Below are 115,343 nucleotides of genomic sequence, written 5' to 3' on the forward strand. Positions count from 1 at the left end.
TACCTCGTGGAATGCCTTACCGACGTCGCCGTGGAGATACCCCTCCCGGTCCAGCGCCCTGAGCCGGTCGAACTGGGTGCTTCCTTCGACCCGGACCCGGCCCCGGCTCACCAGGTCTTCTGCGAGAGCTTCTCCGAACTGTCGCGACTTGATCAGCGAGGTGTTGGGATCGTCGAAGACGTTAGTCTCGGCGGCGGCCCCATAGGCGACGAGCAGCGGGAGGTCGGACAGAAGGAATCCAAAGTTCCTGGACTGCTGAGCGAGTCGCGCCAGCCTGGGGTCCGCCGTAGAACCGCCTGCGTCGTCTGCACTCATGTGGCCCTTCCGCCTTCTCCAAATAGTCCGTGCCCGCTCATCAGGCCTCGGGGTGATCACGGCCCCTCACCAGACGCGTGCGTGATCCTCCATCGACCCTAACGGGGCAGGTCCTCACCCCGCCAAGGTTTCCGGGGACGCCGTGCTGGCACAGCCCTTACCTGGCTCCGCTCTTCCGTCAAACCAGCGCGACGCACTTCTGCGAGGAGGGCGAAAAACGAAACATCGCGCCCGCCCTTGTCGTCGCACTCAGCCCAGACGGCACGAAGAAGGCACCCAAGCTCACCACACCTGCCTCCATCCGCCCCACGCGACGGCGCATACGCCCACCCCCATGGCCATTTTTTTCACCTTGGCAATGGCATCGACCCACGCATCTGGCTCTCGCGGAAACTCAACGGCTGGATGAGTGGGGGGTTTTGGCCACGGTTCAGGCGTGGTTGACCGGGAGGACGTCCGGGGAGAGGGCGCTCGCGTGGGCGGCGGCCGAGGTCATGCGGCGGCGGTGGTGGCGGCGGCAGAGGACCTCGTAGCCGATCTCCCCCGCGGGGCGGTTCACGTCGCCGACCACGACCTGGGCGCCCTCGACCACCATCTCACCGTCTATCGTGCGGGCGTTGTGGGTGGCGCGGGCCCCGCACCAGCACAGGGCCTCGACCTGGAGCTGCTCGATCCGGTCGGCCAGCTCGATCAGGCGCTGCGAGCCGGGGAACAGCTTCGTGCGGAAGTCCGTGGTGATGCCGAACGCGAAGACGTCCATGTCGAGGTCGTCGACGATGCGGGCCAGCTGGTCGATCTGCTCCGGGGCCAGGAACTGCGCCTCGTCCACGATCACGTAGTCCGCCTTGCCGCCCTTGGACAGCTGGGCGACGAGGTAGGCGTACAGGTCCATGCCTTCGGTCGCCTCGACCGCCTCCGTGACCAGACCCAGGCGGGAGGACAGCTTGCCCTCGCCCGCCCGGTCGTCGCGGGTGAAAATCACGCCCTGGAGGCCGCGAGCAGATCGGTTGTGCCCGATCTGGAGAGCCAGCGTGCTCTTTCCGCAGTCCATCGTTCCGGAGAAGAACACCAGCTCGGGCATGGGAAGTACGGGACCTTTCGGGTCGTGATCAGGAGGAGGGAGGGGGCGGCGGGGTCAGGTGCGGACTTCGAGCAGCGGGACCAGTTGCTCGGCCGCCGTCATGGAGCCGTGCATGCCGGCGAGCCCTGATTCGTTGGGTTCGTTGCGGGAGGCCGTGATCGCGACGTCGGCGTGGGCGGCGGCGACCACATCGCCGATCCGGCCGAGCACGCGTTCGTCGCACTCCCCCGGCGGCCCGAACCAGCCCAGTTCCAGGGCCTCTTCGCGGCTCGCGATCCAGAAGCGGTCCCCGAGCACCTCGCGCCACACCGTCAGGACGTCGGCCTCGGCACCCGGCACCGCGTACACGTGCCGGGCCCGTCCCTCGCCGCCGAGCAGGGCCACGCCCGCGCCCAGCTCCCAGTCCTCGTCGAAGTCGATCCGCGAGTCCTCGTCGAACGGGATGTCCACCATGCCGTGGTCGGCGGTCACGTACAGCGCGGTACGCGGCGGCAACTGCTCCACGAGCCGCTGCACCAGCCGGTCGACGTGCATCAGCTGGCCGCGCCAGACGTCGGAGTCGACGCCGTGCCGGTGGCCTGCTCCGTCGAGCTCGCTGTAGTACGTGTACACGAGCGAGCGCTCTCCGGCGGCGAGCTGGATGGCCGCGAGGTCCATCCGCTCCTCGCCGGTCATCCGGCCGTGGAAGGTGCCGCCGCTCAGCGCGATCTTCGTGAGCGGGGTGGACTGGAAGGCGGGCGCCGAGACCTGGGCGGTGTGCACCCCGGCCGCGTCCGCGAGCTGGAAGACGGTCGGGTACGGCTGCCAGGGCTTCGGCGGGGTCCACGGATGCCAGCGGAGCTGGTTCATCAGCTCGCCCGAGGCCGGGTTCCGCACGGCGTAGCCGGGCAGGCCGTGCCGGGCCGGGGGCAGGCCGGTGCCGACGGAGGCCAGCGAGGTGGCGGTGGTCGCCGGGAAGCCCGCGGTGATCGGGCGGCCGGTGCCGCCGCGCGAGCTGCCGAGCAGGGAGGCCAGGTACGGGGCCTCCTGCGGGTGGGCCTTTATCTGCTCCCAGCCCATGCCGTCCACCAGGAACACGCAGTTCCGGTCGGCCGGGGTCAGCTCGGCGATCCCGGCGGTGAGGCCGGGGACGCCCTGGCCGGCCGCGAGGGTCGGCAGGAGGTCGGCGAGCGAGCCGGTGCCGTAGTGCGGGACGGGCGCGCCGGCGAGGTCCAGCAGCTCCGGCTCGTCCCAGTTCGGCGGCGCGGAGTAGGACATCAGCGGCCGGCGGCGGGCGCCGCCGCGGTGGCCTCGGACAGGGCCTGGGCGAAGACCAGCGTCTGGCGCACCGTCTCCGGGCCGTCGCCGGCCTCGCTGACGCGCAGGCTGAGGTCGTCGGCGGTGGAGTTGCCGGTGTAACCGTGGTCGGAGTCGCAGTTCGGGTCGCCGCAGGCGGCGGGCTCCAGGTCGATGCGCGAGACCGCGCCCCAGCCGATGGTCAGCACGACCTCGCGGGGCAGGGTGCCGGGGGTGTACGACTCCGGGTTGGCGACCACGCGGCTGAGCACGACCGAGGAGATGCTGCCGAGCTTGACCGACTCGGTGGAGGTGGTCGCGTACGGGGACGGGGACCCGGCGTCGGCGGCCTGCTCGTCGGTGTGGCTCACGATGAAGCGGTTTCCGGTGAGCACGAGGACGGTGACGTGCCGACGCACCTCGTTGGAGTCGAAGGTCGTCTCCTGGTGGACCAGGTACGACGAGATCGGCTCGCCGCCCACCGCGGCCTCCACCGCCTCGGCCACGAGGGCCGGGTAGTAGCCGCTGCGCTCGATCGCCGCGCGCAGCCCCTGGGTCGTCGTACCGGATTTCGCCATGAGGTCCATCTTAAGGCCCGTCCGGGGCGGCCGGACCGCGCCGGTGCCCGCTAGTAGTCGGGCAGCGTGCGCGGTCCGAGGTCGGTGCGGGCGGGCGGGTGGGCGACCCGGACCGTGGCGCTGAGCACGGAGAGCCCCGCCGTGGCGACGACCACCGGCTCCAGCGATACGCCGACCACTTCGGGGTGGTCGTGGACGAGTCGGGACAGGCGCAGGAGGAGCTCCTCCAGCGCCGGGGTGTCCACGGGGTCGCTGCCGCGCCAGCCGAAGAGGAGGGGGGCGGCCCGGATGGACCGGATCAGGGCGGCCGTGTCCCGGCCGGTCGCCGGGACGAGGCGGTGGGCGATGTCGCCGAGCAGCTCGGAGGCCACGCCGGCGAGGCCGAAGGACAGGACGGCTCCGGCGGCCGGGTCGACGACGGAGCGGACGACGGTGTCGACCCCGCGCGGCACCATGGCCTGCACGACGGGGAGCAGCTCGCGCGGCTTGCCCAGGGCCTCGGTGAGCTCGTCGTAGCTCCTGCGCAGCTCGGCCTCGGTGGTGAGGTCGAGGCGTACGCCGCCGAGGTCCGCGCGGTGGCGCAGGTGCGGGGCGGTCGTCTTGAGGGCCACCGGGTAGCCGAGCACCCGGGCGGCCCGGACCGCGGCGTCGGCGCTGGGCGCGGGGAGGGTGGGCAGGACCCGGATCCCGTACCGGGCGAGCAGCGTGCGGCCGTCGGCCTCGTCGAGGGTCACCACGGTGTCCCCGACGCCGTCGAGGAGCGCGGCGAGCTGGGCGGCGGTCCCGGGCTCGTCGATGTCCTCGTACTCGGGGACGTGCCCGGCGTCGGCGTTTGCCCGCCGCCAGTCCGCGTACCGGACGGCCTCGGCGACGGCCCGGACGGCCCGCTCGGCGGCGGGGTACGCGGGGATCCGCCCGTCGCCTCGGGCGGCGGGGCGCGGCGGGGGGCTGGTCGGCGGGGGGCCGGGCAGCGGGGGGCCTGGCGGCGCGGTGCCGGTCAGCCCGGTTCCGGTCGGCAGGGGGCCCGGCGGCGTGGTGCCGGTCAGCCGGGCCCCCGCCGGCAGGGGGCCGGCCGGCCCGGCGCCGGTCGGCGTGGTGCCGGCTGCGGCGTGCGGTGTCCCGGACGCGGCCCGCGGGAGGTCGGCGCCCGGCGGCGCGTCCGGGCCGGGGGGCGTCGGCTGCGAGCCCGTCGGGGGCGCTTCGCCCGAGACCGCCGAGAGGGCTTCGGCCAGCGCGCCCAGCTCCACGTGCACCACCGCCACCGGCTTCCCGGGGTGCCCGGCCACGGCCTCGCGCAGGGCGCCGGCCAGGTCGTCGGCCAGCGCGTGCTCGCTCACCCACGGGATCGCCGTCACGATGACCGCGTCGCTGTCCGGCGAGGCCAGCGCCGCGGACAGGGCCGCGCGGAAGTCCTCCGGCGAGGCGGCCGTCGTCAGGTCCAGCGGCGGGAGCGGCCGCAGCCCCTGCGTCAGGCAGGCGTCGTACGTGAGCACGCCCAGCGACTCGGAGTTGCCGAGGATCGCCACCCTCGGCCCGGCCGGCAGCGGCTGCCCCGCCAGCAGCAGGCCGACGTCGACCAGCTCCGTGACCGTGTCGACCCGGATGACGCCCGCCTGTCTCAGCAGTGCCGAGACGGTGGCCTCGGGCAGCCGGGTCCCGGGGACCACGTGCCCGGCCGGGGTGTGCCGGCCGCCCCGGGCCACGACCACCGGCTTGACGGCGGCCGTGCGCCGGGCGAGCCGGGTGAACTTGCGGGGGTTGCCCAGGGTTTCCAGGTACATCAGCGCCACGTCGGTGGCCTCGTCGTCGTACCAGTACTGCAGGATGTCGTTGCCGGACACGTCCGCCCGGTTGCCCGCCGAGACGAACGAGGACAGTCCCTCGCCCCGCCGCAGGAGCCCCGACAGCAGGGCGATGCCGATGGCGCCGGACTGGGTGAACAGGCCGATCCGGCCGCGCGCGGAGACCGGCGTCGGGGCCAGCGAGGCGTTCAGCTCCACCTCCGGCGCCGTGTTGATCACCCCGAAGGCGTTCGGGCCGATGAGCCGCATCCCGTACGAGCGCACCTGCCGCACCAGTTCGCGCTGCCGCTCCAGCCCCACCGGGCCGCTCTCCCCGTATCCGGCGGAGAGCACCACCAGCCCCTGCACCCCGTGCTCCCCGCACGCGGCGACCACGTCCGGGACCCGCTCCGCCGGGACGGCGACCACCGCGAGGTCGACCGGGGCGCCGATGTCGGCGACGGCGCGGTAGGCCCGTACGCCCTCCAGCAGATCGGCGGAGGCGGCCTCGTTGACCGCGTACAGGTGCCCGTGGAAGCCGGTGTCGCGCAGGTTGCGCAGCGCGGCGGCGCCCACGCCCCCGCCGGAGCGGCTGACCCCGATCACCGCGACGGACCCGGGGGCCAGCAGCCGCTGGACCGAGCGGGCCTCGGCGCGCTGCTCGCGGGCGCGCTGCACGGCAAGGGACTCGGCGGTGGGTTCGAGGTCGAGGGTGAGGTGGACGGAGCCGTCCTCGAAGCTGCGCTTCTGCTGGTAGCCGACATCCGTGAACACTTTGATCATCTTGGTGTTGGCGGGCAGCACCTCGGCGACGAAGCGGCGGATGCCGCGCTCCCGGGCCACCGCGCCGATGTGTTCGAGCAGCGCGGAGGCGACTCCGCGGCCCTGGTGCGCGTCCTGGACGAGGAAGGCGACCTCGGCCTCGTCGGCCGGGACGGAGGCGGGCCGGCCGTCGGGGCCGATGCGGTCGAAGCGGACGGTGCCGATGAACTCCCCGCCGATGGTTGCCGCGAGACCGACCCGGTCCACGAAGTCGTGGTGGGTGAAGCGGCGCACGTCGCGGTCGGAGAGCCGTGGGTAGGGGGCGAAGAACCGGTAGTACTTCGACTCGTCGGAGACCTGTTCGTAGAAGCTGACCAGGCGGCCCGCGTCCTCGGTGGTGATGGGCCGGATCCGGGCCGTGCCGCCGTCGCGGAGCACGACGTCGGCTTCCCAGTGCGCCGGGTACGAGGGGTCCGACTCGATGGTCATGGGCACACCCTAAGGGGCGGATCCACTGGACGGTGCTCGCGCGGCGCGTGCGGCACACCGGGGCAAATCAGTGCAAGCTGGGGAAGGTCGAACGGCGGCGAATTCGGGCCGAAGGTCGGTTCGAGCATTCCGGGTGCCGTGAGAGACTGGTCTAGACAACCGTTAGCACCTGAAGGGCATCACCATGGCAGAGCGCCGCGTCAACGTCGGCTGGGCCGAGGGCCTGCACGCTCGTCCCGCCTCGATCTTCGTCCGGGCGACGACCGCTTCCGGCGTCCCGGTGACCATCGCCAAGGCCGGTGGCGACCCCGTCAACGCCGCCTCCATGCTGGCGGTTCTGGGCCTGGGCGCCCAGGGTGGCGAGGAGATCGTCCTCGCGTCCGAGGCCGAGGGCGCCGAGGCCGCGCTGGACCGCCTCGCGAAGCTCGTCGCCGAGGGCCTCGAGGAGCTCCCGGAGACGGTCTGACCCCTTCGGGTCCGCACACGCGGCGAAGCCGCGGCCCCCGGTGCGGGGGCCGCGGCTTCGTTGTTTCCGCGGGGCGCCCGCGCACGCGCTTGCGGAAATCACCCCCACCCGCGGATAAATACCGTCCGGGAATTCCGATGATCCGCGCAGGGGAAATCTGCACGACTCCGTTTATCGCCCCGGTGTCGCGCGGATATCCGTCCTTTGTATACGGGCTCTGTTAATGCCGGCCGCTCGCCATGTTTACGGCAGGTTGCGAAGTCCTCACCCGCGGCCGGTGCGCCTGCGCCGCGCGGTCCGCGTGCAGCGCGGTGAGCGACCGGGCCCGCTCGGCGTCCCCGCGCGCCACCGCGTCCACGATCGCGCCGTGCTCCGCCCAGGACTCCGCGGGCCGCACCGGGGCCTCCACCGAGTACATCCAGGCGACCTTGTGCCGCATCTGGGTCAGCAGGGCGATCAGCCCGGGACTGCCGGAGGCCTGGGCCAGCGTCTCGTGGAACCATCCCCCCAGGGCCCGCAGATCCTCGCCCTGCCCCTTCCTGGCCCGCTCCTGCCCCAGCCTGACCAGCCCGCGCAGCACCTTCAGGTGCGCCTCGGTGCGCCGGCGGGCGGCTCTGGCCGCCGCCAGGGGCTCCAGCAGCATCCGCACCTCCAGGAGGTCGGCGGCCTCCTGCTCGGTCGGCTCGGCCACGCAGGCGCCCGCGTGCCGGCGGGTCGTGACGAAGCCCTCGGACTCCAGGGTGCGCAGCGCCTCGCGGACCGGGACGCGCGAGACTCCGTACCGGCGGGCCAGCACCTCCTCGGTGAGGCGGCTGCCGGGTCCGAAGACTCCGGAGATGATGTCGTCGCGGATCGCTGTGCATACCGCGTGCGCAGGAATTCGCAAGACCGGACCTCCGCTTGATTTCGTGACCGCGCTGCGACTCTATTGCAACACACGATAATTACCGAAGGCGGCCCTCAATACGAAACATTTGGCCGAAAACGAAGAAGACCCCGGCTCGGCGAGCCGGGGTCTTCGACGGAAAGTGCGGTGCGGGTCAGACGTCCACGCCGTGCGAGCGCAGGTACGCGGCCGGGTCGATGTCCGAGCCGTAGCCGGCCCCGGTGCGCGCCTCGAAGTGCAGGTGCGGGCCGCTGGAGTTGCCGGTGGAGCCCGACAGGCCGATCTGCTGGCCCGGGGTGACCGTCTGGCCGACGGAGACGCTCAGCGAGGACATGTGCCCGTACTGGGTGTAGGTGCCGTCGTTGTGCTTGATGACGACGTTGTTGCCGTACGCACCGCCGTAGCCGGCCTCGACGATGGTGCCCGCGCCCACGGCGTGGACCGAGGTGCCGGAGGCGGCGTGGAAGTCGATGCCCGTGTGGCTGCCGGAGGACCACATGCCGCCACCGGCGTGGTACTGGGTGCTGATGTACGAGCCGTCGACGGGCGCGACGAAGGTGTTGAGGCGCTTGCGCTCCTCCTCGCGGGCGGCGCGCTCGGCGGCCTCGCGCTCGGCCTTCGCCTTGGCCTCCGCGAAGCGCTTGGCCTCGGAGGCGCGCTGCTTGGCGTCGGCCTCGGCCTGCGCCTTGACGGCGGCGGCATCGGCGGCCCGCTGCTGCGACTCGGCCTGCGCCTCGATCTCGCCCTGGAGGTCCTCGGCGACGACGACGGCGTTCAGGCCGGTGTCCTCCATCGAGGGGGCGGCGGCCTGGTCCGCGGCGAACGCGGGGCCGGCCAGCGTGCCCACGACGCCGGTGGTGGCGAGGGCCGCGATACCGGCGTAACCGGCGGTCTTGCGGCTCATACGGCTGGAACCACGGTGCTTACCGGCCACACGACTGCTGCCAAACGCCATGAAGGGGTTGATCCTTTCCTTCCTTCTCGCCTACCGGGTTAGCTGACGGGTTCGGAGCAGGAAGGTCTCCTACGGGCCCCCTCTTGCGAGGCGGTCCGATTCACCCCAGGGACACATGTGGGTCCCCGGCTCCCCAGGCTCGCGCCTGACGGGGACTCGGCGATCGCTGTCCGGTGCCGCGGGTGCGGCGGGCACAACTGACGAACAGCACGGCCGACGCTAGGCGGATCATCAGTCAATCGCCAAACAGGTGCGCGCTTTTGTTACCTACGCCACACCACATACAAGCAACCACACCACTAAATGGACAAAAGGGGCCCCGGCGGGCAAGCCGCCAGAGCCCCTTCGGTTTCAGGTCAGTTGGAGACCACGGTCACGTCACCGATCCCGAGCGCCCGGACGGGCTCAGCGATCTGCGACGCGTCGCCCACCAGGACCGTCACCAGCCGGTCCACCGGGAAGGCGCCCACGACCGCCGCGGTCGCCTCCACCGTGCCGGTGGCGGCGAGCTGGGCGTACAACTGCGCCTGGTAGTCGTCCGGCAGCTCCTGCTCGACCTGGTCGGCGAGGGTGCCCGCGACCGAGGCGGCCGTCTCGAACTTCAGCGGGGCGACGCCCACCAAGTTCTGCACCGCCACGTCCCGTTCGGCGTCCGTCAGACCGCCCTCCGAGAGGACGCGCAGCACCTTCCAGAGGTCCTCCAGCGCCGGCCCGGTGTTGGGGGTGTCCACGGAGCCGCTGATGGCGAGCATCGAGGCGCCCTTGCCGTCGGCGGTGGAACGCAGCACCTGGCCGAAGGCGCGCACGCCGTACGTGTACCCCTTCTCCTCGCGCAGCACCTTGTCCAGGCGGGAGGTGAGGGTGCCGCCGAGGCAATACGTGCCGAGCACCTGGGCGGCCCAGACGCGGTCGTGCCGGTCCGCGCCGATCCGGCCGATCAGCAGCTGCGTCTGGACCGCTCCGGGCCGGTCCACGATGACCACGCGCCCGCTGTCGTCCGCGGTCACCGGCGGCACGGGCAGGGGCTCGGCGGAGTTGCCCGTCCAGGTGCCCAGGGTCTCCGCCAGGACGGCGTCCAGGTCGATCCCGGTCAGGTCGCCGACGACCACCGCGGTGGCGGTCGCGGGGCGCACGTGGGCCTCGTAGAAGGCGCGTACGGCCCCGGAGTCGATGCGGGCGACCGTCTCCTCGGTGCCCTGCCGCGGGCGGGACATCCGCAGGGTGGCCGGGAAGAGCTCCTTCGAGAGCTCCTTGGCGGCGCGGCGCTGCGGGTTGGCCAGCTCGTGCGGGATCTCGTCGAGCCGGTTGCGCACCAGCCGGTCGACCTCGGCGTCGGCGAAGGCCGGGGCGCGCAGTGCCTCGGCGAGCAGGCCGAGGGCCTTCGCCAGGCGGGAGGCCGGGACCTCCAGGGAGACCCGGATGCCCGGGTGGTCGGCATGCGCGTCGAGGGTGGCGCCGCAGCGCTCCAGCTCCGCCGCGAACTCCTCGGCGGAGCGCTTGTCGGTGCCCTCGGACAGCGCGCGGGCCATGATGGTGGCCACCCCGTCCAGACCCTGGGGTTCCGCGTCCAGCGGGGCCGCGAGGTTGATCTCGACGGCGATGACCTGCTGGCCCGGACGGTGGCAGCGCAGCAGGGTCAGGCCGTTGGGGAGCCCACCGCGCTCGGGGGCGGGGAAGGCCCACGGCCTGGCCTCGCCGGCCTGCGGCTGCGGGTGGAAGGTCATCGTGACGGCTGCGGTGTCGCTCACTGCTCCGCCCCTTCGTTCTCGTCGGACTCGGCGGACTCGGCGGCGGCCAGGGGCTCGTACACGAGCACCGCGCGGTTGTCCGGGCGCAGTCGGGCTGCGGCCACGGCCTGCACCTCCTCGGCGGTGACGTCGAGGACGCGCTGGACGGCGGTCAGGGCGAGCTGCGGGTCGCCGAACAGCACCGCGAAGCGGCACAGTTCGTCGGCGCGGCCGGCCACCGTGCTCAGCCGGTCCAGCCACTCGCGTTCCAGCTGCGCCTGGGCGCGCTCCATCTCCTCGGCCGTGGGGCCCTCGGCGGCGAACCGCGCGAGCTCCTCGTCCACGGCCGCCTCGATGGCGGGCACCTCGACCCCGCTGGAGGTCTTGACGTCGAGCCAGCCCAGGGAGGGCGCCCCGGCCAGGCGCAGCATGCCGAATCCGGCGGCCACGGCGCTCTGGTCACGGCGGACCAGGCGGTTGTGCAGCCGGGAGGACTCGCCGCCGCCGAGGATCGTCAGCGCCACGTCGGCGGCGTCGCACTCGCGGGTGCCGTCGTGCGGGAGGCGGTAGGCGGCCATCAGCGCGCGGGCCGGGACCTTCTCGACGATCTCCTCGCGGAGCTGCCCGCCCATGATCTCGGGGAGCGAGCCGTCGCGCGGCGGCTGCTTGCCCTCGTGCGAGGGGATGGAGCCGAAGTACTTCTCGACCCAGGCGAGCGTCTGCTCGGGGTCGATGTCCCCGACGACCGACAGCACGGCGTTGTTGGGCGCGTAGTACGTACGGAAGAAGGTGCGCGCGTCCTCCAGGGACGCGGCGTCCAGATCGGCCATGGAGCCGATCGGCGTGTGGTGGTACGGGTGGCCCTCGGGGTAGGCGAGGGCGGTCAGCTTCTCGAACGCGGTGCCGTAGGGCACGTTGTCGTACCGCTGGCGGCGCTCGTTCTTGACGACGTCGCGCTGGTTCTCCATGGACTCGTCGTCCAGGGCCGCCAGCAGCGAGCCCATCCGGTCCGCCTCCAGCCAGAGGGCGAGCTCCAGCTGGTGCGTCGGCATCGTCTCGAAGTAGTTGGTGCGCTCGAAGCTGGTGGTGCCGTTCAGCGAACCGCCGGCGCCCTGGACGAGCTCGAAGTGCCCGTTGCCCGGTACGCTCGCGGATCCCTGGAACATCAGGTGCTCGAAGAGGTGAGCCAGGCCGGTTCGCCCCTTGACTTCGTGGCGCGAGCCGACGTCGTACCAGAGGCAGACCGCGGCGACCGGAGTCAGGTGATCCTCGGAAAGCACCACGCGCAGGCCGTTGGCCAGCCGGTGCTCGGTCGCTGTCAGGCCGCCGGAGCCGGCCTGAGCTGTGGCCGTGTGACCCATGGGCATGTGGTCCCTTCGATCGCGATGCAGAGATTTCTGTCAGACCTGCCACTGTATGCAAGCGCGTCGGCCGCCGGAGAAGTTCCCGGGTTCACTCCTGGGTCGGAGTCGGCGTTGTCGGTGCCTCGGGCCACAATGGTCCGCGTCAACACCGGTCGAAAGACCGTCCGCACCACCAGTCACATCCCAGCCACACCCCCGCAAGACCCCCGCCAGACCCCGAGTACACCCCACTTTCATGGTTAAGGAGCCGCGCAGCGATGGCCCGCCGCAGCACGAAGACCCCGCCGCCGGAGGATTTCGAGGAGAAGATCCTCGACATCGACGTCGTCGACGAAATGCAGGGCTCCTTCCTCGAGTACGCGTACTCGGTGATCTACTCCCGCGCCCTGCCCGACGCCCGTGACGGCATGAAGCCGGTGCACCGGCGCATCGTCTACCAGATGAACGAGATGGGCCTGCGCCCCGACCGCGGCTACGTGAAGTGCGCCCGCGTCGTGGGCGAGGTCATGGGCAAGCTGCACCCGCACGGCGACGCGTCGATCTACGACGCCCTCGTGCGCATGGCCCAGCCCTTCTCGATGCGGCTGCCGCTGGTCGACGGCCACGGCAACTTCGGCTCGCTCGGCAACGACGACCCGCCGGCCGCGATGCGTTACACCGAGTGCAAGATGGCGGACGCCACGTCACTGATGACGGAGTCGATCGACGAGGACACCGTCGACTTCACCGCCAACTACGACGGCCAGGAGCGGGAGCCGGTGGCACTGCCCGCCGCCTACCCGAACCTGCTGGTCAACGGCGCCTCCGGGATCGCGGTCGGCATGGCCACCAACATGCCCCCGCACAACCTGGGCGAGGTCATCGCGGCCGCCCGCCACCTGATCCGCTATCCGCAGGCGGACCTGGAGGCGCTGATGCGCTTCGTGCCGGGTCCGGACCTGCCCACCGGCGGGCGGATCGTGGGCCTGTCGGGGATCAAGGACGCCTACGAGAACGGTCGAGGCACCTTCAAGATCCGCGCGACGGTGGCCGTGGAGAACGTGACCGCCCGCCGCAAGGGCCTGGTCGTCACCGAACTGCCCTTCACGGTCGGCCCCGAGAAGGTCATCGCGAAGATCAAGGACCTGGTCGGCTCCAAGAAGCTCCAGGGCATCGCGGACGTCAAGGACCTCACCGACCGCTCGCACGGCCTGCGCCTGGTCATCGAGATCAAGAACGGCTTCCACCCGGAGGCCGTGCTGGAGCAGCTCTACAAGCTGACGCCGATGGAGGAGTCCTTCGGCATCAACAACGTCGCGCTGGTCGACGGCCAGCCGCTGACGCTGGGCCTCAAGGAACTGCTGGAGGTCTACCTGGACCACCGGTTCGAGGTCGTCCGGCGGCGCAGCGAGTTCCGCCGGGGCAAGCGGCGCGACCGCCTGCACCTGGTCGAGGGCCTGCTGGTCGCCCTGCTCGACATCGACGAGGTCATCCGGCTCATCCGGGACAGCGACAACTCCGCCCAGGCCAAGGAGCGCCTGATCGAGCGCTTCTCCCTCAGCGAGATCCAGACCCAGTACATCCTGGACACCCCGCTGCGCCGCCTCACCCGCTTCGACCGGATCGAGCTGGAGTCCGAGCGGGACCGGCTGACCGGCGAGATCGACGAGCTGACCGGGATCCTCGACTCGGACAACGAGCTGCGCAAGCTGGTCTCCTCGGAACTGGCCTCGGTCGCGAAGAAGTTCGGCACCGAGCGCCGTACGGTCCTGCTGGAGTCGGCGGGCACGACGGTGGCGGCGGTTCCGCTGGAGGTCGCCGACGACCCCTGCCGGGTGCTGCTGTCGTCCACGGGCCTGCTGGCCCGTACGGCGAACGGCGACCCGCTGCCGGAGGAGGAGGGCGGCGCCCGCACGAAGCACGACCTGATCATCTCGCAGGTCGCGGCGACCGCACGGGCCGAGATCGGTGTGGTCACCTCGTACGGCCGCCTGCTGCGGCTGTCGGTGATCGACCTGCCGCAGCTGCCGGACACCCACGCCGCGCCGAACCTGGCGGGCGGCGCCCCGGTCTCGGAGTTCCTCTCCGGGCTGGAGGCGGACGAGAAGGTGATCTGCCTCCTCTCGCTGGACGAGTCCTCCCAGGGCCTGGCGCTGGGCACCGAGCAGGGCGTGGTCAAGCGGGTCGTGCCGGACTACCCGGCCAACAAGGACGAGCTGGAGGTCATCACCCTCAAGGAGGGCGACCGGATCGTCGGCGCGGTCGAGCTGCGCACGGGCGAGGAGGACCTGGTCTTCATCACCGACGACGCCCAGCTGCTGCGCTATCCGGCCGCTCAGGTGCGCCCGCAGGGCCGCCCGGCGGGCGGTATGGCGGGCATCAAGCTCTCCGACAACGCCAAGGTGATCCACTTCTCGGCCGTGGACCCGGCCCGGGACGCGCTGGTGTTCACGGTCGCGGGCTCGCACGGCACGCTGGACGACTCGGTGCAGTCCGTGAAGCTGACCCCCTTCGACCAGTACCCGCGCAAGGGCCGGGCCACCGGCGGCGTGCGCTGCCAGCGGTTCCTGAAGGGCGAGGACGTGCTGGTGCTGGCGTGGGCCGGGGGCGTCCCGGTCCGGGCGGCCTCGGCGAACGGCAGCCCGGTCGCCCTGCCGGCCGTGGACCCGCGGCGTGACGGCTCGGGCACGACGCTCGCCGCTCCCGTCGGGGCGCTGGCCGGAGGCGCTCTGTAGGACGTACGGCACCGCCTGGATCAGGCACTGGGGCGTGCGGGGTGCGCGGACTGAGGAACGCGCACCCCGCACGCCCATTAGTGTTTTCTTGATACATAGTGGTGGGGGCGGGAGAACAGAGCTGATGAGTCGTCGGTCGAGCGGGTTGATCGGGGTCTGGGCCGAGGCCCAGCGCCAGCAGCAGCGGACGCAGCTGATCCAGCAGCGCGAGGCCGAACGCAGACAGCGTGCCTACGAACGGGACATGGCCCGCGGACAGCGGGAGCAGCAGGCCGCCTACAAGCAGCACCGCGAGGCCGAGGCCCGGCGACGGACCGAGCAGCTCGACGCGGAAGTGGCCGCTCTGCAGGGGCTGCTCGTCGCCGGCTGCCGGGCACCGGCGTTCCGGATGACCGCACTGGTGCGGTCCGAGCGGCTGGAGCCCTTCAACCCCGGCACCCTCGCGCACCCCGTGCCGATGCCGCACCTCCAGCAGTTCCAGCAGCAGAGCAGTGGCTGGACGCTCGGCTCGAACCGGCGGGCGCAGGCCGAGCGCGAGGCGCACGAGCGCTACACCCAGGCCTGGCAGGCCGCCCACGCGGCGGAGCAGCAGCGGCAGGCGCAGCTGGCCGCGTACCGGCAGCAGTACGACCAGTGGGCGGCGGGGCAGCTCGCCGGGATCCGCGCCCACAACAGCGGGCTCACCGAACTGGGCGGTGCCCTGCGCGCGGGCGACGCCGAGGCCGCGGTGGAGTACTTCTCGGCCGCCCTGTACGCCTCCACGGCCTGGCCCGAGGACCTGCCGAGGCAGGTGTCCGCGGCGTACGACCCGGCGGCCCGGCAGCTGGTGCTGGACTGGGAGCTGCCGCGCTACGAGGTGGTACCGGAAGCCAAGTCGGTGCGCTATATGCCGAGCACGGACCAGGACAAGGAGACGGCGCGGCCGGCCGCCCAGCGCAGGGCGGTGTACCGGGACCTCCTGGCACAGTGCCTGCTGCTGGTGCTGCGCGAGCTGTACGCGGCGGACGAGTTCGGTGCGCTGGACTCGGTGGTGGTCAACGGCTTCGTGGACGCACACGATCCGGTGACGGGCCTGGAGACGCAGCTGGTGCTGGGCACGGTGTCGGCGGCCCGGTCCGCCTTCGAGGTGCTGCGGCTGGAACAGGTCAGCGCGGTGGACTGTCTGGTGGAGGGCTTGAGGGGACAGCTGTCGGCGCGGCCGGACCAGCTGGCCGCCGTACGCCCCGGCCGCCGGCCCGGCGAGGTGGGCGGTGTCGTCAGCCACGGCGGGCAGGAGGGCGGCGACGGGGACGAGCCCGATCTCTTCGAGATGGACCCGATCGCCTTCGAGAACCTGGTCGCGGAACTCTTCCGGGCGATGGGCATGGAGGCGGTGACCACCCAGAGGTCGGGCGACGGCGGGGTGGACGTCGAGGCGCTGGACCCGGCGCCGATCCGGGGCGGGCGGATCGTGGTGCAGGTCAAGCGCTACCGCAACACCGTGCCGCCCACGGCGGTACGGGATCTGTACGGCACGGTCCAGGACGCCGGGGCGAACAAGGGGGTGCTGGTCACCACCTCGTCCTTCGGGCCGAGCTCGTACACCTTTGCCAACGGCAAGCCGCTGGAGTTGGTTCCCGGGGTGGAGCTGGTGGACCTGCTGCACCGGTACGGGCTGCGGGGACGCCTCGGCGGCGGCCCGGCCGCGGCGCCCGCCGCCGCTTCGGAGGCGGTGACGGTGGCGTTCGCGACGCCCGCTCCGGAGCCGGCCTCGGTGCCCGCCCAGCGCACGGCACGGGGAGCGGGTCGGCAGACCGCCCAGGCCGAGGCCGAACCTGGGGCCGGGGCTCTTGAGCACAACGTCCTCGGCATGTCCTGGGCGGGCAGCGTGGCGCTGGACGTGTGCGCGCTGGTCTGCGAGGGCGGCCGGGTGCTGGACGAGGACCACTTCGTGTTCTTCAACAACCCCCGCACCCCGGACGGTTCGGTCCGCTCCCGCGCGCAGGCCGCACCCGACAAGGCCGCGGTCGACGTCGACTTCGACGCCCTGCCGCTGCGCGCCGACCGACTGGTCCTCGCCGCCGCGATCGACCCGGAGGTCAACCCGCACGCCGACCTCGCGGGCTTCACCGATGCCCGGATCCGGCTCCTCACAGCGGCCGGCCAGGAGATCGACCAGCTGGAGGTCTCCGACGGCCGGGCCGGCGAGACGGCCCTGGTGCTCGGCTCGTTCCGCCGCCGGCCCAACGGCGACTGGAAGTTCGTGATCGGCGGCAAGGGCTACCGGGGCGGGCTGGAGGACCTGCTGCGGGAGTACGGGGTCGAGGTGGCCTAGGGCGTCAGGTCGTCGCCGCGCCCGTCGGGTTCGCCGGGTTCGCCGGGCTCATCGGACTGCGCGGGCCGGGGCACGTACCGCAGCACGCCCCACATGCTCTCGGGGCGGGCGTGCTGCGGCTCCGGCTCGCGGCAGGCATCCAGTTCGCGGAGCAGGGCGGGGCCGTCGGTGCCCGAGCCGATCAGGACGAGCCGGGTCAGCCGGGGCTCGCCCTTCCCCCAGGGGCCGGGGGTGAAGCGGAGGAACCGGCCGACCGCGTGGACCTCGTAGCGCTCCTGGTGACCGGGGACGCCGAAGTAGACGAAGCCCTTGATCCGGTAGAGCCCGGCCGGGCGGCGGTCGAGGAAGTCGATGAACCTGCGCGGGCTCAGGGCCTGCTCGGACACGAACTCGGTGCTCTGGTAGGCGGCGTGGGCATGACCCGCGTGGCCGGCGCGGTCCGCATGATCCGCGTGGCCAAAGTCGTCACCTTCCCCGGCCTCGGCCAGCAGGTCCTCGAAGGAGAGCTGCCCGCGCGTCTGCGTCCAGGGGCGGCGGTCGAAGAGCAGCTCCGGGTCGATCCGCCCGTGGTCGGCGCCGATCACCGGGGTGCCCGGCGCGCAGAGGCCCGCCAGCACGTCCTCGATGCGGGCGCGCTCGGCGGCGTCCACCCGGTCGGTCTTGTTGAGCACCACCAGGTCCGCGACGGCGAGGTGCCGGTCGGTCTCCGGATGCCTGGCCCGGGTCGCGTCGAACTCCGCCGCGTCGACGACCTCCACCATGCCGCCGTAGCGGACCGCCGGATTCTCGCTGGCCATCAGCATCCGGATCAGCTCCTGCGGCTCGGCCAGGCCGCTCGCCTCGATGACGATGACGTCGATCCGGTGGACGGGCGCGGAGAGCTTCTCCAGGTACGCGTCCAGCTCGCTGCCGTCGACGGCGCAGCACAGGCAGCCGCCGCCGAGCGAGACCATCGAGTCGCCCAGCTGTCCGGCCACCGACATCGCGTCGACCTCGATGGAGCCGAAGTCGTTGACGACGACCCCGATCCGGGTGCCGCCCCGGTTGCCGAGGAGGTGGTTGAGCAGGGTGGTCTTGCCGGATCCGAGGAATCCGGCGAGGACCACGACGGGGATGGCTGGGGTGGGCTGCCTGCTGTTCACCCAGCCGATGGTAGCCAGCCGGCCGCGGTGGGCGGTCAGCCGAGCGGCGGCACCGGCTGGGGCGGGGTCGGCCCGGTGTAGCGGGCGGCCGGGCGGATGATCTTCGAGTCGGCGGCCTGTTCCAGGATGTTGGCGCTCCAGCCGACCACCCGGGCCGCGCAGAAGGTGGGGGTGAACATCTCGCGCGGCAGCCCGCACAGTTCCATGACCACGCCGGCGTAGAACTCCACGTTGGTGTGCAGCTCGCGGCCCGGCTTGAGCTCGGCCAGGATCGCCTCGACCTGCCGCTCGACCTCGACGGCGAAGTCGACGAGCGGGCCGCCGAACCCGCGGGCGATGCCGCGCAGCATCCGCGAGCGCGGGTCCTCGGTGCGGTAGACGGGGTGGCCGAAGCCCATGATGCGCTCTCCGGCGCGCACGCGTTCGCGGATCCACGGCTGGATGCGGTCGGCCGTGCCGATGGCGTCGAGGGTGTCCAGGGCGCGGCTGGGGGCGCCGCCGTGCAGCGGTCCGGAGAGCGCGCCGATCGCCCCGGTCAGGCAGGCGGCGACGTCGGCGCCGGTGGAGGCGATCACGCGGGCGGTGAAGGTCGAGGCGTTGAAGCCGTGGTCGACGGTGGAGATCAGGTACTGCTCCACCGCGCGGGCCTTGACCGGGTCCGGCTCCTGGCCGGTCAGCATGTAGAGGTAGTTGGCGGCGTACGGCAGGTCGTCGCGCGGTTCCACCGGATCCAGGCCCTGCCCCAGCCGGTGCAGGGCGGTGAGCAGCGTGGGTACGGCGGCGCAGGCGGCGAGGGCGTCGGCGGCCCGGCGGCCGGGGTCGAGGTCGTAGACCGGGCGGAAGCCGGCGGAGGCGCCGAGCAGCGAGAGGGCGGTACGCAGACCTGCGAGCGGCCCGGACAGTGCGGTGCCCCGGGCGAGGGCGGGCAGGGCGTCCCGGACCGCGGCGGGAAGGTGGCGCAGCGGGGCGATCTCCTCGGCGAACGCGGCCCGCTCGGCGGTGTCGGCGGGCAGTGCCCCGCGGAACATCAGGTGCCACACGTCCTCGAAGCTGCGGCTCTCGGCGAGCTCGACGGCGGAGTACTGGCGGTAGTGGTAGAAGCCCTCGCGGCCTCGGACGTCACCGAGTGCGGTTTCGGTGACCACGACTCCCGCGAGTCCGCGGGGTACTTCGACGGCTGTATTCATGGATCGACCATCCATGATGGATTCAATCCCTGTCAATATTGATCGAATCAATATATGTAGGGTGGGCGTCATGGACGAGCAGCCGGACGGCGGGCACCGGATCAGCACCCAGGAAGCGGCGCGACTGCTCGGGGTGAAGCCCGCGACCGTGTACGCGTACGTCAGCCGGGGCCTGCTCAGCAGCCGCCGCGACCCCGTCGGACGCGGCAGCAGCTTCGACGCGCGCGAGGTGGAGGCGCTGGCCGGGCGCAGTCGGCGCGAGGCGGCGGCGGCGGCCCCGTCCGGAGAGCTCTCCGTACGCACCTCGCTCACCCTCATCGAGTCCGACCGGTACTACTTCCGGGGCGTGGACGCGGTGGAGCTGGCCACGCGGTACCGCTACGAGGAGGTCGCCGAGTGGCTCTGGACGGGGACCCTGAAGCACGGGGCCCGGTTCACCGCTCCCCCGGAGGCACTGGCCGCCGCCCGGCGGGCGGTCGCCGCACTGTCCGGGCACAGCGGGCCGCTGGACCGGCTGCGGGTGGCCGTCGCCGCCGCGGCGGTGGCGGATCCGCTGCGGTTCGACCTGTCCGAGGAGGCCGTACTGGGCTCCGCGCGCTCCCTGATCCCGACGCTGGTCGGCGCCCTGCCCGAGCTGGGTCCCGCCCAGTGGGGCGGCGACACCCGGCTGGCCCGGCAGCTCTGGCCCCGGCTGACGGCGCGGGACCCTGACCCGGACTCGCTGGCGGTGCTCGACCTGGCGCTCGCCCTGCTGGTCGACCACGACCTGGCCGCCTCGACCCTGGCCGTACGGGTGGCCGCGTCGGCGCGGGCCCATCCGTACGCGGTGGTCTCGGCCGGGCTCGGCGCCCTCGAAGGCCCGCTGCACGGCGCGGCCGGCCGGCTCGCGCACCGGATGCTGGTCGAGGTACTGGAGCGGGGCGGGGCGGCGCCGGTGGTCGCGGAGTACCTGCGCGCGGGACGCCGGGTACCGGGGCTCGGCCACCGCCTGTACACGGGCGAGGACCCGCGTGCCGGGGCGCTGTTCGCCCGGCTGGAGGGGCTGCCCCAGGCCGGCCCGGCGCTGGGCGCGGCCAGGGACGTCGCCGCGGTGATGGCCCGGCACGCGGGCGGGCTGCATCCCAACGTGGACCTGGCGCTGGCGGTGCTGACGGTGTCCTGCGGGATGCCCGCGGAGGCCGGGGAGACGGTGTTCGCGGTGGCCCGGACGGCCGGCTGGATCGCGCACGCGCTGGAGGAGTACCAGGAGCGGCCGCTGCGGATGCGGCCGAGCGGGCAGTACCAGGGCCCCCGCCCGCCACAGCCGATGCCGTGACGGGCGGGGCGCCTTCCGGGCGGGTCGCGGGTCAGCCCGCGTACGCCTCGAACTCGCCGATCTGCCCGGCGGGCCAGCCGGTGTTGCCGGTGACGGTCAGCCGCAGGTGGCGCACGCTCGTGCCGTCCGGAAGGGCGAGGGTCACCCTGTTCCCCGTCGCGGGGTCGAAGCGGAGGCTCTGCGAGGGGACCACGGTGGTGAAGTTCGCCCCGTCGGCGCTGCCGAGCAGGGAGAGGGTCTGCGTCCTGGCCGCCCAGGCGGCGGGCGGCGGCAGTTCCAGGACGACGCGCTTGACGGTGGTGGTGGCGCCGAGGTCCACGGTGAGGGACTGCGGGAAGGCGTTGTTGGCGCTCTCCCAGTAGCTGTTCGGGTCACCGTCCACCGCCTTGGCCGCGTCGTAGACCTGGGTGTGGGAGGTCCCGGTCACCGGCCGGCCCAGGGCGAGGTTCCGCGTGGGATCGGGCGTCGGAGTCGGGGTCGGAGTGGGCGTGGGAGTGGGCGTGGGGGTCGGTGTCGGGGTCGGAACCGGCTGCTGGGCGGCCGGCGGGAACGGTCCGCAGTAGGTGTTCGGCAGCTTGGTGTTCCAGCCGGAGTTGCCGCTTCCCTGGGTGAGCTTCAGCTGAGAGCCCAGGCAGCTGTAGACGGGCTCCGCGAACCCCATACCGGTGGCCCGGACGTTCGTCATCGACAGTTCGGCAGGGTCGTTGAACTGGAGCGCGAAGGTCCCCGTCCGGTCGATGTCGATGTTGTCGAACCGGACGCCCTTGGTGGTCCCGGACACGAAGTGGATGGCCGCGTACGAGCTGTCCAGGATGGCGCTGTCGGTGACGTTGATCGTCGCCTTGTCGATCGAGCTCGCCCGGCTGTCGAACCAGACCGCCCCGATCGGGAAGTTCCAGCCGTAATCGGTGTTCCCGGTCCGGATCAGGGTGTTCCGGGCCAGCGTGAAGGTGCCCTGTACGTCGGTGCCCTGTCCGGGGGTGACCCCCGGGTACCGGTTGCCGACGTGCAGGCCGCCGCCGTTGGTCAGCGTCTCCGCGACCACGTTGTCGGTCACCGAGATGTCCTTGCCGCCGTAGACCGCGATGTTGTTGGCGAGGATCGGCAGGACGACCGTGTTGTGCGCGAACGAGTTGGCGACGTTGGGCCTGGTGTCGGCCCACATCGCCAGACCGTCGTCACCGAGGTTGCGCAGGAAGGTGTTCTCGACCGAGGAGTTGGTGACGCCCCAGTGGAAGTTCACCCCGTCCGCCGTCTGGTCGAGGATCCGGCTGTTCCTGATGTGGAAGTTGTCCATCGGGCCGTCCATCCAGGCCCCGACCTTGGTCCGCTGCATCCACACGTTGTCCACGACGGAGTCGCTCATCGCGCCGCCGATGGCGTTGACCTGGTCGTCGTCGACGCGCTCACCGATCTCGCCGATGATGGCGAAGTCCTTCAACGTGACGTGCCTGCTCGGCCCGCCCGCCTCGTGAGCGCGTATCCGGCCGCCGTAGCCGCCGCCCTGTACGTACTTTCCGTAGATCCCGGCGGCGCGGTTGCGGTCGGTGGGGTGGCGGCCGGTCAGGACGGAGTACCAGGGTCCGGCTCCGCGCAGGGTCACCTCGTCGACCACCACGTGGTCGGTGAGCTTGAAGGTGCCCTGCGGGATCCACACCGCCTTCGCCTGGGACCGGCCCGCGTCCACCGCCTGCTGGAAGGCGGCCGTGGAGTCGGCGGAGCCGTTCGGGTCGGCCCCGAATTCGGTGACCGAGAGCGAACCGGCCGGCCTGGCCACGGCCGCCCCGACCTCCTCGAAGTCGGCCAGGTCCACCACGGCCCACGGGGTGGCGCCGACCGAGGGCAGGGTGATCCGGACCTTGGAGCCCACCGGCAGGGTCCTCCCGAAGAGCGTGCGGGTCTCCTCGTAGAAGTGGTGAGGTTTGTCGCCCGGCTGGTTGGTGAAGGGGTAGCTGCCGTAGAACCAGCTGTACCTGGAGGTGAACTCCATGTCCTTGAGCTTGCTCCCGTCCAGCTTCAGCTCGACGGGCGCGCTGATCCCCGTACCGGACCCGTTGTCCGGGACCGAGTACCGCACGCTCATCGCGTTCGCGGGTCGCTCCAGCGTGAACTCCACGTACTCCCCCGCCGCGTCCAGCCGGACGGCGCTACGGCCGGAGGCCTCGGCGGGCAGGCTCGTATAGGTGCGGTCGGGGCCGATCACCGAACCGTTGGTGGCCGCCCGCTCCGCCTCCTGCTCGGTGAAGGGGACGCTCGCCCCGCGCCCCGGCACCTCCAGCGGTGACAGCACGGCCGGGGCGACGGCCGGGGCTGAGCTCGCCGTCGGCAAGGGGAGGGCCGCGGCGGCCCCGAGGAACGCGGTGGTGGCCAGGACGGCCGTGGCGGCCAGACCGGCGAGCAGGGCGCTCGTCGGCCTGCCGCGTGCTGCGATACGTGCTGCGCTCATGACGGTGTGGACCTCTCCATGCGTGGGGGTGCACGGGCGGCTGTGAGGAGTCGTACGAGGGTTCGTGCAGCAGTGGTGCGGCGGTGCGGGCTGTGGTGCGGGGGTACGTGCTGTGGTGCGGCGGTGCGGGCTGTGGCGCCGGCGGTCCGGCTGCGGCGTCAGGTCCGCAGCCAGACCGCCGTGTCCCGCGGGAGCAGCCCCGCGTCGTCCAGGGCGGAACTGCCCAGCAGGAGCTGGGTACGGTCCGGCTGCGGGACCGGACCGTCGGACAGGTTGACCACGCAGATCAGCCCGTCGGGGCGGCCGAAGGCGAGCACCCCGGGCGGCGCGTGCAGCCACTCCAGCGAGCCGCCGCCGAACCCGCGCGCCGCTCGGCGCAGCCCGAGGGCCGTCCGGTAGAGGGTGAGCATCGAGTCCGGGTCGCCGTCCTGGTGGTCGGCGGCGTACGTGGACCAGTCCGCGGGCTGGGGCAGCCAGGGGTCGTTCCAGGGCTCGGCGGTCCAAGGCAGCGGGACCCGGCAGCCGTCCCGCCCGGGGTCGGTCCCGCCCGAGCGGAAGTGCATCGGGTCCTGAATACGGCTGAGCGGTACCTCAGCTTCCGGAAGTCCGAGTTCCTCGCCCTGGTAGATGTACACGGCGCCGGGCAGGGCGAGCGTCAGCAGGGCGGCGGCACGCGCCCGCCGGGTGCCGAGCGCCAGGTCGGTGGGGGTCCCGAAGGCCTTGGCAGCGAAGTCGAAGCCGGTGTCGGCGCGGCCGTAGCGGGTGACGGTGCGGGTCACGTCGTGGTTGCACAGCACCCAGGTGGCGGGCGCTCCGACCGGGGCGTGCTCGGCGAGGGTCTCCTCGATGGTGGTGCGCAGCCGGGCCGCGTCCCAAGGGCAGCTGAGGAAGGAGAAGTTGAAGGCGGTGTGCAGTTCGTCGGGCCGCAGGTAGCGGGCGAACCGCTCGGAGTCCGGCAGCCAGACCTCGCCGACGAAGACGGCCCCGTACTCGTCGGCGACGGCACGCCAGGACCGGTAGATGGCGTGCAGTTCGTCGCGGTCGATGTACGGGTGGGTCTCGCCGGGCCAGGGCCCGGGCGAGCGCCCGGCCAGGTCGGGCAGGGCCGGGTCCTTCGCGAGCAGGGCTGCCGAGTCGATCCGTACTCCGGACACCCCTCGCTCGAACCAGAAGCGCAGCACCTCCTCGTGTTCCCGGCGGACGGCGGGATGGTCCCAGTTCAGGTCGGGCTGCTGCGGAGTGAACAGGTGCAGGTACCACTCCCCGTCCGGTACCTGCGTCCAGGTGGCGGCGCCGTTGAACTGCGAGGGCCAGTCCCCGGGCGGCAGTTCGCCGTGCTCACCGCGGCCGGGGCGGAAGTGGAACAGCTCCCTCTCCGGGCTGCCGGGGCCGGCGGCGAGGGCGGCCCTGAACCAGGCGTGCTGGTCGGACACGTGGTTCGGGACGATGTCGACGATGGTGCGGATGCCCAGCTCACGGGCCTCCGCGATGAGCTTCTCGGCCTCCGCGAGGGTGCCGAAGGCGGGGTCGATGCTGCGGTAGTCGGCGACGTCGTAGCCGCCGTCCGCGAGCGGCGAGAGGTACCAGGGGGTGAACCACAGGGCGTCCACTCCGAGTTCGGCGAGGTACGGGAGGCGGGCCCGGACGCCTGCGAGGTCGCCGGTGCCGTCCCCGTCGCCGTCCGCGAAGCTGCGTACGTACACCTGGTAGATGGCGGCCGAGCGCCACCAGTCGGCGTCGTCTGCGGGCAGGGGAAAGTCAGCCACGAAGGGGTCCTTTCACGGGGGGCGGCCGGGCGCGGCGCCCTTGGGGGCTCAGCCCTTCAGGGACCCTGCCGTCAGGCCGCTCATGATGTTGCGCTGGAAGATCAGGAAGATGACGAGCGTGGGGGCGCAGGCCATCGCGAGTGCGGCGATGAGGTGGTTCTCCGGGACTCCGCTGGCCAGCGAGTAGATGCCGACGTTGAGCGTCTGCAGCGCCGGGTCGGGGAGGGTGAGCATCGGCCAGAGGAAGTCCTTCCAGACCCCGACGATCGCGAAGATGGACACGACCCCGAGGATGGGGCGGGACATCGGCAGGACGACCGAGCGCAGGGTCCGCATCGCGCCCGCGCCGTCGATGGCCGCGGCGTCGAGGATCTCCTGCGGGATGGAGTCGAAGAATCGCTTCAGCAGGAAGATGTTGAAGGCGTTGGTGACGGACGGCAGCCATATCACCCAGGGCGAGTTGAGCAGGTTCCGCTCGATGAGCGGCATGTCCAGGACCGTGAGGTACTGCGGTACGACGAGGACGGTGGCCGGGATCATCAGGGTCGCCAGCATCATGCCGAGGACCGCTTTGCCGAACACGGGCCGCAGTCTGGAGAGCGAGTAGGCGGCGGCGACGTCCAGGACGAGCTGGAAGGCCAGGGCCCCGAAGGCGTAGTAGAGGGTGTTGAAGAGCAGCTTGGCCAGGTCCATGACCTTCCAGGCGGCCGTGTAGTTGGCCGTGTGGAGGGAGTCCGGGACCAGGGTGGGCGGGACTTGGGCGAACTCCTCGGTGCTTTTGAGGCCGTTGGCGACCATCCAGTAGAGCGGCCCCAGGAAGACGAGGGTGAAGCCGACGACGACCAGGGCGAGGACGGTCCAGTAGAGGACCTTCCCTCGGGTGCGGCCCAGCTGTGCGGGCGATATGAGCGTGCGCTCTGCCACGGGCGGGCTCCTTTCGGCTTTCTTGCGGCTCTCGTCACCGGTTCTCGTTGCCGGCGCTCGGTCTCAGCACTCGGTCTCAGCACTCGGTTTCAGCTGTCGTTGTCGCGGCTGAGGCGGACGTACAAGGCGGAAAACCCCGCGAGCAGCACGAGCAGGCACAGGCCCAGGGCGGCCGCGCCGCCGTACTGGTTGAAGCTGAAGGCGTACTGGTAGATCAGGACCACCACGGTGGTCGTGGAGCCCTCCGGTCCGGCGCCGCCGGTCAGCAGGAACGGTTCGACGAACACCTGCATGGTCGCGATGATCTGCATCAGCAGCAGGAGCGAGAGGATGAGCCGGGTCTGCGGGATGGTGATGTGCCACACCTTGCGGAGCAGTCCGGCTCCGTCGAGCTCGGCGGCCTCGTACAGCTCGCCGGGGATCCCCTGGAGCGCGGCCAGGTAGATGAGGGTCGCGCCGCCCATGTTCATCCACGTCGAGGCGATGACCACGGAGAGCATCGCGGTGTCGGTGGACTGGAGCCAGTCCTGGGCCGGCAGGTGCACGGCCGCCAGGATCCTGTTGAAGAGGCCGTAGCCCGGGTCGTAGAAGTACTTGAACAGCAGGATCGAGGCCACCGGCGGCATCATCACCGGCAGGTAGACCAGCAGGCGCAGGTAGCCCTGCGCGTGCCGGAACTCGTTGAGCACGACGGCGACCACGAAGGGGACCGCGAAGCCGAAGAGCAGGGCGAGCCCGGTGAAGAGCAGGGTGTTGCGCCAGGCCTGCCAGAAGTTCGGGTCGCCGAAGACGTAGGCGAAGTTGTCCCAGCCGACCCAGCGGGTGGCGCCGCCCTCGGTCTTCTGGAAGGCCAGCAGGAACTCCCGGACCATCGGGTACCAGGAGAAGAAGGAGAAGCAGAGGACGGCGCCGATCAGGAAGCCGTGCGCCGTGAGGTTCCGCTTGACCGTGCGCCGGAAGGCCTCGCGGGAGGGAGCCGAGGTCCGGGAACCACCGGTCTCGGGGGATCCGGCAGTCCGGGGTCCGGCGGTCCCGGGAGATCCGGGCAGGGTGGGGGCCGACATCGCCGCTCTCCTTGGTGGGTCGTCGCCATCGGTACGCGGGCCGGGGTGTGGAGCCGGGTGGGGCGGGGCCCGGGCGGGGAGGGGCGGGGCCACCCGGCGCCGCCCGGGCCGCTACTGGTTGGCCAGCACCTGGTTGACCGCCTTCTCGGCGTCGCCCAGCAGCTGCGCGGTGTTGGCGTCCTTGTTGGTGAGGACGCCCGACATCACCTTGTCGAGGACCTTGTAGACCTCCTGCGCCTTCGGCGGCTCCGCCTTGCCGGGCACCGGGTTGTCCAGGAAGGACTTGAAGTTGGCGACCGGCATCGTGGCGCTCGCCGCCTTCAGTTCGTCGTCCTTGGTCTTGCTGGCGCCGGTGAAGAAGGCGGGCTGCGGGAGGCCGACCGGCAGGCCGTCGGCCTTGCTGCGGTCGTACTGGAACTGGCCCTTGCCGACCGCGAGGGTCTTGAAGTTCAGCCAGGCGATGGCGGCCTTGACCTTGTCGGGCGAACTGCCCTTCTTGATCATGTAGCCGTTGCCGCCGGACAGCGTGGACGCGCCGCCGGGGACCGGTCCCATGCCGAAGTTCTCGTACTTGGCGCCGAGCTGCTGGACCATGTACGTGATGTCGTCGGGCGCGGCGAGGAACATCCCGAGCTTGTCCGAGGCCATCTGCTTCTGCAGGTCGCCCCACTTGAGCAGCTGGGTCTTGCCCATGCTGTCGTCCTCCCAGCGCATGGCCCTGAGGTTCTCGACGATCTGTTTGCCGGTGGCGTTGTTGAAGGCCGCCTTGCCGTCGGTGCCGACGATGTCGCCGCCCATGCCGTACATGGTGGCCGTGTAGTGCCAGCCGCCGGTGTTCTCGACGCTGTACTCGCCGAATCCGGCGACGCCGTTGCCCAGGGCCGCGATCTTCTTCGCGGCGGCCCGGACCTCTTCCCAGTTGCGCGGCGGGGAGTCGGGGTCGAGGCCCGCCTGCTGGAAGAGCTTTCGGTTGACGAGCAGGCCCATCGTGTAGTTGCTGGTGGGGACGCCGTAGAGCTTGCCGTCCTGCTTGAGGACGTTCAGGACGTTCTTGTCGATGTCGTCGATCGCGGGGACGGTCTTGGGGGTGACGTACGCCGAGATGTCCTCGGCCCCGTCGTTGTCGAGCACCTGCTTCAGGTCGGTGAAGTAGGCGTAGAAGACGTCCGGCTGGGACTTGGCCTTGAGCATCGCGGTGAAGCGCGGGGGCTCCAGGCACTGTCCGGGCGTCGACCGACCTTCGACGGTGACGTTCGGGTAGGTCTTGTTGAACTCCGCCACGTCCTCCTTCCACTCCTTGAGCTCGGCCGCCTTGGCCGCGGGCGGCATGCAGTCGATGGAGATGGTGACCTTGGTCTTCGGGTCGAGCGGGGCGGAGGCGTCGGTGGCGCCGCCGCTCGGCTTCTCCTTCGGGTCGTCGCCGCTGCTGCTCGTACCGCAGGCCGCGAGGGCGCCGACGGCGAGCGCGGAGACGAGGGCGGCCGCGACGTTGCGGCGGACGTTGGTTCTCATCGGTGGTCCCCTTCGAGCATCGAACAGGAGGCGTGGGGGCGAGCGGGGCACACTCAATCACCGTCGACAGATGAACGCAATATCTCGCGCAGATTTCGTAAGAGACTGACATCGATGCGCCGGGCACTGCGGACAGGAGACGCAAAAAGGGCTCCGAAACGTCCCTGGGGACGTTCCGGAGCCCTGGACGGAGCGCGCGGAGGCGGTACGAGTTACCGGCGCGGGGCTTGCGCGGTGGAGCCGCGGACCACCAGCTCGGGCTCGAAGAGCAGCTCTCCCGGCTGTACGGCGGCGCCCTGGATCTGGGCGGTGAGCAGCTCCACGGCGGCCCGGCCCATCGCCTCGATCGGCTGCCGGACGGTGGTGAGCGGGGGCTCGGTGCAGTTCATGAACGCCGAGTCGTCGTATCCGACCACCGAGATCTCCCGGGGCACGTCGAGGCCGCGGCGGCGGGCCGCCCGTACCGCCCCGAGGGCCAGCGGATCACTCGCGCAGATGATGCCGGTGATCCCGCGGTCCAGCAGCCTGGAGGCCGCCGCGTGCCCGCCCTCCAGGGAGAACAGGGTCCGCTCCACGTGGGCGGCGGGCAGCTCGGCGCCGGCCGCGGCGGCCACGGTCTGGGCCGCCGCCAGCTTGCGCAGGGAGGGGATGTGGTCGGGCGGCCCCAGCACCAGGCCGATCCGCTCGTGCCCCAGGGATGCCAGGTGGCGCCAGGCCTGCTCGACGGCGACGGCGTCGTCGCAGGCGACGCAGGGGAAGCCGAGGTCCTCGATGGAGGCGTTGATGAGCACCACCGGAACCTTGCGCTCGGACAGCAGCCGGTAGTGCTCGTGCGGTGCGTCGGCCTGCGCGAAGAGCCCGCCGGCGAAGACCACTCCGGACACCTGCTGCTGGAGCAGGAGCTCCACGTAGTCGGCCTCGGAGACCCCGCCGGTGGTCTGGGTGCACAGCACCGGGGTCAGCCCCTGCTGTGCCAGCGCGCCGCCGATGACCTCGGCGAAGGCCGGGAAGATGGGGTTCTGCAGCTCCGGCAGCACCAGTCCGACGAGCCTCGCGCGTTCGCCGCGCAGCTGCGTGGGGCGCTCGTAGCCGAGCACGTCGAGGGCCGTGAGCACGGACTGTCGGGTCGCCTCCGAGACGCCCGGCTTGCCGTTGAGCACCCGGCTGACCGTTGCCTCGCTGACTCCCACCTTCTTCGCCACTTGAGCAAGTCGTCGCGTCATGAGCGCAAGAGTAGCGCAAGAAATGCAAGTCGCTTGCAGTTCCTTTACGGCCAGTTTGACCGATGGAGACCCCTCCCGGGAAGGCCCGCGCGGCACCCGCGAGCGCACCCCGCGGGACCCCGCAGGCAGCCCGCCGGCACCACCGCCGAGGCCGGCGGAGCACCCCCGAAAAGGGACACCCCGCCGGCCCGCCGCCGCCCGCTACGGCAGCTGGTTGATCCTGAACGTGGACGTCGTGTTCCGTACGTCCACGGCGTTGTCGCTCATCCGCAGGTTCTGGATCGTGACCTCACCGACCGCCGGACCCTGCCCCGCCTCGGGCATCTCGTTCGCCCAGAGGCCGAAGCCGGACTTCGCGTCGAAGGCGTCGCCGCTCTTCTTCGCCCCCGTGATGGTGATGTCCTTGAGGACGGTGTCCTTGATGGGATTGACGGGCTGACCGCCGACGTACTGCGTCTGGAACATGATGCCGCTGTACGTCGGGTCGACGATGTCGACGTTGTTGATCCGGATCCCCTGGAACACCTTGGAGGCCGAGAAGACCCAGATTCCGGGGAAGGTCTGCGCCCCCCAGAAGTGCCCGCCGGACCGGACGATCGAGATGTTCTCGAAGGTCGTCGGATCGGTCCCGAATCCGTTCATCGGGTACCCGAAGTCCAGGGAGCTGATGGTGATTCCCGAATAGACCAGGGTGTCCGCGATGTGGATGTTGCGGAAGGTGTTGTTGAAGCCGCCGTAGACGGCGACACCCGCTGCCCTCCAGGTCAGGATCGTGGTCAGGTTCTCGTAGACGTTGTTCTTCATGTCCGCGCCGCCCGCGTCGATCGCGGAGAACAGCGCGAAGCTGTCGTCGCCCGTGGCCCGCGCCTCGTTGTTGGTCACGAGGTTGTCGGTGCTGCCGTTGGTCATGTTGATGCCGTCGGCGAACATGTCACGGATCCGCGAGTTCTTGATCGTGATCCGGTCGGTGTTGGCGCCCCAGTAGAGGCACACCATGTGCTCGTTCCAGATGTTGTCGATGACGATGTCGCCGACATTGGCGAAGTCGAAGACCTTCCCCGGCCCGTCGATGCGCGAGGTGTAGTTGCCGAAGTAGGCGAATCCGGAGAAGGAGGACCCCTTGGCCGTGCCCTCCGCGCGCCAGCCGATGTCGGTGTTGTCCTGGGTGTCCGGGGCGTGGAAGCGGGTGAACCACGGTCCGGCGCCGACCACCTGCACGGCCTTGCCGTACACCTGGAACTTGCTCGCCGTCTGGTATTCCCCCGGCGGCAGGTAGACCCCGGCGAGCTTGCCGGTGGTGTCCATCCGGACCTTGTCCAGGGCGTTCTGCACGTCCTGGTGGGTGAAGCCGGCGGGCACGGTGTACGTGGCCGGGTCCGGGTTCGCGATCGCGGTGGCCTGCTCCAGGCTCACGAAGTCGATGGCGTACGTGGAGGTGTTGGACGCGTCCTTCTGGAGCCGGATCCTGCTGCCCTGGGGGACGGTCTCGCCCAGCAGGATGTTCGCCTCGTCGTAGATGTGGCGCGGCGCGCCGGAGCCGGGCGAGTTGCCCGGTGAGGCCTCGGCGCCGTACAGCCAGGCGTACTTGGAGGTCAGCGGCAGGACCTTCCTGAGGGTGCCGTTGACGTACACGTTGATCGTGGAGTCGATTCCTCCGCCGCCCGGGGCGTCCGGGATGGAGAAGCGGGTGACCAGGGTGTTGGTGGCCGCCCGGGTGGTGAACTCGACGTACTCGCCCGTCGCGTCGAGGCTGACCGCCTTGCGGCCCGAGGCCTCTCCCGCGATATCGCCGATGGTGCGGTTGGGGCCGACGACGCTGGCCCCGCCGCCGACCGCGCCGTCCTCCGCCTCGTACATGTCGAAGGGCATGTTCGCCCCGCGGCCCACGAAGAGCGGCTTGGTGGAGGTGTTGTTCGCGCGCTTGACCGGCAGTTCGTTGGCATCGTCGGCGAGGATCACCTTGACGGTGTACTTGCCGTTCGCCGCGGGCCAGCTGCCGAGCGCGACCGGCGCCGAGGAGGCACCCGCCGCGAGGGCGCCGCTGAAGGAGCCCGTCAGCGTACGGACGGTCGCGCCGCCCGCGTCCTGCAAGGTGAGGGTGATCCCGTGTGTGCCGGAGGCCGCCGCGACGCTGCCCTGGTTCTTGACGGTGACGGTGAAGTTCACCGCCTGGCCGGCGGACGGGGAGCCCGGTGACCAGCCGACGGCGGAGGCCACCAGGTCGGAGCTGTCCACCGGGCGCACCACCAGCGGGGTCCCGGTGAAGGTGTTGTTGGTGTCGTTCTGCTCGATGACCGTGTTCGCCGCGTCCACCACCGCGCTCAGAGGGTACGTACCGGCGTCGCGGGCGCCGATGCCGGTGGTGACGGTGGCGATGGCGCCCGCGGCGAGGGCGGGTACGTCGGCCGTACCGGCCTTCGTGCCACCGAGCTGGAAGGTCACGGCGGTGGCGGCGGCCGGAGCGGGCCCGCTGTTGCGGACGGTGGCGGACAGCGTGACGGAGTCCGACTCGACCGGCGCGGCCGGGGCGGCGCTCAGCGCGGTGATCTCCAGGTCGGGGTTGGGTGCGGGGACTCCGATGACCTGGAACTCCGCGATCTGGCCGTTGGAGGAGCCGGTGTTGGCGGTGAAGCGCAGCTGGACGTCCGCGACGCGGGCGGTCAGCGGGATGGTGACGGTGTTGCCTCCGGCCGCCGGGTCGAAGACGTAGTCCTTCGCGGCGACCAGTGCGGTGAAGCCCGAGGCGCTCTGCTCGCGGCCGAGGACCTGGATGTTCTGGGTGCGGGTGGCCCAGGAGCTGTCGGGGTTGAGCTTGAGGACCAGCCGGTCGACGTCGGCGTTGGCGCCGAGCCTGACCGTCAGGGTGCTCGGATAGGCTCCGGCCGCGCCCTCCCAGTAGGTGGTCGTGCTGTTGTCGTTCGCGTTCTCCGCGACGAAGGTGTGGATCACGGAGGAGCCGCTGACGGGCTTGCCGACGGCCAGGTTGGAGCCGCCGCCTCCGGTGCCGTTTCGGGTGACGGTGTTGCTGTCGCCGGAGCGGTTGCCCGCCGCGTCCTTGGCCCGGACGAAGTAGCTGACGGTGGCGGAGGCGGGCTGGGTGTCGGTGTAGCCGGTGGCGTTGCCCGCGACCGTCGTGCGCAGCACGTTGTTGGCGTACACCTCGTAGCCGGTGACGGCCACGTTGTCGGTGGAGGCCAGCCAGGCCAGTTTGACCTGGTCGGCGGCGGGTTGGGTGAGGGTCAGGTTCCCGGGGGCGGTCGGGGCCTGGGTGTCGCCGGCGCCCCCGGCGCGGGTGACGGTGTTGCTGTCCGGCGACTGGTTGCCGGCCGCGTCCTTGGCCCGGACGAAGTAGGTGACGCTCGCGCCGGCGGGCTGCGTGTCGGTGTAGGTGGTGACGTTGCCCGCGACGCTCGTGCGCAGCTGGTTGTCGGCATAGACGTCGTAGCCGGTGACGCCGGTGTTGTCGGTGGCGGCTTTCCAGGTGAGCTTGACCTGACCGGTGGCGGGCTCGGTGTAGGCGAGCTCGGTGGGGGCGGTCGGCGCCTGGGTGTCACCGCTCTGCGGACCGTAGATCTCCAGCTCGGAGAGCTGGCCGCCCGGCTGTACGGAGTTGGCCGATATCCGGACGCGCAGGTGGCGGGTGGTCGCCGCGTCGAAGGTGATGGTCACGGCGTTGCCGCCGGCGGCGTTGAACTCGTACGCCTTCGAGGCGGTCAGGTCGGTGAAGTCCGAGCCGTTGGCGCTGCCCTGGATCTTCAGCGTCTGGGTGCGGGCGCCCCAGTTCTCGGGCAGTCGCAGGACGACGCGGTCCACGCGTACGGAGGCGCCGAGGTCGGCCTGGATCCACTGCGGCATGGCGTTGTTGACGCTCTCCCAGTAGCTGGCCGTGTTGCCGTCGTTGGCGTTGGCCGGACCGTAGACCTGGGTGTGGCTGCTCGCGGTCAGGGTCTTGCCGAGTGCCAGGTTGACCGAGGACTCGCCGGGGGCGCGGACCTCGAGTTCGGACAGCTGGGCGGCCTGCCAGCCGGTGTTGGCGGTGATGTCGATCCGGACGAACCGGGTCTGGGTGGCCGGGAGGGTGATGGTGACCGTGTTCCCGTTGCCCTGTCCGAAGGAGTACGTGGCCGAGTTCACCAGCGTGGTGAAGCCGGTGCCGTCGGCGCTGCCCTGGACGGACAGGATCTGACTCCGGCTCTCCCAGGCGGCGGGCAGCTTGAGCACCACCTGATCGATCCGGGTCGTGGCCCCGAGGTCGGTCTGGACCCACTGCGGGAACGTGCTGCCGGAGCTCTCCCAGTACGTGGACTGGTTGCCGTCGGTGACGTTGGCGGCGCCGTAGGAGCCGTTGGTACTGCTCGCGGCGGCGGGCCTGCCCGCGGCGATGCTCGGACCGCCGGCGGCTGCGGCGGTCAGGGCGGGCCAGCTGATCATCATCAGCGCCGTGCTGAGGAGGGCGGCCAGGACCCGCCACCTCCAGTTGAGCCTTCTCATATGTCCTCGTCCCTCGACATGAGTTTTCTGAACCAGGTGAGATAGGAATTTGCGGTGTGCCGTGCGAGAGTTGCAGAGCTTTGCCGCATCGTCTACTGCTCTGACCGCACTTTTATGCCGTCATCACTTGCGCAAGCTGGGCGCAAATAACGCAAGCGATTTGCGTGCCCTGGAGAAATTCCGCTTATGCCGAAGCCGACCTACGGTTGCTAGTCATGCGGTTCCTCCACATGAGCGCTCGGCGCCTCGGGCTGCCCAGACGGGCCGTCTCCCAGATCCTGCTCACCCAGCTCGCCATCGCCGCCGGGGTCGCGGTGCTCGCCACGGGGCTCTTCCTGGCACCGCTCAGTGCCCAACTGGACGACCAGGCCATGCGGCGCGCCCTCGCCATCGCTCAGAGCGCCGCGGCCGACCCGTCGCTGGGCTCCGACCTGCTGGCCTCCGGACCGGACGCGGAAGGCCCGGTGCAGGCTTCAGCAGAACGGATCCGCCGGGCCACCGGCGCCGAGTACGTGGTCGTGCTCGACCTCCAGGGCATCCGCCGCTCCCACCCCAGCCCCGGGCTCATCGGCCTGCCGGTCTCCACCGACCCGAGCGACGCTCTGGCGGGACGCGAGGTCATGGAGATCGACGAGGGCACCCTGGGCCGCTCGGCCCGGGGCAAGGTCCCGCTCCTCGCCGCCGACGGGGAGATCGTCGGCGCCGTGTCGGTCGGCATCGCCTACGACAGCGTCCGCGACCGGCTGACCGGCGCCATCCCCGGCCTGCTCGCCTACGCGGGCGGCGCTCTGGCGGTGGGCGCGCTCGCCGCCTACCTGCTGTCCCGCCGGATCCAGCGCCAGACCCGTGACCTGGCCTTCTCCGATATCGCCGGCCTCCTCGCGGAGCGCGAGGCGATGCTGCACTCCATCCGCGAGGGAGTGATCGCCCTCGACCGGGACGGCAGGATCCGGCTGGTCAACGACGAGGCCGCCCGGCTGCTCGGCCTCGCCCCGGACACCGCGGCCGCCGTCGCGGGGCGCGCGCTGGACGACGTACTCGGCGCGGGCCGCACCACCGAGGTCCTCACCGGCCGGGTCATCGGCCGCGACCTGCTCACCGTCCAGGGCCCCCGGGTACTGGTCGCCAACCGGATGCCCACCGAGGACGGCGGAGCCGTCGCCACCCTGCGCGACCGCACGGAACTGGAGCACCTCGGCCGCGAGCTGGACTCCACCCGGGGCCTGATCGACGCCCTGCGCGCGCAGGACCACGAGCACGCCAACCGGCTCCACACCCTCCTCGGCCTACTGGAGCTCGGCCTGTACGAGGAGGCCGTGGAGTTCGTCACCGAGGTCGTCGGAGTCCACCGCACCACCGCCGAACAGGTCACCGAGAAGATCCGGGACCCGCTCCTGGCCGCCCTCCTGGTGGGCAAGGCCACCGTCGCAGCCGAACGCGGCGTCCCCCTGCGCCTCGCCGACTCCACGCTGCTGCCCGACCGGGTGGCCGACCCCGGCGGCCTCGTCACCATCACGGGCAACCTGGTGGACAACGCCCTGGACGCCGCGGTCGGCTCGGCGGCGCCCCTGGTCGAGGTCGAGCTGCGCGCCGAGGGCCGTACGGCGATCCTCCGCGTCCGGGACAGCGGCCCAGGGGTCCCCGCCGACCGCCGCGAAGAGATCTTCACCGAGGGCTGGTCGACGAAACAGCCCAAGGCCCACCGCGAGCGCGGCCTGGGACTCGCGCTCGTACGCCGCCTCGCGGAGCGGCAGGGCGGTACGGTCCGGGCCGGCGAGACAGCGGACGGAGGGGCGGAGTTCTCCGTCGTACTCCCGGAGGCCCTGCGATGAACGAGTCCCCGATTCACGTATTGGTCGTCGACGACGACATGCGTGTTGCCCGGATCAACGCGGCCTACGTGGCGAAGGTTCCCGGTTTCCGGGTGATCGCCCAGGCGCATTCCGCGGCCGAGGCACTGGCGTTCATCGACACCCACGCCGTCGACCTGATCCTCCTGGACCACTACCTGCCCGACGAGAACGGCCTGGACCTGGTCCGTCGCCTGCGCCAACAGGGCCGCCACACCGACGTGATCATGGTCACTGCCGCCCGCGACCTGGCCACCGTCCAGGCCGCCATGCGTCTCGGCGCACTCCAGTACATGGTCAAGCCGTTCACCTTCGCCGGCCTCCAGGCCCGCCTGGAGGCGTACGGGAAGCTGCGCCACGCCCTGGACACCGGCGGCGAGGCCGAACAGTCCGAGGTGGACCGCATCTTCGGCGCCCTGGCCTCGGCCGGCACCCCCAACGACCTCCCCAAGGGCCACTCCTCCACCACCGCCGACCTGGTCCGCCAGGTCCTGCGCACGGCCGAGGGCCCCCTGTCCACCCAGCAGATCGCCGACCGCGCCGGCATCAGCCGCCAGACCGCCCAGCGCTACCTCAAGCTCCTGGACCGAACGGGCCGGGTCACCCTCGCCCTGCGCTACGGCGAAACGGGCCGCCCGGAACACCGCTACGCCTGGCGCCCCGCGGACCCGGGCACCGCGCACTGACCCCGCCCGGCCCGCACCGGCCGGCTCACACCGCCCCGGCCCCCGTCAGGGACCTGACCTCCGTCTCGGCGTGCTTGCGCGCATCCGGTTCCTCCGCCGACGTCACCGTGCCCAGCCACCCCGCCAGGAAGCCCAACGGGATCGAGACGATCCCCGGGTTCTGCAGCGGGAAGTACTGGAAGTCCACCCCCGGGAAGAGGGATTCGGGACTGCCGGAGACCACGGGCGACAGCACCACCAGCAGCATCGCCGGCACCAGCCCCCCGTACACCGACCAGACGGCTCCGCGCGTGGTGAACTCCCGCCAGAACAGCGAGTACATCAGCACCGGCAGATTCGCGGAGGCGGCCACCGCGAAGGCCAGTCCCACCAGGAACGCCACGTTCAGGTTCTGGGCGACCAGCCCGACCCCGATCGCCACGGCTCCGATCCCCACGGCCGCGACCCGGGCCACCGCGACCTCGCTGCGCTGCTTGGCGTGCCGGCGCTTGAGGGAGGCGTACAGGTCGTGCGCCACGGAGGCCGAGGACGCCAGGGTGATCCCGGCGACCACCGCGAGGATGGTCGCGAAGGCGATGGCGGCCACGAAGGCGAAGAGCACCGCGCCACCCGTACTGTCGGCTCCCCCGCCCAGGTATGCCGCCAGCAGCGGAACCGCCGTGTTACCCGAGGCGTTGGAGGCCCTGACCTCCTGCGGCCCCAGCAGCGCGGCCGCCCCGAAGCCGAGCACGATGGTCATCAGGTAGAAGCCGCCGATCAGCGCGATCGCCCAGACCACGGACCGGCGGGCCGCCCGCGCCGTCGGCACGGTGTAGAAGCGGGACAGGATGTGCGGCAGCCCGGCCGTGCCCAGCACCAGCGCGAGCCCGAGGCTCATGAAGTCGAAGCGGGCGGTCCAGTCGCCCCCGTACTTGAGGCCGGGGTTCAGGAACCGGCTGCCGTGACCGCTGCGTTCGGCGGCACTGGTCAGCAGCTGGTCGAAGTTCCCGTGGAAGCGCAGGAGCACCAGCACGGTCAGCGTGATCGCCCCGCCCATCAGCAGTACGGCCTTCACGATCTGGATCCAGGTGGTGGCCCGCATCCCCCCGAAGGACACGTAGACCACCATCAGAGCGCCGACGCCGATCACGGTCAGGGTCCGCGCGGCCGTACTCGAATCCCCGAGCAGCAGGCCCACGAGGCTCCCCGCGCCGACCATCTGCGCGACGAGGTACAGCACCGAGACCACCACGGAGGAGGTGCCGGCCGCGATCCGCACCGGCCGCTCGCTCATCCGGGCGGCGACCACGTCGGCCAGTGTGAACCGCCCGCAGTTGCGCACCAGTTCGGCGACGAGGAAGAGGACCACCAGCCAGGCCACCAGGAAGCCCACCGAGTACAGCAGGCCGTCGTAGCCGAAGAGGGCGATCAGGCCGGAGATGCCGAGGAAGGAAGCGGCGGACATGTAGTCGCCCGCGATGGCGAAACCGTTCTCCAAGGGGGAGAACAGCCGACCGCCCGCATAGAACTCCTCGGCCGACCCGTGCCGGTTCCGGCTGACCCACGTGGTGATGCCGAGGGTGACCGCGATGAAGACGCTGAAGAGGATCAGCGCGAGGGTCTGGTGTTCGGTGTTCACCGCCCCGCCTCCCGGGTCCGGATCCGTTCCTGGTCGCGCTCCTGCTCGAAGACCGTCCAGCGCAGGTCCAGCGCGGCCCGGTCCCGGCGCAGCCTCGCGTGCCGGGCGTACGCCCAGGTCAGCACGAAGGTGCTGAGGAACTGGCCCAGGCCGGCCACCAGGGCCACGTTGACGGAGCCCACCACCTGGCGGGCCATGAGGCCGGGAGCCGCGGTCGCCGCGATCACGTAGGCGACGTACCAGAGGAAGAAGCCGACGGTTGCGGGGACGACGAACCTTCGGTAGCGGCTGCGCACCTCCTGGAAGGCCGCGCTGCGCTGCACTTCCAGGTAGATGTCGGATGCGCCGGGAGCGGACCGGTCGTCCGGGACCGGACGGGGAGGCAGCGTGTCCTCAGCCGCGCCCTCTCCCCAGCCGACCGCCAGCGCGTCGTACCAGGGGTCGTCCAGCCGGATCGTTCCGGCATCACGACCTTCGTGCTTGTCCACCGAACTCTCCTTGTCCGCCGCCGCATTGGCCGCGTGCCCACAAGGATGTGCGGAATCGATGTTTTCCGGACTGATGTACCGGTGCTCTTCACTCCATCAGGTGATGGGTGAAGAGCACCGGTGTGCCGGGGTTTCGGTGTGCGCCGGACGGCTCAGGCGTCGATGCGCGAGCGGTCCAGGGTCGCCGCCGAGCTGGTGATGAACTCCTTGCGCGGGGCGACCTCGTTGCCCATGAGCAGATCGAAGACGGACTCGGCCGAGTCCAGGTCACCGATGTTGATCCGGCGCAGGGTACGGAAGCGGGGGTCCATCGTGGTCTCCGCGAGCTGGTCGGCATCCATCTCGCCGAGGCCCTTGTAGCGCTGGATGGCGTCCTTGTACCGGATGTTCTTGCGCTGGTACTCGAGCAGCGTCTGGCGCAGCTCGTTGTCCGAGTACGTGTAGACGTACTTGTCCTGGCCCTTCTTCGGCTGGACCAGCTCGATCCGGTGCAGCGGCGGCACGGCCGCGAAGACCCGCCCCGCCTCGACCATCGGCCGCATGTACCGCTGGAAGAGCGTGAGCAGCAGGCACCGGATGTGCGCGCCGTCCACATCGGCGTCGACGAGCAGGACGATCTTCCCGTAGCGGGCGGCGTCGAGATCGAAGGTCCGGCCCGAGCCGGCTCCTATGACCTGGATGATCGCGCCGCATTCGGCGTTCTTGAGCATGTCCGAGACGGAGGACTTCTGGACGTTGAGGATCTTGCCGCGGATCGGCAGAAGCGCCTGGAATTCGGAATTCCGGGCAAGCTTGGCCGTGCCGAGGGCGGAGTCTCCCTCGACGATGAACAGCTCACTGCGGTCCACGTCGTCACTGCGGCAGTCGGCCAGCTTCGCCGGCAGCGAGGAGGACTCCAGCGCGGTCTTGCGGCGCTGCGCCTCCTTGTGCTGACGGGCGGCGATCCGGGTCCGGGCGGCCGCGACGACCTTCTCCATCACGGCGCGGGCCTGCTGCTTGTCGTCACGCTTGGTGGAGGTCAGGAAGGCCTTGAGCTCCTTGGCGACCACGGCGGCGACGATCCTGGTGGCCGCGGAGGTGCCGAGCACCTCCTTGGTCTGGCCCTCGAACTGCGGCTCGGCGAGACGGACGGTGACGACGGCCGTCATGCCCTCCATCGCGTCGTCCTTGACCACGTCGTCCTCGGCGACGCGCAGCAGTTTCGCCGAGCGGAGCACCTCGTTCACGGTCTTGGCGACGGAGCGCTCGAAGCCGGAGATGTGGGTGCCGCCCTTGGGGGTGGCGATGATGTTCACGAAGGACTTGACGTTCGTCTCGTACCCCGTGCCCCAGCGCAGGGCGATGTCCACGCCGAGCTCGCGGGTGACCTCGGTGGGGGTCATGTGGCCGCGGTCGTCCAGGACCGGGACGGTCTCCTTGAAGGTTCCCGTGCCGGTCAGGCGCAGCACGTCGCAGACGGCCTTGTCCTGCGCGAGGTACTCGCAGAACTCGCTGATGCCCCCGTCGAAGCGGAAGGTCTCCTCGGTCTTGCCGGCGCCGTCGATGCCGCGCTCGTCGCGGACGACGATCGTCAGCCCGGGCACGAGGAAGGCCGTCTGGCGGGCGCGCTGGTAGAGCGTCTCCAGGCCGAGCCTGGCGTCCTTGAGGAAGATCTGGCGGTCGGCCCAGTAGCGGACCCGGGTGCCGGTCTTCCCCTTGGCGATCCGCTTGATCTTGCGCAGGCCGTTGGCCGGGTCGAAGGGGCTGTCGGGGCCCTGCTCCGTGAACATCCCGGGGACGCCGCGGCGGAAGCTGATGCCGTGGGTCGAGCTGCCCCGGTCCACCTCGACGTCGAGGCGGGCCGAGAGGGCGTTGACCACGGAGGCGCCGACGCCGTGCAGGCCGCCGGAGGCCGCGTACGAGCCTCCGCCGAACTTGCCGCCGGCGTGCAGCTTGGTCATGACGACCTCGACACCGGACAGGCCGGTCTTGGGCTCGACGTCCACGGGGATGCCGCGGCCGTTGTCCCGGACCTCCACGGAGGCGTCCTCGTGCAGGATCACCTCGATGTGGTCGCAGTAGCCGCCCAGGGCCTCATCGACGGAATTGTCGATGATCTCCCAGAGGCAGTGCATCAGGCCACGACTGTCGGTGGACCCGATATACATCCCGGGGCGCTTGCGGACGGCCTCGAGGCCTTCGAGGACGAGCAGGTGCCGCGCGGTGTAGTTGGAACCGTCCCGGTCTGCTCCGGACAGCAGCGCGCTGGAAGGCACGGACGTGTCGGCGGTCACGCAGTTCGCTCCTCGCTGAATTTCTTTTCTGGCCCGGTCGGGCGCAGGGGTGGCTCGGCTGCCGCTCAGAGGGTACCGAGGCCTGGTAGAGCCGATGCAACGCCACCCTCGCGGCCTCCCCAGCCTAGTGCAGGCCCGCACGGATGTTCGATCCCCCATGGGGGTGAAGCAAACATCACGTTCCCTTCGACGCATGAACCATTTAGGGTTCGGGCACGTCCTCATGAACAACCGGCACTCAGCCGGGGAGGACGCGAACTGCGACAAGCGAACGACTGACAACGCGAAACCGTAAAGCAACGCAATACGGCTCCTTCGCCGCCAACCGGCAACGGCCGGCCAGCTTCGGAAGGAAGTTTCGAAAGAAAGCCGCGAGCGGGAACGTTTTCGGCCTGGTTGGATGTTGACCCTGGTACGACAGCTCGTCGAGCTAGAGAAGAGGCGACGTGACTACTGTTCTGACACCCGCGACCCCGCTGACGGCCGCTGACCGATGCGACCGTTGCGGCGCCCAGGCATATCTGCGCGTCGTCCTGCTGAGCGGCGGTGAACTGCTCTTCTGCGCCCACCACGGGCGTAAGTTCGAGCCGGAACTCAAGAAGATCGCCGCGGAAATACAGGATGAGACCGAGCGGCTTACGTCCGCTCCGGCTGCGAATGCTGCCGACACCGAGGACCGCTGACACAGGCCTACACCTCGCATCCGACGAGCCAGGACCGGCCAGGCCGGTCGACGGGCGACACCTCTGAGACCCAGGGGTGCCGCCCGTCCTCATGTCCGGGCCCGCGCGGCCGGCCCGCCTGCGGGTCCTGCGTGCGCGCGCCGGCCCGCCTGCGGGTCCTGCGCCTGCCCGGTTCCGCCCGGCCGCCGGGACCCCCGGACCAGCCGCTATGCGCCCTTCCCGGGCCGTGCGGCGGGTCCGGAGCCCCTCGGGGCCTCCCGCGCGCCCTCCGGGTACCCGTCCGGCTGCGGGCCCCTCTCGGAGCCGCTCACGAAGCCGGCCAGCGGAGCGATGCGGGTGTAGACGCCCGGACTGTCCGCCCGGCCGCAGCCGCGGCCCCAGGACACCACCCCGACGAGCATCCCCTGCGCCACCAGCGGTCCCCCGCTGTCTCCCTGGCAGGCGTCCTTGCCGCCGCCCGGGTCCCCCGCGCACACCATGGAGTCGGCCCGGTACTGTCCGTCCGCGTCTCCCGGGTAGGCGCGCTCGCAGACCTCGTCGGACAGCACCTCCACCCGCGCCGCGCGCAGCCCGTACGCGTAGTCGCCGAATCCGCTCGTGTCGCCCCAGCCGTACACCGCCGCCTCGGTGCCGGGGGCGTATGCCGTGTGCCCCTTCCCCGCCATCGGGAGCACGAACTCCGGCGGAACGGACTCCGCCAGCTCCAGGACGGCGAGGTCGCCGGCATTGCTCCCGGGGTCGTAGGCCGGGTTCACCCTCGCCGAGCGCACCGGGATCTCCTTGCCGTCGGCGGCACGAAGCTCCGTACGGCCCGTGATCACGCGGAAGTCCGGAACCGATTCGACCGGGCCGCCCAGCACCTGGCGGCCCAGGCAGTGGGCCGCGGTCACCACCTTGGTCGGGGCGACGATCACGCCCCCGCAGAACTGCCCGCCCCGGGTACCCCCGAACCGGTCACGGCTGGCCAGGGCCACCACCCAGGGGCTGTCCGCCACCTTGACCGGCTTCCCGCCTATGACCACGCTGTCCGCCGCCGCCCGCGGCACCTGGACCAGCGGCGCCACGGCCGCTCCCGCCACCAGGGTCAGCGCGCCCGCCAGGGCGCGGGCAAAGGGACGAAGCATGAGGCCTCCTGACTCCGGGTGTGCATGACTCCACCCAGAGTGGGATGCCCGGCGGCCGTGCGCACCCGCGCGGCCACCGGCGTACGTCCCCCGCCGCCCGGCCCGGTCAGTCGAGGTAGTCGCGCAGCACCTGGGACCGCGAGGGGTGGCGCAGCTTCGACATCGTCTTCGACTCGATCTGGCGGATCCGCTCGCGGGTGACCCCGTAGACCTTGCCGATCTCGTCGAGGGTCTTGGGCTGCCCGTCCGTGAGGCCGAAGCGCATCGAGACCACACCCGCCTCGCGCTCGCTCAGGGTGTCGAGCACCGAGTGCAGCTGCTCCTGCAGGAGCGTGAAGCTCACGGCGTCCGCCGGGACGACCGCCTCGGAGTCCTCGATGAGGTCACCGAACTCGCTGTCCCCGTCCTCGCCGAGCGGGGTGTGCAGGGAGATCGGCTCGCGGCCGTACTTCTGGACCTCGATGACCTTCTCGGGGGTCATGTCGAGTTCCTTGGCCAGCTCCTCCGGGGTGGGCTCGCGGCCCAGGTCCTGGAGCATCTGGCGCTGGACGCGGGCCAGCTTGTTGATCACTTCGACCATGTGCACCGGGATGCGGATGGTGCGGGCCTGGTCGGCCATCGCGCGGGTGATCGCCTGCCGGATCCACCAGGTGGCATACGTGGAGAACTTGTAGCCCTTGGTGTAGTCGAACTTCTCGACCGCGCGGATCAGGCCCAGGTTGCCCTCCTGGATCAGGTCCAGGAAGAGCATGCCGCGGCCGGTGTAGCGCTTGGCGAGGGAGACCACGAGACGGAGGTTGGCCTCCAGCAGGTGGTTCTTGGCGCGGCGGCCGTCCTCGGCGATGATCTCCAGCTCGCGCTTGAGCTTGGGCGCGAGCTTGTCGGAGTTCGCCAGCTTGTCCTCGCCGAAGAGCCCAGCCTCGATGCGCTTGGCGAGCTCGACCTCCTGCTCGGCGTTGAGGAGGGGGACCTTGCCGATCTGCTTGAGGTAGTCCTTGACCGGGTCGGCGGTGGCGCCGGCCACCGCGACCTGCTGGGCCGGTGCGTCGTCCTCGTCGTCCGAGATGACGAAGCCCTTGCTCTCGCCGCCGTCCTCTTCCTCCTCGGACTCGGCCTTGACCGGCCCGGGGCCCTCCTCGGCGGACTCCTCGTCGCCGGCCTCGTCGGCGTCCTTCTTGGAGGCGGTCTTCTTCGCCGCCGTCTTCTTGGCGGCGGTCTTCTTGGTGGCGGTCTTCTTGGCCGCCGCCTTCTTCGTCGCCGTCTTCTTCGCGGGGGGCTCGGTGCCGGGCTCCTCCGCCAAGGCCTCCGCGGTGTCCGGTTGCGCCGTATCGGCTTCCGAGGCCGCGGCGGCGACGGTCGGGGCGGCCGCCGTCTTGGCCGCGACGGTCTTGGTCGCCGTCCGCTTCGCCGGGCTCTTCGCTGCGACGCTCTTGCGGGGGGTGCGCTTGGGCGACTCCGCGGCACTGACCATCAGCGTCACACCCTCTTCCTCGAGGATCTGGTTGAGGCTGCGCAGAACATTCTTCCACTGGGTCGCAGGAATCTGGTCAGCCTCGAAGGCCCGACGCACGTCATCGCCGGCGATCTGCCCCTCGGCCTTGCCCCGCTCGATGAGCGCCATCACAGACTCGGAATCGGCGATCTCCGGCGGGAGCGTACGGGATGTGCTGGCCGACACGAACAACCTCTCGGAACGATGGGAACGGCTTCCGACCCCGGGCCTGGTGGTGCTGGACCGGAGCCGACGACCACCGACTGGGGATGGGCCGGGGGCGCGGGCAGGGGCCGGGGAGCTGCACAGCACCCGCAAGGGCTGCTGTCTTCCCTCCGTCGGCCATCACCTCTTAAGTCATCGCGTGACGTCGCGGAGCGTTACGCCCAATCTTCGTGGCCCGAGTCACACCACTTTTACGCCATTGCCGGGCATACGGTCGTACGCGCGGTTCCGGGGCCTTCCGGCGGCCCCGCACGCCGGTGTCGCCGGACCCCGTGCGGGCCCGGCGACACGTGGTGCACCCCCGCGCCGGTGCGCGTCCGCCCGTCAGTGCTCGCGCGGGGCCGGAACCACGCGCTCGACCTCCGGATGCACCATCAGAAGCTGGCGCATGGCGTTCTCGGCGCCCGTGGCGTCGCCGGCGGCGATGGCCTCGACCATCCGGGCGTGGTGCGCGACGCCGGTCTCGCTGGGGCGGTCGCAGGCAGTGACGGGGCTGCCGGAGACCTGGAGGGCGGAGGAGACGATGCCGGAGAGGTGCTCCAGCATGCGGTTGCCTGCGACCTGGATCAGCAGCGCGTGGAACTCGTTGTCGGCGCGCGCGAAGGTGATCGAATCACCCTGCCCGAGGGCGTGGCCCATGATCTCGACCATGTCGGCGAGCCGCTGCTGGATGTCGGGGCGGCCGTGTCCGGCGGCGAGGCGGGCGGCGAGCGGCTCGATGGTCCAGCGGAGCTCGTTGAGCTCGCGGCGCTGGTCGTCGCGCTGGGGACCGAAGGCCCGCCACTCGATGATGTCGGGGTCGAGCAGGTTCCAGTCGGCGACCGGACGGACCCGGGTGCCGACGTTGGGGCGGGCGCTGACGAGGCCCTTGGCCTCCAGAACCCGCAGGGATTCGCGGACGACCGTGCGGGAGACCTCGAAGCGCTGGCCGATCTCCTCGGGAACCAGCGGGCGGTCCGCGCCGAGGTCGCCGGAGACGATCATCTGGCCGAGCTGCTGGACGAGTTGGCCGTGGAGTCCGCGGCCGCGGCTGCCCGCCGCCCGGCGGCCCACGCGGCTCAACTCGACGTCGGCGCCGTCCCAGTGGGGCGGTCCGACCCGGTCGGCCCCGGGGGTCTCCGCGTAGGGGTAGCGGTCGAGTTCGCCCGGGCCGGCGAGGCCGGAGTCGGCATGGCGGGCGGCGGTCATCATGGTGTGCGCAAGGGTACTCACGAATCCTTTGTCGGTCGTGCTTCCTTCACCCTTGAGGTCTTTGGTGAAAAGCACACGAAAGGGTGATCGGTGCCACCTACGCAATTGACGACTTATCGTAAAGAACCGGGCCTTTTGCGGGGAGTTGCGATCCGCGTGGGGAGATGCGGACGGGATCGGTCCCGTTGGCGCCCCGTCCCGATCCGTAACGGTCACCAACGATCCCTCACCAGCGGACCCGGCTGCGCAGTCCTGTGAACCCATAGGCGCACAACAGGACCATCAACGACAACACCAGCGCGGTGCCGACCGGTTGGGCCATGACCCGCAGGATGCCCATCACCACCCGGTCGGCCTCGGGCGGCCACGGCGACCAGGACAGGCCGCGCAGCCGGGATCCGAGCCCGCTCGCCGGGTACGCGGACGGTCCGTGCAGCGCGTTGCGCACCACCGGTACGACCATCACCGGTACGGCGAGCACCGCTGCCAGGCCCGCCGCAGCGGACCGGAAGACACCGGAGGCCAGGACCCCGGCCCAGGCGCTGCCGACGAGCAGCCCGGCCCAACTCGCCGCCGGGGAGAGCCACCGGGCCGGGGAGCGGAGCGGGCCGGCGTCGAAGACGAGACCCAGGGCGGCGGCGTCGGCGGTGACGGCGAGGGCTCCGAGCAGCAGGGCGAGGCAGGCGGACACCCCGAGTTTCGCGGTGAGCAGCCCCATCCGGCGCGGCACGGTGCCGCGGTGCGCGGCGAGGGCGGGGTAGCGGTACTCCTCGCCGAAGGCCAGGGCGCCGAGCAGTCCGGCCCCGAGGGCGGCGGGGGGCAGCGGCAGCCATTGCGGCCAGGCGGCGAGCAGCCGGTTCTGCGAGGTGTGGCCGGCCCGCGCGAGAATCAGGGCGATGGCCACCGAGACCGTGCCGACCAAGGCCGCGGTCATGGCCGGGGTGGCGGTACCGAAGACCCGGCACAGTTCGTAGCGCAGGGGCCTCAGCGGGCCGCCGACCCGGCGTACCGGCTGGGTGGGGCGCCCGGCGCGGGCGTAGCGGGCGCGGGCGGGCGCGGGCCTGGCCTCGGACGCGGGACCGGGCACGGGCGCCGGCCCTGCGGCGGGTTCCGGCTCCGGCGCGGGGGCGGTGACCGGGCCGGCTTCGGCATGGGCTGCCGACACCGCCGCCGCGTGGGCGGCCGTACGGGCCTCCGTGCGGGCCTGCGGGACGGGCGTGACCGGGGCTCCGGCGTCGCCGGTCTCGTCCGCGAGCTGGTGCACCAGCACCCCGTGCCGGAACGCCGCCTCCCCGACCTCGGCGCAGTTGCTGCCGTACACCGACAGGCGGCTGCCGCTCTCTGCGACGACCTCGACGGCACGCTGGGCGGCCCGGGCCTCCCGGCCCAGGATGTCGGCCAGCCGGGCCGCGTGCGGGGTGCGCACGGCGACCCGGGGGCGGAGCCGGGTCCGCGCGAACTCCGTCGCGTCCTGGTCCGCGACGAGCCGGCCCGCCTCGATGGAGACGACCCGGTCCGCGCCGCGGGCGGCTTCCTTGGCGTCGGCGGTGGTGAAGAGCACCGCGCCGCCGAGGTCGGCGTGACCGCGCAGCAGCGTGTACAGCCAGCCCCGTTCGCGGGGGGAGAGGCCCGCGCCGGGCTCGTCCAGGAGCAGGGTGCAGGGGTCCGCGAGCAGTGCCGCGGCGATCCCGACGCGGCGCTCCATGCCGACCGACAGCGAACCGAGCCGCTGGTCGCGCAGGCCGCCGATGCCGACGACTTCCAGCATGGTGTCGGCACGGGACGCCGGGACCCCGGCGGCGGCGCACAGCATCCGCAGCTGGTTGCGGACGGTCCGCGACGGGTTGCCGGGAACGTCCCCGAGCAGCACGCCGACCTCACGGCCCGGATGCGGGATCCGGTGCAGCGGGCGGCCGCGGAAGTAGGTGATGCCGCGGCCGGGCTCCAGCTCGAGCATGAGCCGCAGCGCGGTGGTCTTGCCCGAGCCGGGCCCGCCGAGGAGGGCGGTGACGCATCCGGGGCGGGCCTCGAAGGTGAGGTCGTCGACGAGGGGCGGAAGGTCGCGGCGGGGGGTGCTGGTGAGTCCGAGGGCCTGGAGCATCGCTTCTCTCGCGGGGGGTGAGACCGCTCTGCGGCAGTGTGAATACCGCAAGCAAGATAACGCGATATGTCCGATTTTTTACGCAGGCGGGCCCCGGGCTCGCTTGTGTCGGCGGACCGTTGGACGTATGGACGGACGCCCGGGTGGACAGCCCCGCGGGGGCCCGCAGGGACGGCCGGCTCCGGAGCCCCGCATGGGCGACCTCGTGGACGACCTAGCGGAGCCCGGCCGAGCAAGGGCGCGGAATCTCGCGGGCGGACCGGCGACGGTGCGGGTGGAGCGACGGCTGCGGCTGGAGCTGCGGCTGCGGCTGCGGCTGCGGCTGCCCGCGATGGTGGGGCGGGGGCGTCAGACTTCCGGGCGCAGCATGGGCGGGTTGAGCAGCGTCGCCCCTCCGGCCCGGAACAGCTGTGCCGGCCTGCCTCCCTGACGGGTCGTCGTCCCTCCGGCCGGAACCAGGAACCCGGGGGTCCCGGTGACCTTGCGGTGGAAGTTGCGGGGGTCGAGCGCCACGCCCCAGACGGCTTCGTAGACCCTGCGGAGCTCGCCGACGGTGAACTCGGGCGGGCAGAAGGCGGTGGCCAGGGAGGAGTACTCGATCTTGGAGCGGGCTCGCTCCACGCCGTCGGCGAGGATCCGCGCGTGGTCGAAGGCGAGTCCGGCGGAGGCCTGGTCGCCGGCCGCGAGGAGCTCATCGACGGGGGCCCAGCGCGCGCTGTTGGCGTCACCGCCTGCCCGGGGCGCGGGAAGGTCCGGCGCCAGCACCAGGTGAGCCACGCTGACCACCCGCATGCGGGGGTCCCGTTTCGGGTCCCCGAACGTGGCGAGCTGTTCGAGGTGCGCCCCGTTGCCCGCGCCGGGGACGGCCGGGTCGTGCGCGCACAGCCCGGTCTCCTCGGCGAGCTCTCTGGCCGCCGCGGCGGCGAGGTCCTCGTCACCGCGCACGAAGCCGCCGGGCAGCGCCCAGCGTCCCTGGAACGGCTGCTCACCCCGTCGGACGACCAGCGCGCAGAGCGCGTGGCGCCGTACGGTGAGCACGACCAGGTCGACGGTGACGGCAAAGGGCGGATAGGCCGACGGGTCGTAGGGCGACATGCCGCGATCATAGTCGTCTGCCTGACGATAAACAGGGCTTTGGTGATCCCGAAGACAGTGATCTGGAACTTAGCCTCCCAGTTGGAGCGCATCTGCCGCCTCCTCCACCATGCCGAGGCCGAGGCGGCTGACGCGGACGGCGAAGGGCTCCCCCGACACCCGCAGCCCGGAGAGCCGGAGGGCGCCCAAGGGGGTACCCGGGAGCGGGTTCAGGGCGACCGTGCCGGCGGGTGCGTCCGGGCGGATCCCGGCGAGCGCCGTGAGCACGTGGACCCCGGCCGCGGCGGCCACCGCTGCCGGGCGGCAGGCCGCGGGGTGCGGGAGCGGGGCGCTGCCGGTGGTGCGCTGCTCGGCGGCGTACATCTCCGGCAGCCGGTACCCGAAGGTCTCGGCGGCGTCGAGCAGTCCCCGGAGCAGGCCGGCGGCCTCCTTCTCGAAGCCCGCCTGGGCCAGGCCGGACACCGCCACCGCGCTCTCGTGGGCCCGCACCGCTCCCGAGCGGTGGCCGAAGGGGTTGTGCCCCGGCTCGCGCGCCGCCATGCTCCGCAGCCCCCATCCCGAGTCCATGGCGGGGGCTCCGAGCAGGCGGGCGAGCTGTTCGGTGCGGACCGGGTCGAGCAGGCCGGGGGCGAGCCGGCCACCGCCCAGCAGCCCGGTGTCCAGCAGGTGCGCGGCAGCTCCCGTCAGCCGGGGCAGGGGCCGTCCGTCGGGATGCAGGGCCGCCGCGGGGCGCCCCCCGTCCGGACCGTCGATCCAGAAGCCGGCCCGGAACCGCTCCCGCAGCCCGGCCGCCCACTCCCGCCACTCGTCGGCTCCGGGCCGCCCGCATCCGGCGAGCAGGTCGGCGCCGAGCAGTGCGGCCCGGTGCGCGTGGGCCTGGGTCTCGCAGCGCCGTGGTCCCGGGTCGGGATCGGCCAGGAAGCCGTCCTTGCCGAGGGCCCCGCGCAGCCACTCCAGGCAGCGCTCCGCGGCGGGCAGCAGCCGGGCCACCTCCCCCTCGGGCAGCCCCCACCGCCGTGCCTCGGCGAGCACCACCGGGAAGGCCAGGGTGGCTTCGGTCCCGGTGCAGCCCGGCGGCAGCTGCGGTCCGGCGCCGCGCAGCGGACCCGGGATCTTCCCGGCATCGGGGCCGCGGCCGCCGACCTGGCTCCGGGCCAGGGTGCGCAGGGTGGCCGCGGCGAGGCCGGTGCCGAGCGGCAGCGCCATCCGGGCGGCCCACAGCGACTCCGCCTGGGCCAGACCGAGCCGCCACGGCACCCCGGCGGCGGCGAAGGCGTCCGCCGGCTCCTCGGGGTCCCTGAGCAGCAGCGCGCCCAGGTCTTCGAGGCTGGTCCGGAACCAGATCTCGGCTCTCGGGTCGTCCCCCTCCGCACGGGCTTCGGCCAACGGGTTCGCCACCTGCCCGGCCGAGGCCCGCGCGGTGCGGTCCCGGCCGGTCCGCAGTTCGATGGTGCGGGCCTGGCCCGGTCCCAGTTCGAGCTGCCAGCGCAGTAGCCCGGACGCGGCGAGGGCGTCGTCCGGCGGGGGCTCGGCGGTGGTGACGGCCTGGGCTTCGCCGGTGCTCCAGCGCAGCCCGGCGGCGTGCACCACCGCGGGGAGCGGCGGCCCGGCACGCCCCGCCGCCACCGCGGCCAGCACGGCCAGGTCGGTGCCCAGCGAGAGCTCCACGGGCACGCGTACGGGGCGGGCGGCGTAGCTGCGCAGGGTGATCCGCTCGGTGCCGTCGGCGTGCCGGACCCGTTCCACTCCGATGTCGGGGTCGGGTCCGGCCTCGGCTCCGGTGCGGACCGTGGCGGTGAAGGCGGCCCGGTCCGCACCGAGGCTGCGCCCCTGGACGGCGACGGGATCCCGGCCGTCCACGCGCAGTACGCAGCGGGAGAGCAGCCGGATCCCGGCCCGGTAGAGCCCGTCGATGCCCTGTCCGGTCAGCTGGCCGTGCTCCGGCGAGATGGCCAGGCAGGGGGCTGCGACGCAGATGACGGCGCCGTGCACGGGCGGCAGTTCGGGCCTGCGGGCGGGGGGTACGGGGTGAGCCATGCGTCGCCTTGTCTGCGCTCCGGTCGGTTTCGCTGGGCGGCGGCGTGGCCGGACCCCCACCACCCCCCAGCTGAACGCCCTCACCCCCGCCCGGGTCACGGGCCCCGGCGGCTGTCCCCGCCGTGGGCGTAGTCGCCGGCCGAGGGTGGCGCGCAGCCGCCGGACGCAATGGGCGCGGTCCCGGATCACTGCTCGCTCCCCGTGGTGCGCTGCGATTCCCGGCGGCCGGCCTTGGTGCGGCGGCCGGGCGGCCGGGTGGTGCCGGCCGGGCGCTTGCGGCGGGGCTCCCGGCGCCTGCGCTCCTCCCGGAGGCACTGCCGGAGCCCCTCGGGGTCGATGCCCTCGTTGCAGGCGTGGTGGAGCAGCTGGGCGAAGCGGTAGTCGGCGTCCGCGCGCAGGGCCATGCCGAGCGCGATGCGGGCGGTGGGCTCGTCCCCGGCGGACCAGGAGACCCACCCGGCCAGGGTCAGCGGGGCCGCCGCGTGCTCGCCGTAGGCTCCGACGCAGCGCCGGGCCAGGGCCCGCCACAGCCTCAGGGCGGGGCCCGCCTCCTCGTCCTCCATCCACTCGGCGGCGATGTCCCGGATCTCGCGGTCCTGGAGGCCGAGGATCACGGCGGCGGCCTCGTCGTGACCGAGCAGGGCGTCGTCCCAGCCGTCGGCGCCGGGGCCCGTCTCGGCGGGCGGGGCGAGGGTCATGCGCTGCATCAGGGTCCGGGCGAGCGCGATGGTCTCGGCGCCGACCTCCTCCCGGGTGGCGCCGTCGAGGATCTTCGGCACCAGGGCGACGGCGGCCCGCTCCAGGGCCTTCTCCTGTTCCACGGCCTCCGCCCCGCCCAACGGCGTCAGGCGGCCCTCGATCTCCCTCAGCGAACCCCTGACCTGGAGCCCGGCGAAGGTGGCCGCGGCGGCCATCACCGAGGTGCCCGCCAGGGCCAGCGGGTTGCCCTCGGCCGGGCAGCAGCGCTCGTCTGGGCACGTGTAGGACCAGTAGCGGCCGCCGGAGAGGCACAGGGCCTCCAGGACGGGCACGTCCAGCGCGCCGCAGGCGAGCCGGAGCCGTTGGGCGAGCGGCCGCAGCCGGGTCATCACCCGCTGCCCGCTCTCTCCGCCGCGCGGGTCCTGGCAGAGGAAGACGACGATGCCGTCGGGCTTGCCGGCGCGCCGTTCGCTGCCCCGGACCAGGGTTTCGGCGACCTGCCGGGCGGTGTCCTCCCATTCCGCCGGTGCCGGGGGAATCCCGACGCGCAGCCGCCCCCCGAAGCGTCCGGCCTCGCCGTGGACGGCGACCATCACGAGCGAGTCGGTGGGATGGAAGCCGAGCATGTAGGGCAGCGCGTCGGCCAGTTCGGCCGGGCTGCGCAGGGTGATCTGGGGTTCGGTGGGTGCTCCGGACGGCGTGATGGACGGCCGGCCGGACGGACTGCGTGGTTCGTGGTTCTTCGTCATGCGTCGACGGTCCCGTGCGTGATCCGATCACGAAACCCCTGTGGATAACTCCCCGAAACCCCCTAACTGGTCCAATATTCAATATCCACAGGGTCAGGGCGCCATTGGCGCGATGTCAGAGCCATCAGGTTGCATGGGGGCATGAACCCAGACCTGAGGTCCTCAGCCGATTCCGTTCTCGCCCGCCTCGTGGGCGACCCGACGGGCACCGCTCGGCTGCGCGAGGACCAGTGGCTGGCGATCGAGGCCCTCGTCGCGCACAAGCGCCGCGCCCTGGTGGTGCAGCGCACCGGCTGGGGCAAGTCCGCGGTGTACTTCGTCGCCACCTCGCTGCTGCGGGCGAGCGGAGCCGGCCCCACCGTGATCGTCTCCCCGCTGCTCGCGCTGATGCGCAACCAGGTCGAGGCCGCCGCCCGGGCGGGTATCCGCGCCCGCACGATCAACTCGGCCAATCCCGAGGAATGGGAGTCGATCCAGGCAGAGGTCGCGGCGGGCGAGGTCGACGTCCTGCTGGTGAGCCCCGAGCGGCTCAACAATCCCGACTTCCGCGATCAGGTGCTCCCCAAGCTCTCCGCCGCCACCGGCCTGCTCGTGGTCGACGAGGCCCACTGCATTTCCGACTGGGGGCACGACTTCCGTCCCGACTACCGCCGGCTGCGCACCATGCTGGCCGATCTCCCGCCGGGCGTCCCCGTGCTGGCCACGACCGCCACGGCCAACGCCCGCGTGACCGCCGACGTCGCGGAGCAGCTGGGCACCGGCGCCGGGACGGACGCCCTGGTCCTGCGCGGCCCGCTGGACCGGGAGAGCCTCAGCCTGTCGGTGCTGACCCTGCCCGACGCGGCCCACCGGCTGGCCTGGCTCGCCGACCACCTCGCCGACCTGCCCGGATCCGGGATCATCTACACCCTGACCGTTGCCGCCGCCGAAGAGGTCACCGCCTACCTGCGCCACCGCGGCCACACCGTCTCCTCGTACACCGGCAAGACCGAGAACGCCGACCGCGAGCAGGCGGAGAACGACCTCCAGGCCAACCGGGTCAAGGCCCTGGTGGCCACCTCCGCCCTGGGCATGGGCTTCGACAAGCCCGACCTGGGCTTCGTGGTGCACCTGGGATCCCCCTCGTCCCCCATCGCCTACTACCAGCAGGTCGGCCGCGCCGGCCGTGGTGTGGAGCACGCGGAGGTGCTGCTCCTGCCGGGCCGCGAGGACGAGGCGATCTGGCAGTACTTCGCTTCCGTCGCGTTCCCGCCCGAGGCGCAGGTCCGGCGCACCCTGGACGTCCTGGCACAGGCCGGCCGGCCGCTTTCGCTGCCGGCCCTGGAGCCGCTGGTCGACCTGCGGCGCACCCGTCTGGAGACGATGCTCAAGGTCCTCGACGTGGACGGGGCCGTGCACCGGGTGAAGGGCGGCTGGACCTCGACGGGCGAGCCCTGGGTGTACGACGCCGAGCGCTACGCGTGGGTGGCCCGGCAGCGGGCCGCCGAGCAGCAGGCCATGCGCGACTACGCGGCGGCCACCGACTGCCGCATGGAGTTCCTGCGCCGTCAGCTCGACGACGAGGAGGCCGCGCCCTGCGGCCGCTGCGACAACTGCGCCGGAGCCCGGTTCACGGCGGAGGTGTCCAGCACCGCGCTGGACACGGCGCGCGGCGAGCTGGGCCGCCCGGGCGTGGAGCTGGAGCCGCGCAAGATGTGGCCGACCGGGCTCGTGGCGGTGGGTGTCGACCTCAAGGGCCGGATTCCGGCCGGAGAACAGTCCGCCACCGGCCGGGCGCTCGGTCGGCTCTCCGACATCGGATGGGGCAACCGGCTCCGCCCGATGCTCGCTCAGCAAGCGCCCGACCAGCCGGTTCCGGACGATGTCGCGCAGGCCGTGGTGGCCGTACTCGCCGACTGGGCGCGGGGGCCCGGTGGTTGGGCGTCGGGGGCCGCGGACGCCCCCGCCCGGCCCGTGGGAGTGGTGTCCCTGCCCTCGCGCAGCCGCCCCCAGTTGGTCGGGTCCCTCGCCGCGCGGATCGCGGAGGTGGGCCGGATGCCGCTGCTCGGCGCGCTCGCGTACACCGACCAGGTACCGGAGTTCGGCCTGCCCTCGTCGAACAGCGCCCAGCGGGTCCGCGGACTCCACCAGGCCTTGACCGTGCCCCCGGAACTGGCGGCCACGCTGGCCGAGGCCGCGGGGCCGGTGCTGCTGGTGGACGACCGCGCGGAGAGCGGGTGGACCCTCGCGGTGGCCGCGAGGCTGCTCCGGCGAGCAGGAGCGAAGGAGGTGTTTCCGCTGGTACTCGCGCTTCAGCCATAGCCGAATGCGTCATCTTCGGCGTGGCGGGGCAAGGATATGAACGGCATACCGGCGAATTCCGGTCGGCGGCCTCAAATGCTCATTGCCCCATGCTCGCGGGCCACGCGAGAATCGGAGTGCTCCCGCTCGGCTCGTCGGCACTCTCCAGGGCCGTGCTGCGGCGCGCCCACATCCCAGCCGTGCCCGTACGCGGGCGTGTACCCGAAGGGAGGACCGTGACCTTCGGATTCGCCCCGCCCTCGACCACGTCCCTGACAACGGCCACCGGCGGCGCCAGCCGGCACGGCAGGCTGCTCGAACCCGCCGAGTGGACGGCGGCGGGGGTTCCGCTGCTGGCCAATCCGCGCGAGATCGTCACCGGCCTGCACTCGCGGCACAACCCGGTGCCGTCCACCGCCGTGATCGCGGTCCTCGGCCCCGAGGAACGGCTCGTCGCGAGCGCCTCGTTCGTCCAGCGGACGGCCTCGGCCGACGGCTGGGAGTACCGCAACGCCCTGCTGTCCCGGCTGCGCCGGGTCCTCCCGCACGACCTGAGACGGCGGACCCCGGTACGGACCGCGGTGCTGATGTACTGCCGCGACGGGGACGAACGGTGGACGGAGGAGGACGGCGCCTGGATGTGGGGGCTGCGGGACGCGTGCACCCTGCACGGGCTGCGCTGCGGTGCGTACATCACGCTGACCCGGGGCGGCTGGCAGGTACTGGGCGAGGGGCGCGGCGGGCGACGGCCCAGCTCGGACTCCCGGCCGGAGCCCCTCGGCTCGACCGTCGCCGAGTTCGGCCCGATGGCCTTGCGCACCGGCGGCGGCGCGGCCGAACCCCTGCGCCGCACAGCCGCGCGCTGAACCCCCTACCGCGGCACGCGCTGAACCCCGTACGCCGCACGCGCTGAGCCTCGTACCGCCCCACGCGCCGGACCTCGTACCCGCCCCACGGGCTGAGCCCCGTACCGCCCCACGGGCTGAGCCCCGTACCGCCGCACGCCGACGCCGTGCCACCGCACGGGCCCAGCCACGTACCGCAGTACACCCCGGTCACGCGCTGAACCTCGTACCGCAGCGCACGACGGACCTCGTACCGCAGCGCGCGCCGCCTCGGACCACCGCACGCGCCCATCTGCGTACGGCCGCCACAAAAGCCAATGGCCTGCGGCCCGGTGGGGTGCTCGCATGCGTACGCGGACGGGCGTACGGACACGGCACCACCCGGCGCCACAAGCCTGTCCCGCGGCACGTGCGGAGCACGGCGCCACGGGCGGCCCTCGCAGCCGCGCCCCGGAACCGGGTGTGCGGCGGGTCAGGCCTCGGACTTCAGCGGAGCCGGCTCACGGCCTGCCCCGCCTCTTGCCCGTACCGGGAACGGGGCGTCAGACGCCCGCACCCAGAACGGAGTTGATCTGCTGTGCGTCGCCGCACACGACCAGCAGCGCACCGGCCCGGGTGAGCGCGATCGGCAGAGCGCGGGCGGCCGCTTCGACCGGTCCGCCGTTGGCCGCGAAGACCACGACGGGACGGCCCGCGGCACGCTGCACCTGCGCCGCGTCCGCGTAGAAGACGTCGTCCCCGGCATCGTGCTGGGCCCAGTACGCGGCCTCGCCGAAGGACAGTTCGTGTGCGGCCCACGGGTGCAGGTCGCCGGTGGTGAGCACCAGGATGTCGCCGGGCGCGCGCCCGGTGTCGAGCAGCAGGTCGACGGCCTCTTCGGCCGCGTCCAGCGCGCCCTCGGCGGAAGCCGGGATCAGCTGGACCTGCGGCACCGCCGCCGAGACGGACGGCGCGGCGGGCTTGGGGGCTGCGGGAACGGGTCCGGGGGTTGCCTGCGCCGCACGCTGAGCGGGCGGAGCGGGTCGGACGGGACCGGGGCGCCCGGGCCGGGGTACGGCGGCGGGACGCGGACCAGGTACGGGGCGGGGGGTCTGCGCGGTGCGGCTCGCGGCCGGCGTGACGCGGGGACCCTGGGCACTCTCGTGAATCTGAGGCTCCTCGGTGGTGAGAGGCTTGAGTTGACATCTATCAAACAGCGGTACGAACGTACCGGCGGGCGGCACGTGGACGCGATCAGAAATCGAAGCCGAGTTGGCCTCCGTTTTCCAGCTCCGTCTGCTCCTCGCTACGGCGCACCTTCTTGAGGTGACGCCAGCGCGGCAGCGCATCGAGGTACGACCACGAGAGCCGGTGGTACGGGGTGGGCCCCAGTTCCTCCAGCGCCGCGCGGTGCACGGGCGAGGGGTAGCCGGCGTTCGCGGCGAAGGCGAAGTCCGCGATCCTGCCGCCGCGTTCGCCCGGCCCGGCCGGCTCGGCCAGGGCGACCCCTCCGGGCAAACCAGCCCCTCCAGGCAGACCAGCCCCTCCGAGCAGACCAGTTCCTCCGGACGGACCAGCCCCTCCGGACAGTCCAGGCAGCTCCGGAAGTTCGGCCATCATCCGGTCGCGCCGGACCTTGGCGATCACCGAGGCGGCGGCGACGGCGACGCAGGACTGGTCGCCCTTGATCACCGTACGGACCCGCCAGGGCGAACCGAGATAGTCGTGCTTGCCGTCGAGGATCACCGCGTCGGGCCGCACCGGCAGGGCCTCCAGAGCCCGTACCGCCGCCAGCCGCAGGGCGGCGGTCATCCCCAGTTCGTCGATCTCCTCGGGAGAGGCATGGCCGAGCGCGTGCGCGGTGACCCAGTCCTCCAGGACGTCGAGCAGCGCTTCGCGTCGTTTGGGGGTGAGCAGTTTGGAGTCGGTGAGCCCGGCGGGCGGGCGGCGCAGACCGGTTATCGCCGCGCACACGGTGACGGGACCGGCCCAGGCCCCTCGTCCGACTTCGTCGACCCCGGCGATGACCTTGGCGCCGGTGGTTGCACGGAGGGAGCGTTCGACGGCGTGGGTGGGTGCTTCGTACGGCATGGCGCCAGCAAGGTTACGCCGCCCGGAGCCGCCTGCACACCCCGGCCCGGGCGGGGCGCACCGCGGGGTCGGCCGAGGGACTCACGGTCTGAGCATCGGGACCATGACCCGGTCGATCAGTTCCGCGATGTCCGGGTCCTCCCATTCGCTTCCGTACACCTTTGCGCGGTACATGAACATCGCCGGGATCACGTCGGTAACGAACGGAGCGGCCGCATCCGCTCGCACGTCGCCTCTTTTGATTCCGCGTTCCACAAGGCCTCTGATCAGCCCTTGAGCGGGTTCGTGCAGCCCCTTCCAGATCACCTCGCGGAACCGGTCCGCATGATGGTGATCGCATTCGTGAAGCACCGCACGCAGAGCCTCGCCGGCGCGCGACTTCATGACGTCGCGCATCTGCGCGCACAGCCGGTAAAGATCCTCGCGGATGGATCCGTGGTCCCCGATCTCACCCAGCGGTGGCAGCCCGGCCCGCAGCACCTCGGCGACCAGGTCCGCCTTCGACGGCCACCGCCGGTACAGCGCGGCCTTCCCGGTGCGCGCGCCCGCCGCGACGGCCTCCATCGTGAGCGCGTTCCAGCCGACCGTGCTCAACTGCTCGAGCGCGGCGTCGAGAATCGCCCGTTCCAGCTCCGGGCCCCTCCTGCGTCCCGGCGCCACATCTGACCAGCGCGAATCCGCCATGCCCCATACCTCCGACCCACCCGCGCACCCGCCGCACGAATTTCCAGCCCTAGTGAACGCTTGTGTTCACTAAGGCTCGACTCCTACCGTGGACCCGCAGTGAACGAATGCGTTCACTATTTCACTTCGGGGGGATCCTCAGTGACAAGCACCCAACTGGCCACGCCGCGAATACCCGGAGCGGCGCGACGGCCGGGGCGCCCGGGGGTGGCGCTGGCGGTCATCGCCGCCTGCCAGCTCATGGTCGTCCTCGACGCGACGATCGTGAACATCGCGCTCCCGCACATCCAGACCGCGCTCTCCTTCTCCACCACCGACCTGTCCTGGGTGATCAGCGCCTACACCCTCGCCTTCGGCGGCCTGCTGCTGCTCGGTGGCCGCGCGGGCGACATCCTGGGCCGGCGCCGCGTCTTCATGACCGGCATCCTGCTCTTCACCCTCGCCTCCCTGCTCGGCGGGTTCGCCCAGGAGCCCTGGCAGCTGTTGGCCGCCCGCGCCCTCCAGGGGGTCGGCGGCGCGATCGCCTCGCCGACCTCGCTGGCCCTGATCACCACGACCTTCGCCGAAGGCCCCGAACGCAACCGGGCCTTCGGGGTGTTCGCCGCCGTCTCGGCGGGCGGCGGCGCGATCGGCCTGCTGGCGGGCGGCATGCTCACCGAGTGGCTCGACTGGCGCTGGGTCCTTTTCGTCAACGTGCCGATCGGCGTGCTGATCGCCGTCCTGGCCCCGCTCTACATCAGCGAGTCCGAACGCCACCCCGGCCGCTTCGACATCGCCGGGGCGCTCAGCTCCACCGGCGGCATGGCCTCGCTCGTCTACGGCTTCATCCGCGCGTCGGAGGACGGCTGGCGGGACCCGCTGACCCTCGGCTCCTTCGCCGCCGCCGTCGTGCTGCTCGGCCTGTTCGTCCTGGTCGAATCGCGGGCCCGCGAACCGATCATCCCCCTGCGGATGTTCGCCGACCGCAACCGCGCCGGCACCTACGTGATCATGCTCGGTCTCGCCGCCGCGATGTTCGGCATGTTCTTCTTCATCGTCCAGTTCGTGCAGAACGTACTGGGCTTCTCGCCGATCCAGTCCGGGCTCGGCTTCCTGCCCGTGACCGTCGCCATCGTCACCGCCGCCGGGCTCTCGCAGCGCTTCCTGCCGCGGTTCGGGCCGAAGCCGTTCATGGTCACCGGCTCCGCGCTCACCGGCGCCGGCCTGACCTGGCTGACGTTCATCGAAACCGACAGCTCGTACGTGTCCGGGGTGCTGGGCCCGATGCTGCTGTTCGGCTTCGGCATGGGCCTCAACTTCGTGACCCTCACCCTCACCGCCGTCTCCGGGGTGGCGCCGAGGGAGGCGGGCGCGGCCTCCGGGCTGCTCAACGCCGCCCAGCAGGTCGGCGGATCGCTCGGCCTGTCCATCCTCGTGACCGTCTTCGGCACGGCCGGCCGTACCGAGGCGGAGAAGCAGGTTCCGGCCTTCGTGGCGCAGGCCGACCCCGCTCAGCTGGCCGCCTTCAAGGAGACCGGGCGGATGCCGGACCCCTGGGGGGACCTCGTCCTCACCCAGGGGATCTCCACCGCCTTCATCGCCGCCGTGGCGATGGCCGGGCTCGCCCTGGCCACCGCCCTGCTGGTGATCCGGGTGCGCAAGAGCGACCTGGAGGCTCTCAACGGGACCGCCGAGAAGGCCGGTCCGGTCGGCTGAGCACCGGCTGTCGTACGAAGGCCAGGCGCGCGGGACCGTCCGCGCGCCCCGGCCGCCCCGGGTCCGCCCGGCACCCGGAAGCTCCGGGGCGCCGGGCTCCCGGGCTACTCGTTGCGGCTGCCGAACACGCCGAGCCGGATGCACTCCCCGAGCGAGACCGAGACCGGACGCTCGCGCAGGATCCGACGGGCCCGGTGCTCCCCCAGGCTGGTGGCGTACCAGGGCCCCTCGCCCGCCTCCGACAGGTCGTCGCGGATGCCGATCAGGGCGCAGGACCGCTGGGGCTCGGGCAGCCGGTCCAGGGCGGGAACCGCGTCGGCCGACAGGTAGCCGAAGTAGGCCAGGTCGATCTTGTGGTCCTGCTCGTAGCGGGCCACGTTCCGCTCGGCGATGATCCCGTCGGGGGACAGCAGCCCGAAGGCCAGCACGGTGGCGGCGGCGCTGCCGACGACCACCCGCGCCAGCCAGCGCCCGCCGAACGCCCCGGCCGCCATGATCAGCACGACCACCAGCCCCAGCCACAGTTCGGCGGTGACCACCGACAGCCGCAGCCGGGTCAGCCCGTACGCGTCGACGTACAGGTCCATCCGGCGCACCGCGGAGGCGACCACGACCAGGGTCAGCAGACACAGCGTGCCCAGGACGGCCCGGACGAAGCGGCGGTCGCCGGCTCCGTCGCGCGGGGCCCAGCGCAGCGCCAGCGCGATGACGCCGAGGACGAACACGGTGGCCCAGAGCAGCTGCCAGAAGCCCTGCCGGGCGTACTCGGCGTAGCTGAGCCCGGTGCTGTCCAGCACCTTGTCGTAACCGCCGAACAGTACGGCCAGCTGCACCGCGATGAAGCCGGCGAAGAGCAGGTTCAGCACGATGAGGGGCAGCGCCCACTCGACGCGCGAGCGCGCCTTCCCCGGGCTCACCTGGATCCGGTCCCAGCGCAGCGGGGCCGCCGCGGCGCGGGCCGCGGACAGTGCGAGGACGGCGCCGGCCAGGAACAGCAGGATCCGCACCGGGCTGTCACCGACGGAGACATCGGGGGTCAGACCCTCGAGCAGATCCGCGAAGGCCGCGTCGGCGGAGGCGAACAGCGCGCCGAACACCGCCAGCAGCACGGCCGCCACCACGGCCGCCTTGGCCACGGGCAGCCAGCGCTCGCGGTCCACGCCGTCCCCGCGCGAGCGCACGCCCACCCAGGCCCAGCCGATGCCGGAGCCGACGGCGTCGACGAACCCGAGAGGGCTGAGCAGCACACCGGGCCAGGTGCGGGTGCCGTGAAGGGCCAGCCCGGCCAGCGCTACGGCGGCCAGGACCGCCAGGCTGGACGGCCAGGCGGAGTCGCGCAGGGCCGGCACCGCGAGGAGGGCCAGGCAACCGAGGGCCCAGACCAGGGTCCAGGGGCGGGCCTTGCGCCCGGCCGCGCGGGCGGAGACGTACGCGGCGACCACCGCGGGCAGCGCCGCGAGGAGCAGGCCCGGGCCGATGCCGTCTCCGAGGAGGAAGGCGGCGGCGAGACCGGCGGCGAGCACGGCGACCAGGGTGGCGGTGCGGATCGGGGCGGCCGGGGCGGAGCGGATCCGCCTGCCGATCGAGGCCTCCGCCCTCGCGGCGGCCGCGGCGTAGGCCTGCTGCTGGCGCAGGTGGTGCTGGTGGACCAGCCAGGCGTGCCAGGCGGCCGGGTCGTGACCGGGCAGCCCGGGAGCGGGCGGGGCCACCGGGGCCGGAACGGGCGGAGCGGCCGGCGCCGGAGCGGACGCGGCCGCGGTATCCGGGTGCGCCGACCCGGCGGCAGCCGCATCTCCGGCCGCCGCTTCACGTTTCGCCTTGTCGGCGTTTTCGGACATCAGGTTCCCTCCCCTGTCGGCCGCCACCGGAGTGCGGGAAATGGCGGCGGCACAGCGGACAGAGTGGCCTGCGGTATGCAGTTTTGAACAGATTCAACTGACCCTTGTGTCAGGACCGTGACAATCGAAAGGGGGGTACTCCGGTACGGAACCCCGCACCGGAACACCCCCCTGACCTCGACGTTCTAGCGCGCCTCCGCCGGCAGCCAGGCCGGAAGGGCCTCGGTCCGGGCCACCCAGGCCTGCGGCAGCGCCTCGTCGCCGCGCGCGCCCAGCACTCCGCCGACGATCGCGCAGGTCGTGTCCACGTCTCCGCCGACCTGCGCCGTGGTCCAGAACGCCCGCTCGTAGTCGTCCAGCGCCCGGGCCGCCGACCACAGCGCGAACGGCACCGTGTCATGGGCGGTCGTGCGCCGGCCGCAGCCCAGGACGGCGGCGACCGTCGTGGCGTCGTCGTAGTCCAGCATGCCGCGCGCCCGCCGCAGCCCGGCGCCGACCGCGCTGCGCGGCACCAGCGCGATCACCGCGTCCAGCAGGTCGGCGGCCGTCGGGGGCCCGCCAGGAGCCGCCGCCAGCGCGGCGGCCGCGGCGACCGCCATGGCCCCGCACACCGCCTCGCGGTGCTGGTGCGTGGTGTACGCGGAGATCTCGGCCTGGTGCGTGGCCTGCTCGGGATCGTCCGCGTACCAGGCGCCCAGCGGCGCGATCCGCATGGCCGCTCCATTGCCCCACGAGCCCTGGCCGTTGAACAGCTGGGCCGCCTCGGTACGCCAGTCCGCGCCTTCGCGGACCAGGCGCAGCATCCGGTTCACGGCGGGCCCGTAGCCGCGGTCGAAGTCGTGGTGATGGGCGAAGGACTGCGCCAGGGCGTCCTGGTCGATGCGCCCGTGCTCGGCGAGCACGGCCACCACCGAGGAGGCCATCTCGGTGTCATCGGTCCACTGCCAGGGCTCGGTGCCGCCGGGCACCTCACGCCGCTTGAGCAGCGGGTAGTTCACGGGAACGAAGTACTGGGAGCCGAGGGCATCACCCAGCGCCAGCCCTCGGAGGCTGGACATGGCGCGTGCGTAGCGCCTTTCGGAAGAGGAGTCAGCGGTCATCGCGCGCCACTCTAGCCGTCCAGGTCATAAGGCTCGGGTGTGGTCCAGCGCTCAAACGGGCGGTCCATGCGGTACCGGCCGTCCTGACCCAGCAGCAGCACCCGGTATTCGCCGTTCCCGGGGTTGGAGAGGGATTCGAACTCCGCCACCGACCAGTGGAACCAGCGCATGCAGAACAGCCGCATGGTCAGCCCGTGGGTCACGACCAGGACGTTCTCGGGATGGTCCGGAGCCTCGAAACTCCGGTAGAGGCTCTCCAGGAAGGACCCGACCCGGTCGTAGACGTCCGCACCCGACTCGCCCTGCGCGAAACGGTAGAAGAAGTGGCCGTACGCGTCCCGGTACACCTTCTGCAGCCGTACGTCGTCCCGGTCCTGCCAGTTGCCCCAGTCCTGCTCGCGCAGCCGGGGCTCCTCGCGCATCCGGACCCGCGCCGGATCGAGCCGCAGCTCCCGGAAGGTCTGGAGGGTCCGGCGGTACGGGGAGACGTACGCGCTGATGTACTCGTCGCCGAAGAGCTCGCGCAGCCGTGCGCCGGCCGCGGCGGCCTGTTCGCGCCCGGTCCGGGTCAGTCGCAGGGCGTGGTCGGGCTCCCGCTCGTACACCGAGTCGTCGACATTGCCCTCCGATTCCCCGTGCCGGACAAGGATGATGCGCCGTGGTCGAACCATTCCACGACCCTATTCGGCCACCCTCGCGCCGGTGCACCGGGCACGCCGGTCAAGCCGCCGCTCGTCGTACGGTCATACCGTCCAAGAAGGTTCGAGGTCGACGACGTCGCCGGTGAGCGCCTCCACATCGGCCTCGGTCTGGGCGCGCAGCGAGAGCCGCTCCACCCGCTCCTGCCGGTACTTGCCGTGCTCGGCGGCCGCGCGCCACATCGACAGCACCAGGAACTCCCGGCCCGGGGCCTCCCCGAAGAGGCCCCGGATCATGCCGGGCGAACCCGCCATGGCCGGGTTCCACACCTTCTCCTGCATGAGGGCGAAGTGGTCCGTCCGCCCCTCCCGCACCCGGGTGTGGGCGACCCGGACCACGTCGGCGTCGGAGAAGCGCGGCTCGAAGCCGGTCTTCACGTCGAAGCGGTGGTCGAAGAGCGTGACCCGCGCGTCGGTGTAGGTGCCGTTCTGGGAGGCGGCCAGCCGGTCGTACGAGCGGGCCATGAAGGAGTCGTAGAAGGAACGGCTCTCCCAGAACGCGAAGACGTGCGCGACGCCCTGCCGTCCCCGGCTCCAGCCGCCAGCCTGCCCCCGGAATCCCGGCTCGCCGGGCAGCCCCGCCCATTTGCGCTGTCCACGCTCGAACCCGCGTCGGTCCGTCACCGTGCAGCGAATCCACTTGACCAGCACCGCGCCATCGTACGGGCCGCGCGCGGTCCGGGTCAGTCCCCGGCGCGGTGGATCCGCACCAGTTCCGCCGCATCCCGCTCGGGCAGCCGAAGCCCGAACTCCCGGTCGAGCACGGCGATCAGCTCGTCCGGGCCAACGGTCTCCCGCTCGAGCCTCCCGTCCGGATACAGGCGGCTGAGCTCCCGCCCCACGAGGGACAGCCGTACGGACTCGCCCGGGTAGTGGACGACGACCTTGCCGAGGAAGGCGGAGCGCGGGTGCGAGGAGCTGTAGTGGTTCAGCACCACGTAGTCGACGGGGTGGTAGACCTGCGGAGAGAACGCGTAGAGGTCCCGCCAGGTTTCCCCCTGCAGGAGGCGGAGGGCGAGGACGCCGTCCCCCTCCTGATGGACGGAGTACGTCCACTTCCCCTGCCGCACTTCGACGCCGGTGCGGCCGAGCGGTACGGGCTCGACCGGTCCGGGCTGACCGAACCCGGCGTCGCACAGCCACGGTTCGCCCTCGACGGTGACGATGAGCACCGCATGCGTCACCGGGAGCAGCTTGTCGCCCCGGGTGCGGTTGCGGGCACCGCGCCCGGAGACCTCGAAGCCGATCCGCTCCAGGGCGGCGGCCAGCAGCGAGTTCTGTTCGTAGCAGTAGCCGCCGCGGCGACCCTGCACGATCTTGTCCTGAATCACCTTGACGTCCAGCCCGACGGGGCGGCCGAGCGTGACGTCCAGGCTCTCGAAGGGTATGGCGCCGATATGCGCCCGGGTCACTGCGAACAACGTCTCCAGGTCCGGCCGGAGTTCCCCGCTCCCGCCCCCGCTCGCATCCGCCAGACCGATCCGCGCCAGATAGGCGTCCAGGTCCAGTTCGTCACTGCTCCACATGGTTCCCCCGCTCCACCGTGAAATCCGGGGCAGCCGGTCGGCCCGCCCCGCACAATGATCACAGGACGGCCCTCCACAACCGACCGGCCCGGGGCCCGCGCACGCAGAAGCGGGGACCGGCCCAAGGCCCGTCCCCGCTTCGTCAGCTACTCAGCAGCAGCGTCCAGCCGTGATACTGGTGCAGGGCAGCTATTCCCGGCGTGCGGTATTCCCCGCCCCGTCGGCCCCGTACGATTCGCGGAACACGGTGCGCTCCCGGGCACGCCGCCCCGGATGGCGCCGGTCCTCCGCCGGGTAGCCGACCGACACCAACAGGGCGATGGCCAGGTCGTCACGGTCACCGATCCCGATCACCTTCTTCACCTTCTCCTCGTCCCAGCCGTTCATGGGCGAAGTCGCCAGGCCCATCTCCGTAGCGGCAAGCATCACGAAGGAGGCCGCGATCATGGCGTCCTTGACCGCGTACTCCCGGAGCAGACCCCGCTGGTCGAGATCCTCCTGGAACGCCCGTGATGCGGCGGAGAACATCGCGATGAACTCGTCGCTCCATGCTCCGCCGCACCGCGCCTGCTCGTAGACGTCACTGTGGTCATCACGCCAGGACTGGGGCTCGGCGACGAAGACCAGTACGACCGGAGCCTCTTGCGGCTGGGGCTGGCCCCCCGTGGCCCATGCCAGCCCCGCACGGCCCTCGGCTCCGGATACCGCGACGATCGACCGGTCCTGCAGGTTCCAGCTGGTGGGGGCCTCAACGGCGAGACCGAGAAGCGCGTCGAGCGTGGTATCCGGGATCGGGTCGGGCAGGTAATGGCGGACGGTGCGGCGGGTGCGGATCGCTTCTGCGACAGACATCGTGGGACTCGTCATGTCACTCACTATCGGAGAGTCACTCTCCATCAGGAAGAAGGCACTATTTTGTGCGTTACTCTCCCCGCATGGAGACCATTGTGGAATCGTCCGGGCTGCCCGCCGACGTCTACTCCGCGAAGTGCCCGACACGCCAGGTCCTCGATCACATCTCCGGCAAGTGGACCATTCTGGTCGTGGACGCCCTCCTCGAAGGCACCCTGCGGTACACCGACTTGAGCCGACGCATCGAGGGCGTGTCGCAGAAGATGCTCACTCAGACTCTGCGCGGCCTCGAAGCCGACGGGTTCGTCACCCGCACCGTGTATCCCACCGTTCCGCCCCGGGTCGAATACGACCTGACGGAGCTCGGCCGCAGCCTCGCGGAGCCGATCACCGCGCTCCGCCAGTGGACGGAAACCCATATCAACGAGATCGAGCGGGCCAGGGCCCGGGCCGCGTCGGAGGCTGGGAAAGCCCCCTGATCCGTTGCACCGCATGCAATCGACATAGCAAGAGCGGGGAGTCGGTATTCCCCGACTCCCCGCTCTGACCAGGCTTTACGCCTGGCGGTTACCTACTTTCAGCTGCAACCGCTGGTGGAGCCGCAGCCCTCGCAGATGTAGCAGGAGCCCGCGCGCTGCATCTTCGTACCGCAGGAGAAGCACAGCGGCGCGTCGGCGGAGACGCCCAGCTGCATTTCGACCAGTTCGGCGCTGGAGTGCGCCGTCTTCGGGGCCGGGACCTCGGCCACTGCCGTCGGCTTCGGGGCCGGGACAGCGGTGAGGGGGGCCGACTGCGCCAGCGTCTCGGTGTCGAGCTCCTCGCCGTCGAGCGGCTCGTAGGAGCCGGTGTCGAGGTGGCGCTGACGCTCCTCGGCGGTGTGGATGCCGAGGGCCGAGCGGGTCTCGAAGGGCAGGAAGTCCAGCGCCAGGCGGCGGAAGATGTAGTCGACGATCGACTGCGCCATCCGCACGTCCGGGTCGTCCGTCATGCCGGCCGGCTCGAAGCGCATGTTGGTGAACTTCGAGACGTAGGTCTCCAGCGGGACGCCGTACTGCAGGCCGACCGAGACGGCGATGGAGAAGGCGTCCATCATGCCGGCGAGGGTCGAGCCCTGCTTGGACATCTTCAGGAAGACCTCGCCCAGACCGTCGTCCGGGTAGGAGTTCGCCGTCATGTAGCCCTCGGCGCCACCGACCGTGAAGGAGGTGGTGATCCCCGGGCGGCCCTTCGGGAGGCGCTTGCGGACCGGGCGGTATTCGATGACCTTCTCGACCGCCGCGCGGATGGTCTCCTCGGCCTTCTCGGTGACCTCGGTCTTCTCCTCTTCCTTCTTCTTCGCGGAGAGGGGCTGGCCGACCTTGCAGTTGTCGCGGTAGATCGCGAGCGCCTTGACGCCCATCTTCCACGCCTCGAAGTAGATCTCCTCGATCTCCTCGACGGTCGCCGTCTCCGGCATGTTGACCGTCTTCGAGATCGCGCCGGAGATCCAGGGCTGGATCGCGGCCATCATGCGGACGTGGCCCATCGCGGAGATGGAGCGCTCGCCCATGGCGCAGTCGAACACCGAGTAGTGCTCGGTCTTCAGGCCCGGGGCGTCGACGACGACTCCGTGCTCGGCGATGTGCGAGACGATCGCCTCGATCTGCTCCTCGGGGTAACCGAGGCGGCGCAGGGCCTGCGGGACGGTGCCGTTGACGATCTGCATCGAGCCGCCGCCGACGAGCTTCTTGAACTTGACCAGGGCCAGGTCCGGCTCGACACCGGTGGTGTCGCAGGACATCGCGAGACCGATGGTGCCGGTCGGCGCGAGGACGGAGGCCTGGGAGTTGCGGAAGCCGTTCTTCTCGCCGAGGCGCAGGACGTCCTGCCAGGCCTCGGTGGCCGCGGCCCAGATGGAGCTGTCCAGGTCCTCGGTGCGCGGCGCGACGGCGTTGGCGTCGGCGTGCTGCTTCATGACGCGCTTGTGGGACTCGGCGTTGCGGGCGTAGCCGTCGTACGGGCCGACGATCGCGGCCAGCTCGGCGGAGCGCTTGTACGCGGTACCGGTCATCAGCGAGGTGATCGAGGCGGCGAGGGTGCGGCCGCCGTTCGAGTCGTACGCGTGGCCGGTGGCCATCAGCAGGGCGCCGAGGTTGGCGTAGCCGATGCCCAGCTGACGGAAGGCGCGGGTGTTCTCGCCGATCTTCTGCGTCGGGAAGTCCGCGAAGCAGATGGAGATGTCCATCGCCGTGATGACGAGCTCGACGACCTTGGAGAAGCGCTCGGCGTCGAAGGACTGGTTGCCCTTGCCGTCGTCGTTCAGGAACTTCATCAGGTTGAGCGAGGCGAGGTTGCAGGACGTGTTGTCCAGGTGCATGTACTCGCTGCACGGGTTGGACGCGGTGATGCGGCCGGACTCGGGGCAGGTGTGCCAGTTGTTGATCACACCGTCGTACTGGATGCCCGGGTCGGCGCAGGCCCACGCTGCCTCGGCCAGCTTGCGGAAGAGCTGCTTGGCGTCGACCTCCTCGATGACCTCACCGGTCATGCGGGCGCGCAGGCCGAACTTGGTGCCGTTCTCGACGGCCGTCATGAACTCGTCGTTCACGCGGACCGAGTTGTTGGCGTTCTGGTACTGGACGGACGTGATGTCGTCGCCGCCCAGGTCCATGTCGAAGCCCGCGTCGCGCAGGGCGCGGATCTTCTCCTCTTCCTTCACCTTGGTGGCGATGAAGTCCTCGACGTCCGGGTGGTCCACGTCCAGGACGACCATCTTGGCCGCGCGGCGGGTGGCGCCGCCCGACTTGATCGTTCCTGCGGACGCGTCGGCGCCGCGCATGAAGGAGACCGGACCCGAGGCGTTGCCGCCGGAGGAGAGGAGCTCCTTGGAGGAACGGATGCGGGAGAGGTTCAGGCCGGCGCCGGAGCCGCCCTTGAAGATCATGCCCTCTTCCTTGTACCAGTCGAGGATCGACTCCATGGAGTCGTCGACGGCGAGGATGAAGCAGGCGGAGACCTGCTGCGGCTGGGGCGTGCCGACGTTGAACCACACCGGGGAGTTGAAGCTGAAGATCTGGTGCAGGAGGGCGTAGGTCAGCTCGTGCTCGAAGATCTCCGCGTCGGCGGGGGACGCGAAGTAGTCGTGGTCCTCGCCGGCCTTCGTGTACGTCTTCACGATCCGGTCGATCAGCTGCTTCAGACCGGTCTCGCGCTGCGGGGTGCCGACCGCGCCGCGGAAGTACTTGCTGGTGACGATGTTGACCGCGTTCACCGACCAGAAGTCGGGGAACTCGACGCCACGCTGCTCGAAGTTGACCGAGCCGTCGCGCCAGTTGGTCATGACGACGTCACGGCGCTCCCAGCTCACCTCGTCGTACGGGTGCACGCCGGGGGTGGTGTGGATGCGCTCGATCCGCAGGCCGCTCTTGGTGGCCTTGGTCCCCTTGGCGCGGGAACCTCGTGCCGAGCCGCTCGCCGTCTCTGTCATGCCGCCTCCCATATGCGGGCAAAAACGCCCTAAAGTGCCATCGATATTCCGCGGCACGGTGCTGTGTGTCTTGTATCTACGAATCTCGCCTGACAGGCCGGGCAGGCCGCGCTGCGATGCGGCCCGACGGATCAGTCGGCGGCGGAGGCGGGCACGGGGACGACCGAGGGGGTCCCACCGGGCTCGCACTCAAGGGGGTGAGGCCGTCGCTCGCGCAATTCCACGATGGCGGTCTCGAAGTCTTCAAGGGTGTCGAACGCTTTGTAAACGGATGCGAACCGCAGGTACGCGACGAGGTCGAGCTCCTGCAACGGGCCGAGTATGGCCAGACCCACGTCGTGGGTGGTCAGCTCGGCACTCCCGGTGGCGCGCACCGCCTCCTCGACCCGCTGGCCGAGTTTGGCGAGGGCGTCCTCGGTGACCGGCCGCCCCTGGCACGCCTTGCGGACGCCAGAGATGACCTTGGTACGGCTGAACGGTTCGGTCACCCCGCTGCGCTTGATCACCATCAGCGAGGCCGTCTCCACCGTCGTGAAGCGACGGGAGCAGTCGGGGCACTGACGGCGCCGGCGGATCGACGTGCCGTCGTCCGTGGTGCGACTGTCGACTACGCGGCTGTCGGGGTGCCTGCAGAAGGGGCAGTGCATGGTTCCCTCACCCTCCCTCTTGGCACGACCGAATCACCTCACGGAGCCCCTGAACGGCGGAGACTGCGCTCTGCCGGGGGCTGGTGAAGCAGCCACCAGCATATGCGATGTCGGGGACCTCGGCGGACCGAGGACCACAACTTCTGGGTGGCAGCGCCCATCCAACCACTAGATCTTGGGTTGTGGTGGATTTTCGTCGCTCAGCGTGTCGCGACGCCCGCTGCCCGGATACGGGGGCTTGCGGTGCCACACTGGACCCCGGCCCGGACGGTGACGACACGACCCGGAAGGGTACCGTAAGCAGCGGATGCGGGGCCGAACCCGCGTTCGGCGGACCGCCAGTCCATACACCCCTCGATAAGAACCGGGTGGACGATCTGCGATTTTTCACTCGAACGTGTGTTTGGCGCAACCTTTCGAAAGCAACTACCGTTGTCCAGCTAGGGAGAACATTTCGAGAGGGGCCGCCGACGTGACCACCACCGCAGACAGTGCCACCATCACTGCCCAGAACCGCTCCCAGAGCCGACTCGAGCCGGTGCATGCCATGAATGACGCAAGTCAGAACCCGGAGGCGGAGCCCGCACGCCCCGCACGCTCGCTGCCAGGGCGACCTCCAGGCATCCGCGCCGACAGCTCCGGACTCACGGACCGGCAGCGCAGGGTCATCGAGGTCATCCGCGATTCGGTGCAGCGCCGGGGCTACCCGCCGTCGATGCGGGAGATCGGCCAGGCGGTCGGCCTGTCCAGCACCTCGTCGGTGGCGCACCAGCTGATGGCCCTGGAGCGCAAGGGCTTCCTGCGCCGTGACCCGCACCGCCCCCGGGCGTACGAGGTGCGCGGCTCGGACCAGCCCAGCTCGCAGCCCACGGACACCACCGGCAAGCCCGCGGCCTCGTACGTTCCCCTGGTCGGGCGGATCGCGGCCGGTGGCCCGATCCTTGCCGAGGAGTCCGTGGAGGACGTGTTCCCGCTCCCCCGCCAGCTGGTCGGTGACGGCGAGCTCTTCGTTCTCAAGGTCGTCGGCGACTCCATGATCGAGGCCGCGATCTGTGACGGCGACTGGGTCACCGTCCGTCGCCAGCCGGTCGCGGAGAACGGTGACATCGTCGCCGCCATGCTGGACGGCGAGGCGACGGTCAAGCGGTTCAAGCGCGAGGACGGCCATGTCTGGCTGCTTCCGCACAACGCCGCCTACCAGCCGATCCCCGGCGACGAGGCGACCATCCTCGGCAAGGTCGTCGCCGTACTGCGCCGGGTCTGAAGCCCGCGCCCCCATCCAGCTCCGGGACCTACTGCGCCGGTCCCGGAGCTGTTTTGTGTCCGCGAGTGCCTGCGGTGGGAATCCGCGACGGCCGTGCCCGGTGGACTGTTTCCCGTCCGCCCGGGTGGGCTATTTCCCGTCGGCCTGTGCGACCGAGTCGATGGCTGCCAGCGAGCGGCGCACCTGGTTGCGGTCGACGGTGTACCAGAAGTCCGGCAGCGTGGCCCGCAGGAAGCTCCCGTAGCGGGCCGTGGCCAGCCGGGGGTCGAGCACCGCGACGACGCCCTTGTCACCGCTGGCGCGTACGAGCCGTCCCGCGCCCTGGGCCATCAGCAGAGCCGCGTGGGTGGCCGCCACCGCCATGAAGCCGTTGCCGCCGTGCTCCTCGACCGACTTCTGCCGGGCGCTCATCAGCGGATCGTCGGGGCGCGGGAAAGGGATCCGGTCCATGACCACGAGCTGGCAGCTGGGGCCGGGTACGTCCACGCCCTGCCACAGGGACAGCGTCCCGAACAGGCAGGTCTTCGGGTCCGCCGCGAATGCCTTGATCAGCTCGCCCAGCGTCTCCTCGCCCTGGAGCAGGATCGGGTTGTCGAGCCGCCCGCGCAGCTCCTCGGCGGCCGCCTTGGCTCCGCGCATGGAGGAGAACAGTCCGAGGGTGCGGCCGCCGGCCGCCTCGATCAGCTCGGCGAGCTCGTCCATCATGTCGCCGCGGGTGCCCTCCCGGCCTGGCGTGGCCAGGTGCTTCGCGACGTAGAGGATGCCCTGCTTGGGGTAGTCGAACGGCGATCCGACGTCCAGGCCCTTCCAGACCGGTACGTCGTCCCCCTCGATCCCTTCGGCGGACAGTCCGAGCGAGGCTGCGACCCCGTTGAAGTCGCCGCCCAGCTTGAGGGTGGCCGAGGTGAGGACGACCGAGCGGTCTTCGAAGAGCTTCTCGCGCAGCAGCCCGGACACCGACAGGGGCGCGACGCGGAGCGTGGCGCCGAAGCGGTCGTGGCGCTCGTACCAGACGACGTCGTACTCGGAGCCGAGCACGATCCGCTCCGCCACCGCGTGGATGCTCTCCACGGCGGCAAGGGCCTGCTTGCGGACGGCGTCCTCGTCGTGGACGGACTTGTCGCGGGTGTTGCCGACCGCCGAGATCACGTTGCGCGCGGCGTCGCGGAGGGACATGAGGGCGTAGCCGAGGTCCTCGGGGATCTCCTCCAGCCGGCCGGGGAGGGCCAGCTCCATGACCCGCTCGAAGGACTCGGAGGCGGTCTGCAGGGAGTCCGCCGTCTTCTCGTCGACGAGCTTGGCGGCCCGCTTCACGGCGCGGTTGACCTGGCCCGGGGTGAGCTCGCCGGTCGCGACGCCGGTGACCCGGGAGACCAGCTCGTGGGCCTCGTCCACGATCAGTACCTCGTGCTGCGGCAGCACCGGGGCGCCCTCGATGGCGTCGATGGCGAGCAGTGCGTGGTTGGTGACCACCACATCGGCGAGCTTGGCCCGCTCGCGGGCGGCCTCCGCGAAGCACTCGGCCCCGTACGCGCACTTCGTCGCGCCCAGGCACTCGCGGGAGGAGACCGAGATCTGCGCCCAGGCCTTGTCGGAGACGCCGGGGGTCAGGTCGTCACGGTCGCCCGTCTCGGTCTCGTCCGCCCAGTCCCGCAGGCGCAGGAGGTCCTTGCCGAGCTTGCTGGTGGGGGCGGCCGCCTCGAACTGGTCGAAGAGGCCCTCCTCCTCGTCCTGCGGTGCGCCCTCGTGGAGCCGGTGCAGGCAGAGGTAGTTGGAACGGCCCTTGAGCATGGCGAACTGCGGGCGGCGGCGGAGCTGCGGATGCAGCGCGTCCACCGTCCGGGGCAGGTCGCGCTCGACGAGCTGCCGCTGGAGGGCGAGGGTCGCGGTGGCCACGACCACGCGCTCGCCGTGCGCCAGGGCGGGCACCAGGTAGCCGAGGGACTTGCCGGTGCCGGTGCCGGCCTGGATCAGCCGGTGGGAGTTCTCGTCGATCGCTTCGGCAACGGCTTCGGCCATGGCCACCTGGCCGGGCCGCTCCGTACCGCCGACGGCGGAGACGGCGGCGTGCAGCAGGTCGGGGAGGGAGGGCTTCGTCATAGCACTGCCAACCCTAAGGGGCGCCACCGACAGTGCCCGCATCGGCGAGTGGTCACGGCCGGTGCAGAGGGTTGGGGACGGTGCCGTACGTGACGGCGTGCGGGCGGTCCGGGCGGTCCCGGTAGCCGTCCTCGTGCAGCCGGTTCCGGTTCAGGCACAGCCGGTCGATGCGTTCGGTGAGCAGGTCGAAGAGCTCGTAGCGCTCCTTGAGCTCCGGGAAGCGGGCCTGGTGGCGGAGGATTTCCGCCCGTACGAGGGACCAGAAGTCGGCCTCGGGGACGTCGAGCCGGTCCTCGCAGATCGCCGACAGGTAGCGGAAGACTCCGATGAACAGACCGGAGTGGATGAACTGGGTGAGGAAGGCGGGCGGCTCGGTGAGGAGGGCGGCGCGGACCTCCTCGGGCATGGATGCGTGTTCGGGAAGTGGTTCGCGGCTGATGTTGACGTCGTCGACGAAGTCCTTCACCGCGAGACGGACGGGGACCTCGCGCTCGTCGAAGATCACGATCGCGTTCTCCCCATGCGGGGAGAACACCGTGCCGTAGCGGTAGAGGAAACGCAGCAGCGGGGGCAGCAGGGCGGCGAAGAGCCGCTCCAGCCAGGCCCTGGGGGTGAGGCCGGAACGGGCGACGAGCTCGGCGGTGAAGGAGCGGCCGCGCGGGTCCGTGTGGAGGAGGGAGGCGAGGGTGCGGGCGCGCTCGCCGGGAGCCAGGCGGCCGGTCAGGGGCTCGCGCCAGATCGCGCCGAGGAGCTCCTTGTACTGGTACGGGACCTCGGGCAGCCGGTCGTAGACGGGGTGGCGGACGGTGACGGAGGCGACCTCCCCGAGCAGGACGACCCCGCATTCGTCCCGCAGGAAGGGGTCTGAGTCGCGGAGCGAGTGGATCCAGGCGGTGACGGCGGGGGCGGCGAGTGCGAGGTCGGAGGGCAGGCCCCGCCAGACCATGGTGTTGAAGACGGAGAGCGGCAGTTTGACGCTGTGCCGGTCGGGGCGGGTGAGGTTGAGGAAGGTACGGATCGACTGCTGCGGGAGCCGGACGTCGGGATCGGCGGGCAGCGGGACCAGTTCCCCCGAGGCGAGGGCGGGGGCGAAGAGGGGCAGCACGATCTCGTCCCACTGCCAGGGGTGGACCGGGAGGTAGAGGTAGCCGAGCGGGTCGAGGCCGCGATCGCGCAGCGTCTGGTCGAAGGCGGCCCGGGTGACGGGGTCGAGCTCGTCGGCGTAGAGGCGCGCGGGGTCTTCCAGGCGTGCCGTGCCGCGGTACTCCGCCAGGGAGGTGTGGGCGGCGAGCCAGGGCAGTCGCTGGCGGGTGCGGGCCTCGGGGGCCCAGGCGGCGGTGTCGGCCGCGGACAGTCCGATGCGGCCCTTGTTGAGGACGAGCCAGGGATGGCCGGTCTGGTGGCCTTCGAGCGCGGCGTAGTCGAGGTCGGCGAGGACGTCCGCGGTGAGTGCGTGGTGGTCGAGGCGGGCGTCGGCGGCGAGGGTGGCGCTCAGTTCGCGGACCAGGTGGCCCAGGGTTCCTCCGTCGAGACCGAGGAGGGTACGGGCGCGGACCAGGAACTCGTACGGGTCCCCGAAGGCGGTCGGGGTCTGCGTGGAGGGGGGCGGCGGGGTGAGTGTGATGGTGTCGGGGGTGACGTGCCAGCTGTCGTACGAGCGGCGGCGGGCACGGAAGCCGAGGCTGCTGCCGTCGTCGAGGGTCAGGGTCCAGGCGTCGCCGGCGGCGGCCGGGGCGGGGACGGGACGGACGATCTCCTCGTACGCGAATTCGCCGAGCATCTTCCCGAGCAGGCGGGCGGCGGCGAAGCCCCAGGTCGGGCGGTTGATTTCGGGCGGCGTGCAGGGGTGCTGGGGCGACGGGGGCACGGCGGGCTCCGCGGAGTCGGGGGCTGCGGGGAAATTCGGCACGGGACTCCTCTGAGATCGGGAACTTTGCTGCGTGACGCAGAGTTTTCGAAGGGAGAGGTGTTGAGCACAGCGGTTCCGGACCGCGGGGCGGCAATCAGATGAGATTGCGCAGCGCCCGCTCCCGGATCATCAGGGCCGCGCGCTTCTCGGGGAGGCGGATTTCCGCGGAATAGCGGAAACCGGAGTTCAGGAAGGCTGATACGGAGGGGGCGTTTCGGATGTCTGGTTCGGCGATGACGCGTGTGCAGCGGGGGCGGTTGTCGAGCACCAGGTCGGCGGCGGCGCGCAGCAGTGTGGTCCCCAGGCCTCGTCCGCGGTTCGTGCCGTCTCCGATGAGCAGGTGGATACCCGTGTCGTGGGGGCGCGCCGGGTAGTGGCGGGAGAGCGGGTCGAGGTCGGCCCGGTAGATCTCCCAGTAGCTCATCGGCGCGCCGTCGAGGAGGCCGAGGCAGGGGATGCTGCGGCCGTCGCCGTCGAGCTGGGCCCGCAGGTGGGCTTCGGTGACCGCGGCGGGGCCGGCGAGTTCCCAGTAGGCGTCCACTTCGGGGTCGTTCATCCAGCGCGTGAGGAGCTCCAGGTCTCGGCGCGGGCGTACGGGTTCGAAGGCGAAGGCCCCGGCCGACGTGGCGACGGCGCCCCATGCGGCCGGGGAGTCGAGCAGGTCGGCCTCGGCGAGCAGGGGCAACAGCTGGGCGTTGAGGCGCACTTCGCCGGAGCGGTCGTCGTCCGTGAGGGCGGAGCCGACGGGGCCGCTGGAGATGTCGGTTGAGGGCATGGGGTTCTTCTCCGTGTCGGTGCTGACGCGTCAATCGTGGAGGGGGTTGGCGATGGTCACGTAGACGGACTGGGTGTCGACGGGTCCTACGAGCTCGTCCAGGCCGCCCAGGCGGGTGAGCAGATTCGCCTTGCAGCGGAGGGTGGGTGAGTCGAGCAGTTGCGCGGGGAGCGGTCCGAGGCGGGAGTTCTTGCCGAGGAAGCGACGGAAGGCGGCGAGAAGTACGCGTTCGTCGGCGAGGTGCTGGGATCCGAAGGCGCCGATGAGGCCGAACACGTTGTTGATGGCGAGGTAGTAGGCGAAGCGTTCGTCGGTGACGGCGTCGGAGACGAAGGTGTCGCTGGCGCTGCCGATGCCGGGCAGCCGGCGCTGCAGTTCCGCGCGGTGGGAGTCGCGGAAGTAGTAGCCCTGGTTGTCGCGGTAGCGGCCGCCGATCGGCCAGCCGGCCTGGTCGAGGAGCACCAGGGTGTTCTGCTGGTGCGCTTCCAGGGCGATCCCGGCGAGCGCGTCCAGGGCGAGGACGGGCAGGACGACGTGGTCGAGGTAGCGCAGGAACCACTCGGCAGCGACGGCCGGGGTGGGGCGTCCGGTGAGGGTGGCGAGCCGGGAAACGTTCTCGGCGAGCCGGGAGCGCATCGTGGTCCGGCCGGGCCACGGGCGCGGTGCGGTGAGTGCGGCGATGCAGACGGCGTCGTCGCCCGAGCGGAAGGGGTTGTGGCGCAGCAGGACGTCGAGTCCCTGGACGGGGGTGCCGTCGGGGGCGTCGACGGCGACCCAGGCGGGGTCGCGGACGATGTCGAATCCGGGATGGGCCGTCTGCCACTGCTCGGCGAGGCCGGTGCGGAGCAGCCGGTGAACCTCCACTCCGCGGTGGAGCTCTTTGCGGAGGTTCTCCCGGCGGGAGTTGGTGATGCGCAGGCCCAGGGACAGCTTGAGCATCGCGGGGGCGCCGGGGCGGTGGACGGTGCGGATCGAGGAGGTGGGATGCCAGGGCTCTCCGTGCGGGCCCAGGTCGGTCAGGAGTCCCGCGTCGCGGAGGGCGGCGACGGCGGGGCGGTCGAGCAGGTCGCGGGCCTGCCAGGGGTGAAGGGGAAGGGGGGTGGTGCCGGCGGGCAGCGGGAGGCCGGGAGCGAGCCAGGAGAGGAGCGCGGTGGCGGAGACCGGGCGGCCGCGTTCGGTCCAGGCGGAGTCGGTGGCGAGGGCGGTGGGCGCGACCGCGAACCAGTGCAGGGGGAAGGAGCCGTGGAGTTCGGGTGAGTAGCGGCGCACCTCTGCTTCGGAGAGTCCTTCGCGGCTCTTCGGGGTCGGGTGCAGGGGGTGGCCGAGGAGGAGGGACTGTTCGGCGGTGAGGAAGCGGTCCTCGGCGACGGGTTCGGGTGCTGCGGGGCGGGCTCTGCGGGCGGAGATGAACTCCGTTGTGCGGAGCACCGAGTCGGCGACCCTGCCGACGAGGTCGGCGCCGCCCCGGCCGGTGCCCTCACGGGCGATGAGGCCGGCGAGGGTGACGGCGTCCAGGGCGGGGGCGTCGGCGGGGGCGCCTTGGAGCCGGGCCGGCGCGAAGCGGTGCCATCCCGCCGGGGACCAGTGCCGGACCGCGACGAGCAGTGCCGTGCCGGACGCGGGCAGGGGGATGCGCAGCAGGGTTCCGGGAGGCCCGTCGGGGCGGCCGAGGCCGCTTTCGCGGACCCAGCAGCGCAGCAGGTTCTCCACGGCTGCGGCCTCGGCGGCGATGGCCGGGTCGGGGTGGTCCAGCAGGTCGGGCAGCGCCGCGGGTTCCGGCCCGACGGGGCTGGTCCCGCCCACCCGGAGCCGCCAGCCCCCGCCCAGCTGCCTCGGCACGCCGACCACGGGGGGCACCGGCGCCTGAGGCGGAACGGCCTCTTCGGGCGACGGGGCCGGGACCTGGGCCCGGGCCGGCTGCGGTTCGAGGGCGGCGGGCTCGGACAGCGGTGCGGGCGGAGGGCCGGGCGGGTCCTGGTTCCCGCTGCCGGGCCGGGCGGGCTCCGGCGGCGGGGTGGGCCCTGGCGTCGGGGCCGAGGCGGCGTGCGCCGGCGGCGTGGCCTCCGGCGTGGGGCCCGAAGCCGGGCCGGTGTGGGCGGAGGGCGAGGTGGGCGCCAGCCAGAGCAGCGCGGTGCCCTCAGAGGCTGCGTCCGCGGCCGGGGCTCCCTGCGTCGGCGTGCCCTGCCGGGGGCGCGCGGCGGGTGGAAACCCCGGAGCCGGGGCCAACCCCCACGCCGGAGCCGGCGTGAGGGACGGCGCCGGCGTGGCCTCCGCCGTGGGGCCCGACGCGGGGGTGGGGGTGGGGCCGGGGGTGGGGTGGACCGTCAGCAGGTCGGGGGGTGCTACGGCGTGAGGTGCCTCCGGGGTGCGGCCCAGGGGCGGGGTGGGGTGTGCGGCTGCGCGTTCCGGTGCCGGGGCCGGGTTGGCTCCCGCCGAGGCGGGGTCGGCTCCGGCCCCGGCGGAGTGGGCTGCCGAGGGGCTTAGGGCCGCTGGGGATGCGGGGTGCGCTCCCGCCGGGGTCGGTGCGGGGTGCGCTCCTGCCGAGGCCGGTGCGAGGTGCGCTCCTGCCGGGGCCGGGGCGGGGTGTGTTCCTGCCGGGGCCGGGGCCGAAGTGGGGAGCGGCGCGGGGGCGGGGGCGGCGTGAGCCACCTCGGGGGTGCGCCCCGTGGGGGTTCCGGCGTGGGCTTCCCCGGCGGCGGGGCTGGCTGCTGCGGCCGTGGCCGGAGCGGGTGCCGGGTGGGCCCCCGCTGAAGCCGACGCCGACGCCTCAGCCGGTGCCGGAGCTGCTGTGGTGTGAGGCGTGTCCGGGATGTTGCCCAGGGCGGGGGCAGGGTGCGTTGCCGCAGCAGCCGGGGCCGGAGCGGGCGCGGAGTGGACTCCCGCTGCGGCGGGGGCCGCAGGTGATGCCGGAGTCACTGCGGCGTCGGGTGCCTCCACGGTCCGGCCCAGGGCGGGGCCGGGGTGGGCCGCCGCACCGGCGGTGTGAGGTGCCTCCGGGGCACGGCCCAGGGCGGGCGCGGGGCGGGCTCCCGTCGACGGCGACGTCGGGGCTGTGGCCGGCGACCCCGGGGTTGCGGTGGCGTGGGGTGTTTCCGGCAGACAGCCGGGCGCTGCGGCGGGTCGGGAGGCCGAGTCCGGGGCCGGGGTGAGTGCGGGGCGGGCTGCCGCCGAGGCCGAGGTCCAGGTCAGTGCCCCGGTGGGGACCGGCGCCGGAGTCGCTGCGGCGTGCGGTGGCTCCGTGCTGCGCCCCAGTGCAGGGGCGGGGTCGGCCGCCACCCCGGCCGGGCGGTGTGCTGCGGGGCCCAGGGCGGAGGCAGACACGGAGGAGACTCCCGCAGCCACAGGCGATGCCGGAGTCACTGCGGCATCAGGTCCCAGCGCGGCGTGATCCGGCCCGGGCCCGGCGTGGGCCGCCCCAGCCGGGCGAGATGCTGCGGCACGCGGGGCGGAGGCAGACGCGGCGGAGACTCCCGCAGCCGTCGGAGCCGCAGGCGACGCCGGAGTCACTGCGGCATCAGGTGCCAGCGCGGTGTGATCCGGCCCGGGCCCGAGCCGACCCGATACCCCCGCCAGGCGAGGTGCTGCGGCGCCTAGGGCGGGGGCAGGATCGGAGGGGACGCCCGCAGCGGCCAGGGCCGTGGGCGATGCCGACGTCGCTGCGGCATCACGTGCCAGCGCGGTACCGGCCGCCCCGGCCGGGTGGGGTTCTGCGGCACCCAGGGCCACAGCAGACATGGAGGAGACTCCCGCGGGGGCCGGGGCCGTGGGCGATGCCGGGGTTACTGCAGCTTCAGGTGCCGCGGCCGTCCGGCCCCGGGTGGGCCCGGGGTTGGCCGCTGCCCCGGCGGTATGAGGCGCGTCCGGGGTGCGGGTCAGGGCAGGCGCCGAGCCGGGTGCCGCCGAGGCCGAAGGCTGCGCAGGTGCGGGACGGGATACCGGCGGGGCCGGAGGCTGCGCAGATGCCGGGCGGGATACCGGCGGGGCCGGAGGCTGCGCAGGTGCGGGGCCGGAGGCCGGCGCGCCCGGGGGCTGGGCAGGTGCGGGGCGGGCTTCCGCCGGGGCCGAAGGCGGTGCCGACTCCGGGCGGGCCCCCGCCTGGGCCGCAACCGGGGTCCAGGGCCGTGCGGGCTCCGGGTCCGCCGGGGACGACGCCGGGCTCGGGGGCCGGGCCGGCGAAGTGCCCGGGCTCGGGGGCCGGGCCGGCGAAGTGCCCGGGCTCAGGGGCCGGGCCGGCGAAGTGCCCGGGCTCTGGGGCCGGGTCGGCGAGGCGGCGGGACTCGGGGGCCGGGTCAGGGGTGCGGGGGTCGTCGGGGCCGGGTGGGGGGGCGGCGGGGTGGGGCCCGGGGTTGGGGCGGGGTGGGGTGTGGAGGGGTCCGGCATCGGGGGTCCTTGGGGTGCGGGGCAGGTCAGCGGGGCCGTCGGGCGGCGGCGGGGATGGCTTCGGCCAGTCGGCCGAGGACGGCTGCGGCCTGCTCGTCGGTCAGGGTCAGCGGGGGCAGCAGGCGGACCACGCTGGAGTGACGGCCGCCGAGTTCGACGATCAGCCCCCGGTCCAGGCACTCCTGGCGGACGGCGGCGGCGAGTTCGGGGGCGGCGTCCCCGGTGTCGGGGTCGACGAGTTCGACGCCCAGCATCAGGCCGCGGCCCCGGACGTCCCCGATGCACGGATGGTCGGCGGCCAGCCCCCGCAGCGCGGTCAGCATGCGCCCGCCCAGGGCCCCGGCACGTTCGGCGAGACCGTTGCGGCGCACGTAGGCCAGGGTCGCGGTGCCCGCGGCCATGGCCAGCTGGTTGCCGCGGAAGGTGCCGGCGTGCGCCCCGGGTGCCCAGACGTCCAGTTCGGCCCGGTACACGATCACGGCGAGGGGAAGGCTGCCGCCGATCGCCTTGGAGAGCACCATCACGTCGGGCACCACTCCGGCGTGGTCGACGCCCCAGAAGGCTCCGGTGCGGCCCACTCCCGTCTGGACCTCGTCCGCGATCAGCGGGATCCCGCGCGCTCGGGTGATCTCGCGCATCCGGCGCAGCCAGCCGTCCGGGGCCACGTGCACCCCGCCCTCGCCCTGCACGGGCTCGACGATCAGGCCGGCGGGCGCGGGCACCCCGCCCTTGGGGTCGTCCAGCAGGCTCTCGGTCCAGCGGGCGGCCAGCCGGGCGCCCTCCGCCCCGCCGACGCCGAACGGGCAGCGGTAGTCCTGCGGATACGGCAGCCGGGTGACCCGTACTTCGGTGGCTCCGCCGGAGGCGTCCAGGGCTCCGGCGGTCATGCCGTGGTAGGCCCCGGTGAAGGCCAGCAGCCCGGAGCGGCCCGTGGCGGTGCGGACGAGTTTGAGCGCGGCTTCGACCGCGTCCGTCCCGGCCGGCCCGCAGAACTGGATCCGGGCGTCGGCCGCCAGCCCGGCCGGCAGGTTCGCGAACAGCTCGGTGGTGAAGGCGTCCTTGACCGGGGTCGCCATGTCGAGGACGTGCAGCGGGGCCCCCGAGTCGAGTACCCCGCGGATGGCTTCGAGGACCACGGGGTGGTTGTGCCCGAGGGCGAGCGTGCCCGCGCCGGACAGGCAGTCGAGGTAGCGCCGTCCGTCCGCGCCCTCGATCGTCAGACCGCGGGCCCGCACGGGGACGATGGGCAGGGAGCGCGCGTACGTCCGGGCGGCGGACTCCCGTTGCGTCTGCCTGCGCAGGATGCCCTCGGCCGCGACGGGCCCCCGGCTCCCCTGCGGCGGGATCTGCTCCCCCGCCTGGGCCGGGGCGGGTGCCGGAGCCGACCCGGTCGAAGCCGTGCTCGTCAAAGCCTCGCTCAGAGCCACAAGTGTCGGTCCTCCCGCACGGATTCCTCTTCCGGATTGCGTCTCGAACATGAACGCTGCTCCCCCGTCCCCCGTACGTACCAACGACGGTGACGGCGGCGGATCACGGGTGGACCGAAGATCCTTGTCCGCCGGGGACTTGGAGAGGGGCATCGGATTCCGCCCTACAGGCGCCCCCCACCACCGGCACTCCCCGCTACCGGTGCCATCCCGGCTGCCGCCGCTCCCGCGCGCGATCCGGGGACGGCCTAAGGACGGGCTAAAGAAGAGGAACCGCGGCCCCGGCCTGTGCCGTCCTTGTGGGCAGCGGCATAGTGGGGGGCTGCGCTCGCCGCACACACCGTGCGCCGAGGGCGCTCCACCCCGATCAACGCCTCGAAACACCAGGGGGATTTACGACATGCGACCGATCCGACCGGTCACCGCGATCCTGTGCGCGGCCGCGCTCGCGCTGACCGCCGCAGCCTGCGGGCCCGGCGACGGGGAGGCCGGCGGCGACGCCAAGCCGACCGTGGCTGCGAGCCTTCCGTCCGGCGCGACGGACGGGATCAAGATCCCGGACGAGCTGAAGGACAAGCTCAGGGAGCACGGCGTCGACCTGGAGAAGTGGAAGGGGGGTGCGTGGAAGAACTGGAAGAGGGAGGACTGGCTCCGCGAGGCGGGTGACTACATCAACCCGATCATCGAGGGCCTGTGGGACCCGGACCGGATGCGTGACGCCAGCAAGACGCCGCAGCCTCCGGCCGTGGACCCGGACGCGGGCAAGGACCAGGGTGTCACCGACCCGACCCCGGCGCCGGTGACGGCGAAGGGGGCGGCCGCGCCGTACCACTCCAGTGTTCCGGCGTCCGGCAAGGTCTTCTTCGACGGGCCCGAGGGTTCGATGGTCTGCTCGGCGACCGTGGTGAAGGACCCCGCGCACCCGGGCAAGTCCAACATGGTGTGGACCGCCGGTCACTGCGTGCACGCGGGCAAGGCCGGCGGCTGGTACCGCAACATTGCCTTCGTGCCCTCGTACAACAACGCGGGCAAGCCCGCGGCCCAGCTGAAGGGCGCACCCCGCGAGGAGGTGGCCCCGTACGGCGTGTGGTGGAGCGACTGGGCGCAGACCTCGGACCAGTGGATCGCTTCCGGCGGTCCGACCGGTGGCGCGGGTGCCCCGTACGACTTCGCCGTGCTGCACGTGACCCCGGAGAAGGGGAGCGGCAAGTCGCTGGAGGAGACGGTCGGTTCGGCGCTTCCGGTGGAGTTCAACGCGCCGGCGGTGCCGAAGGTCGCGGGCATCACGGCGACGGGCTACCCGGCGGCGGCGCCGTTCGACGGCCAGAAGGCCTTCCAGTGCACGGACAGGCCCGGACGGCTGTCGCTGACGGCGGCCGACCCGGTGATGTACCGCATCGGCTGCACGATGACCGGTGGTTCCTCCGGTGGCGGCTGGGTCGCGGCGGGTGCCGACGGCAAGCCGGCGCTGGTGTCGAACACCTCGATCGGCCCGGCCAAGGCGGGCTGGCTGGCCGGCCCGCGGCTGGGTCCTGAGGCCAAGGGCATCTACGACGCGGTGAGCCGCAAGTTCAAGTAGTCGAGTTCGAGCGGTCGAGCAGTCGAGTTCGAGCAGTCGAGCCGCGTGCGCGGCATACGACGGAGGGCCCCGGCGATCGTTCGCCGGGGCCCTCCGTCGTGCTGTGTACGTGTCAGTGCTTGGCGGGCACGTACGGTGCCAGGTCCGCCGCCAGCTCCTGGTGGACGCGCGCCTTGAGCAGGGTGCCCTCCGGGGTGTGCTCCTCGGAGATCACCTCGCCTTCGGCGTGTGCCCGGGCGATCAGCGAGCCGCGGGTGTACGGCACCAGCGCCTCCACCTCGACCTCGGGTCGCGGCAGCTCGGTGTCGATGAGCGTCAGCAGCTCCTCGATGCCCATGCCGGTCCGCGCCGAGACGGCGATGGAGTGGCGCTCTATGCGCAGCAGGCGCTGGAGGACCAGGGGGTCGGCCGCGTCCGCCTTGTTGATCACCACGATCTCGGGCACGTTGACCGCGCCGACCTCGCGGATGACCTCGCGGACGGCCGCGAGCTGCTCCTCCGGGGCCGGGTGCGAGCCGTCCACGATGTGCAGGATGAGGTCGGAGTCGCCGACCTCTTCCATCGTGGAGCGGAAGGCCTCGACCAGGTGGTGGGGCAGGTGCCGGACGAAGCCGACCGTGTCGGCCAGGGTGTAGACCCGGCCGGAGGGCGTCTCGGCCCGGCGCACGGTCGGGTCGAGGGTGGCGAACAGGGCGTTCTCCACCAGTACGCCCGCGCCGGTGAGGCGGTTGAGCAGCGAGGACTTGCCGGCGTTGGTGTATCCGGCGATGGCGACCGAGGGCACCTTGTTGCGGCGTCGTTCCTGCCGCTTGATGTCGCGGCCGGTCTTCATGTCCGCGATCTCCCGGCGCATCTTCGCCATCTTCTCGCGGATGCGGCGCCGGTCGGTCTCGATCTTGGTCTCACCGGGGCCTCGGGTGGCCATGCCGCCACCGCCGCCGCCACCCATCTGACGGGACAGCGACGCACCCCAGCCGCGCAGGCGCGGAAGCATGTACTGCATCTGCGCGAGTGCGACCTGCGCCTTGCCCTCTCGGGACTTGGCGTGCTGGGCGAAGATGTCGAGGATGAGCGCGGTCCGGTCGACGACCTTGACCTTGACGACGTCTTCGAGGGCGATGAGCTGGCCGGGGCTGAGCTCACCGTCGCAGACGACGGTGTCGGCGCCGCTCTCCAGGACGATGTCACGCAGCTCGCGGGCCTTGCCGGAACCGATGAAGGTGGCCGGGTCGGGCTTGTCGCGGCGCTGGATCACACCGTCGAGTACGAGGGCACCCGCGGTCTCGGCGAGGGCGGCGAGCTCCGCGAGGGAGTTCTCGGCGTCGTTCACCGTGCCGGAGGTCCAGACACCGACGAGTACGACGCGCTCCAGGCGGAGCTGTCGGTACTCGACCTCGGTGACGTCCTCGAGTTCGGTGGAGAGGCCGGCCACGCGGCGCAGGGCCGCGCGCTCGGAGCGTTCGAACTGCTCGCCGTCCCGGTCTCCGTCGATCTCGTGGCTCCAGGCGACGTCCTCTTCCATCAGGGCATCGGCCCGAAGGCTCTCGGTGAAGCTCTGCGGGTCACGCACGTCCTGTGCGTCCTGTGCGTCCCGCGCGTCCTGGGAAGGGGAAGAAGAGGAGGTCATTGGATCCTTACGTCGTTTTCGGATGCGTCGCGCCCGGCTCTGGCCGAAGCTGTCGCCGTGCGTGACATAACACTGTCACGTCCAACGTGTCACACGGCCTGGTGATTCCCGGAAACCGGGGACCCGGAATCCGGAAAGGGAATCCAGGTCCGGTACCCGTGGTCCCGGTACCCGTCATTGTCCCGGTACCCGCGTTCCCGGCCGCCGCACGGCCTCGTCGATGGTGACATGCCCGTTCCCCGCCCGTCACACGCTTTTCGGGCCGCCCCACTCCGGGTGCCCGGGCATCGCCGGGGTGGTCTCCCCGTACAGCCACGGCTTCAGGAACGCGGTGAGATCCCGTCCGGCCTCCTGCGATGCCAGCCGTACGAAGTCCTCGGTGCCGGCCGTGGAGTCCGCGTACTCCTTCACCCAGCGCCGCTCGATCCGGTCGAAGGCCTCGGCGCCGATCTCCTGGCGCAGGGCGTACAGGATCAGCGCGGCCCCGTCGTAGACCACCGGCCGGAACAGCCCGATCTTCTCCCCGGGAGCAGTCGCCTTCGGCGCCGCCGGGGGGCCGCCCGCCGCCCGCCACTGGTCGGAGCGCTGGTACGCCTCGCGCATGCGCCGCTCCAGGGAGTACTTGCCGAGGCCGTCCGCGTACAGGGCCTCGTACCAGGTCGCGTGCCCTTCGTTGAGCCACAGGTCGGACCAGGTCCGCGGGGTGACGCTGTCCCCGAACCACTGGTGGGCGAGCTCGTGGACCATCACCGAGTCGACGTACCACTCCGGGTAGCCGGCGTTCCCCGAGAACAGCCCGTGCTCGAAGAGCGAGAGGGTCTGCGTCTCCAGCTCGAACCCGGTGTTGGCCCGCGCGATCAGCACCCCGTAGTTCTCGAAGGGGTAGCGCCCGACGCGCTGCTCCATCCACTCGACGTGCCCGGCGGTCTTGTTCAGCCACGGTTCCAGCCGCTTGCGGTCGGCGGCGGGCACCACGTCGCGCAGCGGCAGCCCGTGCGGACCGGTGTGGTGGACGACCTCCGACTTGCCGACGGAGACCTGTGCGAGCTCGGTGGCCATGGGGTGCAGGGTCCGGTACGTCCAGGTGGTCGCGCCTGCCGCCCGCTGCGCCGGGAGGGCGCCCGGCAGCCCGTTGGCGACGGCCGTGAGCCCGGCCGGGGCGGTGATCCGGAAGGTGAAGTACGCCTTGTCGGCGGGGTGGTCGTTGCAGGGGAAGACCCGGTGGGCGGCGTCGGCCTGGTTGGCCATGGCCAGGCCGTCGTCGGTGGGCACCCAGCCGCCGTCGCTGCCGCCGCGCGGGTCGCTGGTGTGCCGGACGGTGATGTGGAGCGCGGTGCCCTGCGGCACGGGGTGCGCGGGGGTCAGTACGAGGTCCTCCCCCGCGCTCTCGAACCGGGCGGGCTCCCCGTTGACCTCGACGGAGGCCACCTTGCCGTGGGTGAAGTCGAGGTTGAGCCGGTCCAGCGGTTGCAGGCTGCGGGCGCTGATGACGGTGACGGCGTCGAGCGGGCTCCGGTTGTCCTTGTACGTGAAGGACAGGTCGTACGAGAGGACGTCGTACCCGGGGTTGCCGAGCTCGGGGAAGAGCCGGTCGCCGATGCCCAGCGGGAGCGGCGGCGGCAGTACCGCGGCGACGAGGGTGAGCGAGGCGGCGGCGAGCAGGGCGGCACGCAGGCGGGGGGAGGTGAGCTGCATCCACCACCGCTTACCAGCGCGTGGCGTCCCCTCGCGAACGACGCGCGACGGGTCCACCCGAACGAGGCCGTCCGCCCCTGGACCGGCCTACGCGCGTTCCACCCCCACACGTCCGTTCCCCGGCCCCCCGGCCCCCTGCTGCGTCCCCGCTTCCCCTGTCCCCCCGTGTCCCCGCTAGGCCCGGCTGACGTCGTACACGCCGGGTACGTCCCGCATCGCCCGCATCAGTGCCGGCAGCCCCGTGGCGTCGGGCAGTTGCAGGGTGTACGTGTGCCGGACCCGCTGCTCCACCGGCGGCTCCACGGTCGCGGAGACCACCTCGACCCCCTCGCGGGCGATCGCCTCGGTCAGGTCGGCCAGCAGATGCGGGCGGCCGAACGATTCCGCGACCAGGGTGACCCGGCAGTCCGCGGTGGCCCGCCAGTGCACGGCGACCGAGGTGCGCCCCACCGCGCGCATCTGGGCCACCGCCGGGCAGTGGATGCGGTGCACGGTGACGGCCCCGCCGCGTACGACGAACCCGGCGACGGCGTCCGGCGGCACCGGCGTACAGCAGCCGGCCAGCCGTACGGGGGCGTCCGGCAGGTCCGCGACGGCGTTGGCCCCGCCGCCCCGGGCCCCGACGACGGACAGCGGCGCCCGCGCGGCCGTGGTGGTGGCCGCCGCCGAGTCGGGGTGGGCTTCGAGCCAGCTGCTGATGGCGATCCGGGCCGCCGGGGTGTTCACGTGGTCCAGCCAGTCGGCGGCGGGCCCGGAGGAGGCGTCGTGGGCGAGCAGCAGCTGGACGGTGTCCCCGTCGGACAGCCGGGACGACAGGGAGGTCAGGCGCCCGTTGACCCGGGCGCCGATACAGCCGTGGGCCGCCTCGCCGTACTGCGCGTAGGCGGCGTCGATACAGCTGGCGCCGCCCGGCAGGCCCAGGGTGCCGCCGTCGGCCCGGAAGACGGTGATCTCCCGGTCCTGGGCCAGCTCGGCGCGCAGCACCGTCCAGAAGGTGTCGGGGTCGGGTGCGGACTGCTGCCAGTCCAGCAGCCGCGAGAGCCAGCCGGGCCGCGTCGGGTCGACCCGCTCCTCGTCGCCCTCGGCGGCTTCGGCCGCGGGGGCGGTGTACGGATTGCCGAGGGCCACCACGCCGGCCTCCGCGACCCGGTGCATCTGCCGGGTCCGGACGATGGTCTCGGCGACGTGCCCCTCGGAGGTGGCGACGGCGGTGTGCAGCGACTGGTAGAGGTTGAACTTCGGGGAGGCGATGAAGTCCTTGAACTCCGAGACCACCGGGGTGAAGCAGGTGTGCAGTTCGCCCAGGACCGCGTAGCAGTCGGCGTTCTCGCCGACGAGGATGAGGATCCTGCCGAAGTCGGAGCCGCGCAGTTCGCCGCGTTTGCGGGCGATGCGGTGCACGGAGACGAAGTGCCGGGGGCGGACGACGACCTCGGCGGTGATGCCCGCGTCGCGCAGGACCGCGCGTACGGAGTCCGCGATGCCGGGCAGCGGGTCGCGCTCCCCCGCGTGCGCGGCGATGAGGGCGCGGGTGTACTCGTACTCCTCGGGGTGCAGGATCGCGAAGACGAGGTCTTCCAGCTCGGTCTTGAGGGCCTGCACGCCGAGCCGTTCGGCGAGCGGGATGAGGACGTCGCGGGTGACCTTGGCGATGCGCGCCTGCTTCTCGGGGCGCATCACGCCGAGGGTGCGCATGTTGTGCAGCCGGTCGGCGAGTTTGATGGACATCACGCGGACGTCGTTGCCGGTGGCGACGAGCATCTTGCGGAAGGTCTCGGGTTCGGCGGCGGCGCCGTAGTCGATCTTCTCCACCTTGGTGACGCCGTCGACGATGAAGCAGACCTCGTCCCCGAACTCCGTGCGGACCTGATCGAGGGTCACGTCCGTGTCCTCGACGGTGTCGTGGAGGAGGGAGGCCGTCAAAGTGGTTGTCTCGGCGCCGAGTTCGGCCAGGATGAGCGTGACGGCGAGCGGATGTGTGATGTACGGCTCACCACTTTTTCGCATCTGGCCGCGGTGAGAGGTCTCCGCGAGCAGATATGCGCGCCGGAGAATGGACAGATCGGCGTCCGGATAATGGGCACGGTGGGCGTCTGCTACGTGTCCGATGGCGTCCGGCAGCCGGTCGCGGGACGTCGGCCCGAGCAGGGCCGCACGCCCGAGCCGACGCAGATCGAGTCTGCTTCGGCCCCGTCTGCGCAGGTCAGGGCGCGCTTCGGGATGTGCTTCGGGGTTCGTGGCCTCTGCACTCATGGGCACCTCCGGCGGCTTCGACCGGCGGTGGCGGGCATGGGGTGAGCCCTCAGGGCCGGTGCCTGATGTTACCGACCCCACCACGTGGCGCAGTCCACCTCTCGCTCAGCGTGAAACGGATCACCCATTAGAGGGAAGCTTCAGGCGAAGGCCGTTTCGGTGAGCCAGGTCGGGTCGAACTCGCCCTCGGCCACGATCACGGCCGGTCCGGTCATGTCGATCCGCCCGTCGGGGTGCTCGGTGATGACGAGCGTGCCGCCGGGGAGGTCGACGGTGTACGTGGCCGGTTCGCCGGTGACGGCCGGGTCGACGCCGTCGCGCCGGATGGCGGCCACGGCGACGGCGCAGGCGCCGGTGCCGCAGGAGCGGGTCTCGCCGGAGCCGCGCTCGTGGACGCGCATGGCGACGTGCCGGGGGCCGCGGTCGACGACGAACTCGACGTTGACTCCCGTCGGGTACGCGGACGCCGGGCTGAACGGCGGGGCGGTGTACAGGTTCCCGGCGTCGTCGAGGCTGTCGACGAAGGCCACGGCGTGCGGGTTGCCCATGTTCACGTTCCGCGCGGGCCAGGAACGCTCGCCGACGGAGACGGTGACGTCCCCGGCGGGGAGCTCGGCGCGGCCCATGGACACGGTCACGTCGCCGCTCTTGTCGAGGTGGACGAGCTTGACGCCGCCCCGGGTGGCGACGGCCAGGTCGCCGGGCTCGACGTGGCCGGCGTGCTGGAGGTAGCGGGCGAAGACGCGTACGCCGTTCCCGCACATCTCGGCGATGGAGCCGTCGCTGTTGCGGTAGTCCATGAACCACTCGGCCTCGTCGGCCAGGTGCGCGGCGTCGGGGTGCGCCGCGGAGCGCACGACGTGCAACACCCCGTCCGCCCCGATTCCGGCCCGCCGGTCGCACAGCTTGGCGACGGCGGCTGCGGACAGCTCGATGGCGTTGTCCGGGTCGGGAACGATCACGAAGTCGTTCTCGGTCCCGTGGCCCTTGAGGAAGGAGAGGGTGCGGTGCGTCACCAGGCCATCCTACCGAGCGGCTTTCGAACGGGTCGGTGCGGCTCCGCGGGGCTCGGGTCGCCAGGGATCCGGTCCGCGACTAGCGGAGGCGGGCCACCCGGTACACCGCCAGTGCCACGAGGGCGAGCGCGGCCACGGCGTACAGCCCGGCCATCCGCCAGTCTGGGCGGCGCCCGCTCCCGCGCGGCGGGAGGCCCGGCCAGGAGTAGCCCACGCGGCGCGCGGCCATCATGCCCCAGCCGCCCGCGCAGCAGCTGATCAGGAAGCCGAGCATGGCGACCACGGCTCCGCCGTCGCCGAACTCGAAGGCGAGCGGGAAGGCGAACATCAGCGAGCCGGCGGCGGCGAGCATCACGATGGGGGCGATCTGCCAGATGCGCAGGCGGCGCTGCGGGCGCAGTTCGACCTCGAACTCGGGGCCGGAGGCGTCCTCGGCCCCGGCGTCCGGCGCGTCCGGGCCGTCAGGGGTCAGCCGCGCGGGGTCGGCAGGCAGCCCGAGCCCGTCGGAGCCTTCCGGCCCGGCAGACTCCGCGGTCCCGCTGTGAAGCATCGGGTCCGCTTCCTGCCTGGTGTCGTCCCGCCCGGTGTCACGAGGGCCGGCCTCCATAGCCACGCGCCCTCCCCACTCGGACTTCGTACGCCACTGTTCAGAAGTTTGATGATGGCACGCCCCCGGGCCCGGTACGGGCTCACGGGGCGTCCCGATGCCATCACGTGATCAGGCTGTAACCGCTCGTTCGACCAACGACTGCGCAAGTCCGGGGAGTTCCCCGCGGTCGGCAGCGGCGCCGCTGAGCCAGTGCACCCGCGGGTCCCTGCGGAACCAGGAGTCCTGGCGGCGGGCGAACCTCTTGGTGGCCCGCACGGTCTCGGCCCTGGCCTCGTCCTCGGTGCACTCGCCCGCGAGGGCGTCCAGTACCTGCTGGTAGCCCAGCGCGCGGGACGCGGTGATTCCGTCGCGCAGCCCCTGGGCCTCCAGCGCGCGGACCTCGTCGACCAGTCCGGCGTCCCACATCCGGTCGACCCGCAGCGCGATGCGTTCGTCGAGCTCGGGCCTGCCGACGTCGACGCCGATCTGGACCGTGTCGTAGACGGACTCGTGGCCGGGCAGGTTGGCGGTGTACGGGCGTCCGGTGATCTCGATGACCTCCAGGGCCCGGACGATCCGGCGGCCGTTGCTGGGCAGGATCGCCCGGGCGGCGGCCGGGTCGGCGGCGGCGAGGCGGGCGTGCAGGGCGCCGGGCCCGCGCAGCGTGGCCTCCTCCTCCAGCCGGGCCCGCACCTCGGGATCGGTGCCGGGGAACTCCATGGCGTCGAGCGCGCCCCGCACGTACAGGCCGGATCCGCCCACGAGGACGGGTGTACGGCCCTGCGCGAGCAGTTTGTCGATCTCGGCGCGGGCGAGCCGCTGGTACTCGGCGACGCTCGCGGTCTCGGTGACGTCCCAGACGTCGAGGAGGTGGTGCGGGACCCCGTCGCGTTCCTCGATCGTCAGTTTGGCGGTGCCGATGTCCATCCCCCGGTACAGCTGCATGGAGTCGGCGTTGACGACCTCGCCGTCGAAATGGTGGGCCAGGGCGACGCCCAGGTCGGACTTTCCTGCCGCGGTGGGACCGACGACGGCGATGACCCGCGGGGCGGGGGCTGCATTCCTCACCGCCCCAGTCTCGCAAACCCCGCGGCGTGTACCCGATCGAGTTACGTGACGGGGCGCGATCGGGGTCGTTGCCCTGGCGAGGTTCCGGCCCGGCGTACGCCCGGCGGAGGCCGGTCCGGCCACGGCGGAACTTCACTCACACGAGTAACGTTACGGGAGTAGACATGGGCGTTTTTAGCCGGTTTTTTGGCCGTAAGGAACAGGGCCCGACCGAGGAGGCCGCGCCCGAGAGCCTGACGGCCCCGTCCGCGGAAGGGCAGGCCGAGGCGGCTGAGGCGGAGGTTCCGGCGGCGGAAGCCGTGGAGATTCCGAAGCAGCAGTCTGCGGAGGCCGCCGCGGACACCGAGACCGGCGAGGGCGCCCGTACGTAGCCACCCCCGCCACTGGAAGGTGCCCCATGGGCCTGCTGGACAATCTGAAGGCCAAGCTCGCTCCGGCCAAGGACAAGGTCGGTGACCTCGCGCTGCAGCACGAGGGCAAGATCACCGAGGGTCTCGACAAGGTCGCGAAGGCCGTCGACTCCAAGACCAAGGGCAAGTACAGCGGCCAGATCACGAGCGGTACGGGCAAGGCGAAGGACGCCCTGGGCAAGATCGCGCACAAGGACGAGCCCGGCGGGCCGACGCCGCCGGCGGCCTCCTGACGCGACCGCGTGACCGCATGAGCGCGTGATCCCGGAGAGGGGCGCGGGGTTCGGTGAACCCCGCGCCCCTCTCTCGCGCCCTGGGGCGGCTGGACGTGGCCGGGTGGCCGGGCCCGTGGGCGGGTGGCCGGGCCCGTGGCCGGGTGGCCGGGCCCGTGGGCGGGCGGCCGGGCCCGTGGCCGGGTGGCCGGGCTGTGGGCGCAGGCCGTGCCCCGTGGGCGGTGCCGTGGCCGCAGGCCGTGCCCGTGGGCGCAGACCGGGGGCCCTTCAGGACCAGGCGGCCACGAAGTAGCCCACCCCGTACGGAGCGGCCTCGTACAGCAGCCGTCCGTCGAGGCCCGCGCCCTCGGCGGCCCCCGCGAGGACCTGCCAGGGGGCGCGCCCCGCGGCCTTGAGCTCGTACGCGAGCTCGGCGTCCAGGCCGGCCAGCGCGGTGGTGTCGGCGGAGCCCAGGGCACGGGCTGCGGCGGCGTCGAAGGCCTCGGCCCGCTCGTCGAGGTAGCCGGGGGCCTTGAGGGTGCGGCAGGCGCTGCCGTCGCCCATGACGAGCAGGGCCACGCGTTCCTCGCGGGCGGCGAGGTCCCGGCCGGCCCGCAGGCACCGCTCGGCTTCGAGGGGCTCCCCGACGCCGAGTCCCTCGACCGGGGCGGCGCCCCAGCGGGCGTGCCGGAGCAGCCAGGCGCCGACGGCCAGCGAGGGGGGCAGCAGGCGCGGCCCCTCCTCGCCGTCCCCGAGCTGTACGTCGGCCTCGACGCCGAAGCCGTGGAAGCTGCCGCGGGAGCCCTGGGGGTAGGGCCCGCGGTGGTCCTGGTCGGCGGCGCCGACGACGACCAGCAGGTCGGGCCGGGAGGCGGCGAGCACGGCGAGGGCGTCGGAGCAGGCGGTACGGGCGTCGGCCAGTTCGGCGGCGGCCCCGGCGGCGACCTCCGGCACGAGGAGCGGCGGGGCGGGACAGACGGCGGCGGCTACGAGCATGATCCGCAGCCTAGCCGTCGCCGGCCGGGGCGGGGGCGGGTGGGCCTTCCCCGGCCGGGACCCTGCCCGGGCCGCTCCCCGGGCCCGGCCCAGGACCCCGGGCCCGGCCCAGGGCCCCGGGCCCCGGCCCGGGGCCGTTGCCCCGGCGCGGTTCTGTCTGCGGCGCCGTCGCGCGAGCGCCCCCGGCTGCGCCGGGCTTCCTGGGCTCCGCCCCGGACCCCGCGCCTCAAACGCCGGCGAGGCTGGATTTGGCCCCGCCGTGCTTGAAGTACCGGGGGCTGGATTTCGCCGCGCCGGACTTGACGTGCCGAGGCTGGGGCTTGGGCCCGCCGGACTTGCCCCGCCGGGCTCGAAGCGCCGTAGGCGGGGCCGGGGTTGTGCGGGCGTCAGGCCGTGGGGGCCGCGCAGCCTGCGGTGGTGGCCGGGAGGGGGGCGGGGACGCCGAGGGTGGGGATGCCGAGCATGACGCCCGCCGGCTGGGACGGGGCGGCGTTGCGCTTCTCCCACGCGTCGCCGGCGCGGGTGCGGCGTACCGACAGCGTCGGGCCCTCGGCCAGCAGGTGGTGCGGGGCGGCGTAGGTGATGTCCACCGTGACCACGTCGCCGGGGCGGACCTCCTCGTCCGGCTTCGTGAAGTGCACGAGGCGGTTGTCGGGGGCGCGGCCGGACAGGCGGTGCGTGGCGCCGTCCTTGCGGCCCTCGCCCTCCGCGACCATGACCTCCAGGGTGCGGCCGACCTGCTTCTTGTTCTCCTCCCAGGAGATCTCCTCCTGGAGCGCGACCAGGCGCATGTAGCGCTCCTGGACGACTTCCTTGGGGATCTGCCCGTCCATGTCCGCGGCCGGGGTGCCGGGGCGCTTGGAGTACTGGAAGGTGAACGCGTTCGCGAAGCGGGCCTCGCGCACGGCGTGCATCGTCTGCTGGAAGTCCTCCTCGGTCTCGCCGGGGAAGCCCACGATGATGTCGGTGGAGATCGCCGCGTGCGGGATGGCGGCGCGGACCTTCTCGATGATCCCCAGGAACCGCTCCTGGCGGTACGAGCGGCGCATCGCCTTGAGGATCGTGTCCGATCCGGACTGCATCGGCATGTGCAGCTGCGGCATCACGTTGGGGGTCTCGGCCATCGCCGCGATCACGTCGTCGGTGAAGTCGCGCGGGTGCGGGGAGGTGAAGCGGACCCGCTCCAGGCCCTCGATCTGGCCGCAGGCGCGCAGCAGCTTGCTGAAGGCCTCGCGGTCGCCCAGGTCGGAGCCGTACGCGTTCACGTTCTGGCCGAGCAGGGTGATCTCGGAGACGCCCTCGGCCACCAGGGCCTCCACCTCGGCGAGGATGTCGCCGGGACGGCGGTCCTCCTCCTTGCCGCGCAGCGCCGGGACGATGCAGAAGGTGCAGGTGTTGTTGCAGCCGACGGAGATCGACACCCAGGCGGCGTACGCGGACTCGCGGCGGGTCGGCAGCGTGGAGGGGAAGGCCTCCAGCGACTCGGCGATCTCGACCTGCGCCTCTTCCTGGATGCGGGCGCGTTCCAGCAGGACGGGCAGCTTGCCGATGTTGTGCGTGCCGAAGACCACGTCGACCCAGGGGGCCCGCTTCACGATCGTGTCGCGGTCCTTCTGCGCGAGGCAGCCGCCGACGGCGATCTGCATGCCGGGGCGCTTGGTCTTCATCGGGGCGAGGCGGCCGAGGTTGCCGTACAGCTTGTTGTCGGCGTTCTCGCGGACGGCGCAGGTGTTGAACACGACGACGTCGGCGTCCCCGTCGGAGCCCTCGGGCGCCCGGGTGTACCCCGCGCCCTCCAGCAGACCGGACAGCCGCTCGGAGTCGTGCACGTTCATCTGGCACCCGTAGGTGCGCACCTCGTAAGTTCCCTTGACGTCCACTGCCGTGCTCCGGTCGCTGCTGCTGGTCATGCAACAAGGGTAGGCGGTACCCGGGAGCCCTCCGGTCCCGCGTGCAGCCTGCCCTCGGGCAGGCGCCGGCCGAAGAGGACGAGCAGCAGGTCCTGGGCGGCGCCGTGGACGGTGACCTCGGCGGGGTGCGGGCCTTCGTACGACCAGTCGAGGTCCTCGGCGCACAGTCGGACGCCGGTCAGGTCCGCGCCGAAGAACCGCAGGCCGCGCGGGGTGACGGCGTCGAGGAGCAGACGCAGCCGGTCTTCGGGGACCCGGCGCCCGTGGCCGAGGGCGACGGTGATGTCGAGGCCGTGGACCACGTCGTGGGCGAGGCCCGCGGTGGGTCCGCCGGCCGGGGGCTTCCAGGGGTGGTGGGCGTTCTCGCGGAGCAGGGCGGCCAGTTCGGGCGGGGTGAGGGCGGCGGCGTCGCGGCGGGCGGTGCGGTCGGTCATGCGGTGCAGGCTGCCGCGGGCCTTGAGGAGCTCGGCGGCGAAGCGGGGCAGGGAGTAGCGGAAGCCCATCGACAAGTGGGCGGCGACCTCGCGGACCCGCCAGCCCGCGCACAGGGTGGGGGCGTCCCACTGGGCGGGGGTGAGGGAGTCGAGTACGCCGGCGAGTTCCCGGCGTTCGGCGGCGGTGGCGGCGGCGATGCGGGCGGCGGTTTCGGTCATGGGTCCAGGGTGGGCGCAGCGGCGGCCATAAGTCCAAGAGCGGGTACTTCTCCGATCTAGAATCAGGGGTTATGGAACTGGCGCAGCTGCGGTACTTCGTGACGGTGGTCGAGGAGGGCAGCTTCACCCGGGCCGGGGCCCGGCTGCACGTGTCCCAGCCGGGTGTGAGCGCTCAGGTCCGGCAGCTGGAGCGGGAGCTGGGGCTGCGGCTGCTGGACCGGTCCGGGCGGCGGGTGACGCCCACGGAGGCGGGGACGGCGGTGTTGTCGTACGCGCGGGCCGCGCTGACGGCGGTGGAGGGGATCCGGCGCACGGCCGACGAGGTCTCGGGGCTGCTGCGGGGGCGGGTCGCGCTCGGGCTGATCCCCGGGGCGGCGGGGGCGGTGGTGGCGGGCTTCGACGTGGTCGGGGCGCTGGGCGACTTCCACGAGGCGCACCCCCAGGTGGAGATCGCGCTGTCCGAGGACACCTCGGACCGGATGCTGGCGGCGTTGCAGCTGGGGGAGCTGGATCTGGCGGTGGTGGGGCTGGCCGGGGAGCCGCCGGCCGGGATCTCGGTCCAGGTGGTGATCGACGAGCCCCTGGTGGCCGTGGTCCGGGCCGGCGATCCCCTCGTACGGGAATCCGTGCGCGGCGCGATCCCGCTGGGGGAGCTGCGGGACCGGGCCCTGATCAGCCTGCCGCGCGGGACCGGGCTGCGCGCCGTGCTGGAGCGGGCCTGCGCGGAGGCCGGACTCACGCCACGGGTCGACTTCGAGGCGGCGGCTCCGCCGGTGCTGGTGCGGCTGGCCGCGCGGGGGCTCGGGGTGGCGGTGGTGCCCGACGGCGCCGCGTCCGGGGCCGCGGGCGGGCTGGTGGCGCTCCGGATCACCGACCCGGGGCTGAGCGGCCGGGTGGCGCTGGCCTGGCGCACGCACGGCCCCGCGGGCCCGGCGGCGGGCGCCCTGCTGGCGCGGCTCCGGGCGGGAACCGCGGCGGACCGGTAGGCCCCGGGGGGCCGGGCTCCCGGAGGGCCGGGCTCCCGCCGTCCCGGGGGCGCGGGGAGTGCCGAAGGTAGGATCGCGCCATGCCCCTCGCACCGTCCCGAATGCCCCGGATCAGCCGACGCCGCGCCCTGTGGAGCCTGGCGGCGCTGCTGGCCGTGTTCGGGGTGCTGGCCTGGTGGCTCAGGCCCTTCGGGGAACCGGAGCTCAAGGGCGAACTCACCTTCAGCACGGGTGTCCGTACCGGCGTCTACCACCGCTACGGGCAGCTGCTGGAGCAGGCGCTCGTGACCGACATGCCGGGCGTCAAGGTCCGCCTGCAGACCAGCGAGGGATCGCAGCAGAACCTCCAGCGGGTGGCCGCCGGGGAGGCCGACTTCACGGTGGCGACGGCGGACGCGGTGTCCAAGTACCGGCTGGACGGGAAGCCCGGCGCGAGCCGGCTGCGCGGCTGCGCGCGGCTCTACGACGACTACGTGCAGCTGGTGGTGCCCGCCGGGTCCCCGGTGCAGTCGGCGCGTGACCTGCGGGGCATGCGGGTCGCGGTCGGCCAGGACGGTTCCGGGGTGCGGCTGATCTCGGAGCGGCTGCTGACGGCGGCCAAGCTGAGCCCGACGCGGGACATCACCCCGGTCCCCATCGGCATCGACACGATGCCCGCGGAGCTGGAGGCGGGCCGGATCGACGCGTTCTTCTGGTCCGGCGGTCTCCCGACGAACGCGGTGCGCGAGCTGTCGGAGCGGTTCGACATCCGGCTCGTGCAGCTGGGCGACCTGGTGGAGCAGCTCCAGGGCAGCGGCAGCCCGGCCCGGTACTACCGGGCTGCGGTGATGCCGCAGGACGCGTACGCGCGGGCCCGCAACACCTCGGCGGTGGCCACGGTCGCCGTGCCGAACCTGCTGGTGACGCGGGAGGACACCGGGGCGGAGCTGACGGAGCAGTTCACCCGGACCGTGATCAACCGACGTGACCGGATCGGCCACCAGGTGCACGCGGCGCAGCTGGTGGACCTGCGGACGGCGATCTACACCGACCCGCTGGACCTGCACGAAGGGGCCCGGCGGTACTACCGCTCGGTCAAGCCGTAGCGGGGGCCGGAGCGTCGGCGGGCAGCAGCATCGTCGCCGCGGCGGCCGCGCCGATGAGCCCGGCGTGGGTGCCCAGGCTCGCCGGGACGACCTGGAGGTCGCGGACGAAGGACAGGGTGGCGTACGAGGCCAGGTGCCGCCGGATCGGTTCGAAGAGGGTGTCTCCGGAGGCGGCCACACCGCCGCCGATGACGGCGATCCGGGTCTCGACGAGGGTGGCGGTGGCCGCGATGGCGGCGGCCAGCGCGCGCCCGGCCCGGTCGAAGGCGGCCACCGCTACGGGGTCGCCCGCCTGGGCGGCGTGCGCGACGCCCGCGGCGCTGGCGTCCTGGTCCTCGGCCGGGGTCCAGCCCTGGGCGAGGGCCCAGCGTGCGATGGCGGTCCCGGAGGCGAGGGATTCGACGCACCCGCGGCCGCCGCAGACGCAGGGCTCACCGTCGAAGGTGACGCTGATGTGGCCGATGTGGCCGGCGTTGCCGGTGGGTCCGGGGTGGAGCTGGTTGTTCAGGATGAGGCCGCCGCCGACGCCGGTGGAGACGACCATGCACAGGGCGTTGGCGTGGCCGGCGGCGGCGCCCAGCCAGTGTTCGGCGGCCGTCATCGCCACGCCGTCGCCGGCCAGGACGGTGGGGATCCGGGCGCCGCGGGCGGCCAGCTCCGCCGAGATCCGGGCCTGGACGGGGAAGTCTCGCCAGGCGCCGATGTTCACCGGGCTGACCGTGCCGCGGGAGGTGTCGACCGGGCCCGCGCTGCCCACGCCGCAGCGGACCGCCAAGGGCCACAGGGGGCTTTCCGCCAGCTCGGAAATCACCTCGGCGACCGCGGCCATCACCCCGTCGGCGTCGGCCCCGCGCGGGGTCGGCCGGCGGGTGGTGGCGGTCATCGTGCCGTCGGGGTGCACCAGCGCGCCGGCGATCTTCGTCCCGCCGATGTCGATCGCCACGGTCAGGCCGGTGCCCGGGGCGGTGGCGCGGGGCGCGGGAAGGGCTGAGGTGGGACTGGTCACGGTGGCGCTCCAGGAAGGGGTCGGAATTCAGTATGCGGCCGACGGTGGTGCCGTACTCTCCCGGGGCTCGAGCCGGGGCAGCTCGCTCTCCCGGGCGCGCGGCGGGCCACCGGCGAGGACGGCCAGGAGTTCCCCGGCCGCGAGCCGCCCGAAGCCGGCCGTGTCCCGGACCAGGGCCGTGAGCCGGGGGTGGGTGACCCGGCAGAGCGCGGAGTCGTCCCAGGCGACGATCGAGAGCCGGCCGGGAACCGGGATGCCCATTTCGGCGGCGACGGCGATGCCGGCCACCGCCATCACGTCGTTGTCGTAGACCAGGGCGGTGGGGGGATGCGGCTCGGCGAGGACCCGGCGGGTGGCGGCCGCGCCCTCGGCGTCGGAGTAGTCGGTCACCACCGAGTGCACCCGGTCGGGGCCGAGCCCGCGCCGTTCGGACCAGGTGCGCAGCGAGGCCATCCGGCGGGCGGTGTGCGCGAGGCCGGGCAGGCCGGCGACGTGGGTGATGCGCCGGTGGCCCAGCCCGTGGAGGTGGTCCAGCACCTGGGTCATGGCCCCGGCGTCGTCGGCCCGGACGGTGGACAGCGGGGACCGCGGGGTGGGGGGCTGCGGGGCCGCATGGGCGACTGCGGCCGAGGGGGCGGCCGAGGGGGCGGCCGAGGGTGCCTGGAGCGTTCCCGGGGACGCGGGGGCCGCAGGCAGCACGGGCGGCGGGGACGCCGGGGCCGCGGGCAGCGCGGGCGGCGCGGACGCCGGCGCCGCAGGCAGCGCGGGCGGCGCGGAGGCCGGGGCCGCGGGCGCCTGTGGCGGGCGCGGGGTGTCGGTCCCGCCCACCATCACGGCCGGCAGCCCCAGCCCCGCGAGGAGTTCTGGTCGCGGGTCCTCGGTCCGGGGGTCGACCACGATGACCCCGTCCACGCGCCGTTCGGCCCACCAGCGGCGGTAGACCGCGCATTCGGCGTCGATGTCCTCCACCACCTGGAAGAGCAGCGCGATCCGCCCGGCCGAGAGCACCTCCTGGATCCCTGAGACGAGCTGGAGGAAGAAGGACTCCACCCCGAGCGTGTGCGCGGGCCGGGCGAGGACCAGCCCGACCGCGCCGGAGCGTTCGCCGGACAGCGCCCTGGCGGCGCTGTTGGGCTGCCAGCCGAGTTCTTCCGCGACGCGGCGGATCCGGGCGCGGGTCTCCTGGGACACCCCCGGCCGGTCGTTGAGCGCGAACGAGACGGCGCTCTCCGACACCCCGGCCCGGCGGGCGATGTCCTTGATGGTGGGTCTGCGGGCCATGCCTGCCTCATCCCTCGGTGACGCGGACTGCGATGGCCGGACCGTACGCGATCCTGCCCTGACAGACCGCCTTGACCGCCAGCCAGTACCTCCCGGGAGGGGTGGTGGGGGGAGGCCGCACCTCGAATTCCAGCTCGGCGGGACGGTCCGCCGGCACGTGCAGGGGCTGCGCGGCCGGCCCCGCCAACTGCCAGGTCCCGTACGGGGAGACCAGGTACGCGGTACCGCTCAGCGCGCTCCGGATCCCGGTGCTGCCGACGCGGGCGCGCACGACGGCCCGTGCTCCGGGGGCGACGCCGACCTCGGGGTCGGGTGCGTCGGCCCACAGCCCGGCCGCGGTGGGCGGCCCGCCGGGGACGGTCACCGTGAGCGCGTCCTCGAACTCCCCCGCCGGGGTGGCCGCGACGACCCGCACGAGGTGTTCGCCGGGTCGCGGCGCGGCGCCCGGGGCGGGCAGGACGGCCAGGGGGAAGCACGCGTGACCGCCGGGCCGCAGTTCGACGGTGCGCCGGGTCCACGAGGCCTGCCAGCCCTCGGGCGCCCGCACGTCCAGCTCCAGCCGGACCGGGGCGCCGCCGGCCGCACCGCTCCCCCGCCGGCCATCGCCGTGCGGGCCGCCGCGCCCGTGTCCGCCGTGTCCGTGTCCGCCGTGTCCGTGTCCGCCGTGTCCGTGTCCGCCGTGTCCGTGTCCGCCGTGTCCGTGTCCGCCGTGCGCGGCGATCGTCACCGTCGCCTCGGACGGGACGCCGTCACAGGTGACGGTGTACGGGGCGTCACCGAGCGGGGCCGTGCCGGTGTTGTGCAGCCAGTAGCGGCTGAACACCGGCTGGTGGGGCTCCCGTTCGCCCTCGCGCACCGGCATTCCGGATCGCGTCGGCAGCAGCAGGGTGGTGGTGGCCGCGCCGCCGAGCCGGCCGCCGAAGGGTCCCCCGGGGCGCTCCAGCAGGTCCGCCTCGACGGCCGGACCGGTGGGCCACAGGACGTGCGGGGCTGCCGGGCGGCCGTGGGTCTCGCGGAGCCGGACCGCGAGCTCGCCGCCGCCGGCCCGTTTCACCGCCTCGACGAGCACCCGGTCGGCGGGTTCCACACCGAGCAGGGACCGCGCGGGCGGCCTGGGTCCCGGCGCGGGGAGCGCGGTGACGGCGGTGAGGGGCTTGTTGAACTCCCGCCCCCGGCGGGCCAGATCGAGCGCCCGCCAGTCGCCCGGCCCGGCGACCAGGGCGTGCTCGAAGACGTGCGTCCAGTGCTGGAGCTGGAAGGAGCTGCCGTCGGGGGCCGTGCGCCGGGGCGGGTCCATCCACTCCCCGCTGGGCCGGCCCGTGCAGGAGCGCAGGAGCGTGCTGTGGAGCCGGCCGGCGGTGTCGACGGCGAAGCTGGGGGTGCCCTTGACCAGGATCCCGACGGTGCGGTTCGCGTACGGGTCCTCGCGCCCGGCTTCCCCGGCCCGCGGGTCCACCGCTTCGAGCCGGGGACCGCAGGCCAGGGCCGCGGCGAGGTCTCCGGCGGACCCGGTGTGGACGAGGACCGGCAGCTCGCGGACGCCGCTCAGGTCGCAGCCGGGGCTCCAGAGTGCCCGGAGCCGGGCCCGGGCGGGGATCCACACCCGCGCGTGCTCTCGTACGGCATCGCGGTGGGCGGGATCGGCCGACTCCAGCAGCGCCGCCGTGAAGGAGTTCCGCCCGGGGCCCCCGAGGGCGATCCGGAAGTCCGGCAGGCTGCTGTCCGCCGCCAGGTCTCCCCAGCGCGGCCCGCCGGGCGGGGTCGGGGTCGCGGTGACCCCGTGGCGGCCGAGCGCGGTGACCAGCTCCCGCAGACCGTGCGGGGCGCCCGCGTCCGGCAGTACGATCTCGGCCGCCCCGAGCGCGCGGCCCCCGGGCCCGGTCATCGGCGCCGACAGGGCGAACCAGTTCAGGCAGGGGCTGTCCAGGGTCCACGGCGCCCGCGTGTGGTCGGCCCCGGCATCCGCCTCGGGGAAGGCGAACCCGCGCCCCACGGCGGCTGCGGCCGTCTCCGCCACGGGCAGGGCGCCCGGCACGTCCGCCGGGATCCGCAGCCGCAGCAGCTGGTCGGAGCCCTCGAACTCATGGACCGTCGTGGTCAGTTCGACCCGGTCCAGGCCGTCCCAGAGGGTCGTCGCACGGGTCCAGCGGACCGGGCCGGTGCGGCCGGTGGCGACGATCCGCGAGCCGAGCGGGCCCCGTTCGGCGCGGCAGGAGTCGGCGGGGGCGCTGCCGGATCCGATGCCGGGACCCTTGGGCAGCAGGTGCCAGGGGCCCTCTTCGAAGAAGGGGTGCCGGTCGTACTCCTCCTGTACGACGAGCTCGTCCACTTCCCCGGCGGTCAGCAGCTCCTGGCCGGAGCGCCGGTCGAGGAGCCGGGCCAGGCCGCCGCCGCGCGCGGGGTCGGCCTCGGCGCGGAAGCGGTCGTTCTGCGCGACGGGCCCCTCGGCCCGGGCTGCGGGCGTCGCGGCCGGCGGGACGGGCCCCGCGGCCGAACCAGCGGCCCCCGCGGCCGGATCGGCGGCCCCCTCGGCCGGATCGGCGCCCCTCTCGGCCGGATCGGCGGCCCCCGCAGCCGGATCGGCGGGCGGCGCGCCCGGATCGGCGGCCCCCGCCTCCGGCCCCACGACCTCCCAGCCGCCCGAGACCGGCAGCCGGGAGGCGGCGAGCCACCAGGTGCGGTACCCGAGCGACGGCACCTCCTCGGCCAGGAAGGCCACATGGGCGATCCCCTCCGCGACGGCCTCGATGTGCACGGGCGCACCGCGGCCCCCGGCGTCGAGGACGCTGATCCGCCGGGCCTCGTCGTCGCGCAGCCCCAGCGCGGCGAGGCCGACGGTGGTGCGGACGAGGTCGGTGCGGTTCCAGGACAGGGGGTTGTGCACGGTCACGGCGAGCGCCCCCGGCCCCCGGATGTCGGCGGCGTCCGTCAGCGCGTGCAGCGCCTCCTCCCGTACGGCGGCGGCCAGTTCGTGGGCCTCCCGCCAGGTCGGCAGCAGGTCCAGGTAGACCTGGTCGGAGAAGGTCCCGGTGACCGCGTCGTGGTGCGCGGCGTGCAGGAGGTGCCGCCAGGCCTTGTCGAGGGTCTGCGCGGGGTGGTCCAGCAGCCCCTCCGCGCAGGCGAGGGCGGCGAAGGTCTCGGCCTCCTCGACGAGGTTCTCGGCGGCCCGGTGGGCCTGTTTCACATCGGCGTACGTGACGTCCTTGCCGGTGTACACGGGCCCCATCTCCCGGGTGACCGGCAGCGGCCGCTCCCCGCGCGCCGCCAGCTCGGCCCGGACGGCGTCGAAGTGGGCGCGCGGGCCGGAGTGTTCCATGCGGGGCCAGCAGTAGCGGCGGTTCCAGGCGTGCTGCACGTCGAGGCCCCAGCGGTGCGGCCAGGAGAAGTCGGTGCCCAGCGGGATCAGCACGTTCCTGGTGGCGGCTGCGGTGCGCAGCAGCTCGTACAGCTCCAGCAGCTGTTCGGCGGCGCTGTCGGCGTCCGGGGCCCGGTGGGAGGGCCAGCCGGCGGAGTAGTGCGCGGGCAGGTAGTGCAGCAGCAGCCCCGTGCCGTCGGGTGCGATCCATTCGCACTCGGCGGGGAGTTGCATGGCGGTGGGCGCGCGGAGCGGGTCGCCCCAGGTGTCCATCATCGGGCCCCAGTGGTGGTGGGGGCCGCGGGCGAGGACGGCGGAGTCGAGTCCGGCGCCGGCCATCAGGGCGGGGAAGGACGGGTCGTGGCCGAAGACGTCGAGCTGCCAGGCGGTGCGCGGCTCGGCTCCGAGGGTGCCGCGGTGCAGGGCGAGGCCGTGGACGGCGCTGCGGATGGTGGTCCCGGCGCAGGTGAGGTTGGTGGAGGGCTCGTTGTAGGTGCCGCCGACGATCTCGACGCGGCCCGCGGCGATCAGTGCGCGGAGTTCGGCCCGGTCGGCGGGGTGGGTGTCCCAGTACGGCTTGAGGTAGTCGACCTCGGAGAGCACGAAGCTGTACGCGGGGTCCTCGCGCGCCTGCTGGAGGTGGAGCGGGACGAGGGTGAAGGCGGGAACTCCCGTGTACTCCCAGCCGCGTTCGGGTGCGCCGGGCTGCGGCGGGACGTCCCACAGGGCGGTGTAGGCGGCCTGGGTGTTCCACCACATGGGGTCGTAGTGGAAGTGCGGGACGAGCCGGACGGTCCAGCCGGGCTCGGCGACGACGAGGTCGAAGTGCCGCTCCGCCAGAGGCCGTCCGTCGGGGGTGGTGACGCGGGCGGTGGCCGGGATCCGGTCGCCGGGGGCGGCGTCGCCGGTGTGGACGGCCACCTCAGCGGTGGACTCCGGCGCGGCCCCGGCGCCGGTGCCGGGCGCGCCGGCGCCAGAGCCGACGCCGGCCCCGGACGTGCCGGTTCCGGTTCCGGTAACCGTGCCGACGCCGGCACCGGCCCCGGCCCCGGCACCCGCGAACGCCTCGGCGGGGTCGGCGCGCAGGATGCGCGGATGCGGCGTGCTCACGCCCGGGCCGCGCACGGTGACGTGGAGCGGGCCGGCCGGGCGGGTCCGGCGGATCCGGACGCGGATCACCTGCGCGGGTGATTCCGGTGGGCCGGTGAAGAGGGCCGGGATGGTCACGCCGGTGACCGAAATTCCACTCACACCGCCACCGATACGACTGAGACCGCCGGTACCGCCGATACCGCTGATACCGCTGTCCATTTCCGCACGCTTTCTCGGGTGACACAGGTGCTGAGCCGGGCAACTAAACCGCATTAGCCCGCCCCAGCTTCAACGGCCACACCCCAGCTGTCAACGGTACTGAAGCGCATAAGTCGCAGACCGCAGCGAGGTTCAGGACTTTCTTCCCGCCGGATCGGAACGCCCGGCGCCAAAGGCCCTGTTGACTTCCCCCCGAGGCGGGCGGCAGGTTATGGGGCATCCGGCGAATTCCCCTGAACTCCAGGACCATTCATGCACGACGGCACCGTCCCCCGTCCGCCCGCCCGCACCCTCCGCTTCGGCGCCAACTACACGCCGACCCGGGGCTGGTTCCACCACTGGCTGGACTTCGATCTCGACGAGGTGCGGGCCGACCTCGACTCGATCGCCGCGCTCGGCCTGGACCACGTCCGGGTGTTCCCGCTGTGGCCGGTCTTCCAGCCGAACCGCACGCTGATCCGGCCGCGGGCCGTCGAGCAGCTCGTCGCGCTCGCCGACGCCGCCGCCGAACGCGGGCTCGACGTCAATGTGGACGGGCTCCAGGGGCACCTGTCGAGCTTCGACTTCCTGCCCGCCTGGACCGGGACCTGGCACCGGCGCAACATCTTCAGCGACCCCCAGGTGCTGGCCGGTCAGGAGGAGTACCTGCGCACGCTCGCCGCCGCGCTGGCCGACCGGCCGAACTTCCTGGGCATGACGGTCGGCAACGAGATCAACCAGTTTTCCGACGCCCCGCACCCCGACCCCGACCGGATCACCCAGGCCCAGGCCGCGCACTGGCTGGAGCGGATGCTGGACGCGTGCGAGAAGGGAGCCCCGGGGCGGTTCCACCTGCACGCCGAGTACGACGCCGCCTGGTACCAGGACGGGCATCCCTTCACCGCGGCCCAGGCGGCCCGGCTGGGTGCGGCCACCGCCGTGCACTCCTGGGTGTTCAACGGGACGGCCCAGCGCCACGGCCGCACCGGGACGGCCACCGAGCACCACGCCGCGTACCTGATCGAGCTCTCCAAGGCCTGGGCCCTGGACCCGCACCGCCCCGTGTGGCTCCAGGAGGTCGGGGCCCCCGCGCCGCTGATCCAGCCGGAGCACGCGGCGGAGTTCACCGAGGCCACCGTCGCCAACGCCCTGGACTGCCCGGACGTGTGGGGCATCACCTGGTGGTGCTCGCACGACGTGTCCCGGGAGCTCGCGGACTTCCCGGAGCTGGAGTACGGCCTGGGCCTGCTCGCCAACGACCGCCGGGTCAAGCCCGCGGGCGCGGCCATCGCCCGGATCGCCGAGCGGTGGCGGGGCCGGGGGCACCGTGCGGCCGTACGGTCCACCGCGCTCGCCGTGGACGTCGGCGGGGCGCTGAGCGCGCCGCAGCGCTCGGTGTGCGCCCCGGGCGGGGCCTTCTTCGAGGCCTGGGCGGTGCTGACGGCCCAGGGGGTGCGCCCGGCGGTGGTCCTGGCGGAGCACGCCGAGGACCCGGCTCACCTGTCCGCGCGCGGCATCACCGAAGTGCTGCACGTCTCCGAAGTGCTCAGAGCCTGACCCTTCCCCTTCCGCAGAGGAGCCCGCATGTCCGAGACCGGCCAAGGCGTCGACCCCCGCACCCCCCTCCCCGCGCGGCCGACCCGGCGCGGGCTGCTCGCCGCGGGGGCCGGGGCCGCCGCCCTGCTCGGCATCCCCGCCCCGGCGGCCGCGGCCGCACCGGCTCCCGGCGCCCCGGCGCCCTCCGCGCCGCCGGCCCCTGCCGACCGGGCGCCTGCCGACCGGGACCCCGCCGGCCAGGCCCCCGAATCCCCGTCCGACCTGGCTCCGTACGCCTCCTACTGGTACCCGGACTCGCTCCCGGAGGGCGCCCCCGGCCCCGGGATCACCTGGCGCTCCCTCAAGCAGTGGTCCCCGGAGTCGGACCCCGACCTCGCCCACAACACCGCGTCGGTGCCCCTCGCCGCCCGCTTCACCCCGGTCGCGCCGAACGCCACCGCCCGCGCCGGCCAGGCCCGGATCGCCTCGCTGGTCTCCTTCGGGCCGACCGCGCGGAACCCCTCCCAGGGCTCCCCGACGGCCGACTACTACGCGCTCACGCACTGGGCGTACATCGACGAGCTGGTCTTCTGGGGCGGCTCCTCCGGCGAGGGCATCGTGCTCGCCCCGAACGCGCCCGTGACCGACGCGGCGCACCGCAACGGGGTGCGGGTGATGGGCAACGTGTTCCTGCCGCCCGTCGCGTACGGCGGCGACCTCGGGTGGACCCGGGACCTGGTCCAGCGGGATTACCTGGGCCGGTTCCCGATCGCGGAGAAGCTCGTCCAGGTGGCGCGGGCGTACGGCTTCGACGGCTGGTTCGTCAACGCCGAGACGGACGGCGGGGACAGCGCGCTCGCCACCCGGATGCGCCGGTTCCTGCGCGCGCTGCGGGCGGCGGGCGAGCCGCACGGACTGCGCATCACCTGGTACGACGCGATGAACAGCACCGGCCGGGTCGGCTGGCAGGGCGCGCTGAACCAGCTGAACCAGGAGTTCTTCGAGGACCGGGCGGGGACGGTCGCGGACACGATGTTCGTCGATTTCCGCTGGACGGCGGCCCGGCTGGCCGAATCCGCCGCGCTCGCGGACAGACTCGGCCGCAGCCGCCACGAGTTGTGGGCGGCGGTGGACATGGAGTCCAACGGCTGGAACTCCCCGGTCGACTGGGACGCGATCGTCCCCCGCGACCGGGACCACGTCGTCAGCTACGGCTTCTACCGGCCCGAATGGACGCACAACCACCTCACCGACCGCTCCCCCGGGGCCTTCCACCGCGCCGACGACCGGTTCTGGACGGGCGAGTCCCTGGACCCCTCCCGCCCGGACACCGGGTCCGCGTGGCGGGCCCCGGCCACCGCCGTCGCCGACCGCTCCACCGTGTCCGCGCTCCCCTTCGCCTGCTCCTTCAACACCGGGCACGGCGAGCGCTGGTACGAGGACGGCGAGGTCACCTCCCCCGCCGCCTGGAACCATCTGGGCCTCCAGGACCGGCTGCCGGGACGCCGCTGGGTGGTCGCCACCGAGGGCCCGCGCCCGTCCGTCACCCTGGACTTCGCGGACGCCTGGCGCGGCGGCTCCAGCCTGCTCGTCGAGGGCGCCCTCACTGCCCCCGTCACCGTCGGCCTGCACTCCACCCGGCTGCCCCTGACCCGCTCCACCGTCCTGGAACTGGTCCACTGCGCGGGGCCGGTCCCGGTGTCCGTGGAGGTCGGCGTCGCCACGCGCGAGCCCGCCGCCCCGGGCGAGCCCGTCGCGTACACCTGGTTCGGGGCCGGGACCGCGCAGGCCGGCCGGGGCTGGCGGACCACCCGGGTCGCCCTCGCCGCGCAGGCCGGGAGGACCGCGTACGCACTGGCCGTACGGATCACCGCCCGCGGGAAGCGGCCGGTGCGCTGGCGGCTCGGAGCCCTGTCGGTACGCGACGCCGCCGCCCGGCGGAGCCCGTCGGCTCCGCGTGCACTGAAGGTCGACGCGTCGGCCCAGCAGGACGGCAGGGCCTCGCTGCGCCTGTCGTGGCACCGGGCAGCCGGGCCGGTCCGCCACTACGAGCTGTACCGCCTCCTCCCGGACGGCACCCGCGGCTTCCTCGGCGGCACCTGCGGCACGGCCCTGCACCTCCCCGCCGTCACCCGCGCCGGCCGGGAGCGCGCGGCCGCCTTCGAGGTCCGGGCCGTGGACGAGCTGTACGCGCGCTCCGCCCCGGCCCGCACGACCCTCACCTGGGCCTCCCCCTGACACCCTGCCGCAGGACGGCCTAGCCCCCGTGGGGGTCGGTGCGCGGGACGGCCACCGTCACCCGCAGCCCGTGCGGCGGGTTCGTCTCGTACGAGAGGGACCCGCCGCCCGAGGCGAGCAGGGCGCGGGAGATGGACAGGCCCAGGCCCGAGCCCTTGATGTTCTGGTGGCGGCCGCTGCGCCAGAAGCGGTCGCCGACGCGCAGCAGCTCCTCGTCGGTCAGGCCCGGCCCGCGGTCGGCGACGGTGACGAGCGCGGAGCGTCCCTCGGCGGAGACCAGTACCTCGACCGCCTCTCCCCCGGGGGTGAACTTGAGGGCGTTGTCGATGACGGCGTCGAGGGCGCTGGACAGGGCGATGGGGTCGGCCCAGCCGGTGACGGCGGAGGGCCCCTCGGGGCCGGTGAGCCGGACGCCCTTCTCCTCGGCGTAGGGCCGCCAGGCGGCGACCCGCTCGACGGCCAGGCCGCCGATGTCGATCAGGCAGATCTCGGCGCTGGCGTGCTCGGCCAGGGCCAGGTCCAGCAGATCGTCCAGGACCTGGGTCAGGCGCTTGCCCTCGGTGCGCACGGAGGCGATCTCCTCGTTCCCCTCGGGCAGTTCGAGGGCGAGCAGCTCGATCCGCAGGAGCAGCGCGGCGAGCGGATTGCGCAGCTGGTGGGAGGCGTCCGCGACGAACGCCCGCTGCTGCTCCAGTACCTCTTCGACGTTGTCGGCCATCTCGTTGAACGACTGGGCCAGGCGTCTGAGTTCCGGCGGGCCGCTGTCGGCCGCGACCCGGGAGTTCATCCGGCCGGTGGCGATGCCGTGGGCGGCCGCGTCGAGGGTCTGGACCGGCTTGAGGACCCAGCTGGTGAGCCTCAGCGCGGCCCCGAAGGCGAGCAGCATCGCGGCGGCGAGCCCGCCCGCGATGATCAGCCAGCCCTGGAGGGTCCGGCGCCGCATCTGGTCGGTGGGCGATTCGGTGGCGACGACGGCGACGACGTCGCCGTCGAGGACCACCGGGGAGACGACGAGCAGTTTGCCCTGGGTCTCCCAGGGCCACACCTGGCCGGGGTCGTGGCTGCGCCGCCCGGCGAGGGCTTCCTCGAAGGCCCGGCGGCCGTCCTTGGACTCGGGGAGCTGCCACCAGCCGGGCGCCCGGGCCATGGCGTTGTCGTCGCGGTAGAAGATCCCGACCCGGATGCCGTACAGCTCCTGGTAGCGGGCGAGTTCCAGCTGGAGGGTGTCACGGCGTTCGTCGGCGCCGGTGGAGCCCGATCCCTCGGCGTCGATGACGAACTGGGCGAGGGCGGCGAAGCGGGCGCTGTCGTCGATCCGGTCGACGACCACCCGCTGCTGCTGGACGGCGGCGAGGCTGACGGCCAGCGGCACGCCGAGCGCGATCAGCACGCCCGCCATCAGGACGACGAGGAGCGGGAGCAGCCGGGCGCGCACCGCGGGGCCCGCTAGGGGGCGGCCGGGGCGACGAGCCGGTAGCCCACCCCGCGGACGGTCTCGATGAGGGAGGGCATGCTCAGCTTGGACCGCAGCGAGGCCACGTGGACCTCGAGGGTGCGTCCGGTGCCCTCCCAGCTGGTGCGCCACACCTCGCTGATGATCTGTTCGCGGCGGAAGACGACGCCGGGCCGCTGCGCGAGCAGGGCCAGCAGGTCGAACTCCTTGCGGGTGAGCGGTACGTCGGCGCCGTCGACGGTGACGCGGCGGGTGGGCAGCTCGATGCTGACCGGACCGAGCCGGACGACTCCGGGTGCCCCGGCTCCGGCGGAGGCCTCGTCGGGGGCGCCGGTGCGCCGGGCGACGGCGTGGATGCGGGCGAGGAGCTCGCCGGTGTCGTAGGGCTTGACCACGTAGTCGTCGGCGCCCATGTTCAGGCCGTGGATGCGGGACCGTACGTCGCCGCGCGCGGTCACCATGATGACGGGGGTCGCGGTGCGCTTGCGGATCTTGCCGCACACCTCGTAGCCGTCCTGGTCGGGCAGGCCCAGGTCGAGCAGGATCACCCCGTAGGGAGAGGCGCCGGACGGTGCACCGGCCGGCAGCAGGGCCTGGAGGGCCTCCTCGCCGTTGCGGGCGTGGGTCACCCGGAAGCCGTGCCGGGCGAGGATCGCGGACAGCGCGGCGGCGACGTGGTCGTCGTCCTCGACGAGCAGCAGTCTCACTGCGTCCCCCTCTCCTCTTCCTGCGCTTCGGATTCCGTACGTTGCGTGGTCACTCTGCATCCACCCCGATGCAGAGTCGCACGTCAAGGGGGTTCCGGTCTCGCGAGTCTTCCGTTATGCACCCGGTACGAGTAAAAAGGCGCCGAGATCGCCATCGCGCACGGAGCGTATCCGGGCGAGGCCGGATCGTTATGCTCAATTCTCCCTCAGATGTGATGACGGTGTGCGTACCTCGTCACTACTGTCCTCCCAACCGACGGAGGACGGAGCAAGAAGCCGATGAGCGGAGTATCAGTGACCAAGGACGTGCAGGACGCGGCCGGTGCCGCGGACGGCCTGGTCGTACTGAGCAACGTCAACAAGCACTTCGGCGCGCTGCACGTGCTTCAGAACATCGATCTGAGCATTGCCCGCGGTGAGGTCGTCGTCGTCATCGGTCCTTCGGGATCGGGCAAGTCGACGTTGTGCCGGACGATCAACCGCCTGGAGACCATCGACTCGGGCACCATCACGCTCGACGGGAAGCCGCTGCCGGCCGAGGGCAAGGAACTGGCCCGGCTGCGCGCCGATGTGGGCATGGTCTTCCAGTCGTTCAACCTGTTCGCGCACAAGACCGTGCTGCAGAACGTCATGTTGGGCCAGCTGAAGGTCCGCAAGATGAGCCAGGCGGACGCGGCGGAGAAGGCGCAGGCGCTGCTCGACCGCGTCGGTGTCGGCTCGCAGGCGGACAAGTACCCGGCGCAGCTCTCCGGCGGCCAGCAGCAGCGCGTGGCGATCGCCCGCGCGCTGGCGATGGACCCGAAGGTGATGCTGTTCGACGAGCCGACTTCGGCGCTCGACCCGGAAATGATCAACGAGGTGCTGGAGGTCATGCAGCAGCTCGCCCGGGAGGGGATGACGATGGTCGTCGTCACGCACGAGATGGGCTTCGCCCGCTCGGCGGCGAACAGGGTGGTCTTCATGGCCGACGGAAAGATCGTCGAAGAGGCCACGCCGGAGCAGTTCTTCAGCAACCCCCGCAGCGACCGCGCCAAGGACTTCCTGTCGAAGATCCTGCACCACTGACGGTCTCGTCTGGTAGTGATCCGGTGTCAGAACCCTGACACGACCGGACCCGCCGGCGGAGCATGTCTCGCTCGGCGTTCAACAACGTCTCACCCGAGGGAAGTTCACCATGAAGCTCTACAAGGCCGGTGCGGCCGTCGCCGCGGCCGCGGCTCTCGCCCTGACGGCGACCGCGTGCGGCAGCAACGACAAGTCCTCCAGCGACGCCGGCGCGAGCGGCGGCAAGGACAAGGTCGTCATCGGCATCAAGTTCGACCAGCCGGGTGTGGGCCTGAAGACCCCGGACGGCAAGTACACCGGCTTCGACGTCGACGTGGCGACCTACGTGGCCAAGGAGCTCGGCTACCAGCCCGACCAGATCGAGTTCAAGCAGGCCATCAGCTCCGAGCGCGAGAACCTGATCTCCAACGGCGACGTGAAGTTCGTCGTCGCGAGCTACTCGATCAACGACAAGCGCAAGGAGAAGGTCGACTTCGCCGGCCCGTACCTCCTCGCGCACCAGGACCTGCTGGTCCGCGCCGACGACTCGTCCATCACCAAGGCCGAGGACCTGAACAAGAAGAAGCTCTGCTCGGTCACCGGCTCGACCTCGGCGCAGAACGTCAAGACCAAGCTGGCCCCCGAGGCCGACCTGCTGGAGCAGGGTGGCTACTCCGAGTGCCTGACGGGCCTGGAGAACAAGAAGGTCGACGCCCTGACCACGGACAACTCGATCCTGGCCGGCTACGCCGCCCAGGAGAAGAACAAGGGCAAGTTCAAGCTGGTCGGGCTGAACCTGAGCAACGAGAACTACGGCATCGGTCTGAAGAAGGGCGACAAGGAGCTCCAGACCAAGATCAACGCCGCGCTCAAGAAGATGGTCGCGGACGGCGCCTGGGAGGCGGCCGTGAAGAAGAACTTCGGTCCGGCCGACTACAAGAACGAGCCGGCCCCGCAGATCACCGAAGGCAGCTGATTCACCGGTGAGGTGCGTCGCCGCCCGCCTGTCACGGGCAGCGGCGCACCTCGCCGGCCATCCTGGGGAGAGCGCAGGGCATCGTGTTCGATTTTCTTGATTCCGGGCAGTACGACCTGCTCGGAGCCTTCTGGGTGACGGTTCAGCTCACCCTCTACTCGGCGGTCGGATCCCTCATATGGGGAACCGTCCTGGCCGGGATGCGGGTCAGCCCGGTCCCGCTGCTGCGGGGCTTCGGCACCGCGTACGTCAACCTCGTGCGCAACACTCCGCTGACCGTGCTGATCATCGCCTGCTCGCTGGGCCTCAGCCAGACCCTCGGCATCGAGCTGGGCGGCTCCACCTTCAAGGAGACCGGCTTCCGGCTCGCGGTCCTCGGACTGACGGCCTACACCGGCACCTTCGTCTGCGAGGCGCTGCGCTCGGGCATCAACACCGTGCCCGTCGGCCAGGCCGAGGCGGCCCGCGCGCTGGGACTGAGCTTCTTCCAGGTGCTCACGCTCATCGTCCTCCCCCAGGCCTTCCGGGCGGTCATCGCGCCGCTCACGAACGTACTGATCGCACTCACCAAGAACACCACGGTGGCGGCGGCCATCGGCGTGGCCGAGGCGGCCCTGCTGATGAAGGAAATGGTCGAGAACGAGGCCGACGCGCTGTTCGCCGTCTTCGGCGTCTTCGCCCTCGGCTTCGTCCTGCTGACCCTGCCCACCGGCCTGCTGCTGGGCTGGGTGGCCAAACGAGCGGCGGTGAAGCGATGACGTCCGTGCTGTACGACGCCCCGGGCCCCAAGGCCAAGGTGCGCAACTGGATCTACTCCGGCGTCTTCGTCGTGCTGCTCGGGCTCGCCCTGTGGTGGGCGCTCGGGCTCATGTCGGAGAAGGGCCAGCTGGACGCCGACAAGTGGAGCCCCTTCGTCACCGACGGGCAGATCTGGACCACGTTCCTGCTGCCGGGCCTCCTGGAGACCCTCAAGGCCGGCGTGATCGCCATGGTGATCGCCCTGCCGCTGGGCGCTCTGCTGGGCATCGGCCGGCTCTCCGACCACGCCTGGGTCCGGATCCCGGTCGGCGCGGTGGTCGAGTTCTTCCGCGCCATCCCGGTGCTGATGCTGATGCTGTTCGGCTTCGCCCTGTACGTGCAGTACACCGGCGTCGACTCGGAGATCCGCCCGCTGTACGCGGTGGTCACCGGCCTGGTCCTGTACAACGCCTCGGTGATCGCCGAGATCGTCCGGGCCGGCGTGCTGTCCCTGCCGAGGGGCCAGACCGACGCGGCCAAGGCGATCGGCATGCGCAAGGGCCAGACCATGGTCCACGTGCTGATCCCGCAGGCCGTCACCGCGATGCTGCCGGCCCTGGTCAGCCAGCTCGTGGTGATCCTGAAGGACACCGCGCTCGGCGGCTCCCTGCTCGGCCTCGGCGAACTCCTGTCGATGAACCGGCAGATCTCCGCGAACTACAGCAACACCATCGCGACCCTCTTCGTGATCGCGCTGCTCTACATCGCGGTGAACTTCGCCCTCACCACCTTCGCGTCCTGGCTGGAGGGCCGCCAGCGCAGGTCGAAGCGGAGCACCGGCGCGGTGGTCCCCGCCGCGACGGTCGACGACATGGCCACCGGGAACAACAGCGCCGGCTGACCGACGGGTCGGCTGACACGGAGTCAGTCATAGTGCGTAGCCTGTGTGGTGCGGCGGAGCCCTTCCGCCGCACCACACGGCGTTGTCCCGACGGGTGTCACTTGACGCAGGCACCTCCAGTGGGTTGCATACGTCGTGTGATCACATACCGGACATCGGGAGCCGCATCATGGACCCGGTGATCGTCGTCGGCGCGGGGCCCGTCGGACTGTCGCTGTCCCTCGCCCTGGCCGGCCAGGGCGTGCCCTGCGTCGTACTCGACGAAGGGCCCGGCAAGGACGAACCCCGCCCGGCCCGTTCCGTCGTCCTGCACGCCGACACCGCCGCCATGGCGCACCGCCTCGGCTGTACGACGCTGCGCGACGAGGGCGCCCACTACGCCGCCTGGCGCACCATGCGGCGCGGCCGGGACTCGCAGCGGATCACCTTCGAGGACCACCCGGCCCCGCTGCACCTGCCCCAGCACGCCCTGACGCGCGGGCTGCGGGCCGCCGCCGCGGCGCATCCGCTGGTCCGGCTGGTCGCCGACAGCAGGCTGGACTCCCTGGAGCAGGACGCCCGCGGGGTCACCGCGCACACCCAGGGCGCCGAGACCACCTGGTGGCGCGGCAGCCACCTGGTGGGCTGCGACGGCGCCCGCTCCACCGTGCGCAAGCTGCTGGGCATCCGCTTCCCGGGCAGGACCGCCGTCGAGCGGCACGCCGTGGCCGCGCTGCGGACCGAACTCCCCTGGCCCGGCGAGGCGTTGCTGCACCGCGGGGCGGCGCAGGAGGTCACCGCCCGGCCGCTGCCCGACGGGGTCTGGCGGCTGGACTGGCTGCTCGCGCCGCGCGGGGAACTCGTCACCCCCGACGCGCTCGTCACCCTCATCCGGGACACCCTGGCGGTGTGGTGCGGGGGCACGACTCCCCCGTACGACCTGATCGACACCGGCGTGCACACCCTGCACCACCGGCTCGCCCGGCGCTGGCGCGACGGCCGGGCCTTCCTCGCCGGGGACGCCGCGCACCTGCTGGGCGCGCTGGGCACCCAGGGCGTCGAGGAGGGGCTGCGGGACGCCGAGAACCTGGCCTGGAAGCTGGCCCTGGACTGGCA

Annotated in this window: 82 protein-coding genes and 1 riboswitch (2 of these 83 only partly in view); of the genes, 24 read left to right on the plus strand and 58 right to left on the minus strand. The window is 72.4% G+C overall.

Annotated elements, in window-relative coordinates; translation table 11 throughout:
- The 5 genes from ACZ4TG_RS21915 to ACZ4TG_RS21935 all read right to left on the minus strand — a co-directional run.
- Nucleotides 1-315: the 5' end (the start) of a DEAD/DEAH box helicase family protein gene (locus ACZ4TG_RS21915; RefSeq protein ID WP_468165259.1), read on the minus strand. Its footprint begins 3,372 nt before the window's first position; the window shows 315 of its 3,687 coding nt (coding positions 1-315); the start codon lies at nucleotides 313-315; its stop codon lies beyond the left edge, outside the window.
- Between the two features lie 430 nt (nucleotides 316-745).
- On the minus strand, nucleotides 746-1,396 hold the full coding sequence (locus tag ACZ4TG_RS21920; protein WP_468165261.1) for a thymidine kinase: 651 nt from the start codon (nucleotides 1,394-1,396) through the stop codon (nucleotides 746-748).
- A 54-nt stretch (nucleotides 1,397-1,450) separates the two neighbouring features.
- On the minus strand, nucleotides 1,451-2,653 hold the full coding sequence (locus ACZ4TG_RS21925) for an alkaline phosphatase family protein (protein WP_468165263.1): 1,203 nt from the start codon (nucleotides 2,651-2,653) through the stop codon (nucleotides 1,451-1,453).
- Nucleotides 2,653-3,249, minus strand: coding sequence for a DUF5998 family protein (locus ACZ4TG_RS21930; protein WP_468165265.1), 597 nt, complete (start codon nucleotides 3,247-3,249; stop codon nucleotides 2,653-2,655). The genes ACZ4TG_RS21925 and ACZ4TG_RS21930 overlap by 1 nt, the downstream gene beginning before the upstream one ends.
- Nucleotides 3,250-3,299: 50 nt before the next feature.
- Nucleotides 3,300-6,281 (minus strand): bifunctional acetate--CoA ligase family protein/GNAT family N-acetyltransferase, encoded by a 2,982-nt coding sequence (locus ACZ4TG_RS21935; RefSeq protein ID WP_468165267.1) that lies wholly within the window; start codon nucleotides 6,279-6,281, stop codon nucleotides 3,300-3,302.
- 184 nt (nucleotides 6,282-6,465) lie between these two features.
- On the opposite strand from ACZ4TG_RS21935, the gene ACZ4TG_RS21940 reads away from it, so the two are divergent.
- On the plus strand, nucleotides 6,466-6,747 hold the full coding sequence (locus ACZ4TG_RS21940) for an HPr family phosphocarrier protein (RefSeq protein WP_079430157.1): 282 nt from the start codon (nucleotides 6,466-6,468) through the stop codon (nucleotides 6,745-6,747).
- 220 nt (nucleotides 6,748-6,967) lie between these two features.
- On the opposite strand, the gene ACZ4TG_RS21945 is transcribed toward ACZ4TG_RS21940, so the two are convergent.
- The 4 genes from ACZ4TG_RS21945 to ACZ4TG_RS21960 form a co-directional block, all read right to left on the minus strand.
- Complete coding sequence (locus ACZ4TG_RS21945; protein ID WP_468165269.1) at nucleotides 6,968-7,633, minus strand: GntR family transcriptional regulator; 666 nt, start codon at nucleotides 7,631-7,633, stop codon at nucleotides 6,968-6,970.
- Between the two features lie 154 nt (nucleotides 7,634-7,787).
- Nucleotides 7,788-8,588 (minus strand): M23 family metallopeptidase, encoded by an 801-nt coding sequence (locus ACZ4TG_RS21950; protein ID WP_468165272.1) that lies wholly within the window; start codon nucleotides 8,586-8,588, stop codon nucleotides 7,788-7,790.
- 13 nt (nucleotides 8,589-8,601) lie between these two features.
- Nucleotides 8,602-8,760, minus strand: a riboswitch (cyclic di-AMP (ydaO/yuaA leader).
- A gap of 184 nt (nucleotides 8,761-8,944) precedes the next feature.
- Nucleotides 8,945-10,312, minus strand: a complete 1,368-nt coding sequence (locus ACZ4TG_RS21955) for a M16 family metallopeptidase (protein ID WP_468165490.1) — start codon at nucleotides 10,310-10,312, stop codon at nucleotides 8,945-8,947.
- A 20-nt stretch (nucleotides 10,313-10,332) separates the two neighbouring features.
- A complete protein-coding gene (locus tag ACZ4TG_RS21960) occupies nucleotides 10,333-11,676 on the minus strand; it encodes a M16 family metallopeptidase (RefSeq protein WP_468165274.1) in 1,344 nt (447 codons plus the stop codon).
- Nucleotides 11,677-11,936: 260 nt separating this feature from the next.
- Here ACZ4TG_RS21960 and ACZ4TG_RS21965 point away from each other — a divergent pair, with 260 nt between their 5' ends.
- Nucleotides 11,937-14,393, plus strand: coding sequence for a DNA gyrase/topoisomerase IV subunit A (locus ACZ4TG_RS21965; RefSeq protein WP_468165276.1), 2,457 nt, complete (start codon nucleotides 11,937-11,939; stop codon nucleotides 14,391-14,393).
- Nucleotides 14,394-14,517: 124 nt separating this feature from the next.
- Nucleotides 14,518-16,707 (plus strand): restriction endonuclease, encoded by a 2,190-nt coding sequence (locus ACZ4TG_RS21970; protein WP_468165278.1) that lies wholly within the window; start codon nucleotides 14,518-14,520, stop codon nucleotides 16,705-16,707.
- Here the strand turns inward: ACZ4TG_RS21970 and ACZ4TG_RS21975 are convergent.
- Both ACZ4TG_RS21975 and ACZ4TG_RS21980 read right to left on the minus strand, forming a co-directional pair.
- The gene (locus tag ACZ4TG_RS21975; RefSeq protein ID WP_468165281.1) at nucleotides 16,704-17,849 is read right to left on the minus strand and encodes a CobW family GTP-binding protein; all 1,146 of its coding nucleotides are present in this window, start codon (nucleotides 17,847-17,849) and stop codon (nucleotides 16,704-16,706) included. The genes ACZ4TG_RS21970 and ACZ4TG_RS21975 overlap by 4 nt on opposite strands.
- 35 nt (nucleotides 17,850-17,884) lie before the next feature.
- Nucleotides 17,885-19,051, minus strand: a complete 1,167-nt coding sequence (locus ACZ4TG_RS21980; RefSeq protein ID WP_468165283.1) for a citrate synthase/methylcitrate synthase — start codon at nucleotides 19,049-19,051, stop codon at nucleotides 17,885-17,887.
- Nucleotides 19,052-19,106: 55 nt separating this feature from the next.
- Between ACZ4TG_RS21980 and ACZ4TG_RS21985 the strand changes: the two genes are divergently transcribed.
- On the plus strand, nucleotides 19,107-20,351 hold the full coding sequence (locus ACZ4TG_RS21985; protein ID WP_468165285.1) for a citrate synthase: 1,245 nt from the start codon (nucleotides 19,107-19,109) through the stop codon (nucleotides 20,349-20,351).
- Between the two features lie 31 nt (nucleotides 20,352-20,382).
- Here the strand turns inward: ACZ4TG_RS21985 and ACZ4TG_RS21990 are convergent, their stop codons facing one another.
- The 7 genes from ACZ4TG_RS21990 to ACZ4TG_RS22020 form a co-directional block, all read right to left on the minus strand.
- Complete coding sequence (locus tag ACZ4TG_RS21990) at nucleotides 20,383-22,797, minus strand: discoidin domain-containing protein (RefSeq protein WP_468165287.1); 2,415 nt, start codon at nucleotides 22,795-22,797, stop codon at nucleotides 20,383-20,385.
- A gap of 158 nt (nucleotides 22,798-22,955) precedes the next feature.
- A complete protein-coding gene (locus ACZ4TG_RS21995) occupies nucleotides 22,956-24,563 on the minus strand; it encodes a glycoside hydrolase family 13 protein (RefSeq protein WP_468165289.1) in 1,608 nt (535 codons plus the stop codon).
- A gap of 48 nt (nucleotides 24,564-24,611) precedes the next feature.
- A complete protein-coding gene (locus tag ACZ4TG_RS22000; RefSeq protein WP_468165291.1) occupies nucleotides 24,612-25,487 on the minus strand; it encodes a carbohydrate ABC transporter permease in 876 nt (291 codons plus the stop codon).
- An 89-nt stretch (nucleotides 25,488-25,576) separates the two neighbouring features.
- Complete coding sequence (locus tag ACZ4TG_RS22005) at nucleotides 25,577-26,551, minus strand: carbohydrate ABC transporter permease (RefSeq protein WP_468165293.1); 975 nt, start codon at nucleotides 26,549-26,551, stop codon at nucleotides 25,577-25,579.
- A 111-nt stretch (nucleotides 26,552-26,662) separates the two neighbouring features.
- Nucleotides 26,663-28,063, minus strand: a complete 1,401-nt coding sequence (locus ACZ4TG_RS22010; protein ID WP_468165295.1) for an ABC transporter substrate-binding protein — start codon at nucleotides 28,061-28,063, stop codon at nucleotides 26,663-26,665.
- 212 nt (nucleotides 28,064-28,275) lie between these two features.
- Nucleotides 28,276-29,286 carry a LacI family DNA-binding transcriptional regulator gene (locus ACZ4TG_RS22015; RefSeq protein WP_468165297.1) on the minus strand — a complete coding sequence of 337 codons (1,011 nt, stop codon included), beginning with the start codon at nucleotides 29,284-29,286 and terminating at the stop codon, nucleotides 28,276-28,278.
- A gap of 201 nt (nucleotides 29,287-29,487) precedes the next feature.
- Complete coding sequence (locus ACZ4TG_RS22020) at nucleotides 29,488-33,777, minus strand: discoidin domain-containing protein (protein ID WP_468165299.1); 4,290 nt, start codon at nucleotides 33,775-33,777, stop codon at nucleotides 29,488-29,490.
- A 230-nt stretch (nucleotides 33,778-34,007) separates the two neighbouring features.
- Here ACZ4TG_RS22020 and ACZ4TG_RS22025 point away from each other — a divergent pair, with 230 nt between their 5' ends.
- Both ACZ4TG_RS22025 and ACZ4TG_RS22030 read left to right on the plus strand, forming a co-directional pair.
- The gene (locus tag ACZ4TG_RS22025) at nucleotides 34,008-35,609 is read left to right on the plus strand and encodes an ATP-binding protein (RefSeq protein ID WP_468165302.1); all 1,602 of its coding nucleotides are present in this window, start codon (nucleotides 34,008-34,010) and stop codon (nucleotides 35,607-35,609) included.
- The gene (locus ACZ4TG_RS22030) at nucleotides 35,606-36,313 is read left to right on the plus strand and encodes a DUF7342 family protein (protein ID WP_468165304.1); all 708 of its coding nucleotides are present in this window, start codon (nucleotides 35,606-35,608) and stop codon (nucleotides 36,311-36,313) included. Before ACZ4TG_RS22025 ends, ACZ4TG_RS22030 begins: the two co-directional genes overlap by 4 nt.
- Before the next feature lie 25 nt (nucleotides 36,314-36,338).
- Here ACZ4TG_RS22030 and ACZ4TG_RS22035 read toward each other — a convergent pair whose 3' ends face one another.
- From ACZ4TG_RS22035 to ACZ4TG_RS22045, 3 genes are all read right to left on the minus strand, one after another.
- On the minus strand, nucleotides 36,339-37,931 hold the full coding sequence (locus ACZ4TG_RS22035; RefSeq protein ID WP_468165306.1) for a solute symporter family protein: 1,593 nt from the start codon (nucleotides 37,929-37,931) through the stop codon (nucleotides 36,339-36,341).
- Nucleotides 37,928-38,419, minus strand: coding sequence for a DUF485 domain-containing protein (locus tag ACZ4TG_RS22040; RefSeq protein WP_468165308.1), 492 nt, complete (start codon nucleotides 38,417-38,419; stop codon nucleotides 37,928-37,930). The genes ACZ4TG_RS22035 and ACZ4TG_RS22040 overlap by 4 nt, the downstream gene beginning before the upstream one ends.
- Nucleotides 38,420-38,571: 152 nt before the next feature.
- Nucleotides 38,572-40,692 (minus strand): DNA gyrase/topoisomerase IV subunit B, encoded by a 2,121-nt coding sequence (locus ACZ4TG_RS22045; RefSeq protein WP_468165310.1) that lies wholly within the window; start codon nucleotides 40,690-40,692, stop codon nucleotides 38,572-38,574.
- A 446-nt stretch (nucleotides 40,693-41,138) separates the two neighbouring features.
- Here ACZ4TG_RS22045 and ACZ4TG_RS22050 point away from each other — a divergent pair, with 446 nt between their 5' ends.
- The gene (locus ACZ4TG_RS22050; RefSeq protein WP_030239625.1) at nucleotides 41,139-41,375 is read left to right on the plus strand and encodes a DUF7455 domain-containing protein; all 237 of its coding nucleotides are present in this window, start codon (nucleotides 41,139-41,141) and stop codon (nucleotides 41,373-41,375) included.
- Between the two features lie 206 nt (nucleotides 41,376-41,581).
- On the opposite strand, the gene ACZ4TG_RS22055 is transcribed toward ACZ4TG_RS22050, so the two are convergent.
- The 7 genes from ACZ4TG_RS22055 to ACZ4TG_RS22085 form a co-directional block, all read right to left on the minus strand.
- A complete protein-coding gene (locus ACZ4TG_RS22055; protein ID WP_468165312.1) occupies nucleotides 41,582-42,499 on the minus strand; it encodes a serine protease in 918 nt (305 codons plus the stop codon).
- Nucleotides 42,500-42,605: 106 nt separating this feature from the next.
- Complete coding sequence (locus ACZ4TG_RS22060; RefSeq protein ID WP_468165314.1) at nucleotides 42,606-44,177, minus strand: RNA polymerase sigma factor; 1,572 nt, start codon at nucleotides 44,175-44,177, stop codon at nucleotides 42,606-42,608.
- A 363-nt stretch (nucleotides 44,178-44,540) separates the two neighbouring features.
- Nucleotides 44,541-45,482, minus strand: coding sequence for a FadR/GntR family transcriptional regulator (locus ACZ4TG_RS22065; protein ID WP_468165316.1), 942 nt, complete (start codon nucleotides 45,480-45,482; stop codon nucleotides 44,541-44,543).
- Between the two features lie 151 nt (nucleotides 45,483-45,633).
- A complete protein-coding gene (locus ACZ4TG_RS22070; RefSeq protein ID WP_468165318.1) occupies nucleotides 45,634-47,508 on the minus strand; it encodes an ATP-binding cassette domain-containing protein in 1,875 nt (624 codons plus the stop codon).
- A 348-nt stretch (nucleotides 47,509-47,856) separates the two neighbouring features.
- Nucleotides 47,857-48,603 (minus strand): NUDIX hydrolase, encoded by a 747-nt coding sequence (locus ACZ4TG_RS22075; protein WP_468165320.1) that lies wholly within the window; start codon nucleotides 48,601-48,603, stop codon nucleotides 47,857-47,859.
- A 69-nt stretch (nucleotides 48,604-48,672) separates the two neighbouring features.
- Complete coding sequence (locus ACZ4TG_RS22080; protein ID WP_468165322.1) at nucleotides 48,673-50,640, minus strand: glycogen debranching N-terminal domain-containing protein; 1,968 nt, start codon at nucleotides 50,638-50,640, stop codon at nucleotides 48,673-48,675.
- Between the two features lie 185 nt (nucleotides 50,641-50,825).
- Entirely contained in the window at nucleotides 50,826-52,088 is a 1,263-nt protein-coding gene (locus tag ACZ4TG_RS22085; protein WP_468165324.1) for a DUF4192 domain-containing protein, read from the minus strand.
- 141 nt (nucleotides 52,089-52,229) lie between these two features.
- Here ACZ4TG_RS22085 and ACZ4TG_RS22090 point away from each other — a divergent pair, with 141 nt between their 5' ends.
- Together ACZ4TG_RS22090 and ACZ4TG_RS22095 are read left to right on the plus strand one after the other, a co-directional pair.
- Complete coding sequence (locus tag ACZ4TG_RS22090) at nucleotides 52,230-54,389, plus strand: RecQ family ATP-dependent DNA helicase (RefSeq protein ID WP_468165326.1); 2,160 nt, start codon at nucleotides 52,230-52,232, stop codon at nucleotides 54,387-54,389.
- A gap of 215 nt (nucleotides 54,390-54,604) precedes the next feature.
- A complete protein-coding gene (locus tag ACZ4TG_RS22095) occupies nucleotides 54,605-55,234 on the plus strand; it encodes a hypothetical protein (RefSeq protein WP_468165328.1) in 630 nt (209 codons plus the stop codon).
- A gap of 521 nt (nucleotides 55,235-55,755) precedes the next feature.
- On the opposite strand, the gene ACZ4TG_RS22100 is transcribed toward ACZ4TG_RS22095, so the two are convergent.
- From ACZ4TG_RS22100 to ACZ4TG_RS22110, 3 genes are all read right to left on the minus strand, one after another.
- Complete coding sequence (locus tag ACZ4TG_RS22100; RefSeq protein WP_468165492.1) at nucleotides 55,756-56,409, minus strand: hypothetical protein; 654 nt, start codon at nucleotides 56,407-56,409, stop codon at nucleotides 55,756-55,758.
- A gap of 37 nt (nucleotides 56,410-56,446) precedes the next feature.
- The gene (locus ACZ4TG_RS22105; RefSeq protein ID WP_468165330.1) at nucleotides 56,447-57,283 is read right to left on the minus strand and encodes a ribonuclease HII; all 837 of its coding nucleotides are present in this window, start codon (nucleotides 57,281-57,283) and stop codon (nucleotides 56,447-56,449) included.
- Between the two features lie 81 nt (nucleotides 57,284-57,364).
- A complete protein-coding gene (locus tag ACZ4TG_RS22110; protein ID WP_468165332.1) occupies nucleotides 57,365-57,967 on the minus strand; it encodes a TetR/AcrR family transcriptional regulator in 603 nt (200 codons plus the stop codon).
- 141 nt (nucleotides 57,968-58,108) lie between these two features.
- On the opposite strand from ACZ4TG_RS22110, the gene ACZ4TG_RS22115 reads away from it, so the two are divergent.
- A complete protein-coding gene (locus ACZ4TG_RS22115; RefSeq protein WP_468165334.1) occupies nucleotides 58,109-59,662 on the plus strand; it encodes an MFS transporter in 1,554 nt (517 codons plus the stop codon).
- Between the two features lie 104 nt (nucleotides 59,663-59,766).
- Here the strand turns inward: ACZ4TG_RS22115 and ACZ4TG_RS22120 are convergent, their stop codons facing one another.
- The 6 genes from ACZ4TG_RS22120 to ACZ4TG_RS22145 all read right to left on the minus strand — a co-directional run bounded on the left by ACZ4TG_RS22120 (nucleotide 59,767) and on the right by ACZ4TG_RS22145 (nucleotide 65,676).
- Nucleotides 59,767-61,500, minus strand: coding sequence for a DUF4153 domain-containing protein (locus tag ACZ4TG_RS22120; RefSeq protein ID WP_468165336.1), 1,734 nt, complete (start codon nucleotides 61,498-61,500; stop codon nucleotides 59,767-59,769).
- Between the two features lie 185 nt (nucleotides 61,501-61,685).
- A complete protein-coding gene (locus ACZ4TG_RS22125; protein ID WP_468165338.1) occupies nucleotides 61,686-62,600 on the minus strand; it encodes an ADP-ribosylglycohydrolase family protein in 915 nt (304 codons plus the stop codon).
- 11 nt (nucleotides 62,601-62,611) lie between these two features.
- Nucleotides 62,612-63,271, minus strand: a complete 660-nt coding sequence (locus ACZ4TG_RS22130; protein ID WP_468165340.1) for a histidine phosphatase family protein — start codon at nucleotides 63,269-63,271, stop codon at nucleotides 62,612-62,614.
- A gap of 72 nt (nucleotides 63,272-63,343) precedes the next feature.
- Nucleotides 63,344-63,949 (minus strand): YdbC family protein, encoded by a 606-nt coding sequence (locus tag ACZ4TG_RS22135; RefSeq protein ID WP_468165342.1) that lies wholly within the window; start codon nucleotides 63,947-63,949, stop codon nucleotides 63,344-63,346.
- Between the two features lie 32 nt (nucleotides 63,950-63,981).
- Nucleotides 63,982-64,824, minus strand: a complete 843-nt coding sequence (locus ACZ4TG_RS22140) for an arylamine N-acetyltransferase family protein (RefSeq protein WP_468165344.1) — start codon at nucleotides 64,822-64,824, stop codon at nucleotides 63,982-63,984.
- Nucleotides 64,825-65,013: 189 nt separating this feature from the next.
- The gene (locus ACZ4TG_RS22145; protein WP_468165346.1) at nucleotides 65,014-65,676 is read right to left on the minus strand and encodes a nitroreductase family protein; all 663 of its coding nucleotides are present in this window, start codon (nucleotides 65,674-65,676) and stop codon (nucleotides 65,014-65,016) included.
- 83 nt (nucleotides 65,677-65,759) lie between these two features.
- Between ACZ4TG_RS22145 and ACZ4TG_RS22150 the strand changes: the two genes are divergently transcribed.
- On the plus strand, nucleotides 65,760-66,155 hold the full coding sequence (locus tag ACZ4TG_RS22150; RefSeq protein WP_468165348.1) for a winged helix-turn-helix transcriptional regulator: 396 nt from the start codon (nucleotides 65,760-65,762) through the stop codon (nucleotides 66,153-66,155).
- A gap of 98 nt (nucleotides 66,156-66,253) precedes the next feature.
- Here the strand turns inward: ACZ4TG_RS22150 and ACZ4TG_RS22155 are convergent, their stop codons facing one another.
- Both ACZ4TG_RS22155 and nrdR read right to left on the minus strand, forming a co-directional pair.
- On the minus strand, nucleotides 66,254-69,142 hold the full coding sequence (locus tag ACZ4TG_RS22155; RefSeq protein ID WP_468165350.1) for a vitamin B12-dependent ribonucleotide reductase: 2,889 nt from the start codon (nucleotides 69,140-69,142) through the stop codon (nucleotides 66,254-66,256).
- Nucleotides 69,143-69,273: 131 nt separating this feature from the next.
- Nucleotides 69,274-69,789: a transcriptional regulator NrdR gene (nrdR, locus tag ACZ4TG_RS22160; RefSeq protein WP_468165352.1), complete on the minus strand. Its 516-nt coding sequence runs from the start codon at nucleotides 69,787-69,789 to the stop codon at nucleotides 69,274-69,276.
- A 472-nt stretch (nucleotides 69,790-70,261) separates the two neighbouring features.
- Between nrdR and lexA the strand changes: the two genes are divergently transcribed.
- On the plus strand, nucleotides 70,262-71,053 hold the full coding sequence (gene lexA, locus ACZ4TG_RS22165) for a transcriptional repressor LexA (RefSeq protein ID WP_468165354.1): 792 nt from the start codon (nucleotides 70,262-70,264) through the stop codon (nucleotides 71,051-71,053).
- A 129-nt stretch (nucleotides 71,054-71,182) separates the two neighbouring features.
- Here lexA and ACZ4TG_RS22170 read toward each other — a convergent pair whose 3' ends face one another.
- The 5 genes from ACZ4TG_RS22170 to ACZ4TG_RS22190 form a co-directional block, all read right to left on the minus strand.
- Nucleotides 71,183-73,153 (minus strand): ATP-dependent DNA helicase, encoded by a 1,971-nt coding sequence (locus ACZ4TG_RS22170; protein WP_468165356.1) that lies wholly within the window; start codon nucleotides 73,151-73,153, stop codon nucleotides 71,183-71,185.
- 52 nt (nucleotides 73,154-73,205) lie between these two features.
- Nucleotides 73,206-75,062 (minus strand): IucA/IucC family protein, encoded by a 1,857-nt coding sequence (locus tag ACZ4TG_RS22175; RefSeq protein WP_468165358.1) that lies wholly within the window; start codon nucleotides 75,060-75,062, stop codon nucleotides 73,206-73,208.
- A gap of 94 nt (nucleotides 75,063-75,156) precedes the next feature.
- Entirely contained in the window at nucleotides 75,157-75,837 is a 681-nt protein-coding gene (locus ACZ4TG_RS22180; RefSeq protein WP_468165360.1) for a GNAT family N-acetyltransferase, read from the minus strand.
- Between the two features lie 30 nt (nucleotides 75,838-75,867).
- A complete protein-coding gene (locus ACZ4TG_RS22185; protein WP_468165362.1) occupies nucleotides 75,868-77,676 on the minus strand; it encodes an IucA/IucC family protein in 1,809 nt (602 codons plus the stop codon).
- A 2,567-nt stretch (nucleotides 77,677-80,243) separates the two neighbouring features.
- Nucleotides 80,244-81,695 (minus strand): diaminobutyrate--2-oxoglutarate transaminase family protein, encoded by a 1,452-nt coding sequence (locus ACZ4TG_RS22190; protein WP_468165364.1) that lies wholly within the window; start codon nucleotides 81,693-81,695, stop codon nucleotides 80,244-80,246.
- 349 nt (nucleotides 81,696-82,044) lie between these two features.
- Between ACZ4TG_RS22190 and ACZ4TG_RS22195 the strand changes: the two genes are divergently transcribed.
- Complete coding sequence (locus ACZ4TG_RS22195; protein WP_468165366.1) at nucleotides 82,045-83,223, plus strand: trypsin-like serine peptidase; 1,179 nt, start codon at nucleotides 82,045-82,047, stop codon at nucleotides 83,221-83,223.
- Nucleotides 83,224-83,335: 112 nt separating this feature from the next.
- On the opposite strand, the gene hflX is transcribed toward ACZ4TG_RS22195, so the two are convergent.
- The 6 genes from hflX to miaA form a co-directional block, all read right to left on the minus strand.
- The gene (hflX, locus tag ACZ4TG_RS22200) at nucleotides 83,336-84,850 is read right to left on the minus strand and encodes a GTPase HflX (RefSeq protein WP_468165368.1); all 1,515 of its coding nucleotides are present in this window, start codon (nucleotides 84,848-84,850) and stop codon (nucleotides 83,336-83,338) included.
- A 246-nt stretch (nucleotides 84,851-85,096) separates the two neighbouring features.
- Nucleotides 85,097-86,545 carry a M1 family metallopeptidase gene (locus ACZ4TG_RS22205; RefSeq protein WP_468165370.1) on the minus strand — a complete coding sequence of 483 codons (1,449 nt, stop codon included), beginning with the start codon at nucleotides 86,543-86,545 and terminating at the stop codon, nucleotides 85,097-85,099.
- A gap of 174 nt (nucleotides 86,546-86,719) precedes the next feature.
- Nucleotides 86,720-88,798 carry a RelA/SpoT family protein gene (locus ACZ4TG_RS22210; protein WP_468165372.1) on the minus strand — a complete coding sequence of 693 codons (2,079 nt, stop codon included), beginning with the start codon at nucleotides 88,796-88,798 and terminating at the stop codon, nucleotides 86,720-86,722.
- A 140-nt stretch (nucleotides 88,799-88,938) separates the two neighbouring features.
- A complete protein-coding gene (gene dapF, locus ACZ4TG_RS22215; RefSeq protein WP_468165374.1) occupies nucleotides 88,939-89,814 on the minus strand; it encodes a diaminopimelate epimerase in 876 nt (291 codons plus the stop codon).
- A gap of 79 nt (nucleotides 89,815-89,893) precedes the next feature.
- Nucleotides 89,894-90,427 carry a hypothetical protein gene (locus ACZ4TG_RS22220; protein ID WP_468165376.1) on the minus strand — a complete coding sequence of 178 codons (534 nt, stop codon included), beginning with the start codon at nucleotides 90,425-90,427 and terminating at the stop codon, nucleotides 89,894-89,896.
- Nucleotides 90,428-90,532: 105 nt separating this feature from the next.
- Nucleotides 90,533-91,471 (minus strand): tRNA (adenosine(37)-N6)-dimethylallyltransferase MiaA, encoded by a 939-nt coding sequence (gene miaA, locus ACZ4TG_RS22225; RefSeq protein WP_468165378.1) that lies wholly within the window; start codon nucleotides 91,469-91,471, stop codon nucleotides 90,533-90,535.
- Nucleotides 91,472-91,635: 164 nt separating this feature from the next.
- Between miaA and ACZ4TG_RS22230 the strand changes: the two genes are divergently transcribed.
- Entirely contained in the window at nucleotides 91,636-91,842 is a 207-nt protein-coding gene (locus ACZ4TG_RS22230) for a gliding motility protein (RefSeq protein WP_468165380.1), read from the plus strand.
- Nucleotides 91,843-91,868: 26 nt separating this feature from the next.
- Nucleotides 91,869-92,114, plus strand: a complete 246-nt coding sequence (locus ACZ4TG_RS22235; RefSeq protein ID WP_468165382.1) for an antitoxin — start codon at nucleotides 91,869-91,871, stop codon at nucleotides 92,112-92,114.
- A 267-nt stretch (nucleotides 92,115-92,381) separates the two neighbouring features.
- Here the strand turns inward: ACZ4TG_RS22235 and ACZ4TG_RS22240 are convergent, their stop codons facing one another.
- The 3 genes from ACZ4TG_RS22240 to ACZ4TG_RS22250 form a co-directional block, all read right to left on the minus strand.
- A complete protein-coding gene (locus tag ACZ4TG_RS22240; protein WP_468165384.1) occupies nucleotides 92,382-93,089 on the minus strand; it encodes a class III extradiol dioxygenase subunit B-like domain-containing protein in 708 nt (235 codons plus the stop codon).
- A 386-nt stretch (nucleotides 93,090-93,475) separates the two neighbouring features.
- Nucleotides 93,476-94,999 carry a tRNA (N6-isopentenyl adenosine(37)-C2)-methylthiotransferase MiaB gene (gene miaB / locus ACZ4TG_RS22245; RefSeq protein WP_468165386.1) on the minus strand — a complete coding sequence of 508 codons (1,524 nt, stop codon included), beginning with the start codon at nucleotides 94,997-94,999 and terminating at the stop codon, nucleotides 93,476-93,478.
- The gene (locus ACZ4TG_RS22250; protein ID WP_468165388.1) at nucleotides 94,996-95,652 is read right to left on the minus strand and encodes a maleylpyruvate isomerase family mycothiol-dependent enzyme; all 657 of its coding nucleotides are present in this window, start codon (nucleotides 95,650-95,652) and stop codon (nucleotides 94,996-94,998) included. Before ACZ4TG_RS22250 ends, miaB begins: the two co-directional genes overlap by 4 nt.
- A 71-nt stretch (nucleotides 95,653-95,723) precedes the next feature.
- Between ACZ4TG_RS22250 and ACZ4TG_RS22255 the strand changes: the two genes are divergently transcribed.
- A complete protein-coding gene (locus ACZ4TG_RS22255; RefSeq protein WP_468165390.1) occupies nucleotides 95,724-96,638 on the plus strand; it encodes a LysR substrate-binding domain-containing protein in 915 nt (304 codons plus the stop codon).
- An 80-nt stretch (nucleotides 96,639-96,718) separates the two neighbouring features.
- Nucleotides 96,719-97,723, plus strand: a complete 1,005-nt coding sequence (locus tag ACZ4TG_RS22260; RefSeq protein WP_468165392.1) for a TAXI family TRAP transporter solute-binding subunit — start codon at nucleotides 96,719-96,721, stop codon at nucleotides 97,721-97,723.
- On the opposite strand, the gene ACZ4TG_RS22265 is transcribed toward ACZ4TG_RS22260, so the two are convergent.
- From ACZ4TG_RS22265 to ACZ4TG_RS22275, 3 genes are read right to left on the minus strand one after another with little or no spacing between them, the layout of a single operon-like run.
- A complete protein-coding gene (locus ACZ4TG_RS22265) occupies nucleotides 97,713-98,729 on the minus strand; it encodes an ROK family protein (protein WP_468165393.1) in 1,017 nt (338 codons plus the stop codon). The genes ACZ4TG_RS22260 and ACZ4TG_RS22265 overlap by 11 nt on opposite strands.
- A 27-nt stretch (nucleotides 98,730-98,756) precedes the next feature.
- Nucleotides 98,757-100,010 (minus strand): LacI family DNA-binding transcriptional regulator, encoded by a 1,254-nt coding sequence (locus ACZ4TG_RS22270; protein WP_468165394.1) that lies wholly within the window; start codon nucleotides 100,008-100,010, stop codon nucleotides 98,757-98,759.
- Between the two features lie 7 nt (nucleotides 100,011-100,017).
- Nucleotides 100,018-104,616, minus strand: coding sequence for a glycoside hydrolase family 38 N-terminal domain-containing protein (locus ACZ4TG_RS22275; protein WP_468165395.1), 4,599 nt, complete (start codon nucleotides 104,614-104,616; stop codon nucleotides 100,018-100,020).
- 312 nt (nucleotides 104,617-104,928) lie between these two features.
- Between ACZ4TG_RS22275 and ACZ4TG_RS22280 the strand changes: the two genes are divergently transcribed.
- Together ACZ4TG_RS22280 and ACZ4TG_RS22285 are read left to right on the plus strand one after the other, a co-directional pair.
- Nucleotides 104,929-106,212 (plus strand): glycoside hydrolase 5 family protein, encoded by a 1,284-nt coding sequence (locus ACZ4TG_RS22280; protein ID WP_468165396.1) that lies wholly within the window; start codon nucleotides 104,929-104,931, stop codon nucleotides 106,210-106,212.
- Nucleotides 106,213-106,239: 27 nt separating this feature from the next.
- Nucleotides 106,240-108,429 carry an endo-beta-N-acetylglucosaminidase gene (locus ACZ4TG_RS22285; RefSeq protein WP_468165398.1) on the plus strand — a complete coding sequence of 730 codons (2,190 nt, stop codon included), beginning with the start codon at nucleotides 106,240-106,242 and terminating at the stop codon, nucleotides 108,427-108,429.
- Nucleotides 108,430-108,448: 19 nt separating this feature from the next.
- Here the strand turns inward: ACZ4TG_RS22285 and ACZ4TG_RS22290 are convergent, their stop codons facing one another.
- Nucleotides 108,449-109,864 carry a sensor histidine kinase gene (locus ACZ4TG_RS22290; RefSeq protein ID WP_468165400.1) on the minus strand — a complete coding sequence of 472 codons (1,416 nt, stop codon included), beginning with the start codon at nucleotides 109,862-109,864 and terminating at the stop codon, nucleotides 108,449-108,451.
- Nucleotides 109,865-109,875: 11 nt separating this feature from the next.
- Nucleotides 109,876-110,589 (minus strand): response regulator transcription factor, encoded by a 714-nt coding sequence (locus tag ACZ4TG_RS22295; RefSeq protein WP_468165402.1) that lies wholly within the window; start codon nucleotides 110,587-110,589, stop codon nucleotides 109,876-109,878.
- Between the two features lie 279 nt (nucleotides 110,590-110,868).
- Here ACZ4TG_RS22295 and ACZ4TG_RS22300 point away from each other — a divergent pair, with 279 nt between their 5' ends.
- The 5 genes from ACZ4TG_RS22300 to ACZ4TG_RS22320 all read left to right on the plus strand — a co-directional run.
- On the plus strand, nucleotides 110,869-111,654 hold the full coding sequence (locus ACZ4TG_RS22300; protein ID WP_468165404.1) for an amino acid ABC transporter ATP-binding protein: 786 nt from the start codon (nucleotides 110,869-110,871) through the stop codon (nucleotides 111,652-111,654).
- A gap of 109 nt (nucleotides 111,655-111,763) precedes the next feature.
- Complete coding sequence (locus tag ACZ4TG_RS22305; protein ID WP_468165406.1) at nucleotides 111,764-112,609, plus strand: glutamate ABC transporter substrate-binding protein; 846 nt, start codon at nucleotides 111,764-111,766, stop codon at nucleotides 112,607-112,609.
- Nucleotides 112,610-112,692: 83 nt separating this feature from the next.
- Complete coding sequence (locus ACZ4TG_RS22310; RefSeq protein ID WP_468165408.1) at nucleotides 112,693-113,367, plus strand: amino acid ABC transporter permease; 675 nt, start codon at nucleotides 112,693-112,695, stop codon at nucleotides 113,365-113,367.
- Entirely contained in the window at nucleotides 113,364-114,248 is an 885-nt protein-coding gene (locus ACZ4TG_RS22315; RefSeq protein WP_468165410.1) for an amino acid ABC transporter permease, read from the plus strand. The genes ACZ4TG_RS22310 and ACZ4TG_RS22315 overlap by 4 nt, the downstream gene beginning before the upstream one ends.
- Nucleotides 114,249-114,417: 169 nt before the next feature.
- A protein-coding gene (locus tag ACZ4TG_RS22320; protein ID WP_468165412.1) for an FAD-dependent monooxygenase crosses the window boundary here: on the plus strand, nucleotides 114,418-115,343 show its 5' portion. Its footprint extends 661 nt past the window's final position; the window shows 926 of its 1,587 coding nt (coding positions 1-926); the start codon lies at nucleotides 114,418-114,420; its stop codon lies off the right edge, out of view.

Source organism: Streptomyces sp. NPDC028314 (assembly GCF_055565795.1).

Excerpts from the sequence above, each read along its gene's own strand:
- ACZ4TG_RS21920 (WP_468165261.1), bottom strand. The coding sequence starts at position 1,396 with ATGCCCGAGCTGGTGTTCTTCTCCGGAACGATGGACTGCGGAAAGAGC.
- ACZ4TG_RS21925 (WP_468165263.1), bottom strand. The coding sequence starts at position 2,653 with ATGTCCTACTCCGCGCCGCCGAACTGGGACGAGCCGGAGCTGCTGGAC.
- ACZ4TG_RS21930 (WP_468165265.1), bottom strand. The coding sequence starts at position 3,249 with ATGGCGAAATCCGGTACGACGACCCAGGGGCTGCGCGCGGCGATCGAG.
- ACZ4TG_RS21935 (WP_468165267.1), bottom strand. The coding sequence starts at position 6,281 with ATGACCATCGAGTCGGACCCCTCGTACCCGGCGCACTGGGAAGCCGAC.
- ACZ4TG_RS21940 (WP_079430157.1), top strand. The coding sequence starts at position 6,466 with ATGGCAGAGCGCCGCGTCAACGTCGGCTGGGCCGAGGGCCTGCACGCT.
- ACZ4TG_RS21950 (WP_468165272.1), bottom strand. The coding sequence starts at position 8,588 with ATGGCGTTTGGCAGCAGTCGTGTGGCCGGTAAGCACCGTGGTTCCAGC.
- ACZ4TG_RS21955 (WP_468165490.1), bottom strand. The coding sequence starts at position 10,312 with ATGACCTTCCACCCGCAGCCGCAGGCCGGCGAGGCCAGGCCGTGGGCC.
- ACZ4TG_RS21960 (WP_468165274.1), bottom strand. The coding sequence starts at position 11,676 with ATGGGTCACACGGCCACAGCTCAGGCCGGCTCCGGCGGCCTGACAGCG.
- ACZ4TG_RS21965 (WP_468165276.1), top strand. The coding sequence starts at position 11,937 with ATGGCCCGCCGCAGCACGAAGACCCCGCCGCCGGAGGATTTCGAGGAG.
- ACZ4TG_RS21970 (WP_468165278.1), top strand. The coding sequence starts at position 14,518 with ATGAGTCGTCGGTCGAGCGGGTTGATCGGGGTCTGGGCCGAGGCCCAG.
- ACZ4TG_RS21980 (WP_468165283.1), bottom strand. The coding sequence starts at position 19,051 with ATGGATGGTCGATCCATGAATACAGCCGTCGAAGTACCCCGCGGACTC.
- ACZ4TG_RS21985 (WP_468165285.1), top strand. The coding sequence starts at position 19,107 with ATGGACGAGCAGCCGGACGGCGGGCACCGGATCAGCACCCAGGAAGCG.
- ACZ4TG_RS21990 (WP_468165287.1), bottom strand. The coding sequence starts at position 22,797 with ATGAGCGCAGCACGTATCGCAGCACGCGGCAGGCCGACGAGCGCCCTG.
- ACZ4TG_RS22005 (WP_468165293.1), bottom strand. The coding sequence starts at position 26,551 with ATGTCGGCCCCCACCCTGCCCGGATCTCCCGGGACCGCCGGACCCCGG.
- ACZ4TG_RS22010 (WP_468165295.1), bottom strand. The coding sequence starts at position 28,063 with ATGAGAACCAACGTCCGCCGCAACGTCGCGGCCGCCCTCGTCTCCGCG.
- ACZ4TG_RS22015 (WP_468165297.1), bottom strand. The coding sequence starts at position 29,286 with ATGACGCGACGACTTGCTCAAGTGGCGAAGAAGGTGGGAGTCAGCGAG.
- ACZ4TG_RS22020 (WP_468165299.1), bottom strand. The coding sequence starts at position 33,777 with ATGAGAAGGCTCAACTGGAGGTGGCGGGTCCTGGCCGCCCTCCTCAGC.
- ACZ4TG_RS22025 (WP_468165302.1), top strand. The coding sequence starts at position 34,008 with ATGAGCGCTCGGCGCCTCGGGCTGCCCAGACGGGCCGTCTCCCAGATC.
- ACZ4TG_RS22030 (WP_468165304.1), top strand. The coding sequence starts at position 35,606 with ATGAACGAGTCCCCGATTCACGTATTGGTCGTCGACGACGACATGCGT.
- ACZ4TG_RS22055 (WP_468165312.1), bottom strand. The coding sequence starts at position 42,499 with ATGCTTCGTCCCTTTGCCCGCGCCCTGGCGGGCGCGCTGACCCTGGTG.
- ACZ4TG_RS22070 (WP_468165318.1), bottom strand. The coding sequence starts at position 47,508 with ATGCTCCAGGCCCTCGGACTCACCAGCACCCCCCGCCGCGACCTTCCG.
- ACZ4TG_RS22075 (WP_468165320.1), bottom strand. The coding sequence starts at position 48,603 with ATGTCGCCCTACGACCCGTCGGCCTATCCGCCCTTTGCCGTCACCGTC.
- ACZ4TG_RS22080 (WP_468165322.1), bottom strand. The coding sequence starts at position 50,640 with ATGGCTCACCCCGTACCCCCCGCCCGCAGGCCCGAACTGCCGCCCGTG.
- ACZ4TG_RS22085 (WP_468165324.1), bottom strand. The coding sequence starts at position 52,088 with ATGACGAAGAACCACGAACCACGCAGTCCGTCCGGCCGGCCGTCCATC.
- ACZ4TG_RS22090 (WP_468165326.1), top strand. The coding sequence starts at position 52,230 with ATGAACCCAGACCTGAGGTCCTCAGCCGATTCCGTTCTCGCCCGCCTC.
- ACZ4TG_RS22105 (WP_468165330.1), bottom strand. The coding sequence starts at position 57,283 with ATGCCGTACGAAGCACCCACCCACGCCGTCGAACGCTCCCTCCGTGCA.
- ACZ4TG_RS22110 (WP_468165332.1), bottom strand. The coding sequence starts at position 57,967 with ATGGCGGATTCGCGCTGGTCAGATGTGGCGCCGGGACGCAGGAGGGGC.
- ACZ4TG_RS22120 (WP_468165336.1), bottom strand. The coding sequence starts at position 61,500 with ATGTCCGAAAACGCCGACAAGGCGAAACGTGAAGCGGCGGCCGGAGAT.
- ACZ4TG_RS22125 (WP_468165338.1), bottom strand. The coding sequence starts at position 62,600 with ATGACCGCTGACTCCTCTTCCGAAAGGCGCTACGCACGCGCCATGTCC.
- ACZ4TG_RS22130 (WP_468165340.1), bottom strand. The coding sequence starts at position 63,271 with ATGGTTCGACCACGGCGCATCATCCTTGTCCGGCACGGGGAATCGGAG.
- ACZ4TG_RS22140 (WP_468165344.1), bottom strand. The coding sequence starts at position 64,824 with ATGTGGAGCAGTGACGAACTGGACCTGGACGCCTATCTGGCGCGGATC.
- ACZ4TG_RS22145 (WP_468165346.1), bottom strand. The coding sequence starts at position 65,676 with ATGTCTGTCGCAGAAGCGATCCGCACCCGCCGCACCGTCCGCCATTAC.
- ACZ4TG_RS22150 (WP_468165348.1), top strand. The coding sequence starts at position 65,760 with ATGGAGACCATTGTGGAATCGTCCGGGCTGCCCGCCGACGTCTACTCC.
- ACZ4TG_RS22155 (WP_468165350.1), bottom strand. The coding sequence starts at position 69,142 with ATGACAGAGACGGCGAGCGGCTCGGCACGAGGTTCCCGCGCCAAGGGG.
- nrdR (WP_468165352.1), bottom strand. The coding sequence starts at position 69,789 with ATGCACTGCCCCTTCTGCAGGCACCCCGACAGCCGCGTAGTCGACAGT.
- ACZ4TG_RS22170 (WP_468165356.1), bottom strand. The coding sequence starts at position 73,153 with ATGACGAAGCCCTCCCTCCCCGACCTGCTGCACGCCGCCGTCTCCGCC.
- ACZ4TG_RS22180 (WP_468165360.1), bottom strand. The coding sequence starts at position 75,837 with ATGCCCTCAACCGACATCTCCAGCGGCCCCGTCGGCTCCGCCCTCACG.
- ACZ4TG_RS22190 (WP_468165364.1), bottom strand. The coding sequence starts at position 81,695 with ATGTTCGAGACGCAATCCGGAAGAGGAATCCGTGCGGGAGGACCGACA.
- ACZ4TG_RS22195 (WP_468165366.1), top strand. The coding sequence starts at position 82,045 with ATGCGACCGATCCGACCGGTCACCGCGATCCTGTGCGCGGCCGCGCTC.
- hflX (WP_468165368.1), bottom strand. The coding sequence starts at position 84,850 with ATGACCTCCTCTTCTTCCCCTTCCCAGGACGCGCGGGACGCACAGGAC.
- ACZ4TG_RS22205 (WP_468165370.1), bottom strand. The coding sequence starts at position 86,545 with ATGCAGCTCACCTCCCCCCGCCTGCGTGCCGCCCTGCTCGCCGCCGCC.
- ACZ4TG_RS22210 (WP_468165372.1), bottom strand. The coding sequence starts at position 88,798 with ATGAGTGCAGAGGCCACGAACCCCGAAGCACATCCCGAAGCGCGCCCT.
- ACZ4TG_RS22230 (WP_468165380.1), top strand. The coding sequence starts at position 91,636 with ATGGGCGTTTTTAGCCGGTTTTTTGGCCGTAAGGAACAGGGCCCGACC.
- ACZ4TG_RS22235 (WP_468165382.1), top strand. The coding sequence starts at position 91,869 with ATGGGCCTGCTGGACAATCTGAAGGCCAAGCTCGCTCCGGCCAAGGAC.
- ACZ4TG_RS22240 (WP_468165384.1), bottom strand. The coding sequence starts at position 93,089 with ATGCTCGTAGCCGCCGCCGTCTGTCCCGCCCCGCCGCTCCTCGTGCCG.
- miaB (WP_468165386.1), bottom strand. The coding sequence starts at position 94,999 with ATGACCAGCAGCAGCGACCGGAGCACGGCAGTGGACGTCAAGGGAACT.
- ACZ4TG_RS22250 (WP_468165388.1), bottom strand. The coding sequence starts at position 95,652 with ATGACCGAAACCGCCGCCCGCATCGCCGCCGCCACCGCCGCCGAACGC.
- ACZ4TG_RS22255 (WP_468165390.1), top strand. The coding sequence starts at position 95,724 with ATGGAACTGGCGCAGCTGCGGTACTTCGTGACGGTGGTCGAGGAGGGC.
- ACZ4TG_RS22260 (WP_468165392.1), top strand. The coding sequence starts at position 96,719 with ATGCCCCTCGCACCGTCCCGAATGCCCCGGATCAGCCGACGCCGCGCC.
- ACZ4TG_RS22270 (WP_468165394.1), bottom strand. The coding sequence starts at position 100,010 with ATGGCCCGCAGACCCACCATCAAGGACATCGCCCGCCGGGCCGGGGTG.
- ACZ4TG_RS22280 (WP_468165396.1), top strand. The coding sequence starts at position 104,929 with ATGCACGACGGCACCGTCCCCCGTCCGCCCGCCCGCACCCTCCGCTTC.
- ACZ4TG_RS22285 (WP_468165398.1), top strand. The coding sequence starts at position 106,240 with ATGTCCGAGACCGGCCAAGGCGTCGACCCCCGCACCCCCCTCCCCGCG.
- ACZ4TG_RS22300 (WP_468165404.1), top strand. The coding sequence starts at position 110,869 with ATGAGCGGAGTATCAGTGACCAAGGACGTGCAGGACGCGGCCGGTGCC.
- ACZ4TG_RS22305 (WP_468165406.1), top strand. The coding sequence starts at position 111,764 with ATGAAGCTCTACAAGGCCGGTGCGGCCGTCGCCGCGGCCGCGGCTCTC.
- ACZ4TG_RS22315 (WP_468165410.1), top strand. The coding sequence starts at position 113,364 with ATGACGTCCGTGCTGTACGACGCCCCGGGCCCCAAGGCCAAGGTGCGC.